A 111,786-nucleotide genomic window follows, 5' to 3' on the forward strand; every position below is an offset into this window, starting at 1 on the left:
ATGCGCGCGTGAGCGAGCTGTCCGGCGGCATGAAGCGGCGCCTCACGCTGGCGCGTGCGCTCGTCAACGATCCCGATGTGCTGATCATGGACGAACCGACCACCGGCCTCGATCCGCAGGCGCGGCATCTGATCTGGGAGCGGCTGCGCTCGCTGCTCGCGCGCGGCAAGACCATTTTGCTGACCACCCACTTCATGGAAGAAGCCGAACGCCTCTGCCACCGGCTGTGCGTGATCGAAGAAGGGCGCAAGATCGCCGAAGGCGCACCGAGCGCGTTGATCGCGTCCGAGATCGGTTGCGATGTGATCGAGATCTTCGGACCCGACCCGGCGGCGTTGCGCGATGAACTGGCGCCGCTCGTCGAGCGCACCGAGATCAGCGGCGAGACGCTGTTCTGCTATGTCAACGACGCGCAGCCGGTGCACGCGCGGCTCAAGCAGCGCGCGGATCTGCGCTATCTGCATCGACCGGCGAATCTGGAGGATGTGTTCCTGCGGCTCACGGGCCGCGAGATGCAGGATTAAAGGGCATCGGTCGAGACCGGCATCGCACGCAACGCGCTGCAGCGACAACGACGCCCTGACAGAAACCATGCAGGATGACGCAAGGACACGCACGAGACACGCAATGGACGCACGCACTTACGAAACCCCGGGCGATACGCCATCGAAACAGGAAGCCTTCGCCGCCTTTCCCGCGAACGCGACGAACTGGATCGCCGTGTGGCGCCGCAACTATCTGGTGTGGAAGAAACTCGCGATCGCCTCGATGTTCGGCAACCTGGCCGATCCGATGATCTATCTGTTCGGCCTCGGCTTCGGGCTGGGGCTGATGGTCGGCCATGTCGACGGCGTGTCGTATATCGCGTTTCTCGCGGCGGGCACGGTGGCCTCGAGCGTGATGATGTCGGCGAGTTTCGAGTCGATGTATTCGGGCTTCTCGCGCATGCACGTGCAGCGCACCTGGGAAGCGATCATGCATACGCCGCTCACGCTCGGCGACATCGTGCTCGGCGAGGTGATCTGGGCGGCCAGCAAGTCAGTGCTTTCAGGCGCGGCGATCATGCTGGTGGCGGGCGCTCTGGGCTACGCGAATTTTCCGTCGATGCTGCTGGCGTTGCCGGTCATCGTGCTGACCGGGCTCGCGTTCGCGAGCATCGCGATGGTCGTGACGGCGCTCGCGCCTTCGTACGACTTCTTCATGTTTTACCAGACACTGGTGTTGACGCCGATGCTGTTGCTATCCGGCGTGTTCTTTCCGGTCTCGCAACTGCCTGCCGTGGCGCGAGGCGCCACGCAGTTGCTCCCGCTGGCGCACGCCGTCGACTTGATGCGGCCGGCCATGCTGGGTCGGACCGTCGATAATGCGCTGTTGCATGTGGCCGTGCTGGCCGCGTATGCGCTCGGCGGATTTATCGTGTCGGCGATTCTGTTTCGCCGCCGGATGATGAAGTAGGTTCCCCTGCCGTCAACCATGACGGACCACAGGCGCTGATCGCCACACTCGACGAAACATCAGCGCCTGCCGCGAGCCGGGCTCGCTCAGTCCTCGTCATCCGTCCACGGAATGTCCACGTCCGAGATAAACGCCACCGTGGCGAACGGGCCGCCGTCCTGGCGCCCGATCTTGCCGTCGGCGCGCTGCCACTCGACGCGGAACACCGTGCCCGGATCGTCGGAGATCAGGCGTACCGTGCGCACTTCGTCCGGATCGGCTTCTTCGACGGGACCATCGAGCGAGACCTGCAGTTCCTGCGGCCACAGCCCGTCGGCCGGATCGTAGATCTTGTCGCCGTCGGGGATCAGCGTGAAGGCTTCCACGCCGATCGTCGCCGACGCGTCCACGATCATCTTGCCCAACGCGCGCAGCAATGCCGTGGCCCGCGCCGAATTCGCCTGACGGATCGCCAGGTCCCCGCGCGTCAGCGCCTGCTCAAGTTTTGGGTTTGTTTTTTGTTGCGCCATTCGATGTCCTGAGTCCTATCGCTCTGTTGTGGACGGCGCGCGATTTAGAGCGCGCGCCGCTCCCCATTTTTCGGGCTGAATCCTACCATTGGTGTCCTCAACAGGACTTCCATCGGCGCGTGCACTGCAGCATTGCCGGCCGTGCAGTCCGCGCCTTCAGCCCGCCCCGTCCACCACAGTTTAGGTCGTGATTCGCGATCCGGCTGGGACATTTGCCTTTCGATTCGCGGCGGACGGATCGCTAACGCACGCGTGCCGCTGGGTTGTCTCGCCGTGCATGGCCGGCCGCAAACATCGTCTTGCCGCCTGGATGCCGAATGGACTTCGCATGCATTGCCTTTGTCAGCGCGTGCTTGTGCCGCGCTTTCGAGCGGCCTTAGAGGTCTTCGAGGCCGTCGCATCCGCCGGCTTCGCACCCGCGATTTCCGCGATCAGATGATCCCGGAACGCCCTTACCGACTGCGGCAGTTCACGCCCCGCCATGGTCTGCACCTGGATGCTGCGCTGGCGCATCTGCGGATGCGTCAGCGGCATCACGACGAAACCGTCGCCGGCGTATCGGTCACGCACGGACAGCAGACCCGTGAACATGATCGCGCCGGACTTCTGCGCGTAGCGGTACATGGCGCCGCTATTGTTGCAGGTGAGCTCGGGTTCGAGCAAGACGCCTTCGAGCGCGCAGGTAATGTCGATCAACTGACGAATCGTCGTGCCGGGCTCGGGCAGCACGAGCGGATAGCGCTGCAAGTCGGCGAGCGACACCTTCGCGCGCGCGGCCAGCGGATGATCGGCGCGCAGCAGCGCCAGCACCGGCGCGCGCTCCGTGTGCTCGACTTTGACGCCCTTTTCCGGCGCGAGGCTGAAGGTCAACGCGAGGTCGGCGTCGCCGTCGCGCACCTGGCGGGTCGCCTCGCCCGGCGACATGACCGAGAGCGTGAAGTCGATGCCCGGATACTGAACCCGGAAGCTCGCCATTGCGGTGGGCAGGAAATCGGCGGCGAAGCCTTCGGAACTCGTCACCTTGATCATGCTGCCGTGCAAGGTCTCGAGGCCGCCGATCTCCTTCATCACATGCTCCGCCTCCAGCAGGCTGCGCTGCGCGTAGGCCAGCAGGCGCTCGCCCGCTTCGGAAAGCGCCATGCCGCGCGGGCGCCGCTCGAATAGCGCGACGCCGAGATCGCTTTCGAGCCGCGCCACCTGCCGGCTGATCGCCGACACGGCGACGTGCAGCCGCGCGGACGCGTCGCTGAGCGAACCGGTGCGCGCGACTTCGACGAAATAGCGCAGCGCGATGCCATGCAGCGAGAGTGCCATGTGTGATGCTCCATCCCATTCAACGGTCAGCGCGGGCGCACCGATCTCCGCAAGCATCTTCTGTGCGCGCGGCGAGCTTTGCCTTTTCGGCAACGCAAGCTTCGAAAGACGATCATTGTGACAAAAAAAACGGCCTCCTAGAATCGGTTCAAAGATGCAGGCCGCGTCCGGGCGTCATCAGACAAACGACCACGCGCCGCCCGCCCCACATTCATCCGCATTGGAGACACGCATGAGCCGCACCCAGGCCATCGAGCACGCCACCCGCCATTTCGAATCCGGCGCCTTTCTGGAAACCCTCAACCGGCGCGTCGGTTTTCGCACCGAAAGTCAGGAGGACGATCGCGCGGCCACGCTGCTGTCGTATCTGACCGATGAGATCACGCCTGAAGTCAAAAGCCTCGGCTTCACCACGCGCATCGTCGCAAACCCGGTGGACGGCTTCGGACCTTTCCTGATCGCGGAGCGGCACGAGGGCGACCACTTGCCGACCGTGCTGATCTACGGCCACGGCGACGTGGTGCGCGGCTACGACAGCCAGTGGCGCGCGCCGCTGACGCCGTGGGCCGTGACCATCGAAGGCGAACGCTGGTTCGGCCGCGGCACGGCCGACAACAAAGGCCAGCACAGCATCAACCTCGCCGCGCTGGCGAGCGTGCTGGCCGCGCGCGACGGCAAACTCGGCTTCAACGCCAAGCTGCTGATCGAGATGGGCGAGGAAACCGGCTCGCCCGGACTCGACGCAATCTGCCGCGCGCACCGTGAAGAACTGGCCGCCGACGTGCTGATCGCCTCCGACGGCCCGCGCCTCGCCGCGCGCCGTCCCACCGTATTCCTCGGCTCGCGCGGCTCGGTGAATTTCAAGCTGTCGTTGAATCTGCGCGACGGCGCACATCATTCGGGCAATTGGGGCGGCCTGCTGCGCAACCCGGCCACGGTACTGGCGAACGCGTTGGCGAGTCTCGTCGACGCGCGCGGCGTGATCGCCGTCGACGGTTTGCGTCCGCCGCCAATTCCCGAGGCGGTGCGCCGTGCGCTCGCCGATATCACGGTAGGCGGCGGCCCGGGCGATCCAGATGTCGACGAAAACTGGGGCGAGCCGGGCCTTACCGCACCCGAGCGTGTGTTCGGCTGGAACAGCTTCGAAATACTCGCGTTCAAGGCCGGCAACCCTGAGAACCCGGTCAATGCGATTCCGTCGTCGGCGTTCGCGCATTGCCAGCTGCGCTTCGTGGTCGGCACCGATTGGGACAACCTCGAACGGCATCTACGCGCGCATCTGGATGCGCACGGCTTCTCGCAGATGCAGATCGACGTCGAGCGCGGCGCGCCCGCCACGCGTCTGAACCCGGACGATCCGTGGGTCACGTGGGCCATCGACTCGCTCGAACAGACCACCGGCAAGAAGACCGCCGTGCTGCCGAATCTGGGCGGCACGCTGCCCAACGAAGTGTTCGCCGACACGCTCGGCCTGCCGACCATCTGGGTGCCGCACTCGTATCCGGCCTGCTCGCAGCACGCGCCCAACGAGCATCTGCTCGGACCGGTCGTGCGCGAAGGTCTGCAGATCATGGCGGGCCTCTTCTGGGATCTCGGCGAGAACTCGCCGCGCGCGGCCACCGTCAGCGCGGCCTGAACGCAATCCAGGCGACGTCCGAACGAATCGGGCGCAGCACGCCGTTATCGCATCCGTCACGAGGCACGTCCACGATGAGCACGTCCACTCTGCAAGCCAGCGCCGCGCGGCCGTCCGCCGCGAAGGTCCATCGCATCATTCTCGCGGCGTCTATCGGCAACGCGCTCGAATGGTTCGACCTCGTCGTCTACGGATTCTTCGCGGTGACCATCGCGAAGCTGTTCTTTCCGGCGCGCACCGAAGCGATTTCGCTGATGCTCACGCTCGGCACCTTCGGCATCTCGTACATGATCCGGCCGCTCGGCGGACTCGTGCTCGGTTCGCTCGCGGACCGCGCCGGACGCAAGGCGTCGCTTCTTCTCTCGATCGCGCTGATGATGATCGGCACTCTGACGATCGCCGTGATGCCGCCGTATGCGGCGATCGGTCTGTGGGCGCCGGCGGGCATCATGCTGTCGCGTCTCGTGCAAGGTTTTTCGGCGGGCGGAGAGTTCGGCGCGTCCACTGCGTTTCTGGTCGAGCATGCGCCCGAGCGCCGCGGCTTCATGGGCAGCTGGCAGTTCGCGAGCCAGGGCATGGCGACGCTGCTCGCCTCCGGTTTCGGCGCGCTGCTGACGAGCCAGCTCACGAGCGCGCAACTCGAATCGTGGGGATGGCGCGTGCCGTTTCTGTTCGGCCTCGCGATCGGACCGGTGGGTTTCTATATCCGCCGTTACGTGGATGAAGGCGCCGAGTTCAACGCCGAGCCGAAAGCCCGCACGCCGCTGCGCGATCTGTTCGGCACGCAGAAGGTCCGCATGCTGCTGGCGGTCGGTTCGCTGATCATTTCGACGGCGGCCAACTACATGATCCTGTACATGCCGACTTACGCGATCAAGCAACTGCACCTGCCCGCCTCCACCGGCTTCGCGGCGACGCTCGCCACCGGCGTGGTGCTCACGGTGCTGACGCCGTTCGCGGGTCATCTGTCCGACAGCCTCGGACGCATCCGTATCATGGCGACGGCCGCCGTGCTGATGCTGGTGACGGTGTATCCGGCTTTTGTGTATATGAACGCGCATCCCTCGTTCATGACGATGCTGCTCGCGCTGATCTGGATCGGCGTATTGAAGGCGACGTATTTCGGTGCGCTGCCCGCGTTGATGTCGGAGATTTTTCCGACGCAGACACGTGCAACCGGTTTGGCGGTGAGCTACAACATCGGCGTGACGGTGTTCGGCGGTTTTGCGCCGTTCGTGATCACGTGGCTGATCGATGCAAGCGGTAATAAGCTCGCGCCTGGCTTCTATCTGATGTTCTGTGCGGTGGCGAGTTTGCTCGCGCTTTATGCGGTGCGCGGGAAGTTGAAAATCCGCTGACGGAGCGTGTCGAGGTGACAGTGTTTGTAGAAGCGAATCCACGTCACCTTGCGAGTGCCCTGGCCATGCAGCCGGTGCTGCGCGTGGGCAAGTTGAAAATCCGCTGAGAGATACTTGAGGTGGAAGAATTGCCGAGGCGAACCCTCGCCACCTCGCGAACGCCCCTGCCACGCAGCCGGGAAAATCGAATTGCCGCATGACTCGAGCCGCATTCGGGCCGCACTCGAGCCATGCATCCCACACTCACGCATCAAGGCGCCGGATTAGGCTGCAACTCATGCAGCGCATCGACTTCGGCGAGCACTTCCGGCGAAAGTTTCACCTCGACGCTGGCGATGTTTTCCTTCAACTGATCGAGCGAAGTTGCGCCGATCAGATTGCTGGTCACGAACGGCCGGCTATTGACGAACGCGAGCGCGAATTGCGCGGGCGACAAGCCATGACGCTTCGCCAACTCGACGTAACGCGTGATCGCCTTTACGGCTTGCGGCTTGCTGTAGCGCTGAAAACGCTCGAACAGCGAAATGCGCGCGCCGGCCGGTCGCGCGCCGCCTTCATACTTGCCCGTCAGCCAGCCGAAGGCCAGCGGCGAATAAGCCAGCAAGCCGATGTTGTCGCGATGCGCGTACTCGGACAGCCCCGCTTCGTACGTGCGATTCACGAGGCTGTACGGATTCTGAATGCTGACGATGCGCGGCAAGCCGAGCTTTTCGGCCGCGCGCAGAAACTGCGCGACGCCCCACGGTGTTTCGTTCGACACACCGATGTGACGCACCTTCCCCGCCTTGACGAATTCAGCTAGCACCGACAGCGTCTCTTCGATCGGTACCGTATAAGCGTCGTCGACCCACGGATACGCCGGGCGGCCAAACGTCATCGTGCTGCGATCCGGCCAGTGCAACTGATACAGATCGACGTAGTCCGTTTGCAGGCGCTTCAGGCTGTCGTCGAGCGCTTCGGTCAGATTCTTGCGGTCGAACTGGTTGCCTTTGCCACGAATATGGGTCGGGTTGTGCGGTTGACGCGCCGGGCCGGCGATCTTGGTGGCAAGCACGATTTTCTCGCGCGCGCTGCGATGCCGCGCGAGCCATGTGCCGATATAGCGCTCCGTCGCGCCCTGCGTCTCGGCACGCGGCGGCACCGGGTACATTTCAGCGGTGTCGATCAGATTGACGCCATGATCGAGTGCGTAGTCGATCTGCGCGTGCGCTTCCTGTTCCGTGTTCTGCTCGCCCCACGTCATGGTGCCGAGACCGATCAGGCTAACCTGCACATCGGAGTCGCCGAGTCCGCGGTATTCCATTGAACTTGTCCTGTTGATTGGTTGAACGGGTTGGTTAAACGAATTGGTTGAACGAAAAGCGCAGACGTTACCATGTCCGCCCGGGCTCTGCCTGGCGCGCTAAAATGCCGTTCCAACGCGCGTCACCCATTTCTTTCCGCGCGAAATATTTCGCTGCGGCTTCCCTGCGTCGACCTGTCTGCCATGAATCCCGAACACCTCGAACTGCTGGTCACGCGCATCATGCCTTACGGGAAATATAAAGGCCGCGTGATTGCGGACCTGCCCGGTCATTATCTAAACTGGTTTGCTAGCCAGGGCTTTCCGCCCGGCGAAATCGGCCGTCTGCTCGCGTTAATGCACGAGATCGATCACAACGGTCTGAAGTCGCTGCTCGAGCCGTTGCGCAAGCGCTGATCGCCTCGCGGTGAAAGCGGTGTGAAGCGCCGTGAAGCACGGATGAAAGTCGGCCTGTAGGCATCGTGCAAGCAATGTCGGCCTGTACAAATTTATACAGTCTTTTGCTTGTACCTTGGCCGTTGAATGGACTTTAATCCACGTAGGTCTTCGCGCGAACTCCGCGGTTCGCGCCATCGTCCGCATGTCATCTTGCCTGCCTGTCCATGTCTGAATTCAGCTTGTCCGCGCTGCTCGAATTTATCGGCCACGACCTCTCGCCCGTGAGGGCGGTGATTCTCTTCTTCCTGATCGGCTACCTCGTCGTCGGGCTGCCTGTGCATTTCCGCCAGGGCGCCGCATCGCGCGATATCTGGGGCACCGCCGCCGGCGTGACAATGGCTGCGATTTATGCGGCGTTCATCATCGGCGTGTACCCGGCTTTGCATCATTCGGCCGGGCTGTTGCGGTAACGCGAAGCGGCTTCGAAACGCGCCGTGCTGGCGCGCGCCTGCGCTCGGCGCGCTTCGCTCAAACCGGCGACACCTTCGGCAGATGCCAACCGTAAGTCACGGCGAGCACGCGCAAGACGAAGCACGCCGAACCGCCCGCCAATGCCGCCGCGCCGGTCGGCAAACCGGCACGACGCGCCACCACCACGATGAACGCCCCCGCGAACGCGGCCGTTGCATAGATGTCGGCATGCAGGACGAGCGGCACGCGCGCCAGCAGCACGTCGCGTATCACGCCGCCGCCCACGCCCGTGACCGTGCCCATCAACATCGCGATAAACGGACGGATGCCGAACAGCAGCGCTTTTTCCACGCCCGCCACGGCAAACAGCGCGAGGCCCGCCGCGTCGAGCACGGTGACGAGCGCGACGGGAAATTGCTGCGCCGTCGAATGGAAAATAAAGGTGAGCAACCCGGTGATGGAGGTGAGCGCCGGATAGCGCCAGTCGCGGATCGCGTTCGGCGGCGAATCGCCGATCAGCAGATCGCGAATCACGCCGCCGCCGAGCGCCGCGACAAACGCAATCACCATCACGCCCAACAGGTCCAGACCGCCGCGAATCGCGCTGAGCGCACCCTCGAGCGCGAACACCACCGTGCCCGCCAGGTCGGCTGCGAGCACCAGTGTTTCGACGTTCAGCCTGATTCTTCGTATCGACAATGTCGGCATCGGCGCTGCACCCTTTCTGTCCCCGAGAAATCGAAACGGTATAGCGAAACGTCGCGGGCGGGGAGAAAAATCTGCGTGTGCGGTTAGGCGCTGCGCGTGGCTCGCCGCGCTTCAGGACAAAGCGCGCTAACCACCTGAACGCCCCATCGCGACCAGATGCGCGAGCAGGCGTTCGACCGACTCGTCGACCGGCACACGGTCGCTTTCGATCACGACATCCGGCGCGAGCGGCGCTTCGAAAGGTCCGGAAATGCCGGTGAAATGCGGAATCTCGCCACGCCGCGCGCGAGCGTAAAGCCCTTTGGCATCGCGAGCCTCGCAGACGTTCAGCGGAGCATTCACGAACACTTCGACGAAACCGTCGCCGACGATTTCACGCGCCGAGCGCCGATGCCGATGCTCCGGCGAAATCACCGCGGCAATCACGACGAAGCCCTGCTGCATGAACAGCGCCGCGACGTGCGCGACCCGCCGCAAGTTCTCGGTACGGTCCTCGGGCGTGAAGCCGAGGTCGGCGTTCAGTCCGCGCCGCAGCACATCGCCATCGAGCACGATCGCCGTGTGCCCCGCTTCCTTCAGACGCCGATGCAAGGCGTTGGCGAGTGTCGATTTGCCGGCGCCGGAAAGCCCCGTCATCCAGATCACGGCGCCGCGCGACGCGCTCATGAGCGAGGCTCCGTGCCGCTTGCCGCGACCTCGCCCGTCTCGTGACCATGCGCCGCCGCCAACTCCGGTCCCAAGCCGTCGAGCAACGGTTGCAGCAACGCTTGCGGCGGCTGCCAGCGTTGCAGCGACGTCTTATACAGCGGACGGCGCACCTGCGCGGAACTGGCCGTATTCACCTGACGCGTGGTCTGATAGAACGACAGACAGCGGTCGTCCCATTCGAGCCCGCAATGCGCGAGCAGGCGGCGCACATTGGCTTCGAAATCGTCGACCAGTTCTTCATACTTGACTTCGATCATCACACCTTCGGGGAGCACGCGTTGCCAGTGCGCCATTAACGCGTCGTACGCGCGGTAGTAGCGGCCCAGTTCGCCGAGATCATAGCTGAACGGCACGTCGTGAAAGATACGCGAAAAAATCGACAGGCAGGTTGGCAACGGTGCGCGGCTGCTGTGAATGAAGCGGGCATTCGGCAAAGCGAGATGGATCAGGCCGAGGTTGATAAAGTTGAACGGATACTTGTCGGTGTAGTGCGTGAAGTGCGTGTAGTTCGCGGTCGGATTGCGTTCGTCGCTTTGCGCCCTGCTCTGCAGTTCCGGCAACGCGTTGCGCATGCGGCGCCGATAGTCCGCGCCGAGCGCGCGCAATGGCGCGGCGCCGACCTCTTCCAATGCTTCGATATCGATTCGCAACGGATCACCCAGATCGCGACGGATGCAGTTCACCAGCGCCTCGCCGAATTCCGTGCGCTCGCCCGCGCCGAACACCTGGGGGTGGCTCGCGAGAATCTGTTCGATCAAGGTCGAACCCGAGCGCGGCATGCCGACGATAAAAATCGGCGCCTGCGATCCGTCGCCAAGACCGCGCTTCGACGCCAGCAGATCGGCAGTCATCAGTTCGGGCAGATGCGCGAACAGGCCGAGCGTCTCCGCTTCGTTGTAGCGCACGCCGGCGCGGTGCAGCGCATTGCCCTTCAGGAAGTGATCGAACGATGCGTCGTTGCGGCCCACGTCGGACAGCGCCTGCCCGTACGCGAAGTGAAGCTCCGCCTGATTGGCCGGCGTGAGCGAAGCGGCATCGACGGCGAGACGCTCCATCGCGAGGAACACCGGATCGTCGGCGGCGAGGCGCTTGGACTGCACGAAGTTGCGGTAGTACAGCGGCACTTGCGGCGCGGCTTCGATTGCGCGGCGATACGCTTCGTGCGCTTGGTCGAAACGGCCGAGTGCCTGCAGGCAGTTGCCCATGTTGTTGTGCGAGCCGTCGGCTTGCGGATTCACGCGCGTCGCCTCGCGATAGGCGTCCACCGCCTGTTCGAGGCGATGCATCTGCTCGAGCGTCCAGCCGAGGCCGTGATGCGAATCCGTGTCGCGCGGATCGAGCGCGATCGCTTCGTGATAGCGGACGACGGCTTCGGGAAACCGGTTCAGCGCGGCGAGCGTGGCCGCGAGGCGCTGCTGGACGAGCGCGTCGGCGGGATCGAGCGCGCGGGCGCTTTCGTAACGTTGGAGCGCGGCGTCGAGTTCGCCGCGCGCGGCGCAGGCGTCGCCTTCGGCGCGCCATTCCGATGCGGCAGCCGACTGTGGATCTTGCTTCATTGACGGCTGGATATTTGCAGGCTTCGCATTGAGCGGTCCTGACAGTGAGCGAGTGCGATCTTTTCGTCCGGCCCGGCAAGCGGCGCGGTCGGGAGTCGAAGGTAATTGTCTGAAGGCAACTTAACAGCCGCGCCCTACAGTTTCGTTTCGAACATTTAACTAACTGTTACAGCGCCGTGTATGCGTAAGTTCTGGAAAGCTTGTCGCCGTGCCTGACTGCTATGGTCTTCGATCACCATGCTTGTGTGATCGACGCGGCATGACACGCGCAAACCGTAATTTGCGGACACAAATGCTGCTGAACTCTTGAGCGCGCGGTTTTTCTCAATCACATACGAAGGAGAAAATCGTGAGCAGGCTCATTGCATCAATGGCGCTGTTGGCGGTGACGGCCAGTTTGACCGGATGCGCGGTCGCGCCCGGATACGACTATGGCTACGCGCAACCTTATTACCCCGACTACGGCTATGCGTACGGGCCACCGTATGCGCCGGTGTACGGCAGCGTCGGCATTTATGGCGGCTGGGGTGGATCCTGCTGCTATCACGGCGGGTATTGGCATGGCGGCCATGGGTGGCACGGCGGCAACGGCTGGCACGGCGGAGGCGGTGGCTGGCATGGCGGCGGGTACGGCGGATCTCACGGCGGCAGCAGCGCTAGCGGCGGGGGAAGTTCGTGGAGCAGCGGTGGCGGCGGCCATGGGGGACGTGGGCGTTGAAATCGAAAACCCAAAACAAAAACGGCGCTGTGATTTCTCACAACGCCGTTCGTAAAACTTTTACTGCTGGAATTCTTTGGGGTGGCTGATGGGGCTCGAACCCACGACAACAGGAATCACAATCCTGGACTCTACCAACTGAGCTACAGCCACCACTGACATCTGCTTGACTTGCCGTAAAACCTGGCTCGTCGATGAAGAAACGAGATTATACGAACAAGAATCCCGTTTGCCTAGTCCTTTATTCAAAAATTTCGATAGGCTCGCGCAGATGCTGTCTTGCCTCATCGAAGATGGTCAGATCGCGCGCGGCGAGGCGCTTGCTATCGGACAACACGCGTCGCCATCCACGCGCACCCGCTTCGCCACGATAGAGGCCAAGCGCATGGCGCGTGATGGCGCCGAGATACGTGCCACGCGCCATTTCGGCGGCGCAATACTCGATCAGCTTCGCCTCGACCTGCTCGCGCGTGAGCGGCGTTTGCGCCGCCCCATAGAAGCGTGCATCGACATCAGCCAGCACATACGGATTGTGATAAGCCTCGCGCCCGAGCATCACACCGTCGACGTGTTCAAGATGCGTCTCGACTTCATCGAGCGTCTTGATGCCGCCGTTAATGATGATCTCTAGTTGCGGAAAGTCGCGCTTCAACTGATACGCGTACTCGTATTTGAGCGGCGGAATCTCGCGATTTTCCTTCGGGCTCAAGCCCTTGAGAATCGCGTTGCGCGCGTGCACGATGAACACATCGCAACCCGCGTCCGCAATCGTGCCGACGAAATCGCGCACGAATCCATACTCTTCCACGGCATCAACGCCGATGCGGTGCTTCACGGTCACGGGCACCGACACCGCATCGCGCATCGCCTTCACACAGTCGGCGACGAGTTGCGGCTCGTTCATCAGGCACGCACCGAATGCGCCGCGTTGCACCCGCTCGGACGGGCAGCCGCAATTCAGGTTGATTTCGTCGTAGCCCCACTGTTCGCCCAGCTTCGCGGAGCGCGCGAGGTCGTCGGGTTCGCTGCCGCCGAGTTGCAGAGCGACCGGCGCTTCTTCGGGCGTGAATGCGAGATGGCGCGGCACATCGCCGTGCAGCAGCGCGCCGGTCGTCACCATTTCCGTGTAAAGCCACGTATGGCGAGAGATCACGCGATGCAGGGAACGGCAATGACGATCGGTCCAGTCCATCATCGGTGCGACCGATACGCGGCGCGGACTGGGAGTGTGAGGTGAAGACATGGGGCGGCCAGACGGCTTGATTCAAAACACCGATTTTACCGCAAGGCGTGAATTCGCCGGACCGGTGGCGCTACTGGTCGCGCGCGCTTCAGTTGTTTGATACCCAACCGCCGAGCTTCACCGAGTCGCCCCCGACACGTTTGTTCCACCCTCATCCGTTCTAGCTTTCAGCAACCCGGTATTGAGCATGGCCGAAAGCACGTCCTCGATTCGCGCGTCTTCGAGCAGGCGGCGGCCGGCGCGCAGGCGTCGTGCGTTCGTCAAATCGATGGCGCGCTGCAGATCGGAGGTCTCGGCGGCGATATACACGGCCATCCCATAGCCGTATCGATCGGCGAGCCTGGAGTCGAAGAAATATTTCATTCTCACGTTTTCGGCAGCGGCGCCGAAAACTTTACAGCCAGATTCACGAGGGCATCAGAAACGGTTGCCCCTCGCAAAACGGTCTGGCCGTCAGTGCTGCCCTGCGTTCAGCAACAGCCATATCTGCTTTCGAGGCTCACCGGCAAGAACGCGCGCGAACGCCGCTCTACAACGAACGCACGTGTAGTGCTCCTCCGCCCGCTCGTCCTTCACCGTTCCACGGCTATTCAACGTCAGGTTGTCATGCGGGCGATGCGCAGACGGCAAACCATAAAGCTCGAAGCAATCCGCGCACGGTTGAATCCACAGGTCCATCGAAGTGCTCTCCAAGACGACGAGTTCAACCGAACTCCGATTGGCGCCACGCTATCCATCGCGATTAACCCGCACCGCAGTGCGGGTCTTTAACACCCAAACCGCTTGGCCGGCGGGGTCGGACCACCGCTGAGGCTTGCCCCGCCTGCCGTCGGCCGATTATTTCAGATTGAAGAACAGTAATTTCAGATTATCGGGACAAATTTTCGATAGTAGGGGTATACACTCCCTTCCATCGACGTTGCAGACACACCTCACCGGCCCCCTGCAACGCCTTCCTGAACTGAAATCGAAAACATTATCGGAGTCACACCATGAAGACCAAGCTCATCGCCGCCCTGCTGGTTGCTGTTTCTGCCTCGATCGCTGCTCCCGCGTTTGCTAGCGGTTATGGTCCGGCGCCGTTCTACCGTCCGTCGGTCGGCGCACCGGCTTCGCAACAAGGCCAGAGCGCACAGACCGTGGCAGCTGAACGTGCCAACGCTGAATCGAACGCCTACGGCGGCGTGAACAACGTGTCGTCGCAATCGGGTGCCAAAGAGCCGGTTTCGGGCCCGCAATCGGTTTTCTTCGGCCACTAAGCAGTTGCCGTTGAACCGGCGGCCTCACGAGGGCAACCGGCAAACTGGGCGCCGCGCATGCAGTATCGATGCCGGCGCCCAGTTGCGTTTACGCGCCATTGCAACCGCATCGGGGCACTCATTTCACCGCCCGGCGACCGACCACCCGCCTATTCGCCCTTCGGCGATTCGCAAAACCGGATCCGGTTGCCAAATGGATCGACCGTCTCCAGCACCCTTCCCCACGGCAGCGTTTCTACGCCCGGCTTCCCGTACTTGTAGTCTTTGCGCTGAAGTTCGGCATGTAACGCGTCGATATCCTCCATCGGCACGAAAATCGTCGAACCCGGCGTGGCGTCGCCATGATGCTCGCTCAAATGCAGGATCAGATCGGAGCGCCGCACCTGCGCATAGAGCGGGAAATTCTGGTTGAACCGATGCTCCCATTCGACAGTGAAGCCGAGAAAGTCCACGTAAAATTCGCGGGCTTTTTGCTCGGAGAAGATACGGATGATCGGGATGGCGCGCGCGAGATGCACAGCGGTCTCCGGCTAGTCATGACGGGACAGCCAGCTTAACCGAAGGCGTGCGCGATTTCACCCAGGTGCGGAAGGAACGTGCGGCGAGGCGGCAAGGCCGCCCGCGTCGATCATTTCACGCGCCGCGCGCAAGCCCGCTTCGGCCGCGGCATGCTCAGTGCACCATAAGGTGTCGATATGCACGAGCCGCCAGTCGATCACCACGGCCTCGCCCCGCAACACCCGGAAATGCGCTTTGACGCCCGTCAGCACCTGTTCGACCGCGACCTCGATGTCATAGTCCTGATAGCGCTCCTGGTAATCCCCCATGTCGAGACCCTTCGGCTCCATCTTCGCCTCCATGGTGTCGCCGCCAATGTAACGGCCAGACTTGTCCGGCGAGCACGCGCGACGGCTCGCGGTCGATTCGACCCGAACGTCAGGCCAACTTCGCGCTGACGATCAATCGCAATCGCCAGAAAGATATTGCCGCCCGTTGCAGGTGATTTCGACGTCGCCGCCGCTCGCCTCGGCAACCAGGCCGCCGGCCAGCAGCTCGGCTGTCACGGACTGCGCCAGCTTCGGCGCATCCTGTCCGACACCGACGTCGTTCAGGCGCCGCAAGGCTTCCACCGCTTCGGGACTCAATGACTTTGACATGGCCGTCTCCGTCTGCATGCTCAATTCATCCTAGCAAGTTTTGGGGGCCTATGCAGGCGCGCGCCGAGGCACACGAAATGCGTATCCAAGATGATTCCAGCAGCGCGGCGGCGCCGAACCGTGAGGCGATATCGCCAGAGAGGACGGATATGAAGCGAAGCAGATGGGCGGGATTGGTAACGGGCGTCGCGCTGGCGGCGGGCCTCGGCATAAGCGGCGCCGTGACGGCATTCGCACAGACGGCGAAACCGGCACACACGCAGCAAGAACCGCCGCAAAACGACAACTCGTCGATGGCCAAGCCGCCCGAGGCCGCCTCCGGCTCAGGCGGCTCGAGCAATCCTGACAACATGCCGATCAAGCGCCCGAGCAAGCCGACCAACGACAAGATGATGCACGCGCCGCCCGCCAGCGGCGCCAACGCGAAATAGCGCGAGCGTCACAAGCGCGCGATCGACACCTCCGTCGACTTCACCAGCGCGATCACTTCCGAGCCGACCGTCAGTTCGAGTTCGTCGATGGAGCGCGTGGTGATCACCGAGGTGACGATACCGAACGGCGTATCCACATCGACTTCGGACACGACCGGTCCGCGGATGATTTCCTTGACCTTGCCTTTGAACTGATTGCGTACGTTGATTGCGGAAATGCCCATATCGAGTGACTCCAGAAAAGCGATTTAGAAAACAGTCAGTCAAGCAATGTCAAACGGCCCAGCGAACCTCTGTCGGGCGCCTGAGACGGTCTTCGCCACGTGCGTCGTACGCGTGACGGGATAGCGCGTCGTCATTCGGCGCCGTCTTCAGTACGCGTTGCAACACATGTTCTTCGAGCGCGGCGAATCCGGCCGACGCGCGCGCCCGTGGCCGGGCAAGCGGCACCGGCTGATCGAGCGCGATGCGCCCTTCTTCGATCAGCAGAATCCGGTCGCCGAGCGCCACGGCTTCATGCACGTCGTGCGTGACCAGCAGCGCGGTGAATCGATGTTCGCGCCACAGGCGCTCGATCAGCGCGTGCATTTCGATGCGCGTCAACGCGTCGAGCGCGCCGAGCGGTTCGTCGAGCAACAGCAATTGCGGCCGATGCACGAGCGCCCGCGCCAGCGCCACCCGCTGACGCTGGCCGCCGGAAAGCTGCGCGGGCCAGTCGTTGGCGCGTTCCAGCAAGCCGACTTCGGCGAGTACGGCGCGCGCGTCCTCACGCGCGCTGCGACCGAGGCCGAGCATCACGTTTTGCAGCACACTCTTCCAGGGCAGCAGGCGTGCGTCCTGAAACATGATGCGGGTGTCGATCGAGCCGCCGTCCTCGGCGCGCTTTTCGAGCACGCCCGAAGTCGTCTTCTCCAGCCCGGCGACGAGCCGCAGCAAGGTCGACTTCCCGCAGCCGCTGCGGCCGACGATCGCCACGAAACTGCCGCGCTCGATCGACAGGTTGAAATCGGCCAGCACCTGGCGTTCGCCGTAGCTTTTGCCAACGCCGCGCAATTCCACCGAATAATCCGCAGCACGGCGCGCGTCGTTGCGGGCGAGCGCGCTGGCCGATAGTCCCGCATCGACGCACGATGGATGATGATGCGTCGCATCGGCATAGTCGAGGTCAGCGGCCTCGTGCGCGTCATGATCGACATGACGATCGTGCGCCAACTCAGCTTCGAGATCGCTGCCGGCAATCCCGCTGAACGAGGCGGACAAGGTCGTTGCGTTCATGATTTCGCTCCTCGTTGATAAGCCGGATGCCAGCGCAGCGAGACGCGTTCGAGGCTTTTCGCCAGCACGTCCGCGAGTTTGCCGAGCGCCGCGTAAAGCAGAATGCCGACCACCACCACATCGGTTTGCAGGAACTCGCGGGCGTTCATGGTCATGTAGCCGATGCCCGATTGCGCGGAAATGGTTTCGGCGACGATCAGCGTGACCCACATCAGCCCGAACGCGAAGCGCACGCCGACCAGAATGGACGGCAACGCGCCCGGCAGAATCACGTGCCGGTACAGCGCGAAGCCCTTCACGCCATAACTGCGCGCCATCTCGATCAGGTTGGCGTCCACCGAGCGGATGCCGTGAAAAGTGTTCACGTAGATCGGGAAAAACACGCCCAGCGCGACGAGAAACACCTTCGCCTGCTCCTCGATGCCGAACCACAGAATCACGAGCGGAATCATCGCCAGCGCCGGGATGTTGCGGATCATCTGCACGGTCGAGTCGAGCGCGATCTCGGCGGGCTTGAACAGACCGGTCGCGAGTCCGAGCACGAGGCCGATGCCGCCGCCGATCGCAAAACCCGACACCGCGCGCCACGTGCTGACCTTCACGTCCGCCCACATTTCGCCGGACTGGATCAGCGACCACGCGGCCTTGACGACCGCGAGCGGTTCAGGGAGCACGCGCGTCGACAGCACACCGCTCCGCGCGGCGAATTCCCACGCCAGCAGAATCGCGAGCGGCGCGAGCCACGGCGCGAGATGAGCGCCGATCCGGCGCAACGTGTTCAAACCCGCGCCGGCCTCGGCGCCTTCGTGCCGCGCGGCGCTCACAGTGGATTCAGCCATACTTCTCGTTCCTCATTGCTTGTCGATGGCATGCATGCCGAGTTCGAGACTCAGCTTGAACTCGCCGCCTTCGGCAGATAGTTGTTGCCGACGATCTCGCCGAACGGCCCCGACAGCGGTCCACTCGACACCTTGTTGCGACGGTTCGGCAGCAACGGAAACACGAGTTCGGCGAAGCGATACGACTCTTCCAGATGCGGATAGCCCGACAGAATGAAGGTGTCGATGCCGAGTTCGGCGTACTCCTTCATGCGCGCCGCCACCTGTTCCGGATTGCCGACCAGCGCCGTGCCCGCGCCGCCGCGTACGAGGCCCACGCCCGCCCACAGATTCGGATAGACCTCGAGTTCCGCGCGCCCGCCGCGCTTGCCGCCATGCAGCGCGGCCATGCGCCGCTGGCCTTCGGAGTCCATCTTCGAGAACGAGGCTTGGGCACGCGAGATGGTTTCGTCGTCGAGCTTGCTGATCAACTTGTCGGCGGCGGCCCACGCTTCTTCTTCGGTCTCGCGCACGATCACGTGGAGGCGAATCCCGAACTTGATCTGGCGGCCATGCGCCGCGGCGCGCGCGCGAATGTCGGCGATCTTCTTCGCCACGGCTTCGGGCGGCTCGCCCCACGTCAAATAGGTGTCGATATGCTCGCCCGCCATATCGTGCGCAGCCGGCGACGAGCCGCCGAACCACAGCGGCGGATGCGGGTTCTGCACGGGCGGATACAACGCCTTGCCGCCCTTCGAGCTCAGATGCTTGCCCTCGAAATCGATCGCGTCGTTGGTATGCGCGGCAGTGAGCAGCTTGCGCCAGATGTGCAGGAATTCATCGGTGATTTCATAGCGCGTGTCGTGGTCGACGAACACGCCGTCGCCTTCCAGTTCCGCCGCATCGCCGCCGGCCACGACATTGATCAGCAGCCGCCCGTTCGATAGCCGGTCGAAGGTCGCCGCCATGCGCGCGGCCAAGCCTGGCGACGAGATGCCCGGGCGGATCGCCACCAGAAACTTCAGCCGTTTGGTCGCGGCGATCAGGCTCGACGCGACGACCCATGCGTCTTCGCACGAGCGGCCCGTCGGCAGCAGCACGCCCTCGTAGCCGAGCGTATCGGCGGCGACGGCGATCTGCTGGAAATAGTCGTAATCGGCTGCGCGTGCGCCTTGGGACGTACCGAGATAGCGGCTGTCGCCGTGAGTCGGAATGAACCAGAACACATTCATTTGCTGCTCCTGCAGGTTCGAAACTGGATTGAATGAAAACGATGCGTCGAGCGTTCGCGCACACGCCAGCCGCGCGCACGCCCCCAGCACACAGCCGGACGGTGCAGCGCAAAGAAACGGAAAAATGCGGTGCCGGTGCGCGCTAGCGGCGACAACGGACCGGCCGGCGCGCGTGCGCCATGCGGCGGATGAAGATCGGCATCAGGCAGGACATCGCGACGGCTTCCCTCGACCAAACGTGCGCGTCATGCGCTCGATTAAATGGCGACGGCGGCAAACGCCGTCTGCATGGAGAAACAGTCTATGGATCGGGCTGCGGCTTTTGAACGATTTTTTTTAGCTTAGGTTTTCCACTTTCGTGATTAGCCCGACGCTAAAGCATACGGGTGTTGTGCGGTGTGTACGCTGGAAAGGGGGGACGTCTATATATAATGGCGCACGTTTTCCGAATAATCCGGTACGGGCCATGCGAACCACGCCGCCTGTATCCTGGCGGTGCAATGCATGCAAAAACTCATCCTGCCGTTCGTCGCCGGTTTTCTGGCTTCCCTATTCTTCCACGACTCGACGCTGGCGTTGCTGCACGCAGCCGGGATGATCGAGCCGACCGGTTTTTCCACCGCGCCGTTTTTACCGCTCGGCTTGCCTGAGTTCATCGCCAACGCGATCTGGAGCGCCTTCTGGGCCGTGCTGATGGCGTGGCTGTTGCGCGTCGCGCCGCATCGGCGTGCGCCGTGGGTGCCGGCTTTCGTATTCGGCGGCATTGCGTTGACGGCGGCGAGCGTGTTCGTGGTCGACCCGCTGCGCGGCATCTGGCCGAGCGGCAACATGCTGCCGCGCCTCTCTGTGGGATTCGCTGCGAACGCGATGTGGGGTTGGGGCGCGCTCGTGTTCATGCGCGCCTTCATGGCAAGCGAAGAGGAGGAATAAGCGGCGCGGCGGCTTAGCCGCCGGTTGGTTGCAACGGTGCTATGCCGCGCGCCACGGCGTCATGACTTGCCGCCCGGCTTTGATCCTTCGGGTTTAACCGCGCAGATCGCGCAACGGATGCTCGTTCGCCGGCCACGGGCTCTCGAACATCTTCTCGACGTCGGCGGCGTTCACGTCCTCGATGCGCGCAAAGCGCCAGCGCGGCGCGTTGTCCTTGTCGATGATGCGCGCGCGAATGCCTTCGATCGTGTCGCCGTGCAGAAAGCTCGAGCGTGTCAGATCGAGGTCGCCACGCAGCACGTCGGCCATCGAACCCTCGGCGCGCGTCACCACTTCCAGCGACACCGCCATCGACAACGGCGAACGTTCGCGCAACACCGCAATCATCTGTTCGGCCCAATCCGCGGCCTCGCGCTCGCTTTGGAGCGAAGCAAGAATGCGCGTGACATCGGGCAAGGCGAAGTGCCGATCGATCAACGCACGCCCGTGCGCCAGCGACGACGCCTCCGGTTGCGGCACGACCTGATGCGCGAGCGCCTCGCGTTCAACGCACGCCACCACATCCGCGCCGCGTTCGAAAGGCTCGCTGCGCAAGGTGTCGACCAGCGCAGGCAACGCCGCGTCGTCGAGGTAGGTGTCGGCGAGGCCCGCGTAAAGCGCGTCGGCCGCGCCGATCGTTTCGCCGGTCACCGCCAGGTAACGGCCGATCGCGCCCGGCGTGCGGGCCAGAAACCAGCCCGCGCCGACATCGGGAAACAGGCCGATGCGGGTTTCAGGCATCGCCATCTTCGTCGAATTCGTGACGACTCGCAGACCGCCGGTGCGATGCGCGCCCTGCGAAATGCCCATGCCGCCGCCCATCACCACGCCGTTCATCAGCGCGATATACGGCTTCGGGAAGGTGAAGATGGCGTGATTGAGCCGGTATTCCTCGATGAAAAACGTGTCGCGCGCATCCTGCTCGCCGCGCTGCGCCGACTCATAGAGAAAGCGGATGTCGCCGCCCGCGCAAAACGCGCGCGGGTGCTGGCTGCGCACCACGACGGCGAGCACGTCCGGATCTTCGCGCCACTGGTCGAGCGCCGCGTGCATCGCGCGAATCATGCCGGTCGACAGCGCATTGAGCGCCTTCGGCCTGTCCAGTTCGATGAAACCGATGCGGTTGGCTACGTAAGTCGCGACTTCGTCGCTAACGGCGGGCGAGGCGGAAATGGACATGGAGAGCTGAGCGCGACCGCGCAAATTGAGGTGGAATTGAACGTTATCACGCGCTCGTGGTTTTGCGCCTGGCGGGCGGCGCGGTGACGCCACTCGCTGCGGCTTTCGCCGGTTCTCTAGCCAGCGGTTGAGCGGCGCGATGGTTGTCCGGTTGCGCTGCCGATCCGGTACGCGTTTCTGGCGATTTTTTCTTGCGCGTGCCGGCGCTAGCCACGGCGCCCGTCGGCACTTGTTCTGCGCGCGATGCGCCCAACCAGGCGTCGAGCGCAACGCCGACCACCGTGTCGAGCGGGGCGGTCGGAAACACCGGGCACGTCAGATTCAGTGCGACGATGCCGTGCAAGTTTGCCCAGAACGCCTCGGCCCACACCGCCACATCCATCGACGCCGGCAGCCGCCCCGCCGCTTTGAGTTCGTCGAGCGCGGAAATCATGAGGTGCAACGCTGCTTCTCCGGGGTCGGCCTCGGTAGCGGCCGTTTCGCTGCTCGCTTCGTCAGCCGTTGTGGCGTCCGGGTCCTCTCTCGTCGCCGCAGCGCGCGACGCCGCGCCGGCATTGGCCGGATCCGCCGCCTTACCCTTCACCGCGCCGCTCAACGCCGCGTCCGTATAGCTCGGATCTTCCATGAAGATCAGCCGGTACGTTTCCGGATGCGCGACGCCGAACGCCACATACGCCCGGCCGAGCGCCTTGAGCCGCTCGGCCGGGTCGGCAATGCCAGCGAGCGGCACGAACGTTTCCAGCAGGTGCGCATAGCCTTCCGCGCACAACGCCTGCGCGATCTCGTCGCGGCTTGCGAAGTGCAGATAAAGCGTGGCCGGTGAATATTCGATGGCGTCGGCGATTTTGCGCATGGACAACGCGGCAAAGCCTTCGCGCATCACGATGCGCCGCGCGGCATCGAGGATGCGTTCGCGTAGTGCCTGTTTCTGGCGGTTCTTTCGTTCAGCGATTCCCATAACGAACATTCTCGGGTTGACAAACTGAAAAGTCAAATTAAACTGAACACTGTTCACTGAACGATGTTCACTAAATTTCTCACCATCAGTCACACAAATCCGCGGGCGCGATACGGCACCGCTTAAAGGGAGTGGTCATGCAAGTCACAGGCAAGGTGGGTTTATTCGGCGCCGCGGGCGCGGCCGGCCAGGTCATCGCGGCGGCGCTCGGCGCGGCGGGCCGCGACTACCGGGTGGTCGGCCGCTCGCGTGAGCCGCTCGAGGCCGCCTTCGGCCACGATCCGCACGCGGAGATCGTCACGTGGAATCCGGACGACCCCGCTTCGATCCGCGCGGCGTCCCAAGGTCTGCAGACGGTGATTTATCTGGTCGGCGTGCCCTACGACCAGTTCGCCGCGCATCCGCCGCTCATGGAGAGAACGCTTGCGGGCGTGATGGCGGCGGGCGTCGAACGCTTCATTCTGATCGGCACGGTGTATCCGTACGGTCGCGCGCGCGGCAACCCGATCCGCGAAAATCATCCGCGTGAGCCACACACGTTCAAGGGGCAAATGCGCCTCGCGCAGGAAAACCTGGTGCTGGCGGCGCATGGTCACAATGGCCTCTCGACGCTCGTGCTGCGCCTGCCTGACTTCTACGGCCCGAATATCGAGCGCAGCCTGCTGAACGGCGTGTTCGAAGCCGCGGCGAACGGCAAGCGCGCACAGGTGATCGGGCCGGTGGATGTGCCGCATGAATTCATCTATCTGCCGGATATCGGGCCGGTGGTCGAAAAGCTCACGCGCACGCCCGAGGCATATGGACGCTGGTGGCACCTCGCCGGCGCGGGCACCATCACGCAGCGCGAAGTGGCGCGGCAGGCCTATGCGCTGGCGGGCCGCCAACCGAAGCTGATGGTGGCCGGCAAGACGCTCCTGCGCGTGCTCGGCCTGTTCAATCCGCTGATGCGAGAACTGGTGGAAATGAATTACCTGATGACCGAACCGGTCGTGCTCGACGACTCGGCGTTGACCGAACTGATCGGCCCGATCGCCAGAACGTCCTACGAACAAGGGATCCGCCATGCATTCGATGCCGCGCGCGAGGCGGCATCGGCGAATGCGGGAGCGAACGGAGGCGCCGCGAGTGCGGCTTGAACGAGGGCGAGAAGGTCTTCGGGGGGTGGCAAGTGGCGTTGGCGAGCTGCGTGGTGATTCGCGGCGTGCGGCACTACTTCAGGTCAGCGCATGCAATCGCGCCATGGCTCGCACGGCCCGCTCAGTCGCGACTGCTCACCAGCCAGTCGGCGGGGTGGCGGGTGGCGTTGGCTAGCTGCGCAATGATTTGCAGCCGGCGGCGCTTCAGGTTAGCGCATGCAAACGCGCCATGGCTCGCTCAGTTGCAACTGCTCATCAACGATAGCGCGTCTGACCGCCAAGCACCTGAAATTGCGATGCGGCCCGCGTAGCCACATTCTCTTTCGGACAGCGCCATCACCCCGCCACATTGCCCGGCGGAAAGTGGCCGCTCTTCAGCAGCACAGGCGTGCCGTTACTGATCTGCAAGTGCTCGCGCGCGACCGCTTCGATGCGCGGACGTCCGGCGTCGAAAGCGCGCATCCAGCCTTCCAGGTCCTCGGAGTAGGCGCCGAAGTGATCTTCGAGCGCTTCCACGGAAATCGCGCACGGCACCGGTTCGCCGTCCACCAGCGCGGGAAAGACAACGGTCAGATTCGAGTCGCGGTAAGCAGGCGCGTCCGCGGGAAACCGAATTTCCATGGTTGCCTCATCAGAAAGATCCGGCGGGAAACCGGCGCCGGCGAGAACCGGCCGGCCCCGGAGAACGTCGATATGGTACTCGCGCGGCTGGACCGAGGTCCAGCCTGCGGCCGCGCTTTCATCAGCGGTTTTGCCGACCCGCCCGGCGACGCTTTGCTGCACCTTACGCCCCGCCATCAAGCGCCTCCCAGCAAGCGGTCGATGTAATCGCGCGCCGCCTGCTCGACGAAGGCGAGCGCCTCCTCCTCGCTGCCGAAGCGCTGGCCATCGCCGAGTTCGAGCAAGGTTTCCATGCGATGAGGATCGTCCGGACCGTGTTCAGCCAGGCTCACCGAACCGACGTAAGTCCCGCTCGCGCTGCCTGCGGTCGTGGCCGGCGCGTCGGCCGCCGGCACGAGGCGCGCGGCGGCGCTGATGTAGTAACCGCGATAAGGGCCGCTGACCCGTTCAGCCATATTCGTTCTCCTCGTTGCAATTCAGGGTGGATGCCGGGCGCAGCGCCGTTCGATGCGCCGGCCTGTGCGTCGACCTTCATGTCGCGCGTTGCGTCCGTGCGGCCGGTGCGTCGCCCGCATTGGCGCACGGCCAACCAGTATGTAAGGCGCGTCGCGAGCCGATTAGTTCTGCCGCGCCGCCCGGCGATGCAACCGATCGCACTTGTTCGGCCCGCGCCGGTCGAACTGGATCATCGGCACGGACCGTGCTGCCACGAAGACGCCTTTTCGAGTTCAGCGAGCGCAATATGGGAAAATATTTTCTGCAAAACCACGAATTGCCCGAGCCGGATGCGGCGAACACATGGTTTGCGTACGCCGAAAGTCACGGCATCGACATTCCAAAAGCCATCAGCATCTGGGAAGACGCGGCCACGAAAGAAGGCGAGGAAAGCCGCCGGATGGTCAGCGCGGCGGGCATCACGATCGAAACGCCGTGAGCTTTTCCCGAGCGCCGACAGGCGCTCCCGGTCCACGTGGCGACCCGAATATCAATCTGAAAGGAAACATCACGATGCATTTCATGACGCAACTGCGCCGCGCCGGCCGCTTCAACCGCCTTCGAAACGGCGCAGCGCTTGCTCTCGTTCGCCGCAGCACGCTCGCGGCCGCCCTGCCCGCCGCCGTGCTGCTCGGCGCGGCGAGCCTCGCCGGCTGCGCATCGTCGAACACCACGTCGCTGATCAATCTGCCGAACGGCCAGACCGGCTTCGCCGTGAATTGCAGCGGCGCCGACGCCGCTTCCAGCTGGGCGTCGTGCTATGTGCAGGCCGGCAAGGCCTGCGGCGCGACGGGCTACGACATCGTGTCCAAAGACAATGACGAAGGCGGCACGGCGGGCGGCAGCGTCACGAACGTCGTCTCGGCTAACGTGAAAAACCGTTCGATGATCGTGCGCTGCAAATAAGCACCCGCGGCGCCTGTGGCGATGCGACGGCTCAGTGCGCCTGCATCTTCGAAAACATGTTCAGCACGGCCACCCCGGCAATGATCAGCCCGAGTCCGATAACGGCCGGCAAGTCGGGCATCTGCCGGTACAGCAGCACCGCGACCAGGGTGATCAGCACGATGCCGGCGCCGGACCACACCGCGTAGACGATGCCGACCGGAATGCTCTTGAGCGTGAGCGACAGGCAATAGAACGCCACGCCATAGCCGAGCACGACCACCGCCGAAGGCAGCAACCGCGAGAAACCCTCCGACGCCCGCATCGCGGAGGTCGCGATCACTTCGGCCACGATGGCGATGCCGAGCAAGGCATAAGGAGGCAGCCGCATCGGCTCAGGCCTTTGCAAGCGCGAGCTTGCTGTAGTCGTGGCCGAGATGCGCGCACAGCGCTTCCACCACCAGTTCGTGATCGGCGCGCTGCGGCAGACCCGACACCGTGATCGAACCGATCACGCCCGCGTGCGCCACCGTCAACGGAAACGCGCCGCCATGCGACGCGTATTCCGAGGCGGCCAAGGCGTGCTTGTCCGCGAGCGTGCCGCCGGCCTGCTGTAACTTCAGGCCGATCGCGTACGAACTGCGCCGGAAATGCGCGACCGTGTTGCTCTTGCGGCGCACCCAGTCGACATTGTCTGGCGTGGCGCCGTCGAGCAGACTGAAGAACAGCGGCTGACCGAAGGTGCGCACGTCGATTGCGACGGGGATACCGCGCGCCTTGGCGACCTCGTGCAGATAGGCGCCGACTTGCCACGCGCGGTCGGCGTCGAATTGTGGGAACACCAGCGTGTGTTCCTGAGCGGCAATCACTTGCAGATCGTGAGCGATATCCATGGAGTTCAGAACAAGGTAAGAGAGGTAGCGCGCGCGGCCGCGCGTGCGGGGCGATGTCGCGCGAGGAACCTGAATTCTAGCGCAGCGCCTTAGGCGGGCCTTCCGGCATGCGACGCAAGCCATGCGCGCGGCGACTTCAGCGCTCGCGCGCCGATACATGACTCCTGGCTCCTGGTTTGAAGCCGGTTCTTAAATAGCTATTGCAACCCTATGCGCTTTGTTCTATAATCTTTTCTTCGACGGACGCGGGGTGGAGCAGTCTGGCAGCTCGTCGGGCTCATAACCCGAAGGTCGTAGGTTCAAATCCTACCCCCGCAACCAGTAGCACCAAGGCTTACAGCCGGTTTGTGTATCCGTTCGAAGCGCTCTGAATTCACCGTTAGGGCAAACTGAGGGCAAAGCTTGCGCATTCTATGCGAAGTTGCCCGCAAACTGAAACCCGCCTAGTGCGGGTTTTTTGTTGTCTTTTGTCGCAGAGCAACCTCTTCCACGAGGAGCCGACTTGTCCGCAATTCTGTTCGACGGTAACGATTCAGCCTATCTCACATGGTTGCATACGCATCCACATGGCGTTGTGCTGAACCGCCGTCGCAACGGAAGATCGAGCAGCTACCCGCCCTACGCCGCTACGCGCCCGCACAAACGGTGGTCGTGTTCAATTACGCACAGGACATGGGTTAAAGATCATGGACAGGTATTGGGAAGCCAACAGTTCGACGCAGGCGCCGCCCAAGCCCGCGACTACGGCGGGCGGATATCCGACTGACGGCAATCTGGCGGCCGCCATTCCGCCGACGACGCCCGGCGCGTGGTGGTATTACGCCATCAGCGAGGAACTGCGCAACGCGATTGGCGCACCTGTCGGCGCAGCGTCACCGAGAGTTTGCCCGGCGTGGCGCGCTCGATCGTGAACGATCGCTTGATAGCGCTTGCCTTGATGTTGTAACCATCCGCGCGCACCATCCGGCCGCTGGCTGTGCGCGCCTGCTGCGCCGTCTTGTTGAGCGCCCGCACGATCGCACGTATTTCGTCCTTCGGGTTCAGGCTCGCGCCCGCCGTAATCTCGCGGGTGGTCGCTAGCAGAGAGAGCCCGGACATGGTGCCGCGAAACTGTGGTCGACGACGCCCCCCATAAATCGGCCGCCGTGAGTCTGAAACTCGCGCCGGTACTAGCTTTGGGCAGGTCGACGAACCGCTGCTAACCGGCCCGGTTTCAGGCGGCCCGCGCGTGCGCGTCGTTCGCTGCGCTTGCGTTCGAATCCGCCAGAATGCCCGCCTCGCGCAAGTGCGTATCTATGCGCTCGCTCGCGTGATCGAAGCGGCCTTGTGTGTGCCGGTTCCCAACTAATTCCGCTTCGATGATTCCGACGTGAGCCGCCACGGTGAGCCGATGCACGCCGCAGCGTTCCGCGAGGCTTACCGCCGTCTCCTTCGTCCGCGTGAGCACATTAGCCACGATCGCACGGTGTAGCCACTCATTCGCCGCTTTGCCCGTGAGCAACGGCGCGACGTGTGCGAGCGTTGCGCGCATGGCGTCTTCCCATTCGGGATTGGGATAGCTGCCCGAACAGCAGCGCGTGCCACATGAGCACTTGAGCGCTCGCGGCGCATAGGCGATGACGAGTAGCGCACGCGATAGCGGCGCGAGTCGGTCGAGCTGGCGCCGCACGCGCGCGGCCTGCGCCGTGGCATCGGTGCCCGTAAGTGTGGACGGTGACGGCACGCCTTGATGGAGCACGCCGAGCGAGGACATACCGCCGCGCTCTACGGCGTGGCGCAACGCATCGCGCAAGGCGGCGGCGTGACTGGCGTAGAGGTCGCGCATGGTGAGCTTTTCCGGGAGAGGTACGGCCAGAAACGACAAAGCCCGCATTGCGCGGGCTTCGAAATTTCGGACAAATTCAGAGCGTCCGAATAATTCGCCATATTAGGCTGGATTTGTCGTATGTCAAATCATATTCGCGCGGTTATGCACCCTGCATTGATCGCGCCCCTTTTCGTCTTTGTCTGATTTCCGTCTGTTTCGAACGCGAAGCACGATGACCCACGCGGGAGAAATTTAGCTCGCTACTGCACCGCCAGTCGCGTTACCGGGCGGATCGTCTTCTTCTTTTCGTAAAGGGCTGTAAATGTTGGAACAGGAACAATGCAAGGGGACAATGTATGCATTCGCGACGCTGGGCGCGCGCACCGAGCGCGGCGGCCGGGTTACACCGGGTTCGGGTAACGAATATTGCGGGCTTCCTATCGCGTGCGTTGGCGATATCGTCACCTATGCCGATGGTAGCGAAGCGGTGATTATGGACGGCGCAGGATACGCCGCCGTCATAGAAGGGCGTCCCGCTGCGCTGGTTGGAAGCAGTTTGAGCAACGGCGACCGGATCGTGGAAACCCCGTGGGGGCATCTCGATACGGGGCTATTCATTCGCGAAGGCGAGGAACCGCCCGGCCTGTTTGATGCGGACTGGTGGCCGCCCAGGGGTGAGCTTCCGCAACGCTTCGCGGTGCGCGGCGCAACGACGCCACGCGGCGGCGTGTTGCTTGAAGTAACGGGCGACTATGAAGTAAGAGACGTACATCGGCACGTGGCGCGCATTGGTGATTTCGTCCAGACCCGGACGGCGCGCGCGCGCATCGTTACGGGCGTCGGCATTCCTGGCGATACTAAACACGCTTACGGTGTCGTCGGCAGTCTGCTAGATAACGGCGATTCCATCAACGATAGCCCGCACGGCGAACCGCGCACATCAACCGCCTTTGTTCCCGTCGATGAACATGGCGCATTGATTGGCGAGGCAGCATGAGGCGCGCATTCCTTGGTGTAGGTGATCGGGCCGGGGAAGCGATGGTTACGGAAGGTCTTGATTCCGTTTCATGCTCGAACCCGCCGCCGCGTGTGCAAATCTCAACGCTCTACATGAAGACGTGGTGCAGCGCTTGCAAGCAGGAAGGCCACATAGCGCCTAGGGGGCCGCGTTGGCCTGGCACCGGGCCGAACGGCCGGCAATGGGCGCTAAGTGGCGATATCAACATATGCGGTTGCACGCCGCCGCCTGTGTTTTTCGCCGAGCGAAGCATGCATATGGTCTTCACGTCGGAGGAAATCGACCGCCTGACCGTGAAGAACGTTGCGGGCGCATCAATCGGTGTTGCAACCGCAGCGGCTTACGACGAACAGGTACGGGCCTCTGGCGTTCAATCCGCACTTGTCGGCTATCCGTTCTTCATCGAAACGTCGGCGGGCGCGGTGCATAGTGGGCGCGTAGATGCTCGCGGATTGTTGCCGCGGGTGTTCACCGATGACGCCGCTTCTTATACGGTCTATTGGGGCGATGAAGCGCTCGCCATGAAAGCCGAGCGTTCCGCATGAGCGCGACACGGGAGACGCAAGCATGAGCATTTACTATGCAATCGTTGAAGGTGATCCGCTTGATAACGGAAACGGCTATGTTCTGACGGGCTCCGAATACAGCCTGATTGATAACGATAAAGGCCGTCACCGCAAACAGACGCACTTAGGCCAACTAGCCTATTGCGGCGTATGCCAGTCGAGCGGGTCGATTCTTGCGAAGGCACAGATTCGGGACTCCCTGCGAGGCTACGACGCGAGGCTCCAAGCCTACGAAGCCGTAGACGGCGATATGGTCCTCTGCAAGTGCGAACGACACCCGCGCGTAATGGCGTGTTACGCGCGCAGCGTTATGTACATAGACGAAGGCCGCACATCGCCCGTCGTTGCGCAATCCGCTACGCATTCGAGCCGGACATACGACGAACAGGTAACGGCAAGCGCGCGCGGCGTTTCGTTGCAGGGCTATCCGTTCCTTATCGAAACATCGGACGGGCAAACCGTATGCGGTCGTGCCGATGGTAACGGCCGTTTGCCTCGCATCTACACCGATAGCGCAAGCAGTTATGCGATTCATTGGGGCGACGATGCCCTAAGCCATGAAGGATGGAGTAATGCCGAATAAGAAAACCGTTGTGCACACGAACAACACGCTAGGCTCGATAAAGGAAGTTCCATTAAAGGCCGTGACCTTCGCCGAGCTTTGGGCAAACTATCCGAGTGGAAACCCATACGACAACCCCGCATACGACAATCAATGCGCCATTCGCATGAGCGTTACGCTTCATCGCGTCGGTGTAAACATGAAGTCGTTTTCGTCATCGTTGGTCCGGCCTTCTTCCGGTCAGCCGAGCATCGGCCGCATTATCTTAGATGGCAAGGCAACCGCGACGCGAGCCGATGAAATGGGACAATGGCTCAAACTGCAACCCTTTGCCGGACTTCCTAAAGCTGAGAACATCACCGGGCCGAACTGGCAAGATAAGATCAAGGGGCGTACCGGGATTGTCCAGTTTTCGCAATATTGGACACGCGATGGCGAGCGCTCAGATAGTGCGAGCGGCGGCCATATTGATTTATGGAACGGTAGCAAACTGACGTCCCCAAGTGCCGGGGGGGCGATAGATACCTTCATGCGCTTCACGCTCGGCATATCGTCGGCGTGGTACTCCGACTTAGACAAATCAAAGCAGATTCTCTTTTGGGAAATCAAGTGAAGCGCGTCGCGTGGTCAATCGCTTATCTGTGCATCGGCGCGGTGTTGTCGTGGCAATCGGCGGTATGGATTAGTCGATTGTCGCGGCGGCTATCGTGGCCGCTCTTCAACACGCGCTGGCATGATTGTTGGGACATTGAGCATTGCGACGTGTCGGCCTTCGGCTATGCCTTCATCGTCGCGTTCGTGTTCGCGCCGTGCATCGTTTGGGCGCTTGCAGGATTCAAAGCTACGGGCCGCGCTTTGTCGCGAACGTGGACGGCGTTGATGCTCACAATAGGTACGGTCTGTTTCTATCTGGTCTTCTATGCCGCGGTTTGGCGTTGAGCGGATAACACGAATGCCCCGCATATGCGGGGCTCTTTAATTCTGGTGGCCGTTAGCGCGTCAAGCGCGAAATGCTTCCACCGACGCTCTAAACTGCGGGTTCGGGGATATCGCATGTCCGGCTCTTGTCTTCCACGATCAACGCATGAAGGTTCCTAAGCGCGACGATTCGCCCGGCTCCGCTTTCGTAAGCGCTTTGGCGGCCGATCTTCAGGTTGACAGAGAAACGATAGTACAAAATCGGATGACAGCGGATCGCATTCGATTAGCGAGCGGGACATATCAATCTCCTATGTGTTGAGTGCGAGCGCAGTCGATCCGCTGTTTCGGACGTATCGCGTCCCGTTCTCCTAACTCAACGATAAGCGTGTCTGTTCCTGCGCCATGTCGGCGTGATCGAATAGCTCGCCCTGGCGGTGCGCCTCGTTGATGCGTTCGCAAGCGTTATCGAAGTGCGTCGGGTCAAGCTCGATACCGACGAAGCCCCGGCCGGTCTGTAGTGCCGCTACGCCCGTTGTCCCCGAGCCCATGAACGGATCAAGCACGATCGCGCCGGACGGCACCACGCGCAGCAATTCGCGCATGAGCGCTAGCGGTTTTTGCGTGACGTGTAGGCACGTTGCGATGGTCGGAAACGTGGCGGGAAATGCGGCTATGTCTGCACACGGGCGCGCGGGCGCGTGACGATCTCCCGTTCGATGCTGTCACCTTCGGCCGCCTCACGCTGCGGCCGCGCGAAGGCGGAACCGTTGCATTCCTCGCACGCGCGCAGGTACACCCGCGCACCGAAACGGTAACGGCGAAGCTGGTTACGTTGCTCAAGCACGAAGTGCCCGCAACGCTCGATGCAAGCGAAGCCACCGACGAAAGCGAGGCCGACGAATAGCCCACCTGTTGCGAAGCGATACCGGGCCACGCCTCGCGCGCGAGCCCGGCCGCGTCGCTGGAGAAGACGCCATGTCATCAAGGAACGCAAAAGAGCGTGAAACACTGCGCGGGCGCGTACCGCCCGAATGCGGCGAAGACGGTACGGAAGACGTGATCGAGTGGCGGCCCGATTGGGGCCGATGCTGCGACGTGTGCGGGCAAAGGCCGTGCATGGTCGGCGTGAGTTGCGGTGTCGTCGTGATAGAGGCCACGCGCTGCACGGATTGCCTCGATGACGATAGCGCGGCGGCGCGCGCCGCAGTCGGTAGCGGGTATTGATGACGCGCGGGGGCCACCATGAACGCCGCCACGCGTCCCGATGTTTTCCCGCCCGCCGTCAAACCACCGGCAAAGAAGACGCCGCCGAAAGACACGCCGCCGATGACGATAGAGGAATTTTGCAAGCGGTACGCCCTGAGCCGGTCGCATTACTACGAGATGAAGCAGGAGGGGCGCACGCCCGCCGAGTTGCGCGTTGGTCGCAAGGCCCTGATAACGGCCGACAGCGCCCGCGCATGGGAGCGGCGGATTTTCCTGGAGCAAAAAGCCACAAGAGCGACGCCGGCGAAGGGTTAGGCCGCTACCAGCGATAAAGCCGCTTGTCCGGGGCTTTATCCTAATCGACCAGTGGGAGCATCAGATAGAATACAGTGCCACAATTTTAAAAAACACTATTGTTCTCTCGGGGATGCACATTCAATATGGAACCGCTTAAAAGTGCACTCGATCTTCTTGCCCCCGGCTGGGTCGGGTCGATAATTGGAATTGTTGGAGTCGTCGCGGCGGTCATCACCTATTTTCTCACCCGGCAACGAAGCCGCTTTGCTTATCGCACTAGCGGGGAGCGACTGCTTGGCTTGACTACGGAGGGATTGCCGCCCGATATTACGGTGCAATATCGGGGGCAGGAAATTCCCCGTCTGACACGAACACTGGTCGTCTTCTGGAATGACGGGGAGAAGAGTGTTTCTGGTGAGGATGTTGTTGGGTCCGATCCGCTTCGCCTGCGGTTTGCAGATGACGCCCGTGTCTTGGCCGCCACCGTGCTGAAACAAGCGCGCAATGTCTGTCAAGTCCAAGCGCGGCATAATCTGGCGGAGCCTACGGACGTTGAAATCACTTTTGCATTTCTGGACAAGAACGACGGAGCGGTTGTGGAGGTTCTGCATACTGGCAAGGAGCGGGAGGCGGCGTTTCTTGGAACCATAAAAGGATTTCCTAAGGGGCTACACGATCTTGGCAGACTGACGTGGCAACTACGATCGCGAGCGTTGCGATCGCGATCTGCCCTATCGATTATCCTCGAGCCAAGAAAATTTGGATTGTTGATGGCTGGCGTCGGGCTGGGGATTGCTGCTCTCGGCATATTTGCTCCGCCTCGTCGGCTTGAGGAAATGAGTGCTATTCCAGTTCGCGGTCCTGTTTTCATAGTGGCGATCGGTGGGATTTATTTTTTGCTTGGGTTTGCGTTTCTATTTCTTACCCGTCGAAGGTATCCGAAAGCGATTCACATTGATGAATTGGACTAACACACCACCTGCTTCAAATGTGCGTGTGTTCAATTGAAAAAAGCCCGCATCGCTGCGGGCTTTTTCCTGCCTGCGTCGCTTAGACGGCGCGGCACGCTCGCAACCTGCGCAACCTGCGGCCCGTTGAGTTGCAGGGCCGCGACGGCACGAAGCTTGTCATCACGTGCCAGCTGTGCGTATCGCATGGTCACTGCGAGCGATGCATAGCCGAGCGTCGCGCGGCTGCAAGGGGGTTGATAACGGCACGCCAGTGCACGCGAATGGGAGCGCCGCTTACTGGCAGAACGGAAAGCCGCGACGGCTGCAGATCGCAAGCGCTAGTTCACTATAGGCTCAGCGAGGACTCCCTCATGTGCAGTCTCGCTGAGCCGAATCGCTTGACAGAAGCCCAACGCTTGCTATTGGCCACGCGCGCCTGATATGTTACTGGGTCAAACATCGCGTCTAGGCTGATATGGGTTTGAATGTCCGATGCGGCGTAACAACTACAGACGTTTGAGTCGGAGTGTCGGCGTGAATAACAAGGTTTCGTTTTGGGCTTCGTCTAAGTGGAGCGGTATCGGCGCTATCGCTACGTTGGTGGGACTCGCATTTACGGCAGCTGGGCTCTGGCTGAGTGTGCATCTGGCCAATCCGAAAGATTCAACAGGTACATTGCATATCCAACGGTTCATTGCTTCTAGCATCTTGCCACCGGAGTACTTCCCAAACGCAGATCAAACGCCTGTTAGGTTGTCGATGGGAGGCTTGTCGGCGTTGCCGGGCCACCTGCAACTAAGAACATATCTGGTGCAAAACCTTAGCGCGCGTCACCTCACCACCGCCGACTTTGATACACCAATAACCGTTCGCGCTTTAGGCGGGAGGAAGTTCGTAGAAGTTGACGTGGTGCCGCCTGCGAATCGACCACCGATCCGAGTGAAAGTGACGGCAGACACTGCGATGATTCCGCCAATGCTCTTGAACGTGGGAGAGGTTGCACTAATTAAAGTGCTTCTACAAACGTCTGACGTCGTTCCCCTTATGGCCGAGCCGTACGCAAACGATGACGGTGTCCTTGCGTGGACTGCGCAAATCAAAGGGTTCGATCTTTCGGTAACCGGCGCGGATCGCAACCAAGTATCCTGGCTCAACTCGAATGTGCCAGGTATCTTCGTTATCCACACCGGATATGCGGTTTTCGCGATAGTCGCTATTGGGGTCCTACTTTCTCTCTTGCAACTTGGTGCGATGGCTTGGCGGCGAGGAAAGATTATCCTTAGCTTTACGCGTAGCGTTGAGATTTCGCTTCGCGTTGCGCTAGCATGGGGAGCGGCGGAAGTACTCGTGACTTTCGCTGACACCCAGCTTTCAACGTCTTTTTGGGTCAACTGGTTTGTCTTGGCAATTTATGGCGCGCTCCTGCTACCGGTTCACCTCCTGTTTCGGCACAAGGCCCCGTATAAACCCGAGTCGTCGAATCCCGCAACGGAATAGCAGCGACAGCAGGGTAACGCCCGCGTATTGCGGGCTTACCTAGTCTCCGACCGCCCTAGGCTGCGAGGCGCGGGACACTCGCAACTTGGGCGACTTGTGGTCCGTTAAGTTGTAGCGCCGCGACGGCGCGAAGCTTGTTATCAGGTGCAAGGTGCGCGTAACGCATCGTCATTGCGAGCGACGCATGGCCGAGCAATTCGCGTACTACGTTCAAGTCGACGCCGGACTGCACAAGCCACGATGCAAAGGTGTGGCGCATATCGTGCCATCGGTACGACTCGATGCGCGCCGCCTTGAGTACCGCCCCGAAAGATTTTTTCATGCACTGGATAGGCTCGCCGGATTCGCCCGCGAACACATAGGGGCTCTTAGGGTGCGCCAGGGGCTTCCACGTTACTAACACGTCATAGAGCGCGGCATTCATCGGGATATGCCTCTGCTTGCCGGATTTCGCGTGTTCGTCGCGCACGGTGACGATACGGTGTACCAGGTCGATATCTTCCCAGCGCAGGTTAAATAATTCGCCCTTTCGGAGTCCGGTCATGAGGGAGACGAGCACGGCCGGGCGCAACGCGTCCACAAACTCGACTTGCCCCAGATCGGGAAGCGCGGGCAAGCGGCGGCGGCGGCGGTGTTCGTTCGTGCGCTCGCGAGCGGCCCGTATGTCGTTCTCGCGGGCCATCATCGCCTTGTAAAGCCGTTCGGCTTCCTCACGCGTCAGATAGCGCACGATGCCGGATGACTCAGGAAGCATCTTTACTTTCGCCATCGGGTGAGCGGCGATGATTTCGTGATCGACGGCATGGGTAAATAGCCCCTGAATTGCCGTAAGCTTTTTGTTAGTTGTCGCCTTCGAGAGCGGGCGTTTTTTGTCGCCGGACTTGCCGGTTCGCCATGTTTCGAGGTTGGGCCCCGTTATTTCGTCTAGCGGCGTGTCGAGATATTCGGGGAACGATTGAACGATAATGCGGCCGTTTGGCGTCGCCGTGCGCGGGAGTCTTGCAGTAGGTGCGAAGGTGAGCCGTATAGGTGTCTTCGAGGTAGGCGCGCAGGGTCGGCACGCTACGCGCCACCTTGGCGACGCTTTGCCGTTTCACGCGGCGAACGGCGGTAGCGGTGAGGGTGTCGCCTTTCCGGTCCTGTAGTTCCGACTCACGGCGGGCTGTCTCGCGCGCTTCGCCGGGTTTCATTTCCGGCCACCGGCCTACGGTAAGGCGGCCCATCGAGCCGTCCGGGCGCGTCCATCGGTAGGTATAGGTTCTGAGCCCTGCGGGTGTCACCTTCACGCGGAACCCGCGTAGTTCCGTATCGGCGTATTCCTGATATGCACCGGTCGGTTTCAGTGCTTGCATAAAAGCACGGTCGATCGTAAAGCGCTGGTGTTTCGTTCCCATCGTGTCGTATCCAGTGAGGTTAGATCGCGGGGCCGTCTTAGGGCAAATCTAGGGCAATTTTTGCCCTGGACTGCACTGGGCAGCACCGGACTGCACTGGATACACGCACCGGCTAAATACCTGATAAATATAGGTTTCTGGACTGCACTGGACTGCACTGGATAGTTATTCTCGCCCTCATAACCCGAAGGTCGTAGGTTCAAATCCTACCCCCGCAGCCAAACGCACTAAATTGGTTGGAGACGTCGAAAACAACATTGAAGGCTTGCCAAACCGGCAGGCCTTTTTTGTTTCTTTGCAGCTGTTTTACGACGCGTAGCGCATTACCGGCCGCGGTCGTACTGCCTTTCTTTCAGCACCGATCCCACCACTGGCTTGCGACACCATGCATGCCCCCGGATCGGGCCTCGCGCGCAAGATACTCCGGATTCCGAACAAAACAGTTCCGCCGCGCGCACGCAGTTTTCGGCTTGTTCCTCAGCACCGGCCTCGCCTCTCGCCAAATCCCGCTCGCCGCGATTTCACGACCTGAGAAAAACTTCGCCCCGGTGATAAACTCCTATCACCCTTTCTCGTCCCCTTCCTATGAAATTCTGTTCTGTCTGCGGCCAGGGCGTCAGCCTGAGCATTCCGCCTGGCGACAACCGCGAGCGCTTCGTATGCGGCAGTTGCGGCACGGTGCACTATCAGAATCCGCGCAACGTGGTCGGCACCGTCCCGGTGTGGGACGACAAAGTGCTGCTGTGCCGTCGCGCGATCGAACCGCGCTACGGCTACTGGACGCTGCCTGCCGGTTTCATGGAAATGGGCGAGACGACCGCTGAAGCGGCATCGCGCGAAACGCTGGAAGAAGCCGGCGCGCGCGTCGAAGTGCAAAACCTCTTCTCGCTGCTGAACGTGCCGCACGTGCACCAGGTGCATCTGTTCTATATGGCGCGCCTGCTCGATCTCGACATTGCCGCCGGCGAAGAAAGCCTCGAAGTGAAGCTCTTCGAAGAACACGAGGTCCCCTGGGACGAGATTGCTTTTCCCACGGTCGGCCAGACCCTGCGTTTCTTTTTCGCCGACCGCGCCGCCGGCAGCTTCGGCCTGCACACGGGCGACATCTTCCGCTCGCTGCGCGAAGGTTGAGCGGCGCGCATGGTTCCCTGGCTCGGACCTGACGATCCGTTCCCGCCCGTCGAACGCGCCCTCGGCGCGACCAGCGGCGCGCCCGGCCTGCTCGCCGCCAGCGGCGACCTGCTGCCGTCGCGCCTGATCGACGCCTATCGGCGCGGCATTTTCCCGTGGTATTCGGACGGCCAGCCGGTGTTGTGGTGGAGCCCCGACCCGCGCATGGTTCTGCGCCCCGCCGAATTCAAGGTGGCGCCGTCGCTGCGCAAAACGCTCAGGCGCGTGCTGCGCGAAGACGCGTGGGAAATTCGCGTCGACCATGACTTTGCCTCGGTGATGCGCGCCTGCGCCCAAGCGCCGCGACGTGGACAGCGCGGCACCTGGATCACCGCGGATGTGGTCGAAGCGTACTCGTCGCTGCATCGCGTGGGCGACGCGCACAGCATCGAAACCTGGTTCGAAGGCAGGCGCGTGGGCGGTTTGTACGGCGTGTCGTTCGGCAAAATGTTCTTCGGCGAATCCATGTTCGCGGAGGTCACGGATGCGTCGAAAATGGCGCTGGCCGCGCTTGTCGGACACTTACGCCGTCACGAAATAGAAATGATAGACTGCCAGCAGAACACGTCGCATCTGGCGTCGCTAGGCGGTCGCGAGATAGCGCGCAAGGCATTCATCGCGCATGTTCGCGCGTCGGTCGAGGCGCCGCCGATTCCCTGGCGCTTCGACAAGACCGCGTTGCTCGAGGTCGTCGCGCCGGCGTCGTAGGAAAGAATCAGGCCGAATCCGGATCCGCTGCCTACCGAGCCGCGGGTCGTGAGCCGCGGCTCGTCAACCGCAAGGCGCCGGGTTTGCATTACCAGAGACGCTTCGAGAGCTGCCAACGTGACTCATCCCAACGAGCTGCCTCTTTCACCGCTTTCGGCGCTGCAATTTTATGCAACGGCGCCCTATCCCTGCAGTTACCTGGACGGGCGCATTGCGCGCTCGCAAGTCGCCACCCCCAGTCACCTCATCAACTCCGACGTCTACACGGACCTCGTCAAGGCCGGCTTCCGGCGCTCGGGCGTGTTCACGTACCGGCCGTATTGCGACGGCTGCCGCGCCTGCGTGCCGGTGCGCGTGCCGGTCGATCAGTTCGAGCCGAACCGCACGCAGCGCCGCGTCTGGAAAAAACACGGCGAACTGATCGCCACCGTCGCGCCGCTCCACTACGACGAAGAGCACTACGCGCTCTACATGCGTTATCAATCGGCGCGGCATGCGGGCGGCGGCATGGATCGCGACAGCCGCGACCAATATGAACAGTTCCTGCTGCAGAGCCGGATCAACTCGCGGCTGGTCGAATTCCGCGAACCGCTGCGCGATCGTCCGGATGCCCCAGGCATTCTGCGCATGATCAGCATGATCGATATCCTCGGTGACGGGCTCTCGTCGGTGTACACGTTTTTCGAGCCGGGGCTGCCCAACACGAGTTTCGGCACCTACAACATCTATTGGCAGATCGAGCAGGCGCGCAGCCTCAAGCTGCCCTACGTGTACCTCGGCTACTGGATTCGCGAGAGTCCGAAGATGGCGTACAAGGCGAATTTCCGGCCGCTCGAAGGTTTGATCGACGGCGCCTGGTGCGTGCTCGATCCCACGGGCGTAGACCTGCCGCCGGTCGACCTGGCGATACACGGCAAGCGCCCGCCGCTCAAGCCGTAGCCGGGCCGTTGCAAAGGCGCGAGCCGGACAGGCCGCGCCGATCGCGCCCGTCGGTCTCATTAAGGCGCCAAAGCCGGTAAAATGGCGGGTTCCCATTTTCCGGCCGCCCGGCTTCGTCCCGTGTTCAGTTCCCTCTACCCGCTTGTACGCGCCCAACTCTTTCGCATGGACGCGGAAGACGCTCACCATCTCACCTTGCGCATGCTCGGCGCCGCCGGCCGCACAGGTCTCGCCGGCGCGTTCGCGCCGCGCGTGCCGGATGCGCCGCGCACCGTGATGGGACTGACGTTCCGCAACCCGGTGGGACTTGCCGCGGGTCTCGACAAGGACGGCGCCTGCATCGACGGCCTGGCCGCGCTCGGCTTCGGCTTTATCGAAGTGGGCACGGTCACGCCGCGCGCGCAGCCGGGCAATCCGCGCCCGCGCATGTTCCGGCTGCCGCAGGCGAACGCCGTGATCAACCGGATGGGCTTCAACAACGCGGGCGTCGACCAGTTCGTAAAGAACGTGCAAGCCGCGCGCTATCGCGGCATTCTCGGCCTGAACATCGGCAAGAACGCCGATACGCCGATCGAGCGCGCCGCCGAAGACTACCTGTACTGCCTCGAACGCGTGTACCCGTTCGCGAGCTACGTGACGGTCAACATCTCATCGCCGAATACGAAGAATCTGCGGCAGTTGCAAGGCGCGGGCGAACTCGACGCGCTGCTCGCGGCGCTCAAGGACAAGCAGCAGCGTCTTGCCGACATGCACGGCAAGCTCGTGCCGCTCGCGCTGAAGATCGCACCGGACCTCGACGACGAGCAGATCAAGTCGATCGCCGACACGTTGTTGCGTCACCAGTTCGAAGGCGTGATCGCCACCAACACCACGCTCTCGCGCACGGCCGTCGCCGGCATGCAATACGGAGACGAAGCCGGCGGCCTGTCGGGCAAGCCGGTGTTCGACGCGTCGAACGAAGTGATCCGCAAGCTGCGCGCGGAAGTCGGCGAAACGGTGCCGATCATCGGCGTCGGCGGGATTTTTTCGGGAGACGATGCGCGCGCGAAGATCGCGGCCGGCGCGTCGCTGGTCCAGCTTTATACCGGGTTCATCTATCGCGGACCGGCGCTAGTCGCCGAATGTGCGCAAGCGTTGCGTTGACGTCGGTGCCGGCGAGCGCCGCGCTGGCGTCCGCTCCGTGGCATGCTCTGCGCCCGCGTCTCGTGTCTCGCGCCCCGCACCCCGACATCGGACGCCGCGCCAGTAATATAGACATAAACAAACGATATTTTAATTTCGATAGTCTGCTTTGTTATGCTTTCGTCTGCTAAAACGCCAGACGAACAAAAAAGGAACTCGATGAAATTTGGCTTGCTGAAAAAGATTCTCGTTGCCGGTCTGATCGGCGCGTCGTTCACCGCCGTCGCCGCCCACGCCGACGACCTGCTCGATCAGGTCAAACAGCGCGGCACGCTGCGCATCGGTCTGGAAGGCACCTTCCCGCCGTTCAATTCGAAAGCGCCGTCGGGCGAACTGGTCGGCTACGACGTCGACATCGCCAAGGCGGTCGCCGCCAAGCTCGGCGTGAAGCCGGAATTCGTCACAACGGAATGGAGCGGCATCATCGCCGGTCTGCAGGCGAACAAGTTCGACGTGATCGTCAACCAGGTCGGCATCACCGACGCACGCAAGCAGGCGCTCGACTTCTCGCCGGCCTACACGTACTCCGCCGCGCAACTGATCCAGCGTAAGGACGACACGCGCCAGTTCAAGTCGCTCGACGATCTGAAGGGCAAGAAGCTCGGCGTCGGCCTGGGCACGAACTACATGGACATGGCGAAGTCGGTGCCGGGCATCGACGTGAAGACGTATCCGGGCGCGCCCGAGTACCTGCGCGACCTGGCCGCCGGGCGTCTGGACGCGGCGCTCAACGACCGCCTGATGCTCGCCTACCTGATGAAGAACTCGCAGTTGCCGCTGCGCACTGGCGCGAACGTCGGCGCGGGCACGCCGTCGGGCATTCCGTTCAGAAAGGGCAACCCGAAGTTCGCCAAGGCGATCGACGACGCGATGACCCAACTCGAAGCCGACGGCACGTTCTCGAAGATCTCGGACAAGTGGTTCGGCATCGACGTCAGCAAGCCGATCAAGTAAAACACGCTCGCTGAACCGAAGGGCGGCATCGTCGACGATGCCGCCCTTCGCGCTTCTGAAGCAAAGTTTATGATGTGCGCTTTTGCGCGCCTAACCCGTCCCCCGCTTAGCTCATGTCCACCACTTCTCTGCTCGTTGAATCGCTGCCCGTGCTCGCGCAGGGCGCCGTCCTGACGGTCAAGTTCGCGGTTCTGTCGATGATCTTCGGCCTGATTGCCGGCGCCGTGCTCGCGTTGATGGGCGTCAGCCACAACCGCGTGTTGAACTGGATCGCGCGCATTTATGTGAGCGTGATGCGCGGCACGCCGCTGCTGGTGCAGATTTTCGTGATCTATTACGGCTTGCCGAGTTTCGGCATTTCACTCGACCCGACGCCGGCCGGCGTGATCGCGTTGTCCGCGAACGTGGCCGCGTATCTGTCGGAGAGCATGCGCGGCGCGATCCTGGGGATCCACAACGGCCAATGGCTCGCGGCCTACAGTCTCGGACTCTCGCGACGCCAGACACTGCGCTACGTGATCGCGCCGCAGGCCTTGCGCATTGCCGTGCCGAGTCTGTCGAACAGTCTGATCAGCCTGATCAAGGACACTTCGCTGGTGTCGGTGATCACCGTGACCGAACTGCTGCGCAGCGCGCAGGAGATCATCGCGTCGACCTATCAGCCGCTGCCGTTGTATCTGGCCGCGGCCGCCGTTTACTGGGTGCTGTGTCAGGTGCTCGAAAGCGTGCAACGCTGGTACGAACGGCGCCTTGCGCTGCCGTCGCGTCACTGAGCACCCAACGCTTTTGATTTAGCGGCTGGCGACAGAAGACGCCGCATCCAGCGGCGCGCCGAAGCGTTCGAAGCGCGGCGTGTAGTAGTGGTCCGGATCGAGCGAAAACGCGACATGGCGCGTGCGGCCCATCAATTCCTTGCGCGGAAAGAAGCCGAAGTAACGCGAATCGGCGCTGTCGTCGCGATTGTCGCCGAGCATCAGATACTCGCCGGGCGGCACGACCACCGGCCCGAACGAATCGCGCGGACTCGGCGCCTGCGGCGCGAGCCGCACCGTATGCGTGACGCCGTCGAAGCGCTCGGTCAGATAATCGCCGGGCGATGCGGCGTCGCCAGGCAGCGGCTTGAGCTTGAGCGGCTGGTAGTCGGCGCGCACGCCGTTCACGTACAGCACGTTCTCGCGCATCGCCACGCTGTCGCCGGGCAAGCCGATCAGACGCTTGACGATCAGCTCATGCGCCGCCGACGAATCGATCGTCACGATATCGCCACGCTGCGGATCGTGCAAATGCGCGATCGCGATATGCGTGAGCGGCACGCGCAGATCGTAGGCCATCTTGTCGACGAAGATCCGGTCGCCCTCGCGGATCGTCGGCAGCATCGAGCCGCTCGGCACGACGTTCCAGTCGGCCACAGCGCTGCGAAACAACACCATCAGGAAGAGAAACGCGACGACACTCTTGTTGTCGCGCCACAGTTTTCCGAGCATGCGCATGGCAGGCGGCTCCATTGGAAGGAATTCGAAAGCAGTGGGCACGTGGAGAGCTTTCTCTCTCCGCATGCCCGCGCAAATCCTACCACCGCCGCTGGTCGCAATGCGGCAACGCCGGCGACGCTACTCTCCCGCGAACTTCAACCCGAGCGCCGCGCGCGCCGCGTCGGCCATCGCGATCATCTGCAGCGACTTGCCGTGCGGCATCACCGGACTTTCCATTTGCCCCGCCCGGATCAGTTCGCAGAAGTGCGCGGTCTCGTAGTTCAGACCGCCGCCTTCGAACGGTTCGTCGAGTTCGACCACGCGTCCATCGGTATAACGGATCGTCGCGCGCGACGGATTCCACCATGGCTCGTGAATCGTGACGTGGCCCCCTTTGGCCATCAGCAGCGCATCGCCCTTGCCGTGCAGATCGAGCCCGCAGAACAATTGGGCGATGCCGCCCTCGTGCCGGCTGTTCAGGCTCGCGAACGTATCGACGCCCGTCGCCCCGAGCCGCCCCAGCGTCTGCACCTCGAGCGGCGCGCCCAGCCAGTCGACGGCGAGAAACATCTCGTAGATACCGATGTCGAGCAGCGCGCCGCCCGCATGCTCGAACGACAGCGACGGATGATCGTCCGGCACGCCCGGCACCGAGCAGCCGGCTCGCACCAGCCCGACCGCGCCGATCGGATCAGCATCTAGATGCGCGCGCAACTTTCTGTAGAGCGGATAAAAGGGCGGCTTCATGGCTTCCATGAAAAGCCGCTGCGCGCCGCGCGCGGCGTCGAGCACGCGTTCGAGCTGCGGCTGATTGATGGCAGCGGGTTTTTCGCACAGCACGTGCAGACCGGCTTGCAGCGCGGCGATCGCGTAGTCGGCGTGACTGTCCTGGACGGTGGCGATATAGAGCGCGTGGATACCGCTGGCGAGCAGCGCGTCGAAACTCGCGCACACCTCGCCGCCGAATTCCCCGGCGAATGCCATGGCCGGTTCCGCGCGGCGCGACCACAGCGCAGTCAGTCGCGCGTGCGGCACATGAGCGAGACCTGCCGCGAAGCGACGGGCAATGCGGCCCGTCCCGACGATTCCCCAGCGGATCATGCCGTCCGAGGGGATTTCCTGCGTTGCGATTGTCATCGTTCCTTCGAGTCCATGCAGTTCAGAACAGGCGCTATTGTCGCGCATGCCACACGCTCTCGCGTGGGCGTGAACGCGCGCCCTTCCGTGTCGCACAGTCTCACAAGGAAAAACAAAAAGAACCAGCGTGCCGCCGCGGCGGCGACGCTCAACTGCGTGCCGGCGGTTCCGCTGAAAACTGGCCGCTGACTTCTTCCGCGGTGTAGTCGATCATTGCAAGCGAGGCAAGTTCCGCTTCCTTCGGATCGTGCCGTTCGATCGCTTCGACCACGCGCTGATGGGATTTCACCGCCGTTTCCCACAGTCCTTCCCCGTCCCTTTTGGTGACGATCGGATTGACGGTCGATAGCGCGCCGCGAATGATCGCCGCCATCTGCTTGAAGAACTGGTTGCCGCTCGCCACCACGATGCGGGTGTGAAAAATTTCGTCCGCTTCCTGATAGCCCGGCTCATCTGGCCGGATCGTGCGGAACGCCTCGAAGGCCTCGCGGATCGCAGTAATATCCGCCGCGCTGCCGCGCGCGGCCGCCTGCGCCGAGGCGCGCGGTTCGATCAGGATGCGAAACTCGATCACGTCGCGCAGAAACAGCGGATCGGGTTTCGCGCGAAAACGCCAGTTCACGACGTCTTCGTCGATCATGCGCCAATCGCTCATCGACCGGATGCGCGTGCCGATTTTCGGCCGCACGTCCAGCATGTCGCGCGCGAGCAGCATCGACAGCGCCTCGCGCATGACGGTGCGGCTGACGTCGAACTCCTTCGACAGCACATCCTGCGGTGGCAGTATGGCGCCGTATTTCTCTTCGACGATGCCCGTGACCAGCCCATCCATGACTTTGCTCACGAGCGATCGATCTTTGTTTGCCTGTTCCATGACACTCTCCCCGAAGCGGTGTTTGCCCCCGCGTAGCCTGTTGGTCGTGCGGCCCTTATGTCTCGTTTTATTGATGTCGCTTAGTTCTTCTACGATACGTTGCTAGCTTCAAAACCGTTGCGCCAGTTGGGAAACTTCCTGACAGGGTTATCCCTCTGAAGAATTGTTTCTTCCTTGTAACGCCGCATATTTTGACGGGCCATAAGCTTGCGCCTCAAGCGTGCCTGCGTTGCAGAATTTGCATAGTGCGAAGACGCACGTTGCGAGACGATTTGTCTGATCCACCCCGCGTCGGCGGATAGGACCTGGCGGGAAACGACGGACGGCGTTCGCATCAGGAGGCGCTCGCGGCAATGGGCGGCGAGTCCTGCGCGCACGCCGCAGTCGATCGCTGAATGGAATCCGGCGCCGCCACCGATCCATAACGTCCGCCGAAAAAGATCAGCGGCGCGTGTTCATCGAGCGAGAACACCAGCACCTCGCCGACGAACAGCGTGTGGTCGCCGCACGGATGCCGGTCCACGACGCGCGCGGCGAACCGCGCCGCCGCGTGTTCGAGCAGCACCACGTCCGCGAGCCCCTCGACCGGCGCGAAGCGCGGCGCGAGCCGGCTCTGCGGCTCGCCCGCAAAGTGGCGGCTATGCGGCTCCTGCGCCTCCGACAGCACGCTCACACCGAATAGCGCGCTGTCCATCAGACGCTCGTGCATGCGCGCCCGGTGCCCGACCGAGACGACGATCAGCGGCGGCTTGAGTGAACCCGACATGAAGGCGTTGGCGGTCATCGCATGCAGGTCGTCGCCGCTGCCGGTCGAGATCACCACCACCCCGGTCGCGAAACGTCCCAACGCGTGACGAAAGCGCCGCTCGTCGAAACTCGCCTGCGAGACGTACGGCGTCTCAGCGTGAAGTACCTTTGCGTGCATGAGCGCTCTCCAGATTGCGACCGAACGGGTCCTCGAAACGCACGATGTCGTCTTCGCCCAGATGGCCGCCTGATTGGACCTCGATCATTTCTCGCGGCGTCCTGCCCGGATATTCCAGCCGGTGCGTGGCGCCGGGCGGAACATACGTCGACGGGTTTTCCTCCGCGAGCATGAAGCATTCCTCGCCGCGCGCGGCGCGCATCACCGAATCCCAGGCGCACGCTTGCGCGCGCCCCGCGACGAACGGCACGGCGACGCCTGCCACGCGCGCGTCGCTGCCGACGCGCTCCATCACCGCGTAGTCGATCGAACGGGACGGGCACAAGGCCAACTGATCGCGCGCCACATGCAGCGTGCCGTCGCCGTCGACCGTGGCACGCTCGAACGCGGCCGCGCAGGCCTCGGCGATCGCCGGCTGGCAGAGCGCGATGGCCGCGAGCCACACCGACGCGCGCACCACGAACATGCCGCTGTTCCACCAGTAATTGCCGCAGGCGGCATAGCGTTCGGCCAGTTCCGGATCGGGCTTCTCGACGAACCGTTCGATGGCGCGCGCGCCCCGTTTGCCAAGCGCCGCCCCCGTGCGGATATAGCCATAGCCGGTTTCCGCGCGCCTGGGCGGCACGCCGAGCGCGACGATCGCGCCGTGCGTCGCGTGCTCGAGCGCCTCGGCGAGCGCCACGCCAAACACAACGTGATCGGTAATCAGAAGATCCGCCGGCAACGCGACGATGAGCGGGTCGTCGCCATCCGCGGCGGCCGCGCGCGCGGCGAGCGCAGCGATGGTCAACGCGGGCGCGGTATCGCGCGGCATCGGTTCGAGCACCATGCGCACCGGCCGGCCCGAGCGGGCGAGCCGCTCCAGCGGTTCGCGCGTTTGCCGATGCAGGTCCTCGCAGCAGACCATCAAGGGCGCCGCGAAGGATCGCGGACTGGATGCCGGCGCAGCGTGCTGCGCCGCGACGAACGACGCGTCGAGCCGGCTCAGCGTGGTTCTCAGCGTGGTTTCAAGCAGCGACGCGTCGCCCACGCGGTCGACCGGGTGTTTCGGATCGCGTTCGCGCGACAACGGCCCCGATCGTGTGCCCGAGCCATCTGCGAGAATCACCGGCTGCACGGATAAACGTGTGGCCGTTTCGCTGACGTCCCCGGTCGACGCAAGCGGATTGCCTGGTTCTACGATGCGATTCATGTGCGGGTCCCCTATCCGGTCTAACTGGTCCGGTTCATTGTTCTATGTTGCCGTGCGTACCACCGTGCTACATATACCGCGTGCCTGCGTCCGAAGGCCATTGTCAATCGAAGCGACAGGCGGCGAGCGGCTTGTGCGCGATGAAGTGAAACCACCACGCGTCGCTCTCTTCCACGTCGTCGGGAATGCGCTCGCCGCAGGAACTGCCGAACACGGCGTCGATTTGCAAGCCGACTTGCGCCAGTTGCCGGCGCTGCTCGCGCAGCGTCGTGTAGACGATCACAATGCCGAAGTTGTGAGCCGCCGCGGTCTTGACCGAGTAGCCGCCGTAGTCGTGATTCAGCTTCACGTTGCGCAGATAGTTCAGCGTGCCAAGCTGAAAGCCCCGTGCGGAGCGCAGCGTGCGCCAGCCGAGTCTGAGCGGATTGAACGAGAATTGCGGCAGCAGTTGCCAGATGTTCTCGCGATAGCCGGGGCCGCCGCGGTTGTGCGACGAAAACAGCACATACCCGCCGGGCCGCACCACCCGGTACATCTCTTCGAGAATCCTCACGCGATCGTCGTAGTCGACGCAGTCGATGCCGTTCCAGCTAAATTCGGCAAGCCCGTAATGATCCGAACGCAGCTCGGACATGTCACGCGCGTCCATATGCCGAAGGTCGCGCTCGGGATGGCGCGCCTTCGCGAGATCGAGCAGTTTCTGTGTGTAGTCGACGCCGATGTAGTCGTCGGAGATGGACGTCATCAATGGAATCGTGCGGCCGGCGCCAATCCCGATATCGAGTAAGGGCTGACCCGCGCAACGCGGTGCGAGCCAATCGAAGGCAGCCTGTTCCCCGGGATCGGAGAAGTTCTTCCCGAACGTCATCACGCGTTTGGCGTCCGACGAATTCCATGCAACTCGGTTGATGCGGTCCAACTCGGATTGATTGTTCACTACGCGCTCCCCTTAGCGTATGTGCGCTGGACAATCCTTGCGCATGCATTACGCTTCCCCGAATAGACGAAACCTGCGCGAGCGCTTTACAAAGCGTTGCGTGGCCGTAGCCGCGAACGTGGGCCGCCGGCCGCCGCCCGGCCCGCTCGCCGGATGGCGCCAGCCGAACCGTTCATCGAACGCTACTGGCCGCACGCCAAGCTCCTCGCAAGGTTCCCGATTTTCAAGCCATTACAACAAAGGTTGCATGGTCGATATGTACGTCCCGCCACATTGTCTCGGAGTCCGATGCAAAGGAGAATGCGCGTCGCACGCGTCATTGGAAACAGTGACCATGGCAATGCAGCCGGTTGCCATACGGCTCGCACCGCGCGAACGTCGAGCACGCGGCATTGGCTTGGGAAAGACAGTCCGTGCGCTGGCCGGCGTGACGCGCATCAACGCGATCACAGCATTTCGAACGTATTGACGAGCACCGCACTGTCACGCTCACGGCGACGTCCGCCGAAAAGCGGCTGACTGCCGCGCACCTGGCGCGTCAGGCCGATGAAGGGCACGCCGTGTTCCAAATACGGCCCTTCCGTCTTGCGAAAACCGAATTGCTCGTAAAAGCCGCGCAGACCGAGCGGCGCGCTGACACGCACGGCATGGCCCGGCCAACGCTCGACAATCGCCTGCAGCACGCGTTCGATCAACAGTTCGGCGGTCCCGTCGCCGCGCCGCAGCGGGCTTGTCAGCACCTTGTCGATGGTGATCTCCGGATCTTCGGCGTCGCCGGGTTGCAGACGCGCGTAGGCAAGAATCGGCATCGGCCGCGACATGTCCTCCACGGCGAACACGTGCACCGCGTTTTCATCACGGCCATCGGCGTCGAGACAAACATGCGACTGTTCGACCACGAACACTGCGCTACGCGCCCGCAAGATCAAATACAGCTCGCGTGCCGAAAGCTGATCGAATTCCAGCGTTTTCCAGTTCATCGCCTTCCCCAGCGGTCAATAAGTTCAACGACGCCGACACGGCGCGCCGGCTTTGACGGCCTGGCTGCATAGGCTGGCCCGTTCTGATGGCTACACGGTACGTCCGCGAAACGCGTGCTTCCGTGCGCCATCGCACTGACGCTGGGCTTTGACAAATCTTAAATACGGACGTCGGGGCATGGCATCACGGCACGCCGCCTGAAACGCACGCGGTCACCGTGAACGCGCCGCGCCCCACATATGGACCACGCCGGTATGCGTCGTGGCAATGGACAAAAAAACGATCACGTGGGTTCGATCGAAGTCCGCACCATCCGAGAACGTTGAACAACTAGGGGACCACATCATGAAAAACGCCTTGCGCCGCATCCTTTCCGAATCGGCCCGCCTGGACGTCCCGGCGGAAACGCTGGCCGACGACGCCGACCTCTACGCCGCAGGCCTCTCCTCACTCGCGACCGTGCATCTGATGCTCGCAATCGAAGACGAATTCGGCATTGAGATTCCTGACCGTCTGCTGACGCGGCGCCTGTTCTCCAGCATCGATTCGATGGCCGCCGCAGTCACCGAGCTGCAACAGGCGAAGGCGGCAGCATGAACGCCCCGCTGCTGGATGCGGCGGCAGAGCCCGCCTCGAGGCACGCGCACGGTGCGGCGGAAGGTGCCGACACGTCGCTCGGCTTAACCGCGGTCGAGACCGAACCGGGCTGGCGCGCGGCCGCGCAACGCTGTGCGGCGGTGGCCGCGCAGTTCGCGGATTCGGTGGATCGCGAGGCGCGTTTCCCGAGCGAAGCATTCGAGGCGCTCAAGCGCGAGTGCCTGCTCTCGGTGATGGTGCCGGCCGAGTTCGGCGGCGCGGGCCTCTCGCTCGCGGACGTCGGCGCGATCTGCGAAACGCTCGCGCAAGGCTGCGCCTCCACCGCGATGGTGTATGCGATGCACCAGATCCAGGTGGCGTGTATCGAGGCGCATGGCAGCGACGCGGTGTGGCATCGGCAGTTGCTCGTGCAACTGGTCAAGCAGCAATGGCTGCTGGCATCGGCCACGTCCGAGGAAACCATCGGCGGCAATATGCGCACCAGCGCCTGCTCGGTCGAGTTCGACGGTGCGCGCTTTCGCATCGAAAAGCTCGCACCGACGATTTCGTATGGCGCGCACGCCGATGGCATTCTCGTCACCGCTCGCCGCACCGCCGAATCGGCGGCGGCCGACCAGGTGCTGATCGTCGCATTGCGCTCCGATACGCAACTGGAAAAGCGCGGCGGCTGGGATTCGATGGGCATGCGCGGCACCTGCAGCGAGGGCTTCCGGCTCGTCGCCACGGGTCTGGCCGAACAGATCCTGCCGACGCCCTTCGCCGAGATCGCCGATCAGACCATGCTGCCGGTCTCGCACACGCTGTGGGCCTCGGTGTGGACCGGCGTGGCCACGGACGCCGTGAATCGTGCGAAAGCGTTCTTCCGCGCACAGGCGCGTGCGAAGCCAGGCGTGGTCCCGCCGGCCGGTTTGCGCCTCGCTGAAGCAGTCGGTCTGCTGCAAATGATGCAGGCGCGCCTCGCGGTCGCGCTGGAGGCGGCACGCACCGCTCACCACGCGCGTCACGGCGGCTCGCAAGCCGATGCACCGCTCGCGGCCATGCTCGGCTTCGCCTCCGACATGAACACGCTGAAGACGAGTATCTCCACCACCGCGCTGCAGGTCGTGCACGAAGTGCTGATGATCTGCGGCATGGCGGGCTACAAGAACGGCACGCCGTACAGCGTCGGGCGCCATTTGCGCGACCTGCATTCCGCGCCGCTGATGATCAATAACGACCGCATTGCGCAGAACACCGCGAGCCTGTTGCTCGCGCAACGACCTGCCGCCCCGGGGAGAGCCTGATATGAATACGATGACCGATACCGCCGCCCTTGCCGCCGCTGCTCAGACAGCCGAGGCGCCGAGCTTTCGCGATGAACTGCTGGCCGCGGGCCTGTTGATCGACACCGGCGAAAACGGCCTGTATGGCCGCAGTCAGATTTTCGAAGACGTGGTGGACCGCCTGAACGTGGCGATCACGCATCTCGGCGCGGACCAGCAGCCGGAACTGCTGCGCTTTCCGCCCGCCATGCGCCGCACCGACTTCGAAGACAGCGAGTATCTGAAGAGCTTCCCGAATCTGGCCGGCACGATTCACTCGTTCTGCGGCAACGACATGGGCCACCAGCGCCTGTTGCGCGCGCTCGACGACGCCATGACCGAACGCGACGACGATCGCAGCGACGACTGGATGGCGCAGCAGAAGCCGACTCGCGTCGTGCTCACGCCGGCCGCCTGCTATCCGATCTATCCGGTGATGGCGCGGCGCGGTCCGTTGCCGGCCGGCGGCCGCACGATCGATGTGCTGTCGTATTGCTTCCGTCACGAACCGTCGCTGGATCCGGGCCGCATGCAGATGTTCCGCCAGCGCGAATACGTGCGCCTGGGCAACGCCGAACAGGTGATGGCGTTCCGGCAGATGTGGATCGAGCGCGGCTCGCTGCTCATCGATCTGCTGCAATTGCCGGTCGAAGTGGATCTTGCCAACGACCCGTTCTTCGGCCGCGGCGGCAAGATCGTCGCCGATAGCCAGCGTGCCCAGGCGCTCAAGTTCGAGCTGCTGATTCCGGTGGCCGATCCGCGCGGCAAGACGGCTTGCCTGTCGTTCAACTATCACATGGAGCACTTCGGCGCGATCTGGAAGATCGAGTGCGAAGACGGCGCGATCGCGCATACGGGTTGTGTCGGTTTCGGCATGGAACGGATCACACTCGCGCTATTCCGTCATCATGGACTCGACGTGAACGCGTGGCCGGACGACGTGCGCGCGCTGCTGTGGGGCGATACCCAGGCGCGTGTGGCGCATGGCATGGAAACCATGCAAACGGTGTCTACCGAAACGGAGCACGATTCCGGAGAGCGCGTATGAATCCGTCTCTGACACCCGTGCCGAATGGCGCGAACGGCGCGAATGGCGCTTTTCCGCTGGGCCACCACGTCGATCTGCCCATTGCGCCCATTGCCGGCGGCGCCGTTGCCGCGCCCGCAGCGCCCGCGGCGCCCGCGGCGCGCTTGCGCGAGCATGCACCGCATGCGCTGCATCAGGGCGAGCGCGTATGGCAAGAGACCAACTGCTACGTCGATCTATGGATCGAACTGCTGCACGGTTTCGGGCTCGACCCGCGCGCGGCGCTCAGCTTTACCGTCACGCAGGATTTCGAAGGCGATCAGTTCACGTTCTTCAAGTTTCCGCTCGAAGATCTCGAACGGCTCTACGGCACTCAAGTGCAGGAACTGGCCATCTACGATTCGCTCGAAGCACGCGTGCTCGCGCAGACCTTGCGCGGTCATACCGTGCTGGTGGAAGTGGACGGCTATTACCTGCCGAATACGCGCGCCACGTCGTACCGGCGCGAGCATCCGAAGACCACCGTGGGCATCGACTTCATCGATCCGGACGCGCGCCGTCTCGGCTACTTCCACAACACCGGCTATCACCTGCTCGACGGTGAAGACTACGACGGCGTGTTCCGCAAGCTGCCCCAGTTCCAGCAGCAGGCCGATCTGCTCTTTCCGTACGTGGAGTTCGCCAAGCAGACGCGGCCCGCGCTCGAAGGCACCGCGCTCGCGGAGGCGTCGGCGGAACTGCTGTGTGCGCACCTGAGCCGCCGGCCGCTCGGCAATCCGATTACGCAGTGGCGTGCCGCATTTCCCGCGCATCTCGAGACGTTGCTCGAACGTGGCGAAAAGTTCTTCCACCCGTACTCGTTCAACCTGATGCGGCAGCTCGGCGCGAACTTCGAGTTTCTCTCGAAGTATCTGACGTGGCTCTCCGCGCAAGGCTTCGAGGTGCCGGCGTCGATTCCGGCAGCGGCGCAGAGCATCGCGTCGGAGTCGATGGTGATGCAGTTCCGGCTCGTGCGGGCGATTACCCGCGGGCGCCGCGATCTGTGCGAAGACTGCTTCGACGTACTCGAAAGCGCTTACGAAAAGACGCTGCCGCCGCTCGCCGCGCTGGTGCTGTAACACGCCTTGCGCGGCTTCGCGGACTTCTCGGGGATGTGCCGTGGATGGACTGACGATAGACCTTGTGCCTGATGAAGGGGGCGCGAGCGGCATGCTCGCGCCCACGCCCGACGAGGCCGCGCAAACCGATGCCAATGGCGCATCGTCGGCGCGCGTCACGCAAACGCTCTGGCCGCGGCGTCTCGACACCGGCTGGCAGTGTGTCAGCACGCCCGCTGGCGCGTGCGCGTCGCCCGCCGATTTACCCACGCACGGCTGGCTCGCCGCGCAAGTGCCCGGCACCGTTGCGAGCGCGCGCCGCGCCGCGGGTCTGCTGGACATCGCGCACCCGCCACCGCTTGCCTTCGACGACCACTGGTATTGCCTCGCGCTCGAAGGCACCGGCCGTCGCCGCTTGCGTCTGCATGGCCTCGCTACCATCGCCGAAGTCTGGCTCGACGGCTTGAAGCGCCTCGATTCCGATTCGATGTTCGTCGCGCACGATCTGGACATCGAACTGAACGGCAGCGCGACGCTCGCGCTGTGCTTCCGCTCTCTCACCACGGCGTTGACGGCGAAACGTTCGCGCGCGCGGTGGCGTCCGCGGCTCGTCTCGCCGCCCACCTTGCGCAACGTGCGCACCACCCTGCTCGGCCATATGCCCGGCTGGTGTCCTTCGGTGCAGGCGGTCGGCCCATGGCGTCCGGTCGAATTGCTGAGCGACGCGCCGCACGCTTTCGATACCGTCGACGTCTCGAGCCACATCGAGCTCAAAGACGACGGCCTTGCTTCCGGTCTTGTTACGCTCACGCTACGTTTCGTTCATCCGCACGATGACGCGGCCTGCCGCGCTTCGCTTAAATGCGGCGACGCTGTTTCGTCTTTGCAATGGAGCGATGCATATACACTGACCGGCAGCGTACGCGTGTTGGATGCGAAGCGCTGGTGGCCGCATACGCACGGCGAGCCCACTTTATATCCATTGACGTTGCAGCTCGATGACGGGCACGCGACATCTCACGCATTGGGTTCAGTCGGTTTCCGCACAATCGAAGTAGACCACGGTGCGGACGGCATGGGCTTCGCGCTGCGCCTGAATGGCGTGCCGGTGTTCTGCCGGGGCGCATGCTGGACCAGCGCGGACCTCGTCACGCTCGCCGGCAGCGAGGCGCAACTGCGCCACGCGTTCACGCTGGCTCGCGATGCGGGCATGAACATGCTGCGCGTGGGCGGCACGATGGTCTACGAGTCCGACGCGTTTTATGCGCTCGCCGACGAATACGGCATGCTCGTCTGGCAAGACTTCGCGTTGGCGAATTTCGACTATCCGAACGATGCCGCATTCAGCGCGTCGGTCGAGCGCGAAGCCACGCAATTTTTAACGCGCACACGGCGCTTCGCTTCGCTCGCGGTGTTGTGCGGCGGCAGCGAGGTCGACCAGCAGGCGGCCATGTTCGGCCTGCCGCCTTCGATGCGCGCGCAACCACTCTTTACTGAACGGCTGCCCGCCATCGTCGCGCGTGAACGGCCTGACGTGCCGTATGTCGGCAACTCGCCATCGGGGGGCGTGTGGCCGTTTTCAACTAATGAGGGCGTCACTCACTACTACGGAGTGGGCGCCTATCAACGTCCGCTCGACGACGTGCGCCGCTCGCAGGTGCGCTTCGCCGCCGAATGCCTCGCCTTCGCCAACGTACCCGACGACGCCACGCTGCACGACGCGCTCGGCACGATTCATCTGCACGATCCGCGCTGGAAAGCCGCGGTGCCGCGCGACCCCGGCGCCGGCTGGGATTTCGACGACGTGCGCGATCATTATCTGCAGACCTTATACGGTGTCGAGCCGGCACGCTTGCGCTACGAAGACCCGCAGCGCTATCTGGACCTGTCGCGCGCGGTGGTGGCCGAATTGATGAGCGATGTATTTGCAGAATGGCGTCGTGCCGGTTCCAGTTGCGGCGGCGCGCTGGTCTGGCAGCTGCAGGATTTGCGTCCCGGCGCGGGCTGGGGCTTGATCGACGCCACAGGACGGCCTAAAAGCGCCCTGCACAGCCTCGCGCAAGCGCTCCAACCCATTCAGGCCGTCATCACCGACGAGGGCCTCAACGGGCTCGATATTCATCTGCTGAACGAACGTGCGCAGCCGCTGCGCGCGCAACTGGAACTCGTTTGCCTGCGTGACGGCAGCGTCAAGGTCGCCTCCGCCAGTTGCGAAGTAGAGCTGGCGCCGCACAGTGTGCAGCGTCTCAGCGCGGCCGCGTGTCTCGGCCAGTTCTTCGACTTCACCCACGCGTATCGCTTCGGCCCACGCGCGCACGATGTGACAATTGCCACGCTGCGCGACCTGGCGAGTGGCGAGGTGGTGGCGGAAGCGTTTCATCTGCCGGAGCGGCGTGTGAGCGAGCGCCACGATCTGGCCTTGACGGTCACCGTGGAGCGCAACGGCGACGGCTGGCAACTCGTGATCGAAGCGAAGCGTTTTGTGCGTTTCGTTCATATCGTTGACACACACTACAGGGCCGCGCGCGACTGGTTTCATCTGCCGCCGAACCGGCCATGCATCGTGCCGCTCATTGCGCTCGCGTCGCAGGAAAGATTCGTTGTACAGGCATCGAATGGTGTGTTTCAAGCTGATGCAACATACCCGGCGCCCTCGGGCGAAGTTCGCGCGGTCAATGCGTTATCCGCCATCTTCTACGGCTGATGGTCTCCCTGATCTAACCAACCCTTCGCAAGGCGCGCAAAACCTGACGCTGCGCGTCTTCACCTGTCTGGTCTGCGGAATCACTGTTGGTTTTTCTCAGACTTTTAGCGCGCCTAAATCGTCATCGGTGCGCCAGCGAACCAAGCGTGTTGAACACATCTGAATCAATTCCGGCACATCCCGGACGCCGCATGAGAACGTGCGTCGAGGCGCTGATTCAGCGGTGAGACAGGTGCGTTCGAATCCCTTCCAGTACCCGCAAACCCAACTGCATCAAGGACTTTCAGGAAACAGGAAGTGCCCGCGAAGCGCTCGCCGGCATCGAGGGCGTTGTGCAGATTTGAAACAAAAAGTCACGTTTGCCTTCGCGCGGCGCTAAGCCTTGGTGCGTTACCCCGCACCAGTCCTCGTTTTCCCTCCCGTTGGCACGCTCCTCGCTAATAGAAGAGCGCAACACCGCGTCACCGCAGAGATCCACAACAACGGCGGCGGCGCAACAAAGGCCAATACGGGGCCGGTCCTGTTCATCCTTCGCTGCTAGCCAGGCAGCACGCCGTTCAAAAGGGATGCGGGCATCGGATCAAAAACAGAAAGTCACGCAGAGCGCGACTTTCACGCGAGGACCGATCATGCTGACACTTCAATCCGATTTGCACGGTAACCATTTGCTCGGCGCATTGCCGTCCCATGAATGGCAGGCACTGGCTCCCCATCTCGAACTGGTTCATCTGCGCACCGAGCAATTGCTGTGCGACTCCGGTCAGCGCATTCATCACGTCTACTTCCCCACCACCGCGATCATCTCGATGCTCTCGACAATGGAAGACGGCAGCTCGGTCGAAATCGCCGCGGTCGGCCGCGAAGGCATGACCGGCGTGCCGGTGCTCACGGGCGGCGAAACCATGCCGAACCGCGTGCAGGTGCAATGCGCCGGCTTCGCTTACCGCATGAGCGCACAGGCACTCAAGCAGCAATTCGCCCGCTCCGACTTCCTGCGCCGCCTGATGCTGCTGTACATGCACGCCCTGCTCACGCAAGTCGCGCAAACCGCTGCATGCAATCGCCATCACGCGCTCAACAAGCAACTGTGCCGGTGGCTGCTGATCGAAGTGGACCGCGTGGCATCGAACGATCTGACCGTGACCCAGCAACTGATCGCCGACATGCTCGGCGTGCGCCGCGAAGGCATCACAGAAGCGGCCGGCAAGTTGCACGACGAAGGCCTGATCCATCACAGCCGCGGCCATATCAAGGTGCTCGACCGTAAAGGACTCGAAGCACGCGCCTGCGAATGCTACGGACTCGTCAAGCGCGAATTCGACCGCCTTCTGCCGCGTCTGCGTCAGGCTGAAACCGTCGAATAAAGTACTGGTTCGTCTGACTAACGAAGAGAGTCAAATATGTTCAGGAATACTGCGCGATTCCTCGACGTACTCTTCGTGATTGCGGGAGGGCTGCTCGCTCACTGGATGCGGTTCTCGACGCCGATTGCGCTGTCGGACACCGAACGCCTGCTGACTGCCCTTAACTGCGTCCTCCTGCTGTTGCTGTTCCCCGGCTTCGGGGTGTATGAACCCTGGCGCGGCAAACCGCTGCCCGCCATGCTGGCGAGAGTGGCGGCCGCGTGGCTGGTGGTGGTGTTCACCGCGCTTGTATTGGCTTTTACGCTACATCGCATGGATGCGGTGTCGCGCTTGTGGTTCGGTTACTCGACGGTGATTTCCGGCGCGCTGATCATCGTTACTAAGTGCCTCGTGCATGCGGTGCTGCGCATGGTGCGGCGTCGCGGGATGAATTCCCGCACTGTCGCGATTGTCGGCGCACCGGGTTTTGCGCGCACACTGCTCGCCCACCTCGAACATGCGCCGCAAGCCGGCTTTAAACCGGTCTGCGTGCTCGATACGAGCTGTCACACCAGTTTCGAAGCAACCGAGACGTACGGCGCGCGTCTGAACCGCCTGCCGGTCCTGACCGATCTGAACGCCTTTGCCGCCAAGGTGCGTGAAGATCACGTGAACGAAGTGTGGCTCGCGTTGCCGCTGTCAGAAGAACATACGATCTACCGCTTCACGCGCATGTTCCGGCATGACTTCGTGAATCTGCGCTTCATTCCCGATGTACGCAGCCTCTCGCTTTTCAATCACGCGCTGGTCGATGTCGTCGGTTTACCGACGCTGAATCTCAGCGCGACGCCCTTCTCGTCGCCGCAGATGTGGCCCAAGCTGATCTTCGACCGCCTGTTCGCAGCGGCCGCGCTGCTCGCGCTCGCGCCGATCTTCGCGGTGCTGGCGATCGGCATCAAGCTCGGCTCGCCTGGGCCGGTGTTCTTTCGTCAGACGCGCAAGGGCGTGGACGGCCAGCCGTTCGCGATCTACAAGTTCCGTTCGATGACCGTGCATCAGGAAGCGCAGGGGCAACTCACGCAGGCCTCGCGCAACGACGCGCGCGTCACGAAGCTCGGCGGCTTCATGCGCCGCACCAGTCTCGACGAACTGCCGCAGTTTCTCAACGTGCTGCTCGGGCAGATGTCCGTGGTCGGCCCGCGTCCGCATGCGGTCGAACACGACGATCTATACAAGGATCAGGTGTACGGCTATATGCACCGCTACCGGATCAAGCCTGGCATCACCGGCTGGGCGCAGGTCAACGGCTATCGCGGCGCCACCACCAAGGTGGAAAAGATGGAGGCGCGCGTCAAGTTCGACCTCTTCTACATTCACAACTGGTCGTTCTGGTTCGACATAAAGATCGTGTTCATTACGATCTTCAAAGGCTTTGTCGGCCGCAACGCATTCTGAGCGCGCCAATCCGTCCCGAACTGCAACGGCGCGGACGGAAGCTGATTTCTCGCGGAAAATAAAAAGCGAAACCAATGCGGCAAGCACCGAAACCGACGGCCTGAAACATGCCGCCGGCCCGGTGTCGAAAGGACGAGGTATGCAACGGGAAAGCTTGCCGGTCAGCACCGCGTACGGCGCGCAAACTGAGCCGGCGCTGCGCGGCTTTTACAGAAACGCGCTGACGTCGGTATGAAAACGGACGGCCAGCGCCTTCGCCACCTTCTTGCTGATGGCGCGGCGGCCCGCGAGAATATCGCTCACCACCGTGGGTGACGCGATACCTATCAGGTCCTTCTGCTTGAGTCCGTGCGTTTCCAGCAGATGCCGCAAGACCTCGCGGGGTTCCGCTTTTGGAATCGTCACGTTATGCGCTTCCCAGATTTCGATCAGGTCGGTGACGATCGCGAACAGATCCGAGAGCGGATCCTCTTCGTTGCCGTTCAGATGATCAGAGAGCGAGTTGGCGAGCCGCACCATGGTCTGGTAATCCTGCTCGTTGCGAATGGGCGTGATCGGCAACTGCGCTTGCAGCGCGGCCCAGGTTTGAGCGATGTCGGGAAAAGCTCCCGGAAGGTGATCGGCATTCATGAGTTTAGATTCTTCCTCGTCCAAAGGTCGTATTCCGCATGCGTCATGACATGACGAACGAATATCGACTGCCTGTTGTAGTGAATCGCCGCAACGATCCGGAACCGGTTGCCACCCACGTCGAAAACCGTGTATTGAGGCGGCACGTAGTCCACACCGGCGAACGTCTGCTTCAGGTCGTTATAGCCATACGCGAGGCATGCCTGCGCCAGTGAATACCAAGTCAATAGCGCACTGCGCGCCCCCGGATGTCTCTTTATGAAGTCCAGCCACGCTTTCTTTGCAATGACCCGCATCGGATTTCCTCGCAAGTGTCCGCGCGCTGAACGTGCGCGCTCTACTTGCTAGGCTAAACGGGACGGATCGACACCGATAGCCGAGCGGACGGCATAGTCCGAACGGCTATTTATTGCTTACTGCGGTACGACAAAAGCATTTTATTCGCAATTTGCGAAGTTCGCAATATGCGAATAACGGTACGCCCGCTCGCCGCTCAGCGTCGTCCCGCCATCATGCGGAAACCGCCGACGTGGTCACCTTCAACTACTTCAGCGGCCCCAACTGCTTTCCTGCGCCGGCTTGCCGCTGCGATCGTCCGCGTGACCTCGGCCATGAACGCGCGCCGGAATACTGCCGGCGAAAAGCGTGCAGCGTTCGCGCGGCAGGCCGCCGGCGTGATCTGGTCGCGCTGACGCTCGAAGCGATCGATCGCGTAGAGCATCGACACCACCGTCTGGCGCTCGAAATACACGCCGGTGGGATGCGCCTCGCCGATCGGCACCACGGTTTCGAGCGCGCCGCCCTTGCCGAATGCGATGACCGGCGTGCCGCATGCCTGCGCTTCGAGCGCAGCGATGCCGAAGTCCTCCTCGCCGGCGCACACGAAAGCTCGCGCGCGTTGCAGATGGTCCTTCAGGACCTCGAACGGCTGAACGCCGAGGATCGTCACGTTCGGACCGGCCTTGGCGCGAATTGCCGCCATCTCCGGCCCGTCGCCGATCACGACCAGCCGGCGGTGCGGTGTGGCATTGAAGGTTTCGACGATCAGATCGATGCGCTTGTACGGCACCATCCGCGATGCAGTCAGATAAAAATCTTCCTTGCGCGTGCACAGTTCGAATGGGTGCACGTCAACGGGCGGCGCAATCACGGCCGCATCGCGCTGGTAAGTTTTCATCAGGCGACGCGCAACGAAATGCGAGTTCGCGATTAAACGGTCGACGCCGTCCGCCGAGTGCGAATCCCAGCCGCGCAGATAGTGGAGCAACGCGCGCGCCGCCCACGACTTCGTCTCACGCGTCAGATCCGCTTCGCGCAGGGACCGATGTTGCGGATGCCACGCGAAGCGCATCGGTGCATGCACGAAGCTCACAAGCTTCTGATCCGGCCTGACCGGCATGCCTCTGGCAAGCGCAGGAGAGCTCGTAATAATCAGATCGTAGGCAGACAGATCGAGTCGTTCGACGGCAAGCGGCATCAGCGGCGAATAAGCTCGATAGTGGCGTCGCGCGAACGGCAGTCGCTGAATGAATGAAGTCGTCACGGGCTTGCCGCGTAACGGCTTACGGTCTGCGAGGAAATCGACGAGACTGAATAGATCGGCGTCGGGAAAGCATTCGATGATCTGCTCGAGCGCCTTCTCCGCGCCGCCCGGCGCGACCAGCCAGTCGTGCACGATCGCCACTTTCATGATCCCCTCGTTTTTTAATTGACGCCTTTTACGCCTAGCAACGAGTGTATGTGGCGCTACGTTTGCTGTGCGTGCGCGTGCCCACATTCGACGCGCGACAGCTCGCGAATAATAGGCATCGCCGTTCGCCTATTGCGAAGCGACGGGTCCCATGCAGCGTGGGGGATGTCACGACATTGACTGATGCGATCGGCACGTTGCGTGCCGATCCGGCATGGCGCAGCGTCTTGCGGAACAAGTGCTGGCCGATGCGCGAATGGAATTTTCAGCGGGGTGAAAAACCAGCGGATGACGCAGGCGATCAACCAAGCCGCGCGCTAGTGATGCAGATGAGAGTCATACATTCGATGTCCGCGCGAGCCCGTCTATCCAGGCCCGCGCGCGATCTTTGGGCGGCGTTGCTCAGCCCTTGCTGTACTCGATCGTCTCGACGCCGGTGTCCATGCCGAGCAGGCACAGATTCGCGCCACGGCCGGCGAACAGACCCACCGTTACCACGCCCGGCCATGCGTTGATGTGCGTTTCCAGCGTGCGCGGGTCGCTGATACGCAAACCCTTGACGTCGATGATCTCGTTGCCGTTGTCGGTAATGAACGGCACGCCTTCTTTCGTGACGCGCACCACCGGCACGCCGCCGAGCGCCGTGACGCGGCGGCCGACCGCGGTACGCGCCATCGGCACCACTTCGATCGGCAGTGGGAAAGTGCCGAGCGTCTCGACCAGCTTGCTGGCGTCGGCGATGCACACGAACACGTCCGACACCGACGCGACGATCTTCTCGCGCGTCAGCGCGCCGCCGCCGCCCTTGATCATCGCGCCGCCGTGGTCGATCTCGTCGGCGCCGTCCACGTACACGGGCAGCGAATCGATTTCGTTGAGGTCGAACACCTTGATGCCGTGCGCTTGCAGGCGCGCGGTGGTGGCGAGCGAACTCGACACCGCGCCGCGATAACGCGCCTTGTTGGCCGCCAGCGCGTCGATGAAACAGTTCGCGGTGGAGCCGGTGCCGACGCCGATCACCGCACCTTCCGGCACGGTGGCGTTCACGTAGTCGGCGGCGGCCTGGCCGACCAGTTGCTTGAGTTCGTCTTGAGTCATGGGAAAGGCAGGCGTGCAGTAAAAAGCGCTAGTTTACCGGAGTGGTGGACCAGCGCCGGTCGTGTCGGGCTTACTTCGGGTTTACTTCGGGGTTACTTCTTCACCGCTCGCTGACGCACCGCTTCGAACAGACACACGCCGCTCGCCACCGAGACGTTCAGGCTTTCCACCGTGCCCGCCATCGGGATCTGCATCACCACGTCGCAGGTGTCGCGCGTGAGACGGCGCATGCCCTCGCCTTCAGCGCCCATCACCAATGCCACCGGACCGTCCAGCTCCGTGTCGTAGAGGCTCTTGGTGGCCTCGCCGGCCGTGCCGACGACCCACACCCCCGCGTCCTTCAACTCGCGCAGCGCGCGCGCCAGGTTCGTCACGGTGATGTACGGCACGGTGTCGGCCGCGCCGCTCGCCACTTTCGCGGCCGTCGCGTTCAACCCCACCGCGCGATCGCGCGGCGCGATTACCGCGTGCGCGCCGGCGGCATCCGCCACGCGCAAGCAGGCGCCGAGGTTGTGCGGATCGGTCACGCCGTCGAGCACCAGAATCAGCGGCGAACCGTTGATGCCGTCGAGCAGTTCGGCCAGGTTCTGCGCGAGCGGCATGTCGCCCGCGCGCGCCACCACGCCCTGGTGACGCTCGGTATGCGCGAGGCCCCAAAGACGCGTTTCGTCGGCGGCGATCAGACGCACGCCGGCTTCTTTCGCCGCGTGCAGGAACTCGGTCATGCGACGGTCTTTGCGCGTCGCGTCGTAATAGACCTCTTCGACCGTGGACGCGTCATGCCGCATACGTGCGGTCACTGCGTGGAAACCGTATAAAACCTTGAGACGTGCCATGACTGATGCAACCTTTGATTGAGCGCGCGTTCGACGCGCGCTGCTGTGATGAATACGAACCTGCGTGCTTACCTATATGCGCTGCGGCTGCCATGTTCGAATGCTCGACGGCGATGAAACGCAGACCGCGCGCAACCGGCACGTTGCTATGTGCCCGATGCGCGCGGTTTGAGCAGGCAGGCGGCTTCAGCGCTTCTTGCGCGCCTGCGGCTTCGGTGCCGATTTGGTCGCGGCGCCGTGCTTCTTCGCCGCGCCGCGCGCCGCGCGTGCTTCCTTGACCGCCGCGGTTTGCGCGGGCGCAGCCTTCTTGCGGCGCGCGCCCGGCGCCGGCGCGCCACCTTCCGCCGGCGGCAACGCGCGCACGCGTGCGCCACCGTTTTCACCGGACGATTTGTCGGCCGACGGCCCACGCACCAGAGGCGGCTTGATTGGCGTGTCGCGCACGAGCCGGAAGTCAATCTTGCGTGCATCCAGGTCGACGCGGCTCACCTGCACCCGCACCCGATCCGACAGGCGATAACGAATCCCGGTGCGCTCGCCGCGCAACTCATTCTTGATCTCGTCGTACTGGAAGTAGTCCGAGCCGAGTTCGGTGACGTGCACGAGGCCTTCGATAAAGAGCGAATCGAGCTGCACGAAAATGCCGAACGACGTCACGCCGTTGACCATGCCGCCGTACTCTTCGCCGAGCTTGTCGCGCATGAAATAGCACTTCAGCCAGGCTTCGACGTCGCGCGAGGCTTCGTCGGCGCGGCGTTCGTTGGCCGAGCAATGCAGACCGAGCTCTTCCCAGATGGCCACGTTGTTGCCCCGCACGCGACCGCGTTTTTCGTCGTCGGCCTGCTGCATGGCGCGCGCGCGCGGCGAGAGCGCTGTATTCAACTCGACGCCTTGCGGCGGCTCGGGCTGATACTTGCGGCCCTGCAGGATCGCGTAGATCGCGCGGTGCGTGAGCAGATCGGGATAACGGCGGATCGGGCTCGTAAAGTGCGCATACGCCTCGTACGCGAGACCGAAGTGACCGATGTTGTCCGGGCTGTAGACCGCCTGCTGCATGGAGCGCAGCAGCATGGTTTGCAGCATCTGTGCGTCGGGCCGTTCGCGGATCTGCGCCATCAATGCGGCGTAGTCGCTCGCGTGCGGTTTGTCGCCGCCGGCCAGCGTCAAGCCCATGCCGCGCAGGAACGTGCGCAGATTCTCGAGCTTTTCCGCGGTCGGTCCGGCGTGCACGCGGAACAGCCCCGGATGCTTGTTGCGCTTGAGGAAGTCGGCCGCGCACACGTTCGCGGCCAGCATGCATTCCTCGATCAGCTTGTGCGCGTCGTTGCGGGTGCGCGGAATGATCTGTTCGATCTTGCCCTGCGCATTGCAGACGATATACGTCTCGGTCGTGTCGAAGTCGATCGCGCCGCGTTTCTGGCGCGCGGCGAACAGCGACTTGTAGACGCCGTACAGATTTTGCAGTTGCGGCAGTAAGGCGGCGCGGCGCGTGGCCTCCGGACCCTTGGTGTTCTTCAACACCGCGGCGACTTCCGTGTAGGTCAGGCGCGCGGCCGAGTGCATCACGCCGGGATAGAACTGATACGCCTTCACTTCGCCACGCGCGGTGACGATCATGTCGCACACCAGCACGCAACGGTCGACATGTGGGTTCAGCGAGCACAAGCCGTTCGACAGCTTTTCCGGCAGCATGGGGATCACGCGGCGCGGGAAATAGACCGAGGTGCTGCGTTCGATCGCGTCGGCGTCGAGCCCGCTCTTCGGGTGCACGTAGTGCGAGACGTCCGCGATCGCGACGATCAGACGGAAGCCCTCGCCGCGACCGACCTGAACCGGCTCGCAGTACACGGCGTCGTCGAAGTCGCGGGCGTCTTCACCGTCGATCGTGACGAGCGGCACGTCGCGCAGATCGATGCGATGACGCGCGTCGACCGGGCGCACTTCGTCGGGCAGGCGCGAGGCTTCGTCGAGCGCGGCTTGGCCGAACTCGTGCGGCACGCCGTACTTGCGCACCGCGATTTCGATTTCCATGCCGGGGTCGTCGATATCGCCGAGCACTTCCACCACGCGGCCGAGCGGCTGCGAATGACGGCTCGGGAAATCGGTCAGCTCGACCACCACCACCTGGCCGACCTTGGCCTTCTTGGTGTTCTGCTGGATCAGAATGTCGTGGCCGATGCGCTTGTCTTCGGGCGCCACGATCAGCGCGCCGTTCTCGTTGAGCAAACGGCCAATCACGCGCTTGTTGGCGCGGTCCGTGACCTCGACGATATGCCCTTCCGGACGGCCGCGCCGGTCATAGCCGACGATGCGCGCGAGCACGCGGTCGTTGTGCATGACCTTCTGCATTTCCGCGGTGGGCAGGAACAGATCGTCCTGGCCGTCGTCGCGAATCAGAAAGCCATAGCCGTCGCGATGGCCTTGCACACGGCCCGCGACGAAGTTCGACGGATGAGTCAGCTGATACAGATTGCGCTGATCGAGCCGGATCTGGCCGTCGCGCTCCATCGCGCCGAGGCGCTTGAAAAATCCTTCGCGCTCCTGGCGCTTGATCGACAGGGCTTCGGCGATGTCGTTCGCTGCAAGCGGAGCTTCACTCGTGCGCAGGACGCCGAGGATTTCCTCGCGGCTTGGAATCGGATACGGAAATTTGCTCAAGGGCTTGTCGATGATTTTTTCTCGTTGCATGGACGTCGGTCGCGATGTGGCTCGGCGATGTGGCTCGGCTTAGGAAGCGATTGCAGTGCGCTCTGGTTGCGCTTTGGCTGCGCTCGAATTGCACCTGCAAATGCACAGAAAAAAACTGCTCGGGTCCAGCTCGTTCAAGGCTGAGTCCGACGGGCGTGTGCACCGTGCCAACGAACTACTGCGAGGCATTCTAACACCCGTATTGCGCCCCAAGCGGCCCTGTCAATAGATGCCGGACGGTTGTCCAGAGGCGCGCGCAGGCTCGTCGCCGCGATGTTTAAGTGAGTTTTGAGAAAGCCTTGACAGGCTCCAATCTGTCGCTATAATGGCGTTCTTTGCTGTTCATCACCTGCCCAGGTGGCGAAATTGGTAGACGCACTAGGTTCAGGTCCTAGCGGTGGCAACACTGTGGAGGTTCGAGTCCTCTCTTGGGCACCAGATTCAAAAGTAAAGCCGCTTACGAGCGGCTTTACTTTTTGTGTGAAGCCGAATGATCCGAATCTGTTTATCAGCGCGGATTATTGGGTGGATTGGGGTGGATTGAGTAGTTGGCGGGACGGTTGTCGAGTGGTGAAGTATCCCTTCATCGCACGCGGTATCCGGACGGTTGATTGAAGCGGAGTTAGTTTGCAGGTGGGGATTGACACGCTAAATCATCACGCTAAAATAGCGGTCTAGCTTGAAAACGTGCCCAGGTGGCGGAATTGGTAGACGCACTAGGTTCAGGTCCTAGCGGTGGCAACACCGTGGAGGTTCGAGTCCTCTCCTGGGCACCATCAGTTGTTCCGGCGTAAGCCGAAGAAGTTCGAGAAACCCCGTAAGATCAACGTCTTACGGGGTTTTTTGTTTCCGTGGGCAGCGGTCAAAATACCAGTGGCATCGGCGATGTTTGCGCATACACGGAATCGAGGCGCCGAGCGATGTCCAAACGCGCCAAACCGAAGTCCGAAGTCGTATTTCGCGTTGCCAAACCGCGCGAGCACACGAGAAAGGCCACATCCCGCCGATCACGAAACCCACGGATATCGTCCCGCTGGTGCAAGCCATCAATAACTATAAGTCGCCGATCACCACAGCCGCACTGAAACTGACGATGCTCACGGGCCTACGCCCCGGAGTGATCGCAGCGGCACCGTGACCTGAAAGCGGGCGAATGGCATGTTCTGGCCGTGCGAATGAAGACGCGCCACGACCATATCGCGCCCTTACCTGACATCGACGAATCCTCCCGCACGGCGCTCCGCTTCGGCCAATGGCCCGTTCGCTTCGTCGAGCGTAGGCATGGTGCTCGAACACACCGAGGTCTAACTACCTCGCATTTGCGCCGGACAAAAGCGCACAGCGGCAGTTCACGGCGGACTCTCCGCTCGATAGTTGCCCAGGAACTGAAGAGCACTTGCCGGAATGGCCGGTCTGCTGGCCGAGGAGATTGCCAACGGCCTCGCTGACGACGCCTACGTACTGACAGATGACCTGGCCTGCAGGATAGAAGCTTAAGAAGCATCCGGTTCCGAGCTTGCGATGATGGACATCACGGACACCGACAATTTCCAACTGAGCGTCGAAGCCGTCGATGAGGCAGCCCGCTTCTGCTCGCGTTATGGGGCGATGTAAAACAGGAATCAGAGCGTGGATTGAACTCGCTGAGGGCGAGCCAGCATTCTAGTAAGCAAGCAGCTCGCCGTGCCGTGAACTGGCGGAGCTACGCTGCAATCGGTCGACGATGTCAGTCGAGCGCACCCTGTGCCGCAACCTGCACCAGGGTGTCAACAACATGACGCACCTTAGGCCTCAAGTGGGCAACCTTCGGCCAAACCGCGCTGACGTCAATGTACTCAGTCGAAATGTCATCGAGAACCGCAGTCAGTTCGCCAGATTCGATATGCTGTCTGACGAGGGACATCGGCATCTGGCAAAGTCCAAGACCCGCGAGCGAGGCCTGGACAATCGAGTCGCCATCGCTTATCTGGTGTGTCGGCGGGGGTGAAACGCGAGTGAGCTCACCATCGATTTGAAATCGCCAGGGCAACGGTTGACCGCGCCGGTGTCCGACAATGCACGAGTGCTGCTCAAGGTCCTCAAGCCGGCGAGGCGTGCCCCGCCGTGACAGGTATTCAGGCGAGGCCGCAAGCACCATCCGCTGGCGAGTCAGACGGCGCGCAACCAGGTTGCTCGAGTCCTGAATCTCCCCGAACCGGATGACCAGATCTACCCCTTCCTCCATCGGGTCAATCAGGTAGTCCGAGAACGTCATCGTGAACTGCAGGTCGAGGTGCGCCTGGGCGATTTCAAGGAGGATGGGAACCAGTATCCGGCGGCCAAAGGCAGCGGGCATGTCGATGCGCAGTCGGCCCGCTGGGCGCTGAAGCCGAGGGCCGAGAGCGGTCTCCGCGGTGGAGATTTCGTCCAGAGCCGACGAGCAGGCGGCGAAGTATGCTTCGCCGTCCGCCGTGAGGGAAATGCTTCGTGTGGTGCGATGGAATAGCTGCGCACCCAGGCGTTCCTCTAACTTCGCGATTGCCTTGCCAACGGCAGATTTTGTCAGTCCGAGCTGCTCAGCCGCGTCGGTGAAGCTCCGTGACTTCGCAGCAGTAACAAAAATCAAAATCCCGCTGAACGAATCAACTTGCGCCACGCGCTGCCCCATTGAAGAATCCAAGTCTCCTTTTACGGTAGGATTAGCCGCATTGTCAACGCGAGGTCGCCTTGGCGGCGGAGCACGGCGTCGTCAGATTTTCACAGCCTTGCCCGAGTTGGCGGCTTCGATTGCGCAATTCGCGATTCGCAGCGCGTGAATGCCATCTCGCGGCGTCGCGGGCATGGCAGCGCCGGTCTCGAGGGCGGTCAGGAAACGGTCCAGTTCCACCTTGTACGAATCCGCGTGCCGCTCAAGGAAGAAGTTGAGCAACGGGTCACGTGCTTCAGTCTGTTCGCTCGTCCAGCGGCGCAAGCTGGACGGCCGATGGTTCTCGTTCAGAACCATTCCCTTCGAGCCAAACACTTCGACGCGCTGGTCGAATCCATATACCGCCTGGCGGGAACCGTTGATGTGGCATTGTTTCCCCGACGCCGTGCGCAGCAGGACCATCACGCTGTCGAAATCCGGGAGCTCCTCGAGGCCTGGGTCTACGAGACGACTGCCCATGGCCATCACCTCTACCGGCTCCTCGCCGAGCAACCAGCGAGCCGTATCGAAATCATGGATGGTCATGTCGCGGAATATCCCTCCCGAGTGCCGCAGATATTCGAGCGGGGCGAGACCCGGGTCCCGACTGGTGATAACAACTTGCCTGACATCGCCGACCTCGCCATCTTCGATAGCCTGCTTGAGCCGCATTGCATCTGGGTCGAATCGACGATTGAACGCAAGCATCACGCGCCCGTTGAGACGCTCGATTTCCTCGACTGCGGCGAGTGCACGGTCGATGTCCAAATCTATGGGCTTCTCGCAGAGCACCGGTTTGCCCAAACGCACCGCCTGAAGCGTGAGGTCGACGTGCGTGTCGGTCGGCGTGCCGACGATGATGGCGTCGACATCGTCCCTGTCGACTGCCGACTTGCAGTCAAGGCTCGAGTCGCAACCAAGCTCGCGTGCAAGTGCCTCGACCGCTTCCTTATTCGGGTCGGCAACAGCGACCAGTTTGACCCCGCGGTCAGCGGCTACGTTAGCCGCGTGGATTCTTCCGATGCGTCCAGCACCCAAGACAGCAATACGCAACATCTTTGTCTCCTATGAATCATTGCCCACCACAGGCCGATGGTTTATTCCTGATGTATGAGCCGGCTCAACTCGCGTCGGCCACATCCGTTCTCGACGCGAGCGATGCGCCGTTCCTGGTCAGCGCGACGCTGATTCGGCAGACGTCTCGTCGGCGAGTTGTCTGCTCAACCGCAGGATGTCGCCAAGACCAAACTCCTGAACGTCCGGAGCCCGGTCGCCGCGCGCCTTCGCCACATCCGTTGCAATACGTAGCGCGTTCGAGCGCTCGCGCATCAGCAATTCGAGCGCTTCCACCAGGAAGGCGCGGTCCTTCTCCGTCACCTTCGTCTCTAACCTTCGGTCGTGAGCAGACATACGCTGGTCCCCATAATGATGCGGCCGCGACCGGCACCTCTAGCCGGTGTAACTGCTCGAACCATCGTTCGAACAGAACGCGGCCGGCGATATTCAGATAAGGCTGCGAATACTGCCGCCGTCTACGCCCCAGACAGCCGAGGTCACGAACGACGCGAGGTCGGAAGCCATGAAAACAATTACGTTGGCGACTTCATGGGGCTGTCCGAGGCGGTTGAGCGGCAAGTGACGCAACGACAGTTCGTGCTCAACAGCGTCCCTCGGCGCCATCCCGTGAAATTTGCCCATTGTGTCCGCAAAGCCACCTTCCTTCGTCCAGAAAGGGGTCCAGACCGGTCCAGGAGCAACCGCATTCACGCGAATCTTTGGCGCCTCGGCGCGTGCAAGCCCTTTGGTCAGCGCGAGAACTGCGGCCTTCGAGGCCGAGTAGTCGATTGGCACCGGCTCCGGCTGCCGAGCCAGGTCCGACGCGTTGTTGATGATGACGGCCTTCTCACGGTTGCGCAGCACGGGCAGGAGGTAGCGACAAGTCCGCACGTAACTCATGAAGTTGAGATTCATCGTGAAATCCCAATCCTCATCTGAGAGTTCGTCGAACGTGCGGACTTTGCCGGCGCCCACGTTGTTCACGAGAACGTCGACCTGCCCGTTGTGTGATTTCAAGGCTGCTTCGACACCGCCTTTGACGCCTTCGGCCGTCGAAAGGTCGGCCTGCGCAACGGTCACGTTTGCTCCGAGCGCCCGCAACTCGGACTCGGCTTCACTCAGCGCGTTTCCGTCGATGTCTATGAGGCATAGCTTTGCACCTTCGCGCGCAAAGCCCAAGGCCGTAGCCCGTCCAATTCCTTGCGCCGCACCCGTGATGAGCACAATCTTTCCGTCGAGTCCTGTCTGCATGATGTCTCCGCTTTAATAGCCTGTATCCGTGCGTGCTCCCTGCAAAGCGAAACGCCGGGCTATCCGCTTCGCGCCTCCATGAAGACGCACGTTTCCCGCTCCCGTCGAACCGCGAGGAGCACGGTGGACCGCGTTGAAGCGGCGCCCTTAGCGGTTGTCGACCCGCTTGATAAATGGCCTGATGTCGACTGCCGCCCAGATTCCAGCCTTGTTAAATGGGTCGGCGTCGACGAACTTCTGGATTTCTTCGATGCCTTCGGCTTCGTAGAGGAAGAAGCTGCCAATCATGGTTTGGCCATCCGACATCGTTAGCGGGCCGGAGATAAGCGTCTTCACGGGCGCCGTTTGCAAATACAACTTGTGCGCGTCGTAGTTTTCAAGGCGACGTTCGACCATGTTCGGATGGTCCAGGCAATAGACGGTGAAATGCATTGTTCTCTCCTCACTTCGGTTCTGGTGTCAGGCCGACGCCGCATGTGGTGCCACGCCATCGAAGGCATTCTGCAAAAGCTCGAGAAGAGCATCGTGCTCAATCGAACGTGGGTTCCAATACGGATTCGAGCTGGCGATGTCCGCGGCTTTCAATACATCCTCAGCCGCCATGCCGATGTCTTTGAGCGCCAGCGGAGCACCGCAGCGTTTTGCGAGCTCGTAGACACCGGCGGCGGCGTCATTCGAGCCAAGCGCGCGGGCGATACGTTTCATTGCATCCGGCGCTGCCTGCCGGTTGTACGCGAGCGCGTGCGCGAGGACGATGGTGTGCGTTTGCGCGTGAGGAAGATTGAAGCTGCCGCCGAGCGTGTGACACAACTTGTGATGCAGCGCCATGCCGACACTACCCAACACCGTTGCGCAGAGCCACGCGCCGTACTGAGCATCGGCTCGAGCGTCCACGTCTTGAGAGTCGGCGACGATTGCCGGCAACGCGCGCGCCAGAGCCGCAATCCCTTCTTCTGCCATCAGACTGGTCACGGGATTGGCGTCGCGCGAGTACAGCGCTTCTGCCGCGTGCGCGATTGCGTTGATTCCGCTCGTGACCGACAACGCGACCGGGAGCGACATGGTCAAGTCGGCGTCGTAAATCACGGTCTTCGGAAGAACCCGGAGATCTGTTCCTGTCTTCTTCAATCCAGCATCGGTGATGCCGTAGATAGGGGTCATCTCGCTGCCGGCGTATGTCGTCGGCACGGCGAGAATGGGAAGGTCGGATTCCAGGGCGATTGCCTTGCCCAAGCCAATCGTCGAGCCTCCGCCAACAGCAATTGCACAGTCGGCCTTCAGTTCCCGGGCCAGCGCGCGAGCTTCATTCGCCAACTCGAGCGGCACGTGCATGACCGCGCGGTCGAATATATCCGCCACTCGCGCACCAAGGCGAGCGGCCACGGCTTCACCCGTATCCCTCTGCTCCGGGCTGCACAGGATGAGAGCCCGCTCCGACTTAAGCTCAAGCACTTCTCGCTCGAGGTGCCGCAGGCTGCCAGGGCCGAACACGACCCGGCCGGCCCGCGCCTGATAGACAAACTCACGCTTTTGCATGAAAGAACTCCACTTTGCGCCCGGGGCCGACACCAGCGTCTGCCTGATAATCAACCTGGAAACGCGCCGTGCGCAGGTCGCCTAGCTCGTTTCGCACGCGCAGGTGCTCAGGATGCGACGCGTACGCGTTCAACGCGTCCTGCGAATCGAACTCGGTCACGAGAACCGCGTCGCATGCGTAATCGACCCGACTATGGTCGAGACCGACTTCGAGATAGCTCATTCCAGGAATTTGACCGCGCAATCCCTCGAAGCTCGTCTTGACACGATTCGCGCCGGCCAGGCGCTCGGCCGGCGTGTCGCCACGAACCCGCCACATCACGATATGCCGAATCATGCGCGCACCTCGGAGGGGTTGAGCACGAAGTCATATTCGAGCGAGTACCAGGGGACCGGAATTTGCTGACCGTCCGGGGCAACGCCAGGTTCATGTCGCTTCCATTCGGCGATAAGCGACGAGCGCACTCCGAATACAACGTCTGAGTCGAGATACTGGTCGCCGTCGCGGAACACGTGCGTAATAAGCGTCTCGTAACCGGGTGCCTGAAGCATGAAATGCAGATGCGCGGGACGCCAAGGGTGGCGACCGACCGCCGACAGCATTCGCCCCACCGGCCCATCATGGGGAATGGGATACGCCTCAGCCAGAATCGAGCGGAAGTTGAAAAATCCCTCTGCGTTCGTTCTCAATCTGCCTCGTGCGCTAAAGACTGCATTGCCGGCTTCACCCTGGTTCTGCACGTCATAGAAGCCATCCTCGTCCGATTGCCAAACATCGAGCAACGCGTTCCCGATGGCTTCGCCACCAGCGCCGCGCACCTGGCCGCCTACATAGCAGGGCGCGCCCTTGGCTCCGTTCGAGATGTCGTCGCCGTTGCTGTAGGCCGGCGCGCCCTCGACGAAAAATGGCCCGAATACCGTTGCTTCAGTGCAGTTCGCAGGTTTGCGATTGTTCTGGGACATGACCAGCATCGAGAGTCCGAGCGTATCGGACAGCAGGATGAACTCCTGTCTCCTGTCGTCAGTGATATGACCGACCTCCGTCAGAAACTTGATGGCCTTGAACCACTCGTCCTCGGTGAGATGAACGTCGCGGGCAAAGGCATGGAGATGTTGAACCAGGCTCGTCATCACGGTCCTCAGTCTCGCGTTCTCGCAGTCCGAGAATGAGGCAATGACGGCTTGTGTGATGGTGTCTTCGTTGATGTTGCGCATCGTGCATGTCTCCGTTGTGCGCTCAGGCGTCCAGGAATGAAAGGTAATGCGTCGCTCGCGTAAATAAAATGCCTCGCAGTGAAATGACATTTCCGCTCGCAGGAAAAATAGGCGTTAAGGCGCGGTGCCTGAGTAATCAGAAGGCGGCAACCGTCGGTGTACCCGCTGCATTGTAGAAATTGACTCTACAAACCGGATACTTGTGGTCGGTTTATCAAGCGCTCCCTCTACGGCATATTTGCCGCAATGAGTTGGAACAATCGCACCTGATTCTTCCAGCAGGACTCGGAGAGGGAGACGATGGACCGCTGGACGCAATTGCAGCTATTCGTGCTGACTGCCGATCTGGGCAGCCTGTCGAAAGCAGCTGAACAGCTCGACATGTCGAATGCGGCGGCAAGTCGAACGCTCAGCGCTCTCGAAGAGCGCCTCGGCGCGAGGCTGATAGAACGGACTACGCGGCGCATGTGGCTCACTGACGCTGGCCGCGAATACCATCGCCGGTGTACGGCCGTGATTTCCGAATTGGCCGAAGCCGATTCGATAGCGTCCGAGGAGGCAGTCAGCCCCAGAGGTGTGCTCCGGGTAACTGGCTCCGTGTCGTTCGCAATGATGCATATCGCGCCCGCGCTGCCGGAGTTCGTGCGGCGGTATCCAAATCTGTCCGTGCAAATTGTCGCGGCGAATCAATACCAGAATTTCATCGAGGCCGGCATAGACATCGCCATACGCACCAAGGAGCATGAGGGCGATTCGGGAATCACCATCCGGCGTCTCGCGGAGACACGACGTGTGATGGCGGCCTCGCCTGCGTATATCGCCGCTCATGGGCGGCCGCAAAATCCCGAAGATCTCGCGCAGCACAACATGCTCGTCTATAACCTCGCCGTTGACCCTTATCTGCTCCATCTGCGTCGAGGGAAGGACGAACGCAACATCGCCATCGAGAGCGCGCTGGACTCGAACGAAGGTCAGGTCATCGTCGCCGCTGGGCGGGCAGGCCTGGGAATTGTCGTTCAGCCTCTGTACATCATCCACGATGACATCGTCTCCGGGCGGCTCATTCCGGTACTTGAAGAGTGGCAGTTGCCGCGACTGACTATCAACCTGGCCTACCAAAGTCGACGGTATCAGCCTGCGAAAATCCGTGTCTTCACCGAGTTCCTGATTGAGCGAGTAAAGAGCCTCAACCTCGAGGAGCGCTGGATGACCTTCGCGACATAACGCCCCCTCGCTGCTGACGATGCCCCTGCCTGCGCGATAGCCATCGACGCGCCGCGCGTCACATCGGACCCGTCGACGAAATGAGGAAAGACCGGCGGCCTCTCATGGAGCATATCGGTCCTCGCCATCGTCACAAAATTCAGACTGCAGCAGATGCTTTTTTTCGGGCCAGGCGCGCGAGGGGCGAAGACAAGACCGCGCCCAGGCGCCCATCGAGCAGGACCACGATGAGGAGCAGCAGCCCGTTCACGAGGAGAATCTGCGTGGACGTTGCGTTGAGCAAGCCCAATCCATTGTTCAACACGGTAAGAATCAGGACGCCCATCGCGACACCGAGCGGAGAGCCGATACCCCCGCCGAGCGCGACACCACCAACGATAGCCGCTGACGCCGCCTGAAGCAGGATGTTACTGCCCATGGTCGCTGAAGCCGTCGCGAGGCTGAGCGAGAGCAAGCCGCCGCCGAGCGCCGACAGACTGCCGGAGATGACGAATCCTACGGTCAGCGCTTTTCCGACCCGCGCTCCGCTCTGAATCGCCGCCTTCCGATGGCCACCCGATGCGTATATGTCGCGGCCAAGCGTGGTGAAGCGCAGGAACAGCGACACCACGACGAAGCACCCAATTGTGATGAGGCTTCGCGGCGAGAAGATACCGGCAACGTTGTGGTCCAGGAAATCACTGACATCCAGGTTGCCGTAGCTCAGCACGCGACCGCCTGCCAGCCAATAGCCAACGCCGGTAAGGAACATCATGGAGCCCACCGTCGTCACCAGTGAGGACACGCCGAGCCAGGGAAGCAATGCCGCGTTTGCGACTCCCACCACCACGCCGAATATAACGGCGTACAGGAGGCCGAGCGACGCGCTATCTCCCCCGAACTTGACGGTGATGAGGCCTGCGACCGTCGAGATGGCCGCCACGCTCAGGTCGAACTCGCCGGCTATCATCGTCACCGAAAGGCCCAGTGCGATGATTCCAAGGAATGCGAACGCCTGAAAAATCGCGTACAGGTTTGCCTGCGAGAAGTAATGATTGACGGTGAGACCGAAGATTACTGGCATGCCGGCAAGGAGGGCGAGCCGAATTGCCAGATTAAGAAGTCGTTGAGATTGGTCCATTTCCGAGTCTCCAGTTATTTCCGTCCCGGACCGAGCCGGGCGAGCAGCGCTCCGAACACCACCGCCGCGAGAACCACGATGCCCTTTGCCACCAGCTGGTACTCGTAGCTCACGCCGCTGACCAGGAGGATGTTGCTGATGACCGCCAGAAAGATTGCACCAGTGACCGCGTCCGAGATTTGACCGCGGCCACCTCGAATTGAAATGCCTCCGACGAGCACCGCTGCAATCGCATTGAAGTCGAGGTCGATGCCGTAAGTCAGATTTCCCTGAGCTGAAGATGAGGCAATCAGAGAGCCAGCGAGGGCCGCTGCAGCGCCGGCGAATGCATAGCACACGAGGGTTGCCAGAATCGTCCGAAGTCCGGCAATGCGAGCTACTTCCGCTCGCATACCGAGAAGGCGGATTTCACGGCCAATGCGCGACTTCTGGAGAATGAAGCGTGCAATTGCAGCGAAAATTGCCAACACCAGAATTTGAGTCGGCAACCAGCCGGACAGTCTGCCCTGACCGAGCCATGTGGCGTCGCCTTGACCGATGACTGTCAGACCACCGGTGTAGATGACGCCCGCCCCAATGATGATTGACGAGGTGGCAATCGTCGTGATGATGGGGTTCGCTTTCCCCAGAGCGATAATTCCACCCTGAACGGCACCCATCAGCAGGCCGCTCACTACAACGAGCAACAGCGTCGCGCCGAGCCCCAGATGAATAAGCGCTGCGAACATGACGGTGGAAACCGCCGCCGTAGCGCCCATCGACAGCATGAACAGGTTGCCGCTAAGGGTGACCAGAGCCATGCCGATAGCGCCAATGCCCACTGCAGCCACCGAGTACATCAACGACTGGACGTTGCCGAATTCCGTGAAATGAGGAACGATCGCTGCGGCGACCACGATGAGAGCAAGGGTCGCGATTCGAATCGACGCGGCATGGATGCTCGTCGTTCCAAAAAGTGCGGACGCCCACCGTCGCAACGCAGTGGGCGACACTTGTGCAGTGGGCTCCAGTGCGGTTTTATGCATTTCCCACCTCCGCAGGTTTGTTTCGGAAAGAGACATGGTTGTGCGATGCGTCGCTGCCGCCCGCCACAATGTCGTGAAGCAGCGTGTCGCCGTCGATTTCAAATCGAGGCTTATGACGGACCGTCCGGCCACGGAAGACTGTGAGAACCGTATCCGCGAGTTCCAGAATTTCCTCGAGGTCTGTCGAGTAGAAGACAATCGCCAAACCGTCATCCGCCATCTTGCGCAGCGTCGAATAGATTTCCGCGCGCGCTCCAATGTCAACACCCCGAGTGGGTTCGTTCAACAGCAGCAGCCGCGGCGCAAGTGCGACAGCTTTGGCTAGCGACACTTTCTGCTGGTTGCCGCCGCTAAGCGTCGACACTTCGTGAGGCAGACGCTGTGGGTCGATGGCGAACATCGACGCGAGACGGCGCGCCTCTTCCTGCTCGCCTGCCCGACGCATGATTCCGGCTCTGCTGAACTTCGCCATCACGGACGCCGTGATGTTGATGGCAATCGGTGCGTCGAGAAACACGCCTTTATCCGCACGGTCCTCGGCGACGTAGGCGATTCCCGCCTTCAGCGAACTGCGAATGCTGTCCAGTCTGATGGGCTGCCCATCGACCTTCACCGAGCTGGAGATGTCGCCGCGAAGCCCGGCGAGAGCCTCCACAAGGACCTCTGCTCCCGAGCCTAGCTGGCCGACCACCGCGAGAATCTCGCCTGGCGCGACATCAACCGACAGGCCTTTGACCTTGTCCGCGACTGTCAGATTGGCCACCGCAAGACGAGGCGCGACATCCGCGCGGCTCTCGGGCGGCGTAACCTTGCTGTGTACAAGTTCGCGCCCAATCATCGCCTTCACCACCTCGGCAGTCGTCATGTCGGAGGTGCGCTGTGTCAGAACGTGCTGGCCGTTGCGGAAGACCGTTATCCGGTCCGTAAGCGCGAAGACTTCATCGAGTCGATGGCTCACGAAAATCATTGCGGTGCCCTGGTCACGCAGCCTGCGGGCGACGTCGAACACTCGAACAATCTCCGCGTCTGACAGGGTGGCAGTCGGTTCGTCGAGAAGGAGAACCTTCGCCTGCCGCGACATGCCACGAGCGATCTCCACGAGCTGGCATTCAGCAAGGCTCAGTCGCGACGCCGGTGCGTCCAGCTTGATATGGGAAAGCCCGACCGAGTCGAGATGTTCGCGTACAGAGTCGCGATACTGACTGCGACGGTAGATGTTGTTCTGGTCTGCACCACCAAGAAGGATGTTGTCGAGCACCGACAGTGTCGGGACGATTGCGAGCTCCTGATGAACGATGGAGATTAGCCGGGGGTCGGTGCGGCTCCCCAGTTTCAGGTTGTGGCCGTCGACGGTGATTTCTCCCTCATCAGGCTGCACAAGGCCACCAAGAATCTTGATGAACGTGCTTTTCCCAGCGCCGTTCTCACCACACAGCGCATGAATCTCGCCGGGCGCCAGTTCCAGACTGACGCCGGTGAGCGCCTTCACGCCGCCATAGTGTTTCGTGAGATTGCGAGCGCAGAGCAGACTCTGGGCAGATGCCGACTCGGAGCCGGGCTTCGCTTCTTGCAGCATTGTCTTCCTCCAAACACGGCGACTCTTCGGCCTACCGCTATCATTGACTGATGTCTGTGGCCCATGCCCATCCGGCGCAAAAACTGTCGGAGATGGTGGACGGCATACATCTCGAATAACGATGCTCCGTGTCGAAGAAGCGTGGCTTGCAGACCAGGGCAGATGGGCCGGGTTGCAACGGCTTCAGCGACACGGCTGACGGGGTCTTGGGGAGAGGAAATCGCAGGAATCGCTGCGAGTGCAGGAATGCATGTTGTCTCCACAGAAACTCGCGTCAGCGGCTTCGTTATTGTTGAGACACAGGTTATTGGTTCGCCAGGAAAAGAAAAATGCGCTGCGGTGAAATGATATTTCCGGTGGACGGAAATATCGACGCTCGCCCGTGCCCATAGAAACCGCGCGGCGCCCGGACCTGGTATCCGATATACCGCGCGTGCTTTGGGCGTGTGGCCTGATTAAAGTGCGATTCGCTGCCCAACCGATGACGAGCGAATCGCCGCGTCGACGACGCGCTGGATTTCACAGGCCTCGCGGAAGTCCGGGTAAGCGGGCTTTCCCTTCTCGATTGCTCCGATGAACTCAGCCATCTCGATAGTCTTCAGGTCATTGAAGCCGAGTTGATGGCCGCCCGCCACCGTGAAGTTCTCGTAGGGAGGATGGGCGGGGCCCGCCTCGACACGTGTGAACCCCGAGGTGCGCGGGTCGCCCCCCGCCTTGTAATACTGAAGCTCATTGAAGCGCTCTTGCGAGAAGCACAGTGCACCCCTGGTTCCGTAGACCTCGAACTCGAGTTGCATCTTCCGACCGGTCGCAGCCCAGTTTGCCTCTATCGAGCCAGAGCATCCGCGCTCGAACGTGACCATCAATCGGGCGATATCATCGACTTTGACTTCGCGTCGCTCCGACGCCCCAGGCGCTACCGGGCGAGTCTTGTTGACCGTCTCGAGTTGTGCGGTCACATGCGTGAGCGCCCCGAGCAGGAATCGCGACATGCCGACGATGTGATTGCCGATTTCGGCGAGTGCGCCGGCGCCGTTCTGAGGGTCAACACGCCAGCCATACGGAATTTCCGGGTCGGCCATATAGTCTTCCGCGTGGACGCCGCGAAAGCTCGTGATTTCCCCTAGCTCTCCCGAGACAATCATTTCCCTCGCCAGCTTGAGAACGGGGTTCTTGATGTAGTTATAGCCAACCTGCGTGATGACCTTCGCGGCCTCAGCCGCTTTCATCATTTCGAACGCATCGGCGGCCGACGGCGCAATCGGTTTTTCGCAATGCACATGCTTCCCGGCGGCAATCGCAGCCAGGGCCATCTCCCGATGCAGACTGCATGGCGTCGTGATTGAGATGACTTGAATGTCGGGGTCATCCAGCAATGTTCGCCAGTCGGCCGTCCCACGGTCGAAGCCGAAGTGCTCAGCGGCTTGACGAGCGCCTGCCTCGCTCACGTCGGCAACTGCCACCAGTCTCGGCCTCAGCGAATCCGGAAACGCATTGGGCACGGCTCGGTACGCCAGCGCGTGCGCTTTTCCCATGAAGCCAGTCCCAATTACGGCGACGCCAATCTCTCGTCTCATTCGATGTCTCCCTTCTAAAAGCAATAGCGACCCCGAAGGGTCGCGAAAACGTTCCGCCGGCTGCGCGGCGGGCAACCCGTCTGCGAGCTTTACTTCTTCTGGGAATAGCAGACGTTGAGCGTGGCCTTGGTCGCGGCAGGATTCGGCAGATACTGGATTGCTTGCGGCGTCTTCCCGGTTGCCAGGTCTTTCGCCGCGCGCGCGGCGTAGGCACCATCGTCAAACGGCGACTGCTCGACCGTGGCATATGCCTTGCTGGCGGAGATGGCCTCGACCGCACCGGAGTCGCAGCCGTGGCCGACGATGACGAGCTTCGACGGGTCAAGACCCAGTCGCTGCGCAGCCGTCACGACCCCGCGGAGTTGCGAGTCGTTCTCCGTGTAGACGCCTTTGACGTCCTTGAATTGAGTGAAGAGAGCCGATGCCGCCGCTTCTGCTTTCACGGCGTCCCAGTCAGCCGGCTGCGAACCGACGACTTCGATTCCAGGTGCGTTCTTCTTGAGGCCGTCAACGAAGCCCTGGTAGCGCTGGACCTGGGGAGGCGTGCCCATCGGCCCATTGATGACGATGACCTTGCCCTTGTCTGCGTATCCCTTTTCCTTGAAGCCCTGAATCATGGCCTTCGCCGCGACTTCGCCATTGCTGGTGTCGTTCGGGCCCGTGAAGACCTTCCAGTACCGGGAATACTTCTGGTCGGGCATCGAGTTCGAGATGACCAGCGGAATCCTGGCCTGGTCGATCTTGCGAATCGACGGAACCATCGCGCTCGAGTCCACCGGGACCAGGACGATGACATCGGGCTTCTGGGCGAGTGTTTGCTCGACCTGCGTGGCTTGCTCGTTCGGGTCGTAGTTGGTCACCTTGACATCCAGCTTCAGCCCTTGAGCCGCAGCTTCCTTCTCGAAGCCCTTCACATACAGCGCCCAGTATTCAACGCTCTGGGTCGGCATGAGCAGCGCGACGCGGGGCTGGCCAGCCGCGTGGGCGCCGGTGTCAAGGACGCTTGTGATGGCCGCAAGGGCGAAGCAGGAAGCGATGGATTTGCGAAAGTTCATGTTTGTGTCTCCATAAGGCCCGAGGGATGCGTAGGCCGGGTTTTGATGTTTTGGTGGAGGCACAGTAAGGCTTGGTATGTGAAAGAAAAATGCCCTTGAACGAAAAGTTATTTCCACTACCAGGAAAAATGAAGACGACCTCGAGGCGATTGCCACGGGACGTTTGAACAATGTGGCGATACGGCGACCGTGGCGCATCTGGCACGCACGCTTGCCACCAAAGCAGCAGATTGTCCACTTTTAGTCTACGGAAAGACGAGTTTGTGGCTGTTTATCCGCTGCGACTTCTACGTGATAGTGACGGCATCGCTTCCGCACGACAGCCGGCGTGCCGTCGTGGTCACTTTCAAGAGGTCTCTCAAATGTCCCAATCCAAAGTCGAACTCGTCGCCGCATACTTCACGCTGTCGGGCGATGTCTTCCCGTTCGGGCCTACCGAAATCAGTCCCTTCAGCTTCAAGGACCGCGTCGAAGCCGCAGCGAAAGCGGGCTGGGACGGCATCGGTCTGATTCATTCGGACATCTACGCTACTGCCGACAAGATTGGCTTCCCGGAGATGCGCCGCATCCTCGAAGCCAACGGTATGAAGCACGTTGAGTTCGAGTTCCTCGTCGACTGGTATCAAACGGGCGAGCGCCGCCGCACCTCCGATAGCCAGCGTTACTACTACCTGAAAGCCGCCGAGGAACTTCGTGCGCGTATCGTGAAGGTCGGCCCCGGCATCGGTGAGGACACCGCGAATGTCCCGCTCATGGTCGAAGAATTCGGCAAGCTGGCAGAAGACGCCGAGAAGCGCGGTACGCAGGTCATGCTTGAGATCATGCCGTTCAGCAATGTGCGCACAATTGAAACCGGTAAGGCCATCGTCGAAGGCGCAAACAGGAAAAACGCGGGCCTGCTGCTCGACATTTGGCATTTGAGTCGTGGCAACGTCGACTTCGCCGAAATCGCGACGATTGAGCCGGAATTTATCAAGGGCATAGAACTCGACGACGCGGACCGCTACGCAATCGAGCCGCTGTGGATGGATACCTGCCACAAGCGCCGTCTGCCGGGCGAAGGCGTGCTCGATGTGAAGGGCTTCATCAAGGCAGTGCAGGCTACCGGATTCGAAGGTCCGTGGGGCGTCGAAATCCTGTCCGAAGTTGAACGCAAGCTCCCGCTCGAAGAAATGGCCACTCGCGCGTACAACGCGACGATTCGTCAGTTCGAGAACTAAGTCGCATTGAAAGCACTGAAGTGCAGAACGGCCGCAGCAACGCTTGCCGCAGCCGTTCGTGCATCTGGATTGGACCTGACCGCCGTAAGTCGGCGTCGCTCCCGAAGATGGAGCGCGTGGCTGACCGGCCTTCGCCCCGGCGTGGTTGCAGCGGTGCCGACATCGTGTCATTGCCGACGCAGCCGATCGCCGTGCTGAACGAATTGAAACCGCTTACCGGCAACGGGCACTCTGTCTTTCCGTCCCCTACCCGCCAGAAGACGCCTCAATTTACATCGGGATGCATTGAGCAAAGCACTGCGAGAGATGGGCTTTCAACAGAAATACGCGACGCATGGTTTCAGAGGCATGCTTCGCACGGTCAGGCGAAAACGACTCGGTATGGATATCGATGTACTGGAAGCACAACTGGCACACGCCAAACGTTGCGATGTACAAAAGGCCTGCGTGAGCGCGATACCGTCGTCGATGCCGTCAGGCTCGTTCGAACGTGCTCCTTGGTGCCGTTGCAACCGCAACGCTGCATCAAAATCGATATCGCTGTCCCACCGGCCACGCGCTGCGCAGTGATCGGCGCAAAGCCCGGAGTCCGCGCTCGCGCGTCAAGAAGGCCGACACGATCATCTACCGCAATTCAGCTCGACTGCGAGAGCTGTTCGATCAAAGATCGCTGCCGTCCGAATACACCATTCCGCAAGGTAGCCCGCAGCATCCATGAAGCTACGCATGATGAAACGAGATGTATTGCCCAGACGCCTGAATAGCAGGAGCGACGTAAATCGGATCGCTATCGCAGAAATATTGATGCAATACACGCTACGTCAGCAAATCGGTCCCTTTTCTGGGTCGAGGGTCCGCTTAATTACGCGATTTGCGAATAAAATCGCTTCCGTCGAATTTTTTTAATTTAGCAGACGTTCTTTTCTGCGCATTGCGAAATAACGACATTGTCGCAACCCCAATTATTTATTAGTCTTTAGGGGACATTTTTCTTACAAACGACTATTCGGATTGTCGATTCCTCGGCATAGTGACGACGACGCCAATCTTCGCCGACTCACATGATAGAGGAATGCGCTCCGAGGATCTCCGTGGCCGCTCGCGCGCCGCGCGCTTTCGCACGTGGTCGCGTGCTGGGCTGGTTACTGGCCATGACGTTTGGCGTCTCCACATGCGCTTATGCCGGACATACCTGGCGCGTCGTCATTCTGCCCGGTGCCGACCCCACCCAGCCAGCCGTTCAGGAACAGATTCGCGCAATTCGCGGCGCCATTGCCTCTGCCGCGCCAGACGGCGTCGAGTTTTATACGGATTCGCTAGATGACCTGCGATTCGACGCTCCCGAGTTGATGCCCAGCTTTCTCGCGCTCCTGAAACAAAAGTATCAACACAAGCAGATCGACGTCGTAATTGGATTAACCGACTTTGCATTGAAATTCACTGAACGCTATCACGCCGAAATCTGGCCGGGTGCGCCCGTAATAATTTCCAGTGCCGCCGACTCCCGGCAAAAAGACATTCCGCCCGAATTCGCTTATGTGCCGATCAGTTTCGATATCGATGGCACGCTGGCGATAGCGGAGACATTACAGCCGGGTGCGCGACAGCTCGTGATCGTGTCGGGCGCGGCAAAGCTCGACCGACAGCTTGCACAACGCGCAACCGTCGCAGCGCGCGCGCGCAAAACCCACGATTGGACTATCGCGGTCTGGAGCGGGCTGTCCGTGGCCGAACTGCAACACCGCCTCGCCACGCTCGACTCCAACACTGCGGTGCTTTATACGACGATGTATCGCGACAACAATGGCCGAACCTACTTTCCCTATGAGGCCGTCGCTCCGATGGCAAAGTCATCCCATGCGCCGATCTACGGCTGGTACCCGACCTACTTCGGTCATGGAATGGCAGCGGGGTCGGTAATCAGTTTCGAAACCAACGGGCAGCTCGCTGGTGCTCTCGCGGCGTCGATTCTGCTCGGCAAGACGCCAGCACAAGGCACCACCGTTGCCGCGAGCACGTCGCGCTGCATCGCGGACGCGGGAGTGCTCGAAAAGCTCAGGCTACCGGTAGCCGCGTTGCCCGAGAATTGTGAATTGATCAATGTGCCGCCTTCGCTCTGGCGCGAGTACCGTGCAATCGTGCTCAGCGCCGTCAGCGTCGTCCTGCTGCAGGCGCTCACCATCGCTGCGCTGCTGTGGCAACGCCGATACCGCCGGATCGCCGAAGATGAAGCCACGCTGCGACTGGATGAACTATCTCGCGCAGCGCGATTCGCTTCGGCGGGCGAGTTGAGCGCATCGATCGCGCACGAAGTCGGGCAACCGCTAGGCGCGATTCTCAGTAATGCCGACGCGGCAGGAATGATGCTCGATAGCGGCCCTGAGACCGGCGAGCTTCACTCTATCCTTGCTGACATTCGCCGCGACGCATTGCGCGCGAATCAGGTCGTGCAACGACTGCGAACACTCCTTCAGAAGCACACGACCACGCTAGACCCGCTCGATTTCGATGCAGCATTACAGGAAGGGCTTGCACTGCTTGGCCCCGAATGCCGTCAGCGACAGATCGTCGTCGAGACGGCAATGTCGACGGACAACGCCTGGGTGTTCGGCGATCGCGTGCAGTTGCAACAGGTATTGATCAACCTCGCCATCAATGCTCTAGACGCAATGGAGAATACGTTATCTCCGGAACGGATATTGAGCGTCTCTACGCGAGTTTCGGGACAGGGCTACGAACTCGCGGTGGCCGACCGGGGACACGGCATTCCACTCGATGCCGAACAGCTTCTGTTCGATTCGCTGTACACGACCAAACCGCATGGCATGGGGCTCGGGCTGTCCATCGTGCGCACGATTGTCGCGACTCACGGAGGCCGAGTTTCGGCTGCCGTCCGGGAGGGCGGCGGAAGCGTCTTCACAGTCTGGCTTCCAGCCATGCCTGAAGCCGCAATGTCGACTATCCGGCCGGAATCCGCCAAAGCCAGCGAGAACGTTGTACTGGGACCTCAGCCTGAAACGCAAGGAGGACAACCGTGAGCGAGCATGCCGATGCCGTCATCCATGTCGTCGACGACGATCCTGCTATACGCACCGCGTTGACGCGGCTTCTGACACGCGCCGGCTTCACCGTAAAAGCTTACCCTGCTGCCGGAGATTTTCTCGTGGCAGCACCCGACGCATCGCCGGCATGCCTGTTGCTAGATCTTGAAATGCCCGGTCCAGGCGGTCTTGATTTGCAACGCGCGCTGCGTAGGCTGGGTAATGAGGTGCCCATTGTCTTTATCAGCGCGCATCAGGATATTCCGAAAACGGTGATGGCCATCAAAGCAGGTGCAAGCGATTTTCTGCTAAAACCGATCGACTCGCAGGCGCTCCTCGCCTCTATCGAAACTGCTCTCGCGGCTGCGACACCCACATCGTCTCCGGCCCTGGCAAGCGACCAGCCTCCCGCGACTGCTTTGAGTTCGCGCGAGCAGGTCGTACTGCGCGGCATTGTCGCCGGCAGGTTGAACAAGCAGATCGCGGCTGAACTCGCAGTGAGCGAGCGAACCGTCAAAACCTGTCGGGCAGATCTGATGCACAAGCTGAATGCTCACTCGCTAGCTGAACTGGTGATACGGGCTGAACCGCTCGTGCGGACACAAGCGCCGGTCTGACTTGCGGTTGCCGCTACAGGCAATCTGCTGCCCCTGCCATGGTGGCGTCAAACGGGTGGCGCACCATCATGGAAGCAAGGCACGCCGGGAAGGCTGTGAATCCTGAAAAGAAAGAGAGAGAGCCAACATGCCGAGGAAAGCAATCGAAGAAGCCGCGCTGGTGCGCGGCCGGTTGACTTACATGCTGGAACTGGCGAGAGGCAGATCGCACATCGCCAGCATGCGCGGAGCCGGAACACGAGATCGCGCCATTGCGGAAGTACTTGTTGCCGAAGGCTAGCGCTCGGCCAGAACCCGCCGGCTTTGGTCCTCGCGGCTTAGACCACATATATCGGCAAACGCCGCGCGCAGTGACGCGCAAGTCAGGCGATCTGGCGAACTTGCCCCCCCGCCCGCGCCTTGCCCATCGGGGCAAGTTGATTGCCCCAAACACCTATAGCGCCGAAGGCCCCCATCGACAAGAATCCAGCGTGGGGAGTATGCGAAGCGAGCCGTGGCGTAACTCGGTTTCGACGTCCAGCGTCAACGATCCCGCAGGAGGCAGCTATGGTCGGCGGACAATACGGTGGAGGGTCGCTGCGTGTTGCGAACAGCACTGTCGGCTACTGCAACACGGTTTCTGCCTCGTTCGGCTTGCAGGCTGGCGCTCAGTTCAAGGCCATTATTTTTTCTTCTCATGACCCCGGACGCGTTGGACAGCTTCCGGAATTCAGACGGCGGAGTGTGCATCACTTGAGTTCAAGGCAGGTGGGTTCAGGCAATACAGATAGCCCGCACCGTATCAGCCACTTTCAGGAAATGTAAATGGTCGCCGCGGAAGAACGTCGTTCCGGTGCGCCGGGCGCAGTGGCAGACCCGGCTGGGATCGATCTGTCGCTAGTGCATGACGACCCTGCTTTTCACCTGCAGCGCCGGCTCGGCCTGATTCCCCGCGAGGGCATGGGCACCCTGCGCCGCGCGCTGATCTTCGGTGCGATCTGCTGGCTGCCCATCGTTGTCTGGGCTATGCTCACCGGCCGCGTGTCGAGAGGCGCCGAAGGCGACACCCTACTGGCTCATTTCGGCGTTCACGTGCGCTGTCTGGTTGCGATTCCCATGCTTGTCATCGCGGAAGGTGTGGCGCAAAAAATGGTCCCGCCTCTTCTGCGCTACTTCTTTGGAGCGGGGCTTGTCACGGCCGAGACGCTACCCCAGTTCCGCACGCTGATCGCAAGTATCGCGCGTCTCAGGAATCTTTCGTTGCCCTGGGTTTTGATCGCTGGTGCCGTGATTGCGTGGACCACCGCCGGCGCGTTCCTCAAACAGATTGACGACGTGATCTGGCCGGGCGGACCCGGCGACATGGCGGGCGCGCTTACCTTCGGTGGCTGGTGGTTCATTCTTGTGGTGCGCCCACTCTTTACTGCACTCCTGCTCGCGTGGTTGTGGCGCGCATGCCTTGTCTTCGTACTCTTTCTCAAACTGTCGCGATTCCCGCTTGCTCTCGCCCCTGTTCATCCGGATCGCGTCGCGGGCCTCGGTTTCGTCGAGCGTCTGATGTTTATTTTCAGTCCGGTAGCCTTCTCCCTGTCGGCGGTCGTCGCGGCCTCGTTCGCGCACGACGTCATGTATCACGGCGTGAATGTCACCGATATCAAGGGCGAACTGATCGCCACGACCGTCATGTTGATCGTGATCTTTCTCATACCGTTCATGCCGCTCGCCGTAACGCTCGGAAGAGTTAAACGTGACGCCATTTTCAGCTACGGGAGCCTGGTCGGGCGCCACGCTCGCCTTGTGCATCGTCGCTGGATTCTGAAAGAAGATGTCGGCACGCCGGACATCCTGGACGCACCCGAGTTGGGTCCGGTGGCCGACGTGCAGGCGGTGTATCAGGCGATTCGAAGCATGCGTGGAATTCCGGTCGGCAAGCTCGGCCTGATCGCGATCGTAGTGCCGGCAGCGGTGCCCATGCTGGTCGTCGCGGGCATGCAATTGCCGCTGCAAAGCGTTCTGACGAAAGTGCTCAAAACACTGCTCTGATTCGTGCGATAACTTCCATCAGCCGACGAAGTTCCGCGACGGTTCATGAAAAAGGCGAAGACTTTTCGGTCGCTGCGCCGATCTCCTCGCGCTCACGGCCAGCGCGTAATCGCCAGATCGTGGCGCTGCCCCGTTCGCATGCGAGTTTGCAAAACGTGTGCCCCCCTTCGTTAGCCGAAAATATTCGGCCGCGAAAAACAGTGTCACTCACGGAATTGCCCCGACGGGCAATTTCATTGCCCCTTCCCCCGATAGCGGAACCGCGCACGCACTCCGATAATGAAGATCGCTACGTTGCCTGGTTTGCGTCGGGCGAGTGGACACGCCATACGTGTCCGCTGTGCCGACCTGTCCCGCTCGCGCGCATCCATCCGAGGTCCTGATCGACTATGGTCCATCCTTCATTCGAACCGACCCGCGACACCGATGACGCCGCCTCGACCATTCCACCAGCCGACATGGTCCGCATTCCCGCAGGCACGTTCGTCATGGGCTCGGATCGGCACTATCCCGAGGAAGCACCTGCTCACAAGGTGCGCGTAGGCGGCTTCCTGATGGATCGCAACACCGTGACGAATGCCGATTTCGCGCGCTTCGTCGCCGCGACCGGCCACGTGACGACGGCCGAAAGGCCGGCCAATCCGGAAGACTATCCGGGTGCGCTGCCCGAAATGCTGGAGCCGGCCTCGGTCGTGTTCGCGAAGCCGCAGGGGCGCGTGGATTTACGCAATCACTATAACTGGTGGACTTATATGCGCGGGGCCGACTGGCGTCATCCGCGTGGGCCGCACAGTTCGCTGGAAGGGTTCGCGGACCATCCGGTCGTGCATGTGACGTACGAAGACGCCGAAGCCTACGCGCACTGGGCGGGCAAGAGCCTGCCGACCGAAGCGGAATGGGAGTTCGCCGCGCGCGGCGGTCTCGATGCGGCCGAGTTTGTGTGGGGTGACGAGTTCGCACCCGGCGGTAAGCAGATGGCGAACACGTGGCAAGGCGAATTCCCCTGGCAGAACTTCCTGGAAGACGGCTACGAATGGACCGCGCCTGTCGGCTCGTTTGCGCCGAATGGTTACGGGCTTTACGACATGGCCGGCAACGTATGGCAATGGACCAGCGACTGGTATCAGGAGCACGCCAATATCGTGAAGACGTGCTGCACGCTGGACAACCCACGCGGCGGATCGCGCAACGCAAGCGTCGATTCGCGCACGCCGCAACTTGATATTGCACGCAAGGTGACGAAAGGCGGCTCGTTTCTGTGTGCGCCAAATTACTGCAGGCGCTACCGGCCCGCCGCCAGGATGGCGCAGCCGCTGGACACGTCCATCTGCCATGTCGGCTTTCGTTGTGTCGTCCGCGACTCCGCTTCGGACCGATTCTGAAGCTGGCGGAAGGACGAGAGGACAAGCCTCTCGCGGACCTGTCGACGACTGGCCCGTCGAGATCCGCTGCCGGCGACGGTGGCCTCATGCATAGGAGTTTTCCATGGCGGACAAGAAGAAACCCAACTTTCTGATCCTGTGGGGCGACGACATCGGCCAATCCAATCTCAGCATCTTCACGAAAGGCATGATGGGGTATCGCACACCGAACATCGACAGTATTGGCGAAAACGGCATGGTGTTCACCGACTACTACGGCGAACAAAGCTGCACGGCGGGACGCGCCTCGTTCATCACGGGACAGTGCGGCTTGCGCACAGGCTTGACCAAGGTCGGCCTGCCCGGCGCGCCGCTCGGCATGCGAGCGGAAGACCCGAACATTCCGGAGTTGCTCAAAGGTCTCGGTTACAGCACCGGGCAATTTGGGAAGAACCACTTTGGCGACCGCGACGAACATCTTCCGACAATGCACGGCTTCGACGAGTTCTTCGGCAATCTCTATCACCTGAATGCCGAGGAAGAACCGGAATTGCCCGACTATCCCGATGCCAGGGAATTTCCTGATTTTCGCAAGAAATACGGCCCGCGCGGTGTGTTGCATTGCTGGTCGGACGGTAAAGGCGGCCAGAAGATAGACAACACGGGCCCGCTCACGCGCGACCGGATGAAAACCGTGGACACCGAATTTATCGCGGCGGCCAAGGAATTCATTCAGAAAGCGCATAAGGAGGACAAACCGTTCTTCGTCTGGTTCAACACTTCGCACATGCACTTTCGCACGCATATCGAAGACCGCATTCGCGGGCAGGCTGGACGCTGGCAATCGGAGTACCACGACTGCATGGTCGAGCACGACAAGCATATCGGCGAGATGCTCGCTCTCCTCGACGAACTGGGCATTACGGAAGACACGATGGTCATGTACAGCACCGATAACGGTCCGCACATGAACTCATGGCCCGATGCCGGGATGACGCCGTTTCGCAACGAAAAGAATTCGAACTGGGAAGGCGCGTACCGCGTTCCCTGTCTCGTGCGCTGGCCCGGCGTGATCGAGCCGGGCACGGTGTGCAATGACATTGTGAGCCATCTCGACTGGCTGCCCACCATCGTCGACGCCGCGGGCGATGCGGACGTCAAGGAGAAACTGAAGAAGGGCTTCGAAGCCAACGGCAAAACCTTCAAGGTGCATCTGGACGGGTTCAGCCTGATGCCCTACTTCACTGGCCACGCAAAGAAACCGGAGCGACAGGGGTTCTACTACTTTACGGACGACGGCGATCTTGCCTGCCTGCGTTACGACAACTGGAAAGTCGTGTTCATGGAGCAGCGCGCGGCAGGCACGTTGAGGATCTGGGCCGAGCCGCTCATTACGTTGCGTGTCCCGAAGATATTCAACCTGCGAACCGACCCGTACGAGCGCGCCGACATCACCTCCAATACCTACTACGACTGGCTGCTCGATCACGTCTTCATTCTCGTGCCCGCGCAGTCCGGCGTGACTGAATTCCTGCAAACGTTCAAGGAATTTCCGCCAAGGCAGAAAGCGGCGAGTTTCGGCGTGGATCAGGTGATCGAAAAGATGATGGACGCGGCGGGTGGCGGCCAACGCTGAGCGTTACCCTTCGCGCCTCGCGCGTGGCCGATGCGGGCGATGTTGTCGTCGACGTCGCCCGCAACTGTTGCTGCCACGACACCGGATAAGCCATGGATGCCAAGGTTCTGATCCTCCTCGCGCTGAAGATTGCCATTGCAGGGACGGTGTTCACGTACGGCCTACAGGCGAATCGGGACGATCTGCTCTACATCGTCCATCGGCCAGGCCTTCTGTTGCGCTCCCTCATCGGGATGCTGGTGGTGATGCCTTTGCTCGTGGTGGCTAGCGTCTATTTCCTGAATCTGCCACAGGCCACCGCTGTCGTGCTCACCGCGTTAGCCATCTCGCCCATTCCGCCGCTGCTGCCGAAAAAGCACAAGAAAGCGGGCGGAATCGCGCCCTATGGCCTCGGTCTGCTCGTGGTACTCGCGCTGGTGTCGATAATCACGGTACCGGTTTCGGTCGTGTTTTTCGACTGGCTCTTCGCGATTCCGCGAGGCGTGGGGCCCGACACACTCCTTAAGATCGTGCTGTCGATGATCATCGCACCGCTTGCAGCGGGGCTCGTCGTCGCCAGGTTGATGCCGGAGATCGCTTCACGCCTGGGCACGCCCGTGCGCCGCATCGCCACTCTGCTGCTGATTGCGGGCGGCCTCGCGCTGCTTCTCGGCACGTGGCAGGCGATCTGGTCGACCAGCAGCGTGACGACTGTAACGGCGATCGTAGCGTTTATCGTCGCCGGCCTGCTGATCGGCCATTGGCTCGGTGGCCCGGCGCATGAACATGCCTCAGTGCTGGCGCTGTCGACCGCCTCGCGTCATCCTGCCATTGCGCTGGCTATTTCGGCAGCGAACTATCCTGGTGAGCAGTTCGCGCCCACGCTCGCCCTGTATCTGATCCTGTGTACGGTGCTGGTCATTCCTTACGTGAAATGGCAGCAGGGCCGCTCGCAGCTCTCTTCCAGCATTCCATGAAGGTCATGTCGTGACTTCGCCTTCTGACCGCAAACATGCCGTATTCCCCAGCACGGACCCATCGGCACCACTGGTGCCCGACGAGGGCACGCTGCAAACGCGCGCGCGAACCGCGCTGGCGGTCGAGCGCACCTTTCTCGCTGCCGAACGCACGCTGATGGCGTGGCTGCGCACGTCGTTGTCGATGATCAGCTTCGGCTTCACGCTGGCGAAATTTTTTGAGTACGTGGCGAACCAGAACGGTGCGCCGATCGTCGGTCGATTCGGTGGAACCTGGTCACCGCGCGAGGTGGGAACCGCGATGGTGGTGATCGGCACCGTCGCACTGCTTGCCGCAGTGGTTCAGCACGCGCGACGCGTCGGCGCATTGCGTCGCGAAGGCCTCTTGCCGCAATGGAATCTTGCCTTCTGGGTTGCCATCGCCGTGGCAGCGCTCGGCGCGTTCGCGCTGGTCTCCATCGTGCTCGATTGAATGCCGTTCAGAAGCTCAGTGCGATCCCAAGCGAAGCGCCCGTAATGTCCTTGCCGAACGCATAGCGGGCTACGAAGCGCAGGCGCGAAAAGAGTTTCGTTACAGCGCCGGTATCGATCTCGATGCCGGCACCCAGCGAAGTCAGTTGATTGAAACCGAGAATGTTTGCCTGGCTGCCCAGGTAGGTCGAATGCGACAGTTCCAGCACGTACCGCAGAGGACGATGCAAGGCCAGCAGTCCGGTTGGTGCGCGCCAGCGCGCATAGAGGTTGGTCGACTCCGCGTTGGCTGAACCTCGCACGGCGCTGGAGGAGCCGAAGCTTTGCAGATAAATATCCGTGTAGCGCAACTCCAGATCGAATTCATACGGCTCCTGACGCGGATACCAGCCAATCATCAGCGATCCGCCCAAACCATAGGCGCTGAGCGAACCGTCGCGGATAAAGTCAATGTTCCGGTCAGTCTTGTGATTGACGAGGAACTGCGCGGCGCTGGCATCGCTCAGCACTTCGCCCAGCGAGAAATTGAAGATCGGCCGGATGACGAGATCTTTCTTTTCGTTCAACGGAAAGTCCCATCCGATTCCGCCAGTCGCGGCCACGTTGGTCCATCGCGTCGGCAGCGCCCGCTGCGTCTGCCCGTCCGAAACGAGAAACGTGGGATCGTAGCGCGAGCCGCCGAGCGCGCCTTCGAGATAGAGCGGAAAATTCGGGCTCAACGTAAAGCCGCCACCGAACTGGGTCATGTTCAGCGACGGATTTCCAGTCGCCCCGTTGCGGATGCCAAGCGTACTCGCAGACAGATCAGGCGTGACGGTAAACGACAACAGCGCCAACACCTGATTTGCGCGCCGCTGCACGTCCGGGCCAGTGAACGTGGGCGAGCCTTGCGCGAAGGCATGGCCCAGCATGAGGCACTGGCTCGCGGCGAACATCCATGCGAACACCGCTGCGCGCTTGAGCATTGAAGCGCTCAGGCAAGAGCCGTATCGACAGACTTCATCGCATCTCTTCAGCATACGCTTTCTCTAAACCGAAGGGCCGGCTGCACTACCTGCGAAATTGCAAATCGCCGGGCCGCACCAGCCGCATTCAGAGCAAAACGCCTAAGGTCGTGGCGTCACAATCGGGAACAGCGGATTGAAGCTGTCGGTCAGCGAAAGCAACTCTGTAATCTTTCCTCGATCGCCGTCCACCTTCGCGCGCCCCGCTTCCACTTCTTTATCCAGATTCGTCGTGTGCAACATGATGTTGTCGAGACTCGATTTTGGCAGGGTCAGCGTCACATCGGCATTCTGGATCTGTTTGCCTTCGTTATAGACGAGCACCGAATTTTCCAGCCTCACCACGTACTGCTTGTGGATGTCCGGGAAAATCCAGTTAACGGAAATGGCCTTGCCGTCCGCCTTGTCGCCGTCGATATGCATCGAGAGAAACTCCAGGGCCATTTCAGGCGTCATCGCGCGGATCGTGTCCGGGCTCGCGGTCTGCACGGCAGGCACCTTTGGAATGCCATTGCGCAACTCGTATGCGCCCATCAGATAGACGTCGCGCCACGGGCCCGATTCGGACTGATACCCCAGTTGCTCAAGAGCATCCGCCTCCAGGTTTTTTGCTTCCTGGTTGCCCGGCTCGGCATACACGGCCATGTTCATGACCTGCGCCACCCAGCGGTAGTCGCCCTTGGCGTATGCGTCGCGCGCTTTCTTCGTGACGGCGGGCACGCCGCCCATGAAGTCCATCGTGCGCTTCGCGCTATCCACCGGAGGCAGTGGATGCAGGTCCGCGGGATTGCCGCTATACCAGCCCATGTAGCGCTGGTAGACCGCCTTCGCATCGTGTACGACCGTGCCGTAATAACCGTGGTTGTACCACTGCTTGTCAAGGCTCGGTGGCAGCTTCACCATGTCGCCGATCTCGTCCATCGTATAGCCCATGTTGAGAAGCCGCAGCGACTGGTCGTGGACGAATTTGTAGGTATCGCGCTGCTTCGCCAGATAGTCGTTGATATGCGCGTTATCCCACGTCGGCCAGTGATGCGACGCGAAAACGACCTGGACGTCGGAGCCGAACATGTCGATCGTCGTGTTGAGCGCCTGCCACCACTTGTTGGCATCGCGCACCTGCGCGCCTCGCAACGTATAGAGGTTGTGCAGCGTATGCGTGGCGTCTTCGGCCGCGCACAGCGCGTGATATTTGGGGAAATAGAACAGCATTTCCGCAGGCGCCTCGGTGCCGGGCGCCATCTGGAAGACGACGTCGATACCGTCGATGGTGCGCTTCTCACCCGTCTTCCTGATAATGTCCGTTGGCGGGATGAGCGTCACCGTTCCGTTCGAAGTCGTCTTGCCGAGGCCACCGTCCACCTGTCCTTGGGCACCGCGAGGCAACAGTGAGCCATACATGTAGATCGCGCGGCGGCTCATGGCGTTGCCCGCGAAGACGTTCTCGCTCACGGCTTCTTCGAGAAACCCGTCCGGGGCGAAGATTTTCACTTTGCCCGACTTCACGTCGGCTTCATTCACCACGCCCTTCACACCGCCATAGTGGTCGACGTGACTATGTGTGTAAATGACGGCCACCACCGGTTTTTTGGGCCGATGCTGGTAGTACAGGTCGAGACCGGCTTTGGCGACTTCAGTCGAAATCAGCGGGTCGATCACGATGATGCCGTTGTTGCTTTCAACGATCGTCATGTCGGACAGATCGAAACCGCGGATCTGGTAAATCCCGTCGGTGACCTTGAACAGGCCGTTGTTCATGTTCAACTGCGAGTTGCGATACAAGCTCGGATTGATGCTCGGCGGCGCGTCCTGACCTTGCAGGAACTGGTAGCCGTTCAGGGTCCAGACGGTCTTGCCGTCGGGTGTCTTGACGTTGATGTCGGGCAACGTCGCGATAAAGCCACGTTGCGCATCCGCATAGTCCTGGCGGTCGCTCATCGGCAGCGTCTTGAGCAGGTCTGCGTTGGTCTGTTGCGTGGCAGGCGTTGCGTCTTTGGTGGACTCAGCCGCCAGCGTCGCGCCGAAGCACAGCGGGACTGCGACAAGGGGCAAAAGAAAGCGGATTTTCATGGACATCCTCGCGTGGTGATGGCTGGTATTAACACGTCAATTTTTCGGTTCGTTCCAACAAGGAATCTCAAACAGATTTCGGTGGCGATTGGCCCTCCTGAGGAACTTGCGGCGGCTGTGCGTCGGCCGCGTCATTACTCTCTTCCGACAAAGGCGCGTGCACAAAACCTGGCTCAGCGACGCGCAGTAGACGTCCTGCATTGGCGAGCACAACGAGTGTGCCGATGTTGTGCAGCACCGCGACCCATGCCGCGTCCAACACACCCAGCGCAGCTACGGCTATCACGGCCCCCGTCCACACCACGCCAATCCCTGCATTGACCGCCGCTGTTCGGCGGCAGCGCCGGCCGAGCTTCACACAGGCAGGCAAGCGGCGCAGATCGTCGCCAAGCAGCACCACGTCCGCGGAAGCGACGGCGATGTCCACGCCACGGCCGCCGATCGCGATGCTGGTGGCACCCGCCTTGATAGCGAGCACATCGTTCACGCCATCGCCCACGACCAGCGGGTGCCGACCATCGGCAAGTTCCTGTTCGACGAAGGCGAGCTTGTCCTGCGGCAAAGCGCCGGCGATTACGCGATCCATGCCGAGTTGTGCGGCAACGTTTTGCGCGACGCCTTCCCGGTCGCCGGTTAGCAGCGTCTGTTGAGCGAAGCCAAGCGCGCGCATTTCGGCGAGCGCCTGCGCTGCGTCTGGGCGCAACGTGTCGGCGAACGCGAACCACGCCAGCGGCCGACCCGCGAGCATGAGCCCGGCGAGCGGTCCGTCGTGTTGCGCGGGCGGCACGGTGATGCCCGGTGCGTATTCGGCCAGCAGCGTCTGGTTACCGAGTACCGCGCAGCCGTCCGGCACGTCTGCAATCACGCCGCGCCCGGGCAACTCGCGCACCGCCTCCTTGCCGCCGGCGCGATAGCCGCGTTCTGCCGCGTAGCGCTGTACGGCACGGCTGACCGGATGCGTACTGCCCGCAGAGAGGGTTGCAGCCAATGCGAGCGCGTGCGCTTCATTCGCATCCGGTTCCAGGGTCATGTGTACGACGCGGAGAACGCCATGCGTGAGCGTGCCGGTCTTGTCGATCACGAGGGAATCGAGGTCCGCAACACGGTCGAGAAAGGCAGCGTTGCGCAGTAGCAGGCCGTGGCGCGCGCCCAGCGCAATTCCCGCGATGGCAGTTGCCGGGGCGGCCAGCACGAGCGCACAAGGACAGGCCGCCACGATCACCGCCAACATCGTCGACGCGTTGGAACTGACGAACCAGACAAGCGCAGCGACCACGAGCACAAGCGCGAGGTAGCCGCCCATGTACCGTTCCAGCGCTTCGGTGATGGGCGGTTTCACGCGCTCCGCGTGTTCGAGCAACTCGACGATTCGCCCAAGCGTCGACTGTTCGCCCACCTGCGTCACCTCGATACGCAGCACGCCATCGAGATTCATTGCGCCGCCATAGACGATTGCCTCGGCATTGACTTCGTGCGGCAGTGATTCGCCCGTAATCGGGCTGTTGTCCACGGCGGAGCGCCCCGCTTTCACGACGCCGTCGGCGGGAATGCGCGAGCCCGCCGGGACTTCAAGCAGATCGCCGCGCGCGAGCGCCTCGGCAGCGATCTCCTCGGTCGAACCATCGGCGCGGAGCCGTCGCGCCGTCGTGGCCGTCAGCCTGGCGAGCGCGTCGATTGCTTCCTGTGAACCGAGCACGCTGCGTTCTTCGAGCGCGTGGCCGAAGGTCATGATGATCGGCAGCAGCGCGGCGGTCGTCATGTCGCCCGTGGCCCACGCTGCGAGCATCGCGAGCGCGATCAGACGATCGGTCACGCCGTGCAGGCTCGGCGCGCGCAGACTGCACCATGCGCTCGACAACACCGGTCCGGCCACGATCAGCGACGCAAGGCCGGCGAGCATGTCTGGCAGCACCGTGCCCTGCGCCGGCACGACACGCCAGATAAAGGACAAGAGCAACAGACCGCCCGCGCCCAGCGCCAGCGCAATGCGGCGAGTGATCCCGCGGTGCTCCGCCGGCGCGAGCGCGATACCCGGCAGGTTGTCCGGGACGTTCGGCGTGGCCGCCGGGGCCGCGCGCCCGGCTGGCCCAAGACGTGCACGATTGATGGACTCTGCGTGCGTGCTCACGGCGCCTTCCCCGGAAGAACCAGACTCGATGTGTCGTAAGGGTCGATCGTGGTGACGTGGCCCGCCTTCGAGAGAATCTGCGCGATGCGCTCCCGATAGGCGCGGGCCAGCAATCCGCCGTCGCTGTCCGCATGCAGGGCAGTTTCGAGTTGCTGGATTGTCTGCGTTTCGGACTGCGCCGTAGACGTTCGCTCCGTCGCGCTTGCGGTGGCTTGCTGAATAATCTCGTCGGCGCGCTGTTGGGCCGTCTGGCGCGTCGTCTCCGCCGCAGTGCGCGCGTCGGCCGTATTGCGCTCGGCCGTTTGCAACGAACTCAGCACCGAGTTGAACGCGTCGACGGCTGCGCTTGGCACGTTCGCTGTCAGGTCGACCCGCACGACTTCTATGCCGAGGCCGGCGTGCATGGTTTCCAGAGTGCGCAAGCGTCGCTCGACTCCGCGCGCGACGTCGTCGCGCAACCGTTCTCGCTGCGCGGCCATCTGCGCGTCGGCAGCCAGCAGTTCGGGGCGACCGACGAGGATCGCATCGAGATCGCGCGCAGCGGCCGCCTCCTCCACCGCAGCCGTAGAGATGCGCTCCAGCGCCGGCGCGAGCAACCCTCGTTGCAATACGTAGTCGACCGGTGAACTCACACGGTAGTAAAGGGTGGCGCCGAGCTGTACGACGGCGACATTGCCCGTCAGCACGTACCCCGAGCCAGCCAGCGCGTCGGGAAACGGCGTCCCGTTCGTGCCCGTCGCAGCGTCGGGATGAAAGCCCCATGAGGACATGTCGTTGAACGGCAGCGTTGTGTCGCCGGGCGATGTCGATGCGGACGGCGACGGATCGAGCGCTCGCGCACGCGGATCGCGCACCAGCGTGGTGATGGGCTGTTCGAGCACGCGCGCCGGTCCCGGCAACAACTCGACAAATTCGAACGGCCGCGGCCAAGCCAGCAGCAGCCCCGCGCGTTGAATTCGCACGATCCTGCCAAAGCGCATCACGACCGCCTGGCTTTCCGGCGGCACGCGCTGAACATTGGAGAAACTCCAGACGCTCGCGGCGACTGCGGCAAGTGCGACGACAAACCACCACGCCGCACGCACGGATTGCACGATCGCGGGGTCTCGCGAGACTAACGGAACGCTGCTCATGGTGTACAGCGCGTTCGCGCGCAAGGCACGCTGTCGCGCGGCACGGCATTCATTACGTTGAGTCCCGCCGGTCCCTGCACGAGCGCGCGGAACGGCGCGGCATCCGTGCGCAGGATCAGGCTCGTATTGCCGTTGACCACACCCGCCAATGTGTCCAGTGAACGCAGCATCGTGTAAAGCTGCGGATTGTCAGCGTAGCTCTTGCCGTAGATCGCAGCGGCATCGCGGCGCGACTGTGCTTCGATCTCGGCCGCCTTCGCGCCCGCGTCGGCGATGACGATACGCGCGTCCCGGTCGGCGTCCGAGCGGATCTGCGCGGCCTCGCGTTTGCCCTCGGCGGTGCGTTCGGCGGCGACCGTTTCGCGCTCGGCGCGCATCCGCTCCACGGTAGCCGCGAGCGTGGACGCGGGCAGAGTGAGCCGCTCAATGCCGACCTGCACGGCATGCACGCCGTAGGTAGCATAAAGTTGCGCGTCGACCTGCCGGCGAAGTTCATCCTCAAACGACCGCAATTTGATCTTTGAGGGGTCGGTGTTGACCAGTTCGGCGAGATCGAAGCCCGATGTGATGGTTTGCAGTGCCGAGCCGACCAACGAGCGGATCTGACGCGCCGCCTCGTCGGGCTCGTTGCGCACGGCACGCACGAAGCGGCGCACGTCGGACGTTTCACCCGGCACGCGCCAGGCGACATAGGCCTGAACGAGAATGCGCAACCCGTCTCGCGTGCCGACATCCTGCAGTCCACTGGACGTCGTGTGCAACCGCAAATCGACGGGCACGGCCGTTTCAATCGGCGCAGGCAAGCGCCACGCGAGACCTGGATCGAGCACCACGCGCACCGGGTCGCCGAAGCGGGTGATGACCGCAGCCTCGCCTTCGTGAACCTGAACCGCACTTGCCACCAGCGCCGCGATCACCACGCACAGCAAAGCGAGGCCGGCACGCCAGACCAATCCCGGCTTGCTGCCGCCGGTGTGCGCGCCGTGACCGCGACCATAATGGCCATGGCCAGAATGGCTTCCATGCAGATGAAGATGTGAATCGCTCAAGATCTGCTCCGCTTTCCATGAAACGATGCCGCGTGATCACGAGGTGGCTGCGAGATCAGTAGAGGCGTTTTGCACCTGCTGCGTCGCCTGCGTTGTAAGCGCGCAGATCGATCGTCGCGCGACTGCCGCCAACGAGGCGGTCGTCGATGACAGTGAGGTTCGCGCTCTGCAACCCCTTCTGCAAGGCGTGCAGGTAGTACTCGAATGGAAAGGCCTGACCGCCGGCGCTTTGCGCGGCAATGTCGGCGGCGAAAGAGATCTGCCGGGCACGCGCGGCCGAAAGCGTTTCGGCAGCACTGGCGCTGGCGGCATCGATTCCAGTGGTAGCCGATTCGTGCGCACTGCCGACAACCTTGGCCGCCAGCCCGCGCGCCTGAGCGACACTCGCAACGGCGCGAATTTGCGAAGCCTGAACGTTATGCCATGCGGCAGAGGCACCCGCGGGCGGATGGACGCTTTCGATCACCACTGCCAGAACTTCAATTCCGCTCCCGAGCGCGTCGAGCTGCCGGGCCACCGCCTGACGGATAGCGTCGGCAATCACCGTCTGGCGTGTTTCGACGAGCACATCGAGCGTATGCGAGGCGAGATAGCGAAGCACTTCGCGACTGGCTATTGAGCGGATGAGAGAAGGCGCATCGGTGAAACGGTATTGCGACGCCCGGGCCGCTGCGTCGTTCTGGCCGATCCGATAGTCGATCCGCACGTCCGCGTTCACCACTTCAAAGTTCTGCTGATGAGCTTTTCCACCCGCTATCACCTGCGCCGTTTCCCAAGGGTGGGCGACGTCCCACATACGATCCAACTGTTCCGGCGTGCGGGCGTCTGCCGCTACAAGCGGCGCCGCGGCACCTGTGTCACCCGCGTCGCCGCTAACGGCGGAGATAACAATCTGATGGACCGCACCGTTTTCAAGCACACGCGTACGGCCGAACGGCCACGGAAGTCCCACATGAAGGCCCGGTTGCCAGACGGTGACGGGCGCACCAAAGCGTTCATAGACGGCGCGTTGATCGGGCTGCAACACGCTGACGCCGCTCAAGAACCAGGCGGCCGCCACGAAGCCGACGCACGCGCCGGGCAACAGACGCACGGTACTGCTAATCACCCAGTTTTGCCGCAGGTCGATGCCATAGCGGCGATGCAGCGCCTCGCCCAGCTCGGCCGGCGTTGCGTAGGGCCGCGTCAAGCAGTGGGCTATCGTGCTGCTAGCCGTGGCGAGCGGTCGTGCTCGCACTTCCGGCGGCGTGAACCAGCTAGCCATGACCCGCAGTAAGAATTCGCATGCCATTGCAGCGGGTAGCAACGCGATCAGAATTGCCAGCCAGCGCGCGTCGACGGCCTGCCATGCGTCGAGCGCCGCGCATGCCGCACCGGCGAGGGTGACGATCAGCAAGGCCCGCAGCATTCCTGCGATCTGTACGTTTGCGCGACTACGCGTTGTCTGAGCCGCAAACGCACGCTCGACAATAAGCGTGGCGAGTGCGAGCGCGAGTGCCAGGCCGCATCCTATCGTCATAACCGTGCGCGCGTTTGGGCTTTGAGCGAGCGGCCGTCGATCGAATATCAATCCGGTAGTCGCGCATAAGAGAAGCGCACTCGACGCACATAGAACGACGAACCACGGCCACCAGCGTACGGCACATAGCCGTTTGCAGGCTCGGAAAACATGCAGCCGCCAGAAAGTCAGGCGCGTAACCGGGCGCATACCTGTCACTTGTTCTTGCGCGACGAGGTCGGTCTGCTTTGCGGGAGCGCCCGCGTGCCACGCACCGATCACGACAATGCCGAGATTCATTGATGCTGCGGCTATAGGCGCGATCCAGCGGAATTCCCCGTAAGTCGCGCGTGCAAAAATAAAACCCGACAGCATCAGGGCGAGCGCAAAACCCGCACTTCCGAGTGGTAGCAGGTTTGACCGGGCAGCGGGCGTCGCAACTTCAGTATTCCCACGGAGCATGACAAACTGCCTCCATCAGGTTGCCGCTATAAAGAAAACTTTTGCACTCTCCTTTCCTGTCCGGATTCAGACACGGCACGCCAGTCCACGCATCGTCTCAGAACGTGGCGATGATCGTAGGCCACGTTTGCCGCAAACATCGCGTATGTCACGGATCAGCTCGTGAATATAGGCAAGCGGAAAAACGGCGCACATGGGGAATGGATCGCTGATTATCGAATTGTTGATCATGCGATCGCGGCTATCTATAGGTACTTCGGGCAATCCAGTTGCCCCGAGGGGCAACATCGAATTAAGTCCTTTATTTTGGCCCCGAGGGTGGCTACATTAAGTTCGCGAGTATCGCGCGACGCCGCGCGCCAGCGTTGCCGTCACGACCCTTTTCAGATGCGAGCGCACTGCCCTCACATTCGGGAGAGCACAATGAGCAGAAACGTTTTCGCCGTTGCAGTCGTGGCTGGGACGCTCCTCGCGGTCACGCCCGACGTCTGGCCCCAGGCCACACCGGCCAGCGCGCCGAGCAGCACCGCGAGCACAGTCGATCCAGCGGCCGTCCAGGCGCTTCAGAAAATGGGATCGTATCTGCAGTCACTCAAGCGCTTTGGCGTATCCATCGGCCTGACAGGCGAACGTGTTCTCGATGACGGTGAGAAGCTTCAGCATACGGCGATGGCAACGCTTTTCGTCGAACGGCCGGATCGGATTCGTGCGTTGATGGTGAGTTCTCGTAGCGAGCGCGAGATTATTTACGACGGCAAAACCGCAGTCCTTTATTCCCCTCAGCAACATTTCTATTCGACCGTTGCTTTCAACGGCAACCTGTCCGCCCTGATCGAACAGTTGCGTGCGCGCTACGCAGTGGAATTCCCGCTCGCGGATTTATTCATCTGGGGCACACCCGACGCACCGACCGACCAGTTCGAGTCCGCGATGTTCGCCGGCCAGGACTTCGTCGGGCGCGACATCTGCGATCACTACGCATTCCGGCAAAAAAACGTCGACTGGCAAATCTGGATTACTACAGGGGAAAAGCCTTTACCGCGCAAACTGGTGATCACGCGGCGGGACGACGATGCGCGACCGCAGTCGGTTTCTATCGTGGATTGGACGACTTCACCGGCATTCAAGGATTCCGTGTTCACGTTCCGGCCGCCTCAAGGCGCGAAGAAGATCGAACTCGTTCCGGTTGCCGACAAAAAGGAGTAGGCCATGAGAACCCCATTTGCGCGATGTCAGGTTCTGCTCATCGTACTTGTCGGCGCTGGTGCCAGCTTGCCCCTGCTCCCTCAAGCCGATGCGGCGGGACGTGGGGGCGGCCACGTCGAGCGAGGTGCGCGAGCAGGCGGTGGCGGTGATGGCGGGCATCGAGGCGGTGGTGCGCAATTGAACAATGTGCATGCCGACGCACGCACCCGCAACGTTCGCAACACCAGCGTGAACAACGTCAACGTCAATCGCAACGTCAATGTCAACGTGAACGACCATCGCGGAGGCTGGGACGACGATTATCATCCGGTGGCTACCGCGGCTGCCGTTACGGCGACAGTGGCGGCCACGTCGGCGGTGGTCGGGTCGATCGTGCGCTCGGTGCCGCCGAATTGCGCGCCCGTCAACTACGGAGGGATGATCTACCAGCACTGCGGCAGTAGCTGGTACCAGCCACAGGGCTCGCAATATATCGTCGTCAATGCTCCGTATTGACGCATTGAGCTGCCAAGGTACCGGACGCTGTGATCGAAAACGGTGGGAACCGCAACTGCGCAAGCTGCGCGCCATTCGGAGTTCCGCCAGAGAAGTGCTTGATATTCGAGGGATGCATGGAACAACTCTTTAGACATCCTATCATCCTGCTGTTCGTGGCGTTCATGCTGATGTCACTGGCAGGCTGGATCGGCGCCGTGATACTCCGTACGCGCTTCCCGATTAGCGGCGAGTCGCGGGACGATTTCAAACTCGTTCAGTCCGCTACGCTTACGCTGCTCGCGCTAGTGATCGGGTTCAGCCTGTCGATGGCGGTGAACCGTTACGACCAGCGAAAAAATTACGAAGAGGAAGAAGCCAACGCGATCGGCACGGAATTCGTTCGGGCCGATCTGCTGCCGGCCGGCGCTGCCACTCAGATTCGTACCGACCTCGCACTCTATCTGGACCTCCGCATTCAGTTTTATCAGACGCGTGATGAGCAAGGCATCAAGCAGATTAATGCCGCAACGGCGAATCTTCAGGACAGGCTATGGCGCATGGCGGCAAGCACCGCGCAGACACAGCCAAATCCTGTCACGGCTCTCGCCGTGGCCGGTATGAACGACGTGCTCAACACTCAGGGCTATACGCAAGCTGCGTGGTGGAACCGGGTTCCTCTCGCCGCATGGGCATTACTGATTTTGATCGGCGTGCTTGCCAATATGCTGGTCGGTTACGGCGCGGAAAATACGCAAGGCAAAAGCCGTCTTCTGCTGATCATGCCCGTCACCGTCTCTCTCTCGTTCATGCTGATCGCGGACATAGACAGTCCTCGCAACGGCATCATACGGGTCGTACCGCAAAACCTGATCAGCACTGCGCAAGCGCTGCCCAAACCCTGACTTTACGAATGGCAATCGCGTTGCCCAACACGCCGGATAGCATCGAAAGGCGGCTCGCTCGGTCGATATCTGAACCCGGAAAAAGGAGCGCAACATGGCCGCAGTCCAGACCATTAGTGAACGGCGGGAAGCGGGGAAACTGGCACGGGAACGTTCGCCGCGCTCGCAGAACGCCACGATCGGAAATGTCGATCGGGACCCCGTCCAACTGCTGCGGGAAAACAGCGCCGGTCGGGTTGATGCGCTCGTTCCGTTGCGCTATGGACGAATGTCCGTGTCGCCCTTTACGTTCTATCGCGGCAGCGCGATTCTCCAGGCTCACGATCTTTCCGGAACGACCAGTTCGGGGATCACCTTTCCCGTGTGCGGCGATGCCCATCTGATGAACTTTGGCGGTTTCGCGACACCTGAGCGGCAACTGATCTTCGATCTCAACGATTTCGACGAAGTCGCGATGGGCCCGTGGGAATGGGATGTCAAACGGCTCGCCGCGAGTTTCGCGATTGCTGGCCAGCACATGGGTATAGACCGTGGAAGCATCGACGATATCGTCGCGACTGCCATGCAGGAATATCAGGACCGGACGCATCAGTACGCCGAATGCAGCGCCCTCGAACTTTGGCACGAGATCGTCACTTTTGAACGGATGATCGACGCTGCCGCCACCAGCGAAGGGCGGCAGTTGATCCGCAGGACTATGGAGAAAGCGGCAGGCCGTACACATGAAAGCATGCTAGGTAAAATGGCCACCGAGAGCGCTGGCCGCTGGACGATTCAGGACGCGCCGCCCGCTCTGTTTCATCCCGGTGGTCCCAACTCGTTGCTTGGCAAAGAGCAAAAGAAATGGTCGGATACCGATGAATGGAAGGGCAAGCTCGCGGCTGCATTCGATAGCTATCTCCTCACCATTGCGCCTGAGCGCCGGCAACTTATCGCGCAGTTCGACCTTCAGGACACCGCATTCAAGGTTGTCGGCGTGGGCAGTGTCGGGACGTTCTGCCTTGTCATGCTGTTCATCGACAGCCACGGCAAGCCGCTCTTCCTGCAGGTCAAGGAGGCGTGCCAGTCGGTCGTCGCGCGCTATTTCGAAGCCGGCAATGCTGCCCACGAGGGCGAACGCGTGGTCAACGGTCAGCGCCTGCTGCAAGCCGCGAGCGATTCTTTTCTCGGCTGGACCACGGGCCCGGCCGGCCGCTATTTCTATTTCCGCCAGTTGCGCGACATGAAGATATCGGCGGAAGTCGAAAGGATGAGCAGTACGATTCTGGAAGGTTACGCGCGCATCTGCGGTTGGGCACTTGCGCGAGCCCATGCCAAGGCAGGTGGAAAGGCGGTCGAAATCGCCGCTTATCTGGGCAACGGTGGCCGCTTTGCAGAGGCGCTCACGAAATACGCCTTTGCCTACGCCACGCAGAACCAAAAGGACTATGACATCTTCATGCGCGCATGCCGATCGGGCAAACTGGAAGCGCGCAGTGACGAAGACATGGCGGCGGATTTTCGCGTGTGACGGTGTGAATGACGCAAGCGATTTCGAGCCGTTATCCGTGCAGCGCCGCCACGACACGGCGCAACATTCGGGAGAGACACGATGAACGGCAGGACATCGCGGCTCGTCGTGCAGGCTTGTCTCGCGCTAATGCCGACAATGGCGGGCGCTGCCTCTATGCCTTCGCAGCTGCCAAAAGACAGTTTGCCCAGCCACGAAAGGATCATCCGGGTTGCGACCCGCGCACAACCCGCAGCCTCTGCGTCGACTCACGTTAGCAGTCCACTGCGCGTGGCGATTGCCCCGGTTGCTCCCTTTGTACTTCCACAAACTGCAACGCCGGAAGGCTTCAGCATTGATCTCTGGAATGAGGTGGCGCGCCGCATGCACGCCGAGTTCACTTGGGTCGTCCTGTCAAACCAGCCTGCCTTACTGACCGCGCTGCAACAGGGTACTGCCGACGTCGCAATAGCTGCGATCACCATGACCCCAGAGCGCGAGACGAAAGTAGACTTCTCCTTACCCTATTTTGACTCCGGCTTGCAGATCATGGTGCGCGCGCAAAGTGAAAGCTCGTTCATCAGCGGTGTCTTGTCGGTTCCATGGTTGGCGCTGGTCCAGTTCGTCGGCATCGCGAGTGGCATTATCCTTGTGCTCGCCAACCTGGTATTGCTCTCCGAGCGTAGGCGCGACCGCGCTTTTCGCAAGCCCTATTGGCGAGCACTCGGCGAAGGTATCTGGGTAACCATGCTCATCATCGCTACCGGCGAGCACGGCGAGCGCGATGCGCCAGGCGCATGGAAACGCATTCTGGTTCCAACGATGTGGCTTATTGGCGTTGTGCTGATCGCACAGTTCACGGCGACAGTCACGTCGTCGCAAACCATCGCGCGCCTGCAGTCCAACATTCGTGGTCCAGACGATCTTCCCGGGAAGAAGATCGGTACAGTGCCGGGAACGGTCGCCGCGGACTATCTCACGCATCGCGGTCTGTCCTTTCTCAGCGTGCACACCGCGGACGAGGGATTCAGACTTCTGACGCAGGGAAACGTGCAAGCTATTGTCTATGACGCCCCCACCCTTCAGTACTGGGCCGCGCGACGCGGCAATGGCGAACTGATCGTAGTGGGGCCGCTATTCAGGCCCGAGAAATACGGCATCGCCATGGCCAATGGAAGTGTGTGGCGCAAACACATCAACGAAACGCTTCTTGCCATGTACGAGGACGGGACCTACGAACAGCTATATGGAAAGTGGTTTGCTTCAAGCAAGTGAGCTGAATATCGTCGAGGCATTTAGCCAGCCGCGATAGAGATGCATCTCTGACGCAGACTGAACGTCGAGTCTGGAACGACCATCCGTCATGTTTTCGATGCCAAGCTGCCAAGCCTCAAGGAGGCGACAAAGATCCGGTGCACCTTCGCACGAGGCGAGCAGACTTCAGCGCAACGCGTAGCCGACGCAACGACAGGTCGCATATCACCCGTGCCGGACGCAATTGCCCTGAAGGGCAATCGCGTTGCCCCTTTCCCCGATAGTGTTGAACATCGGCTCGCACGACAATCACCTATAGGACATTGACGAGCGATGAAAGATACCAGGCAGTTGATCATAGTTGTCGAAGACGACGCAGGGATGCGCCGCGCTTTGCAGCGCCTGCTCAGCGTATCGGGATTCGAGACACTGGCGTTCGCGAGTGCGGAGGCGTTCGCTCACGTGAATGATCCGCGCGTCCCCTACTGCCTCGTATTGGACGTTCAACTTCCTGGCGCGTCTGGACCGCAACTTTATGAACAACTCGTTTATCCACGTCCTCCCGCTGTTTTCATTACTTCGCGAGACGGGCCTGCGACGCGAAACGCAGTGACAAGTGCCGGTGGCGATGAACTACTCAGCAAGCCGTTCCTGGCCGAGGATCTTCTCGACGCTATCTCGCGCGCGGTGTTGCGAGGTTCGCCGCCATGACCGCGGAACGGATAGTGAAGGTGTTTGAACTGCCTACGTCTAAAGCGATGCGTCGTTGGCGAAATCATCCGTGCTCTGCATTTGCAAACGCACTACCCGCAGCGCGGCACCGCATTGAGAGTTGACCGAGCGACGTCACGCGATCTGCTGAACCCAGCGACTCCGCCAACCCGGCGCCTCGAAGGGATCCGAAAAATACTGTGTCTCGTGAATCACCTTGTCGTTGCAGAACTCCATGATGCTCACCGTGTAAGCCGTGCGCCCCTCATAGTTGATGGTGTACTCCGTGACCCAGAGATTACCTTCTCCCTGAATTCGCCTGACATTGAATCCCGATGGCTTACCTGGATGATGACTCCGCAGCGCCTGCAAATTGCTTCGCCCGATGATTCGTTCCCCTGATTGGGGATAGTCACAGATGGCATCATCGTCGTAAATACCGTGTTCCGCGTCGAGATCACCAACCGCCGACGCGTGCCAGTGCGCGTTCAGGGCTTCACGTATCTTGTCTTCCTGCATGGCTTGCCTCCGGATACCGTTCACGTCTATCTATTGCGGACGCCGCGGAATAAACCCGGGGCTACCCGTCTTGACGACTTCGTTGTACCGCTGCCTCGTCTCAATCCGGTTGATCTCGTCGAACGCTTCCGCGGGAAGCGCGGCGATATCGAAATTCTCTCGCGCGCGGACCGCCGTCCTGGGGGTGGTGAGCAATGCTCCGCCACGCTGGATCGCCCAGGCGAGCAGCACCTGCGCTGGTGTCTTTCCAATCCGTTCGGCAATCTGCAAGATGACCGGATCCTCAAGCGGCCCCGGCCTGATTCCGTGACCTAATGGCGCAAAGGCCAGAAACACGATTCCATTCTCCTTGCAGAATTCCAGAAGCTCCGTTTCCGGAAGATACGGATGTGCTTCGACCTGCACCACGGCCGGTTTGATTCGTGCCGATTCATAGAGAGGCCGCAATTCGTCCAGGCCGATATCCGACAGCCCAATAGCCCGGCATCTTCCACGATCGACGAGATCTTCCATCGCGCTCCACGTGTCTAGCAAGGTCACGCCTTTATCGTAGATGACATCGCCGTTTTCGTCGCGCGGGTCCTGCTCGTCTCCAGGCTTAAACGCGAACGGCGTATGTATCAGATAAAGATCGAGGTAGTCGAGCCCGAGTCTTTCAAGGCTTGCATCGAACGCCGGTTCGACACGTTCGCGCCGATGATTGGAATTCCACAATTTTGTCGTCACGAAGATCTCTTCGCGCGCGATCCCGCCGGCGGCAAGCCCTGCCCGCAAAGCGTCGCCCACCTCGCGCTCGTTTCGATATCGCTCGGCACAGTCGAAGTGCCGATAGCCGGCTTCCAGTGCGTCTCTGGTGGCGCTGGTAGTCGTCGCTGCATCGGGAATCAGGGTGCCGAATCCGAGCGCGGGCATGCGGCCGCCTCCGTGATCAAGCGCTATCTTTCTGCTCCGGAAATCGGAAGACTCAATCATGGCGACACCTCCGCGCTATTTCATGCGCTGTGATGAAGGACCGACGCCAGGGTCCGCAATCGCGGCGCGAGGTCCATGAACGGAAAAAACATCAATGTACCCATGTCGGACCATGGCTTCGATAGCAATTCCTCGCTGACGAATTCGTGAACTGCTTACACTGAGTCGCCTTGCTTAACATATGTTAAGTGCGCTTCAGCGGCGGGCGCGACACCATAGCTTAGACAGTGAAGTCGGCGCCGCTCGACAACCTAAGCGAGCAGAACGAGGGCACTGACGCCCTGCTCTTTCTCAGGCCGTATTGAAGTTGAATGCGCTGGAAATTGAAGCCGTCAAATCGAGTCGCGCTGATTCGCAACCCAGCCGCCGCCATCAGCTTCGACGCGGGCGTCACATAGGTCCACGTCGTGATCAAGTGTAGCAAATGAATCACCGGGAGGCAGCCGTGGATTCCGGGAAAGTACAGCAGGTATCTGGTGTGATTCCACCCCGTGCAACAAAGCAAGCGCACTGTTCAGTGCTGGTCAACTGTTGCGTCGTCAAACTCAGCACGGCGTACGTGTGTCGCGACTCGGTTCGAATTTGCAAATAGCAGGTTTCCGGAAAAATCAGCATAGTGGCCGAAAATACGCGGCAAATGTCCCCAAACCGTCACAGCTAAAGCCTCGGTGAAAGCCCGTAGAACGTAGAGTGGTTCCATCGACGGTCAAGAGATTGCTCGCCTTGCGCAAACTGGCGCGGACTGCATGGCACACAACTGCGCCGTGCTTCAGGGAAAAGATGAACACACCAGACAATGGTGTCGTCGTTACCGGTGCATCGCAAGGCATTGTCGCCGAAGTCGTGAAGGCATTTCGAAAGCTCGATTTCCGCCTCGTTGCGACCGCGCGGTCGATCGGGCCGTCGAATGTGAATGTCGCGGGCTTGTTCGCGCCGGAGACCGTGGGCGCTGTACTCCTCGCGCCGACCCTGCATAACGCTTAAACCAAGGACGAACCTGAATGTCCCAGACCCAATTCACCAGTACCAAAGACGAACTCGTCGCCCGTTTTATCCCTTTGCTGCAAGAGGTCAAGGACATGACCACGAGCACCGAGGTCGAGCAATGGCTGAATACGAAATATGGCATTGAAAGCGAGTTGTACAGGGATCTGTCGCGACTGATTATTCTAGGCGTGAACGAGGGCTGGGCGGCCGACGCCGAGATCGCCGGCCCGCGTTACCGTCGCTCACGGCTCGTTGCGCCCTGCGCGGAGACGTTCTTCTTCAGCATTACAGCGGTGCTGATGGACAGCACGGATAACACGCAGAACAACCCCGAAGGCAGCTTCCGTGGCGACTATCACGCGCACCCGTATGGCGAGTTCAATCTGGTGGTCCCGCTAGATGAAGGCGCTGCGCTCGCAGGTCCGAACGGCTGGTGTTATGGCGGCTGGACGGCGCCGGCACCCGGAAGCCACCACTTTCCGGAGACCAAGGGCGGCGCTGTCATCTCGCTCACGCTTCTGCCCGCAGGACGGATTGCGTTCGACGTGACACCGCCGCAGCATTGAAGCGCCCAGCGGCGCGCTGTCCACAAGACGGACGCCGCTAGTCCAGAACAGCCAGTCACTGACCACGACATGAAACGTGGCACGGCCCCCTTTCAGCCGCTGTAATCGAATCCTGTCTCGTGCCTGTCTACGCTTCGACGATGATCACGTCATAGTTCTCGTCTTCGAACGCGACAAGAAACTTCTCCGGCATCAGTCGTGATTCGACGCTCGTCCTCTTCGTGCCGATGTCGCCGTTGACCTTTGCTGCAATGTCGACGATGTTCATTGCATTTTCGATTGTTGATACGCGATGCCCTGTTGCCCGGGAGTGTCTAAAGCGTGCCAGAAAATCAGCGGTTCCCGCCCCTGCACCTTTGCCCAGTTTTGTTCTGTTAGCTGAATGGAAAAAGATGATTGCCAGGTGAGTGCGTTGTCCTTGTTGCAGCGGTGACATCAGCTGCATTTGTGAATGGAAAGGACCGATGCGCGGACTTTTTGACTTCAGGAGAGCAGACCTGTCTCCTAGAATGAAATCAACTCATTAGGTGGCACCAAAGCGTGAGTAAGCCGGCTGGAATGAGCGCAGAAAAAACCATAAGCTCATCGGATGGGGCTTCTTTGCGGAGCATCCGGGATCTTTGCGATCGCCGGGCGTGACAGGAAGATTTCCCGACGGAATGCCCCATTAAATACCGGTGGCCGAACGACGATGACTAGCGCCAACTCACCGATAACTGGAACAGGAGAACCGAAGCTTGCGCCATCGTCGGCGCCTACCTGTGTACCCGCGACAGCGCCCCCAGTACAGCAAACTTCCGCCGAAGCGGAGCTACCGCTGCGTCTCACGATCGGCCTGCTCGGCATGTTGCTGGCATCACTGCTCGCCATATTGAACGAACAGGTCACCGCGGTTGCACTCGCTGACATTCGCGG

115 protein-coding genes, 4 tRNA genes and 2 pseudogenes (2 of these 121 only partly in view) are annotated in these 111,786 nt (G+C 61.8%); 58 read left to right on the plus strand and 63 right to left on the minus strand.

The genetic code is table 11. The features are described from left to right. A protein-coding gene (gene nodI / locus ACFSNN_RS11875) for a nodulation factor ABC transporter ATP-binding protein NodI (protein ID WP_134456250.1) crosses the window boundary here: on the plus strand, positions 1-524 show its 3' portion. 391 nt of this gene lie to the left of the window's left edge; the window shows 524 of its 915 coding nt (coding positions 392-915); its start codon lies beyond the left edge, outside the window; it ends in the stop codon at positions 522-524. Between the two features lie 103 nt (positions 525-627). After that, complete coding sequence (locus tag ACFSNN_RS11880; RefSeq protein WP_134456251.1) at positions 628-1,455, plus strand: ABC transporter permease; 828 nt, start codon at positions 628-630, stop codon at positions 1,453-1,455. Between the two features lie 86 nt (positions 1,456-1,541). Here ACFSNN_RS11880 and ACFSNN_RS11885 read toward each other — a convergent pair whose 3' ends face one another. Together ACFSNN_RS11885 and ACFSNN_RS11890 are read right to left on the minus strand one after the other, a co-directional pair. Next, positions 1,542-1,964 carry a hypothetical protein gene (locus ACFSNN_RS11885; protein WP_012432783.1) on the minus strand — a complete coding sequence of 141 codons (423 nt, stop codon included), beginning with the start codon at positions 1,962-1,964 and terminating at the stop codon, positions 1,542-1,544. A gap of 342 nt (positions 1,965-2,306) precedes the next feature. After that, a complete protein-coding gene (locus ACFSNN_RS11890) occupies positions 2,307-3,278 on the minus strand; it encodes a LysR family transcriptional regulator (protein ID WP_134456252.1) in 972 nt (323 codons plus the stop codon). 232 nt (positions 3,279-3,510) lie between these two features. On the opposite strand from ACFSNN_RS11890, the gene ACFSNN_RS11895 reads away from it, so the two are divergent. Next, positions 3,511-4,914: a M20 family metallopeptidase gene (locus tag ACFSNN_RS11895; RefSeq protein WP_134456253.1), complete on the plus strand. Its 1,404-nt coding sequence runs from the start codon at positions 3,511-3,513 to the stop codon at positions 4,912-4,914. Positions 4,915-4,988: 74 nt separating this feature from the next. Beyond that, a complete protein-coding gene (locus ACFSNN_RS11900) occupies positions 4,989-6,272 on the plus strand; it encodes an MFS transporter (RefSeq protein ID WP_134456254.1) in 1,284 nt (427 codons plus the stop codon). A 250-nt stretch (positions 6,273-6,522) separates the two neighbouring features. On the opposite strand, the gene ACFSNN_RS11905 is transcribed toward ACFSNN_RS11900, so the two are convergent. After that, positions 6,523-7,575 (minus strand): NADP(H)-dependent aldo-keto reductase, encoded by a 1,053-nt coding sequence (locus ACFSNN_RS11905; protein WP_134456255.1) that lies wholly within the window; start codon positions 7,573-7,575, stop codon positions 6,523-6,525. Positions 7,576-7,758: 183 nt separating this feature from the next. Here ACFSNN_RS11905 and ACFSNN_RS11910 point away from each other — a divergent pair, with 183 nt between their 5' ends. After that, a complete protein-coding gene (locus tag ACFSNN_RS11910; RefSeq protein ID WP_012432778.1) occupies positions 7,759-7,971 on the plus strand; it encodes a DUF3820 family protein in 213 nt (70 codons plus the stop codon). 206 nt (positions 7,972-8,177) lie between these two features. Continuing rightward, on the plus strand, positions 8,178-8,423 hold the full coding sequence (locus tag ACFSNN_RS11915) for a hypothetical protein (RefSeq protein WP_012432777.1): 246 nt from the start codon (positions 8,178-8,180) through the stop codon (positions 8,421-8,423). Positions 8,424-8,481: 58 nt separating this feature from the next. Here ACFSNN_RS11915 and ACFSNN_RS11920 read toward each other — a convergent pair whose 3' ends face one another. The 3 genes from ACFSNN_RS11920 to ACFSNN_RS11930 all read right to left on the minus strand — a co-directional run bounded on the left by ACFSNN_RS11920 (position 8,482) and on the right by ACFSNN_RS11930 (position 11,396). Further along, positions 8,482-9,132, minus strand: a complete 651-nt coding sequence (locus ACFSNN_RS11920) for a trimeric intracellular cation channel family protein (RefSeq protein WP_208949465.1) — start codon at positions 9,130-9,132, stop codon at positions 8,482-8,484. Positions 9,133-9,258: 126 nt separating this feature from the next. Then, on the minus strand, positions 9,259-9,798 hold the full coding sequence (gene cysC, locus ACFSNN_RS11925; protein ID WP_134456256.1) for an adenylyl-sulfate kinase: 540 nt from the start codon (positions 9,796-9,798) through the stop codon (positions 9,259-9,261). Beyond that, a complete protein-coding gene (locus ACFSNN_RS11930) occupies positions 9,795-11,396 on the minus strand; it encodes a tetratricopeptide repeat-containing sulfotransferase family protein (protein ID WP_134456257.1) in 1,602 nt (533 codons plus the stop codon). Before ACFSNN_RS11930 ends, cysC begins: the two co-directional genes overlap by 4 nt. Before the next feature lie 349 nt (positions 11,397-11,745). On the opposite strand from ACFSNN_RS11930, the gene ACFSNN_RS11935 reads away from it, so the two are divergent. Then, positions 11,746-12,114, plus strand: a complete 369-nt coding sequence (locus ACFSNN_RS11935; RefSeq protein WP_134456258.1) for a hypothetical protein — start codon at positions 11,746-11,748, stop codon at positions 12,112-12,114. Positions 12,115-12,191: 77 nt separating this feature from the next. On the opposite strand, the gene ACFSNN_RS11940 is transcribed toward ACFSNN_RS11935, so the two are convergent. The 4 genes from ACFSNN_RS11940 to ACFSNN_RS11955 form a co-directional block, all read right to left on the minus strand. After that, a tRNA-His gene (locus ACFSNN_RS11940) sits at positions 12,192-12,267 on the minus strand. A gap of 88 nt (positions 12,268-12,355) precedes the next feature. After that, a complete protein-coding gene (gene dusA / locus ACFSNN_RS11945; protein ID WP_134456259.1) occupies positions 12,356-13,357 on the minus strand; it encodes a tRNA dihydrouridine(20/20a) synthase DusA in 1,002 nt (333 codons plus the stop codon). A gap of 117 nt (positions 13,358-13,474) precedes the next feature. Further along, positions 13,475-13,720, minus strand: a complete 246-nt coding sequence (locus tag ACFSNN_RS11950) for a hypothetical protein (RefSeq protein WP_012432771.1) — start codon at positions 13,718-13,720, stop codon at positions 13,475-13,477. 90 nt (positions 13,721-13,810) lie between these two features. Next, complete coding sequence (locus tag ACFSNN_RS11955) at positions 13,811-14,035, minus strand: hypothetical protein (RefSeq protein WP_134456260.1); 225 nt, start codon at positions 14,033-14,035, stop codon at positions 13,811-13,813. Positions 14,036-14,349: 314 nt separating this feature from the next. Between ACFSNN_RS11955 and ACFSNN_RS11960 the strand changes: the two genes are divergently transcribed. Beyond that, entirely contained in the window at positions 14,350-14,616 is a 267-nt protein-coding gene (locus ACFSNN_RS11960; RefSeq protein ID WP_134456261.1) for a hypothetical protein, read from the plus strand. A 149-nt stretch (positions 14,617-14,765) separates the two neighbouring features. Here the strand turns inward: ACFSNN_RS11960 and ACFSNN_RS11965 are convergent, their stop codons facing one another. From ACFSNN_RS11965 to ACFSNN_RS11975, 3 genes are all read right to left on the minus strand, one after another. Then, a complete protein-coding gene (locus tag ACFSNN_RS11965; protein ID WP_134456262.1) occupies positions 14,766-15,134 on the minus strand; it encodes a glyoxalase superfamily protein in 369 nt (122 codons plus the stop codon). A gap of 57 nt (positions 15,135-15,191) precedes the next feature. Further along, on the minus strand, positions 15,192-15,464 hold the full coding sequence (locus tag ACFSNN_RS11970; protein WP_134458874.1) for a DUF6566 family protein: 273 nt from the start codon (positions 15,462-15,464) through the stop codon (positions 15,192-15,194). 111 nt (positions 15,465-15,575) lie between these two features. Continuing rightward, positions 15,576-15,773 (minus strand): hypothetical protein, encoded by a 198-nt coding sequence (locus tag ACFSNN_RS11975; RefSeq protein WP_041758893.1) that lies wholly within the window; start codon positions 15,771-15,773, stop codon positions 15,576-15,578. A 149-nt stretch (positions 15,774-15,922) separates the two neighbouring features. Between ACFSNN_RS11975 and ACFSNN_RS11980 the strand changes: the two genes are divergently transcribed. Continuing rightward, positions 15,923-16,204: a hypothetical protein gene (locus ACFSNN_RS11980; RefSeq protein ID WP_134456263.1), complete on the plus strand. Its 282-nt coding sequence runs from the start codon at positions 15,923-15,925 to the stop codon at positions 16,202-16,204. Between the two features lie 8 nt (positions 16,205-16,212). Here the strand turns inward: ACFSNN_RS11980 and ACFSNN_RS11985 are convergent, their stop codons facing one another. The 4 genes from ACFSNN_RS11985 to ssuD are packed head-to-tail and all read right to left on the minus strand — an operon-like array spanning position 16,213 to position 19,529. Then, positions 16,213-16,428, minus strand: coding sequence for a TOBE domain-containing protein (locus tag ACFSNN_RS11985; protein ID WP_012432764.1), 216 nt, complete (start codon positions 16,426-16,428; stop codon positions 16,213-16,215). A gap of 49 nt (positions 16,429-16,477) precedes the next feature. Continuing rightward, positions 16,478-17,479 carry an ATP-binding cassette domain-containing protein gene (locus ACFSNN_RS11990; protein ID WP_134456264.1) on the minus strand — a complete coding sequence of 334 codons (1,002 nt, stop codon included), beginning with the start codon at positions 17,477-17,479 and terminating at the stop codon, positions 16,478-16,480. Then, positions 17,476-18,318, minus strand: coding sequence for an aliphatic sulfonate ABC transporter permease SsuC (gene ssuC / locus ACFSNN_RS11995; protein WP_134456265.1), 843 nt, complete (start codon positions 18,316-18,318; stop codon positions 17,476-17,478). The genes ACFSNN_RS11990 and ssuC overlap by 4 nt, the downstream gene beginning before the upstream one ends. Positions 18,319-18,368: 50 nt before the next feature. Further along, positions 18,369-19,529 (minus strand): FMNH2-dependent alkanesulfonate monooxygenase, encoded by a 1,161-nt coding sequence (gene ssuD, locus ACFSNN_RS12000; RefSeq protein WP_134456266.1) that lies wholly within the window; start codon positions 19,527-19,529, stop codon positions 18,369-18,371. 504 nt (positions 19,530-20,033) lie between these two features. Here ssuD and ACFSNN_RS12005 point away from each other — a divergent pair. Next, positions 20,034-20,459, plus strand: coding sequence for a hypothetical protein (locus tag ACFSNN_RS12005; protein WP_134456267.1), 426 nt, complete (start codon positions 20,034-20,036; stop codon positions 20,457-20,459). Between the two features lie 93 nt (positions 20,460-20,552). On the opposite strand, the gene ACFSNN_RS12010 is transcribed toward ACFSNN_RS12005, so the two are convergent. Next, entirely contained in the window at positions 20,553-21,677 is a 1,125-nt protein-coding gene (locus ACFSNN_RS12010; RefSeq protein ID WP_134456268.1) for an enoyl-CoA hydratase/isomerase family protein, read from the minus strand. Positions 21,678-21,723: 46 nt separating this feature from the next. Beyond that, positions 21,724-22,635: a TetR/AcrR family transcriptional regulator gene (locus ACFSNN_RS12015; RefSeq protein ID WP_134456269.1), complete on the minus strand. Its 912-nt coding sequence runs from the start codon at positions 22,633-22,635 to the stop codon at positions 21,724-21,726. Positions 22,636-22,772: 137 nt separating this feature from the next. On the opposite strand from ACFSNN_RS12015, the gene ACFSNN_RS12020 reads away from it, so the two are divergent. After that, positions 22,773-23,771 (plus strand): NAD-dependent epimerase/dehydratase family protein, encoded by a 999-nt coding sequence (locus tag ACFSNN_RS12020; RefSeq protein WP_134456270.1) that lies wholly within the window; start codon positions 22,773-22,775, stop codon positions 23,769-23,771. A gap of 336 nt (positions 23,772-24,107) precedes the next feature. Here ACFSNN_RS12020 and ACFSNN_RS12025 read toward each other — a convergent pair whose 3' ends face one another. Next, positions 24,108-24,569, minus strand: a complete 462-nt coding sequence (locus ACFSNN_RS12025) for a DUF1488 family protein (protein ID WP_244322740.1) — start codon at positions 24,567-24,569, stop codon at positions 24,108-24,110. After that, complete coding sequence (locus tag ACFSNN_RS12030; protein ID WP_012432755.1) at positions 24,569-24,847, minus strand: hypothetical protein; 279 nt, start codon at positions 24,845-24,847, stop codon at positions 24,569-24,571. The genes ACFSNN_RS12025 and ACFSNN_RS12030 overlap by 1 nt, the downstream gene beginning before the upstream one ends. A gap of 287 nt (positions 24,848-25,134) precedes the next feature. Between ACFSNN_RS12030 and ACFSNN_RS12035 the strand changes: the two genes are divergently transcribed. Then, positions 25,135-25,326 carry a hypothetical protein gene (locus tag ACFSNN_RS12035; protein ID WP_134456271.1) on the plus strand — a complete coding sequence of 64 codons (192 nt, stop codon included), beginning with the start codon at positions 25,135-25,137 and terminating at the stop codon, positions 25,324-25,326. A 74-nt stretch (positions 25,327-25,400) separates the two neighbouring features. After that, positions 25,401-25,793, plus strand: a complete 393-nt coding sequence (locus tag ACFSNN_RS12040) for a hypothetical protein (protein WP_134456272.1) — start codon at positions 25,401-25,403, stop codon at positions 25,791-25,793. A gap of 31 nt (positions 25,794-25,824) precedes the next feature. Here the strand turns inward: ACFSNN_RS12040 and ACFSNN_RS12045 are convergent, their stop codons facing one another. Then, positions 25,825-26,163 carry a DMT family transporter gene (locus tag ACFSNN_RS12045; RefSeq protein ID WP_134456273.1) on the minus strand — a complete coding sequence of 113 codons (339 nt, stop codon included), beginning with the start codon at positions 26,161-26,163 and terminating at the stop codon, positions 25,825-25,827. A 4-nt stretch (positions 26,164-26,167) separates the two neighbouring features. Continuing rightward, positions 26,168-26,665 carry a heme-degrading domain-containing protein gene (locus ACFSNN_RS12050; protein ID WP_134456274.1) on the minus strand — a complete coding sequence of 166 codons (498 nt, stop codon included), beginning with the start codon at positions 26,663-26,665 and terminating at the stop codon, positions 26,168-26,170. A 244-nt stretch (positions 26,666-26,909) separates the two neighbouring features. Between ACFSNN_RS12050 and ACFSNN_RS12055 the strand changes: the two genes are divergently transcribed. Beyond that, positions 26,910-26,986 (plus strand) — tRNA-Met (locus tag ACFSNN_RS12055). Positions 26,987-27,490: 504 nt separating this feature from the next. Here the strand turns inward: ACFSNN_RS12055 and ACFSNN_RS12060 are convergent. Together ACFSNN_RS12060 and ACFSNN_RS12065 are read right to left on the minus strand one after the other, a co-directional pair. Further along, positions 27,491-27,763 (minus strand): phage tail protein, encoded by a 273-nt coding sequence (locus ACFSNN_RS12060; RefSeq protein ID WP_134456275.1) that lies wholly within the window; start codon positions 27,761-27,763, stop codon positions 27,491-27,493. A gap of 115 nt (positions 27,764-27,878) precedes the next feature. Further along, a complete protein-coding gene (locus ACFSNN_RS12065) occupies positions 27,879-28,490 on the minus strand; it encodes a hypothetical protein (RefSeq protein ID WP_134456276.1) in 612 nt (203 codons plus the stop codon). Between the two features lie 334 nt (positions 28,491-28,824). Here ACFSNN_RS12065 and ACFSNN_RS12070 point away from each other — a divergent pair, with 334 nt between their 5' ends. The 4 genes from ACFSNN_RS12070 to ACFSNN_RS12085 all read left to right on the plus strand — a co-directional run bounded on the left by ACFSNN_RS12070 (position 28,825) and on the right by ACFSNN_RS12085 (position 31,231). Next, complete coding sequence (locus ACFSNN_RS12070) at positions 28,825-29,469, plus strand: PAAR domain-containing protein (RefSeq protein ID WP_134458876.1); 645 nt, start codon at positions 28,825-28,827, stop codon at positions 29,467-29,469. 272 nt (positions 29,470-29,741) lie between these two features. Further along, positions 29,742-30,035 carry a hypothetical protein gene (locus tag ACFSNN_RS12075; RefSeq protein ID WP_208949529.1) on the plus strand — a complete coding sequence of 98 codons (294 nt, stop codon included), beginning with the start codon at positions 29,742-29,744 and terminating at the stop codon, positions 30,033-30,035. Between the two features lie 22 nt (positions 30,036-30,057). Continuing rightward, entirely contained in the window at positions 30,058-30,639 is a 582-nt protein-coding gene (locus ACFSNN_RS12080; protein WP_134456277.1) for a PAAR domain-containing protein, read from the plus strand. Then, the gene (locus ACFSNN_RS12085) at positions 30,629-31,231 is read left to right on the plus strand and encodes a type VI secretion system amidase effector protein Tae4 (RefSeq protein WP_134456278.1); all 603 of its coding nucleotides are present in this window, start codon (positions 30,629-30,631) and stop codon (positions 31,229-31,231) included. Before ACFSNN_RS12080 ends, ACFSNN_RS12085 begins: the two co-directional genes overlap by 11 nt. Before the next feature lie 676 nt (positions 31,232-31,907). Here the strand turns inward: ACFSNN_RS12085 and ACFSNN_RS12090 are convergent. After that, positions 31,908-32,213, minus strand: coding sequence for a site-specific DNA-methyltransferase (locus ACFSNN_RS12090; RefSeq protein ID WP_341868433.1), 306 nt, complete (start codon positions 32,211-32,213; stop codon positions 31,908-31,910). Here ACFSNN_RS12090 and ACFSNN_RS12095 point away from each other — a divergent pair. The 5 genes from ACFSNN_RS12095 (at position 32,204) to ACFSNN_RS12115 (ending at position 35,489) form a co-directional block, all read left to right on the plus strand. Beyond that, complete coding sequence (locus ACFSNN_RS12095; protein WP_134456281.1) at positions 32,204-32,443, plus strand: hypothetical protein; 240 nt, start codon at positions 32,204-32,206, stop codon at positions 32,441-32,443. The two genes, ACFSNN_RS12090 and ACFSNN_RS12095, sit on opposite strands and share 10 nt — an antisense overlap. A gap of 71 nt (positions 32,444-32,514) precedes the next feature. Further along, positions 32,515-32,763 carry a hypothetical protein gene (locus ACFSNN_RS12100; protein ID WP_134456282.1) on the plus strand — a complete coding sequence of 83 codons (249 nt, stop codon included), beginning with the start codon at positions 32,515-32,517 and terminating at the stop codon, positions 32,761-32,763. Between the two features lie 18 nt (positions 32,764-32,781). Next, positions 32,782-33,060, plus strand: coding sequence for a MerR family transcriptional regulator (locus ACFSNN_RS12105; RefSeq protein ID WP_208949466.1), 279 nt, complete (start codon positions 32,782-32,784; stop codon positions 33,058-33,060). A gap of 125 nt (positions 33,061-33,185) precedes the next feature. Further along, complete coding sequence (locus tag ACFSNN_RS12110; protein WP_134456283.1) at positions 33,186-34,013, plus strand: hypothetical protein; 828 nt, start codon at positions 33,186-33,188, stop codon at positions 34,011-34,013. A gap of 513 nt (positions 34,014-34,526) precedes the next feature. Further along, positions 34,527-35,489 carry a hypothetical protein gene (locus ACFSNN_RS12115; RefSeq protein WP_134456284.1) on the plus strand — a complete coding sequence of 321 codons (963 nt, stop codon included), beginning with the start codon at positions 34,527-34,529 and terminating at the stop codon, positions 35,487-35,489. 55 nt (positions 35,490-35,544) lie between these two features. Here ACFSNN_RS12115 and ACFSNN_RS12120 read toward each other — a convergent pair whose 3' ends face one another. Continuing rightward, entirely contained in the window at positions 35,545-36,258 is a 714-nt protein-coding gene (locus ACFSNN_RS12120; RefSeq protein WP_134456285.1) for a tyrosine-type recombinase/integrase, read from the minus strand. A 70-nt stretch (positions 36,259-36,328) separates the two neighbouring features. After that, positions 36,329-36,883: an Arm DNA-binding domain-containing protein gene (locus tag ACFSNN_RS12125; protein ID WP_134456286.1), complete on the minus strand. Its 555-nt coding sequence runs from the start codon at positions 36,881-36,883 to the stop codon at positions 36,329-36,331. A gap of 585 nt (positions 36,884-37,468) precedes the next feature. Here ACFSNN_RS12125 and ACFSNN_RS12130 point away from each other — a divergent pair. From ACFSNN_RS12130 to ACFSNN_RS12155, 6 genes are all read left to right on the plus strand, one after another. Then, positions 37,469-38,014, plus strand: coding sequence for an NUDIX hydrolase (locus ACFSNN_RS12130; RefSeq protein ID WP_012432750.1), 546 nt, complete (start codon positions 37,469-37,471; stop codon positions 38,012-38,014). Between the two features lie 9 nt (positions 38,015-38,023). Next, on the plus strand, positions 38,024-38,761 hold the full coding sequence (aat, locus tag ACFSNN_RS12135; RefSeq protein ID WP_134456287.1) for a leucyl/phenylalanyl-tRNA--protein transferase: 738 nt from the start codon (positions 38,024-38,026) through the stop codon (positions 38,759-38,761). A 117-nt stretch (positions 38,762-38,878) separates the two neighbouring features. Beyond that, positions 38,879-39,700, plus strand: a complete 822-nt coding sequence (locus ACFSNN_RS12140; RefSeq protein ID WP_134456288.1) for an arginyltransferase — start codon at positions 38,879-38,881, stop codon at positions 39,698-39,700. A gap of 81 nt (positions 39,701-39,781) precedes the next feature. Continuing rightward, complete coding sequence (locus tag ACFSNN_RS12145; RefSeq protein ID WP_012432747.1) at positions 39,782-40,843, plus strand: quinone-dependent dihydroorotate dehydrogenase; 1,062 nt, start codon at positions 39,782-39,784, stop codon at positions 40,841-40,843. Between the two features lie 198 nt (positions 40,844-41,041). Further along, complete coding sequence (locus tag ACFSNN_RS12150) at positions 41,042-41,836, plus strand: cystine ABC transporter substrate-binding protein (RefSeq protein WP_134456289.1); 795 nt, start codon at positions 41,042-41,044, stop codon at positions 41,834-41,836. A 113-nt stretch (positions 41,837-41,949) separates the two neighbouring features. Next, positions 41,950-42,609, plus strand: coding sequence for an amino acid ABC transporter permease (locus ACFSNN_RS12155; RefSeq protein ID WP_134456290.1), 660 nt, complete (start codon positions 41,950-41,952; stop codon positions 42,607-42,609). An 18-nt stretch (positions 42,610-42,627) separates the two neighbouring features. On the opposite strand, the gene lepB is transcribed toward ACFSNN_RS12155, so the two are convergent. The 7 genes from lepB to ACFSNN_RS12190 all read right to left on the minus strand — a co-directional run bounded on the left by lepB (position 42,628) and on the right by ACFSNN_RS12190 (position 49,353). Further along, positions 42,628-43,326, minus strand: coding sequence for a signal peptidase I (lepB, locus tag ACFSNN_RS12160; RefSeq protein WP_012432744.1), 699 nt, complete (start codon positions 43,324-43,326; stop codon positions 42,628-42,630). Between the two features lie 120 nt (positions 43,327-43,446). Continuing rightward, the gene (locus ACFSNN_RS12165) at positions 43,447-44,445 is read right to left on the minus strand and encodes a Gfo/Idh/MocA family protein (RefSeq protein ID WP_134456291.1); all 999 of its coding nucleotides are present in this window, start codon (positions 44,443-44,445) and stop codon (positions 43,447-43,449) included. 148 nt (positions 44,446-44,593) lie between these two features. Beyond that, positions 44,594-45,319 carry a FadR/GntR family transcriptional regulator gene (locus ACFSNN_RS12170; protein ID WP_134456292.1) on the minus strand — a complete coding sequence of 242 codons (726 nt, stop codon included), beginning with the start codon at positions 45,317-45,319 and terminating at the stop codon, positions 44,594-44,596. A 334-nt stretch (positions 45,320-45,653) separates the two neighbouring features. Then, positions 45,654-46,244: a flavin reductase family protein gene (locus ACFSNN_RS12175; protein WP_134456293.1), complete on the minus strand. Its 591-nt coding sequence runs from the start codon at positions 46,242-46,244 to the stop codon at positions 45,654-45,656. Further along, positions 46,219-47,436, minus strand: coding sequence for a sugar phosphate nucleotidyltransferase (locus tag ACFSNN_RS12180; RefSeq protein ID WP_134456294.1), 1,218 nt, complete (start codon positions 47,434-47,436; stop codon positions 46,219-46,221). The genes ACFSNN_RS12175 and ACFSNN_RS12180 overlap by 26 nt, the downstream gene beginning before the upstream one ends. 103 nt (positions 47,437-47,539) lie before the next feature. Then, complete coding sequence (locus ACFSNN_RS12185) at positions 47,540-48,373, minus strand: class I SAM-dependent methyltransferase (protein WP_134456295.1); 834 nt, start codon at positions 48,371-48,373, stop codon at positions 47,540-47,542. Between the two features lie 446 nt (positions 48,374-48,819). Beyond that, the gene (locus tag ACFSNN_RS12190; protein WP_012432737.1) at positions 48,820-49,353 is read right to left on the minus strand and encodes a GNAT family N-acetyltransferase; all 534 of its coding nucleotides are present in this window, start codon (positions 49,351-49,353) and stop codon (positions 48,820-48,822) included. A 346-nt stretch (positions 49,354-49,699) separates the two neighbouring features. Here ACFSNN_RS12190 and ACFSNN_RS12195 point away from each other — a divergent pair, with 346 nt between their 5' ends. The 7 genes from ACFSNN_RS12195 (at position 49,700) to ACFSNN_RS12225 (ending at position 58,878) form a co-directional block, all read left to right on the plus strand. After that, complete coding sequence (locus ACFSNN_RS12195) at positions 49,700-49,951, plus strand: acyl carrier protein (protein ID WP_012432736.1); 252 nt, start codon at positions 49,700-49,702, stop codon at positions 49,949-49,951. Then, entirely contained in the window at positions 49,948-51,234 is a 1,287-nt protein-coding gene (locus tag ACFSNN_RS12200) for an acyl-CoA dehydrogenase family protein (protein WP_134456296.1), read from the plus strand. The genes ACFSNN_RS12195 and ACFSNN_RS12200 overlap by 4 nt, the downstream gene beginning before the upstream one ends. Position 51,235: 1 nt before the next feature. After that, complete coding sequence (locus tag ACFSNN_RS12205) at positions 51,236-52,300, plus strand: amino acid--[acyl-carrier-protein] ligase (protein WP_134456297.1); 1,065 nt, start codon at positions 51,236-51,238, stop codon at positions 52,298-52,300. Then, positions 52,297-53,397 (plus strand): DUF1839 family protein, encoded by a 1,101-nt coding sequence (locus tag ACFSNN_RS12210; RefSeq protein WP_134456298.1) that lies wholly within the window; start codon positions 52,297-52,299, stop codon positions 53,395-53,397. Before ACFSNN_RS12205 ends, ACFSNN_RS12210 begins: the two co-directional genes overlap by 4 nt. Before the next feature lie 40 nt (positions 53,398-53,437). After that, positions 53,438-56,080 carry a glycosyl hydrolase 2 galactose-binding domain-containing protein gene (locus tag ACFSNN_RS12215; RefSeq protein WP_134456299.1) on the plus strand — a complete coding sequence of 881 codons (2,643 nt, stop codon included), beginning with the start codon at positions 53,438-53,440 and terminating at the stop codon, positions 56,078-56,080. Between the two features lie 629 nt (positions 56,081-56,709). Then, on the plus strand, positions 56,710-57,444 hold the full coding sequence (locus ACFSNN_RS12220; RefSeq protein WP_006048767.1) for a Crp/Fnr family transcriptional regulator: 735 nt from the start codon (positions 56,710-56,712) through the stop codon (positions 57,442-57,444). A 36-nt stretch (positions 57,445-57,480) separates the two neighbouring features. Then, positions 57,481-58,878 carry an undecaprenyl-phosphate glucose phosphotransferase gene (locus ACFSNN_RS12225; RefSeq protein ID WP_134456300.1) on the plus strand — a complete coding sequence of 466 codons (1,398 nt, stop codon included), beginning with the start codon at positions 57,481-57,483 and terminating at the stop codon, positions 58,876-58,878. A 207-nt stretch (positions 58,879-59,085) separates the two neighbouring features. Here ACFSNN_RS12225 and ACFSNN_RS12230 read toward each other — a convergent pair whose 3' ends face one another. From ACFSNN_RS12230 to rnr, 6 genes are all read right to left on the minus strand, one after another. Then, positions 59,086-59,508: a helix-turn-helix domain-containing protein gene (locus tag ACFSNN_RS12230; RefSeq protein ID WP_134456301.1), complete on the minus strand. Its 423-nt coding sequence runs from the start codon at positions 59,506-59,508 to the stop codon at positions 59,086-59,088. After that, a complete protein-coding gene (locus ACFSNN_RS12235; RefSeq protein WP_134456302.1) occupies positions 59,505-59,804 on the minus strand; it encodes a type II toxin-antitoxin system HigB family toxin in 300 nt (99 codons plus the stop codon). Before ACFSNN_RS12235 ends, ACFSNN_RS12230 begins: the two co-directional genes overlap by 4 nt. A 197-nt stretch (positions 59,805-60,001) precedes the next feature. Then, positions 60,002-61,198 (minus strand): glycosyltransferase, encoded by a 1,197-nt coding sequence (locus tag ACFSNN_RS12240; RefSeq protein WP_134456303.1) that lies wholly within the window; start codon positions 61,196-61,198, stop codon positions 60,002-60,004. Positions 61,199-61,600: 402 nt separating this feature from the next. Continuing rightward, complete coding sequence (gene rpiA, locus ACFSNN_RS12245; RefSeq protein ID WP_134456304.1) at positions 61,601-62,296, minus strand: ribose-5-phosphate isomerase RpiA; 696 nt, start codon at positions 62,294-62,296, stop codon at positions 61,601-61,603. A gap of 92 nt (positions 62,297-62,388) precedes the next feature. Next, positions 62,389-63,132 (minus strand): 23S rRNA (guanosine(2251)-2'-O)-methyltransferase RlmB, encoded by a 744-nt coding sequence (rlmB, locus tag ACFSNN_RS12250; protein WP_106283641.1) that lies wholly within the window; start codon positions 63,130-63,132, stop codon positions 62,389-62,391. A 186-nt stretch (positions 63,133-63,318) separates the two neighbouring features. After that, positions 63,319-65,820: a ribonuclease R gene (gene rnr, locus ACFSNN_RS12255; protein WP_134456305.1), complete on the minus strand. Its 2,502-nt coding sequence runs from the start codon at positions 65,818-65,820 to the stop codon at positions 63,319-63,321. Positions 65,821-66,171: 351 nt separating this feature from the next. Between rnr and ACFSNN_RS12260 the strand changes: the two genes are divergently transcribed. Together ACFSNN_RS12260 and ACFSNN_RS12265 are read left to right on the plus strand one after the other, a co-directional pair. Next, a tRNA-Leu gene (locus tag ACFSNN_RS12260) sits at positions 66,172-66,258 on the plus strand. 251 nt (positions 66,259-66,509) lie between these two features. Beyond that, positions 66,510-66,596 (plus strand) — tRNA-Leu (locus ACFSNN_RS12265). A 950-nt stretch (positions 66,597-67,546) separates the two neighbouring features. Here the strand turns inward: ACFSNN_RS12265 and ACFSNN_RS12270 are convergent. The 8 genes from ACFSNN_RS12270 to ACFSNN_RS12305 all read right to left on the minus strand — a co-directional run bounded on the left by ACFSNN_RS12270 (position 67,547) and on the right by ACFSNN_RS12305 (position 73,543). Beyond that, positions 67,547-68,479, minus strand: a complete 933-nt coding sequence (locus tag ACFSNN_RS12270; protein WP_341868426.1) for a LysR family transcriptional regulator — start codon at positions 68,477-68,479, stop codon at positions 67,547-67,549. Between the two features lie 69 nt (positions 68,480-68,548). Beyond that, positions 68,549-69,541 carry an inositol 2-dehydrogenase gene (gene iolG, locus ACFSNN_RS12275; RefSeq protein WP_134456306.1) on the minus strand — a complete coding sequence of 331 codons (993 nt, stop codon included), beginning with the start codon at positions 69,539-69,541 and terminating at the stop codon, positions 68,549-68,551. Between the two features lie 117 nt (positions 69,542-69,658). Then, positions 69,659-69,895 carry a hypothetical protein gene (locus ACFSNN_RS12280; RefSeq protein ID WP_377779170.1) on the minus strand — a complete coding sequence of 79 codons (237 nt, stop codon included), beginning with the start codon at positions 69,893-69,895 and terminating at the stop codon, positions 69,659-69,661. 93 nt (positions 69,896-69,988) lie between these two features. Continuing rightward, entirely contained in the window at positions 69,989-70,792 is an 804-nt protein-coding gene (locus tag ACFSNN_RS12285; protein ID WP_134456308.1) for an SDR family NAD(P)-dependent oxidoreductase, read from the minus strand. Positions 70,793-70,939: 147 nt separating this feature from the next. Next, positions 70,940-71,224 carry a YciI family protein gene (locus ACFSNN_RS12290; RefSeq protein WP_134456309.1) on the minus strand — a complete coding sequence of 95 codons (285 nt, stop codon included), beginning with the start codon at positions 71,222-71,224 and terminating at the stop codon, positions 70,940-70,942. Between the two features lie 27 nt (positions 71,225-71,251). Next, entirely contained in the window at positions 71,252-72,328 is a 1,077-nt protein-coding gene (locus ACFSNN_RS12295) for a maleylacetate reductase (protein ID WP_134456310.1), read from the minus strand. Next, the gene (locus ACFSNN_RS12300) at positions 72,315-72,665 is read right to left on the minus strand and encodes a Dabb family protein (RefSeq protein ID WP_134456311.1); all 351 of its coding nucleotides are present in this window, start codon (positions 72,663-72,665) and stop codon (positions 72,315-72,317) included. Before ACFSNN_RS12300 ends, ACFSNN_RS12295 begins: the two co-directional genes overlap by 14 nt. Next, the gene (locus ACFSNN_RS12305; RefSeq protein ID WP_377690342.1) at positions 72,662-73,543 is read right to left on the minus strand and encodes an intradiol ring-cleavage dioxygenase; all 882 of its coding nucleotides are present in this window, start codon (positions 73,541-73,543) and stop codon (positions 72,662-72,664) included. Before ACFSNN_RS12305 ends, ACFSNN_RS12300 begins: the two co-directional genes overlap by 4 nt. 300 nt (positions 73,544-73,843) lie before the next feature. Between ACFSNN_RS12305 and ACFSNN_RS12310 the strand changes: the two genes are divergently transcribed. Then, positions 73,844-74,767 carry a LysR family transcriptional regulator gene (locus ACFSNN_RS12310; RefSeq protein ID WP_134456312.1) on the plus strand — a complete coding sequence of 308 codons (924 nt, stop codon included), beginning with the start codon at positions 73,844-73,846 and terminating at the stop codon, positions 74,765-74,767. A gap of 139 nt (positions 74,768-74,906) precedes the next feature. On the opposite strand, the gene ACFSNN_RS12315 is transcribed toward ACFSNN_RS12310, so the two are convergent. The 5 genes from ACFSNN_RS12315 to ACFSNN_RS12335 form a co-directional block, all read right to left on the minus strand. Beyond that, complete coding sequence (locus ACFSNN_RS12315; RefSeq protein ID WP_134456313.1) at positions 74,907-75,887, minus strand: ABC transporter permease; 981 nt, start codon at positions 75,885-75,887, stop codon at positions 74,907-74,909. A gap of 14 nt (positions 75,888-75,901) precedes the next feature. After that, positions 75,902-76,912 carry an ABC transporter permease gene (locus tag ACFSNN_RS12320; protein ID WP_134456314.1) on the minus strand — a complete coding sequence of 337 codons (1,011 nt, stop codon included), beginning with the start codon at positions 76,910-76,912 and terminating at the stop codon, positions 75,902-75,904. Next, the gene (locus tag ACFSNN_RS12325; RefSeq protein WP_134456315.1) at positions 76,905-78,488 is read right to left on the minus strand and encodes a sugar ABC transporter ATP-binding protein; all 1,584 of its coding nucleotides are present in this window, start codon (positions 78,486-78,488) and stop codon (positions 76,905-76,907) included. The genes ACFSNN_RS12320 and ACFSNN_RS12325 overlap by 8 nt, the downstream gene beginning before the upstream one ends. 455 nt (positions 78,489-78,943) lie before the next feature. Next, positions 78,944-80,065, minus strand: a complete 1,122-nt coding sequence (locus ACFSNN_RS12330; RefSeq protein WP_134458880.1) for a Gfo/Idh/MocA family protein — start codon at positions 80,063-80,065, stop codon at positions 78,944-78,946. An 89-nt stretch (positions 80,066-80,154) separates the two neighbouring features. After that, entirely contained in the window at positions 80,155-81,120 is a 966-nt protein-coding gene (locus tag ACFSNN_RS12335; RefSeq protein WP_134456316.1) for a sugar ABC transporter substrate-binding protein, read from the minus strand. A 362-nt stretch (positions 81,121-81,482) separates the two neighbouring features. Between ACFSNN_RS12335 and ACFSNN_RS12340 the strand changes: the two genes are divergently transcribed. From ACFSNN_RS12340 to ACFSNN_RS12385, 10 genes and pseudogenes are all read left to right on the plus strand, one after another. Then, the gene (locus tag ACFSNN_RS12340) at positions 81,483-82,340 is read left to right on the plus strand and encodes a sugar phosphate isomerase/epimerase family protein (RefSeq protein WP_134456317.1); all 858 of its coding nucleotides are present in this window, start codon (positions 81,483-81,485) and stop codon (positions 82,338-82,340) included. 1,091 nt (positions 82,341-83,431) lie between these two features. Further along, positions 83,432-85,378: an ATP-binding protein gene (locus ACFSNN_RS12345; protein WP_166799224.1), complete on the plus strand. Its 1,947-nt coding sequence runs from the start codon at positions 83,432-83,434 to the stop codon at positions 85,376-85,378. Next, positions 85,375-85,998 carry a response regulator transcription factor gene (locus ACFSNN_RS12350; RefSeq protein WP_134456319.1) on the plus strand — a complete coding sequence of 208 codons (624 nt, stop codon included), beginning with the start codon at positions 85,375-85,377 and terminating at the stop codon, positions 85,996-85,998. The genes ACFSNN_RS12345 and ACFSNN_RS12350 overlap by 4 nt, the downstream gene beginning before the upstream one ends. 127 nt (positions 85,999-86,125) lie before the next feature. Next, positions 86,126-86,278 carry a hypothetical protein gene (locus ACFSNN_RS12355; protein ID WP_166799225.1) on the plus strand — a complete coding sequence of 51 codons (153 nt, stop codon included), beginning with the start codon at positions 86,126-86,128 and terminating at the stop codon, positions 86,276-86,278. Between the two features lie 209 nt (positions 86,279-86,487). After that, positions 86,488-86,716 (plus strand): annotated as a pseudogene (locus ACFSNN_RS12360) (BPSL1445 family SYLF domain-containing lipoprotein); the annotation flags it as partial. An 86-nt stretch (positions 86,717-86,802) separates the two neighbouring features. Further along, on the plus strand, positions 86,803-88,020 hold the full coding sequence (locus tag ACFSNN_RS12365; RefSeq protein WP_134456320.1) for a hypothetical protein: 1,218 nt from the start codon (positions 86,803-86,805) through the stop codon (positions 88,018-88,020). A 389-nt stretch (positions 88,021-88,409) separates the two neighbouring features. Further along, the gene (locus ACFSNN_RS12370; protein WP_208949467.1) at positions 88,410-89,402 is read left to right on the plus strand and encodes a formylglycine-generating enzyme family protein; all 993 of its coding nucleotides are present in this window, start codon (positions 88,410-88,412) and stop codon (positions 89,400-89,402) included. A gap of 103 nt (positions 89,403-89,505) precedes the next feature. Further along, positions 89,506-91,017, plus strand: a complete 1,512-nt coding sequence (locus tag ACFSNN_RS12375; protein WP_134456321.1) for an arylsulfatase — start codon at positions 89,506-89,508, stop codon at positions 91,015-91,017. Positions 91,018-91,109: 92 nt separating this feature from the next. Further along, positions 91,110-91,973, plus strand: coding sequence for a Na+-dependent transporter (locus ACFSNN_RS12380; RefSeq protein ID WP_134456322.1), 864 nt, complete (start codon positions 91,110-91,112; stop codon positions 91,971-91,973). A gap of 10 nt (positions 91,974-91,983) precedes the next feature. Beyond that, a complete protein-coding gene (locus ACFSNN_RS12385; RefSeq protein WP_134456323.1) occupies positions 91,984-92,445 on the plus strand; it encodes a YidH family protein in 462 nt (153 codons plus the stop codon). Positions 92,446-92,452: 7 nt separating this feature from the next. Here ACFSNN_RS12385 and ACFSNN_RS12390 read toward each other — a convergent pair whose 3' ends face one another. The 6 genes from ACFSNN_RS12390 to ACFSNN_RS12415 form a co-directional block, all read right to left on the minus strand. Beyond that, the gene (locus tag ACFSNN_RS12390; RefSeq protein ID WP_244322742.1) at positions 92,453-93,409 is read right to left on the minus strand and encodes a hypothetical protein; all 957 of its coding nucleotides are present in this window, start codon (positions 93,407-93,409) and stop codon (positions 92,453-92,455) included. Positions 93,410-93,550: 141 nt separating this feature from the next. Further along, on the minus strand, positions 93,551-95,518 hold the full coding sequence (locus ACFSNN_RS12395) for an alkyl/aryl-sulfatase (RefSeq protein WP_208949468.1): 1,968 nt from the start codon (positions 95,516-95,518) through the stop codon (positions 93,551-93,553). Between the two features lie 67 nt (positions 95,519-95,585). Further along, a complete protein-coding gene (locus ACFSNN_RS12400) occupies positions 95,586-97,646 on the minus strand; it encodes a heavy metal translocating P-type ATPase (RefSeq protein ID WP_244322743.1) in 2,061 nt (686 codons plus the stop codon). Beyond that, positions 97,643-98,779 carry an SPFH domain-containing protein gene (locus tag ACFSNN_RS12405; protein ID WP_134456325.1) on the minus strand — a complete coding sequence of 379 codons (1,137 nt, stop codon included), beginning with the start codon at positions 98,777-98,779 and terminating at the stop codon, positions 97,643-97,645. Before ACFSNN_RS12405 ends, ACFSNN_RS12400 begins: the two co-directional genes overlap by 4 nt. Beyond that, positions 98,776-99,828 (minus strand): protease modulator HflC, encoded by a 1,053-nt coding sequence (gene hflC, locus ACFSNN_RS12410; RefSeq protein ID WP_134456326.1) that lies wholly within the window; start codon positions 99,826-99,828, stop codon positions 98,776-98,778. Before hflC ends, ACFSNN_RS12405 begins: the two co-directional genes overlap by 4 nt. Positions 99,829-99,883: 55 nt before the next feature. Continuing rightward, on the minus strand, positions 99,884-101,236 hold the full coding sequence (locus tag ACFSNN_RS12415; protein ID WP_377690352.1) for an SPFH domain-containing protein: 1,353 nt from the start codon (positions 101,234-101,236) through the stop codon (positions 99,884-99,886). 714 nt (positions 101,237-101,950) lie between these two features. Here ACFSNN_RS12415 and ACFSNN_RS12420 point away from each other — a divergent pair. The 6 genes from ACFSNN_RS12420 to ACFSNN_RS12445 all read left to right on the plus strand — a co-directional run bounded on the left by ACFSNN_RS12420 (position 101,951) and on the right by ACFSNN_RS12445 (position 107,827). After that, complete coding sequence (locus ACFSNN_RS12420; RefSeq protein WP_244322744.1) at positions 101,951-102,994, plus strand: DUF2092 domain-containing protein; 1,044 nt, start codon at positions 101,951-101,953, stop codon at positions 102,992-102,994. A 3-nt stretch (positions 102,995-102,997) separates the two neighbouring features. Then, the gene (locus ACFSNN_RS12425) at positions 102,998-103,489 is read left to right on the plus strand and encodes a hypothetical protein (protein WP_134456328.1); all 492 of its coding nucleotides are present in this window, start codon (positions 102,998-103,000) and stop codon (positions 103,487-103,489) included. Positions 103,490-103,518: 29 nt separating this feature from the next. Then, positions 103,519-104,373 carry a bestrophin-like domain gene (locus ACFSNN_RS12430; protein WP_341868427.1) on the plus strand — a complete coding sequence of 285 codons (855 nt, stop codon included), beginning with the start codon at positions 103,519-103,521 and terminating at the stop codon, positions 104,371-104,373. A 94-nt stretch (positions 104,374-104,467) separates the two neighbouring features. Then, entirely contained in the window at positions 104,468-105,883 is a 1,416-nt protein-coding gene (locus ACFSNN_RS12435; protein ID WP_134456329.1) for a DUF2252 domain-containing protein, read from the plus strand. Between the two features lie 81 nt (positions 105,884-105,964). After that, complete coding sequence (locus tag ACFSNN_RS12440; protein ID WP_134456330.1) at positions 105,965-107,137, plus strand: transporter substrate-binding domain-containing protein; 1,173 nt, start codon at positions 105,965-105,967, stop codon at positions 107,135-107,137. A gap of 312 nt (positions 107,138-107,449) precedes the next feature. Further along, positions 107,450-107,827: a response regulator transcription factor gene (locus tag ACFSNN_RS12445; protein WP_134456331.1), complete on the plus strand. Its 378-nt coding sequence runs from the start codon at positions 107,450-107,452 to the stop codon at positions 107,825-107,827. A 135-nt stretch (positions 107,828-107,962) separates the two neighbouring features. On the opposite strand, the gene ACFSNN_RS12450 is transcribed toward ACFSNN_RS12445, so the two are convergent. Then, complete coding sequence (locus ACFSNN_RS12450; protein ID WP_134456332.1) at positions 107,963-108,346, minus strand: nuclear transport factor 2 family protein; 384 nt, start codon at positions 108,344-108,346, stop codon at positions 107,963-107,965. Positions 108,347-108,376: 30 nt separating this feature from the next. Further along, on the minus strand, positions 108,377-109,318 hold the full coding sequence (locus ACFSNN_RS12455) for an aldo/keto reductase (protein WP_134456333.1): 942 nt from the start codon (positions 109,316-109,318) through the stop codon (positions 108,377-108,379). A 780-nt stretch (positions 109,319-110,098) separates the two neighbouring features. On the opposite strand from ACFSNN_RS12455, the pseudogene ACFSNN_RS12460 reads away from it, so the two are divergent. Beyond that, positions 110,099-110,242, plus strand: a pseudogene (locus ACFSNN_RS12460) (3-oxoacyl-ACP reductase); the annotation flags it as partial. A gap of 77 nt (positions 110,243-110,319) precedes the next feature. After that, a complete protein-coding gene (locus ACFSNN_RS12465; RefSeq protein WP_134456334.1) occupies positions 110,320-110,871 on the plus strand; it encodes a 4-hydroxylaminobenzoate lyase in 552 nt (183 codons plus the stop codon). Between the two features lie 127 nt (positions 110,872-110,998). Here ACFSNN_RS12465 and ACFSNN_RS12470 read toward each other — a convergent pair whose 3' ends face one another. Then, on the minus strand, positions 110,999-111,307 hold the full coding sequence (locus ACFSNN_RS12470; protein WP_377747247.1) for a hypothetical protein: 309 nt from the start codon (positions 111,305-111,307) through the stop codon (positions 110,999-111,001). A 255-nt stretch (positions 111,308-111,562) separates the two neighbouring features. Between ACFSNN_RS12470 and ACFSNN_RS12475 the strand changes: the two genes are divergently transcribed. Continuing rightward, positions 111,563-111,786 carry part of the coding region annotated (locus tag ACFSNN_RS12475) for an MFS transporter (protein WP_377779171.1) on the plus strand (this coding region is incomplete at its 3' end). 925 nt of the annotated region lie beyond the right edge of the window, so 224 of the 1,149 annotated nt are shown.

Origin of the sequence: Paraburkholderia dipogonis, assembly GCF_042680985.1 — a bacterium.
GTDB lineage: Bacteria > Pseudomonadota > Gammaproteobacteria > Burkholderiales > Burkholderiaceae > Paraburkholderia > Paraburkholderia phytofirmans.

Coding starts and splice junctions, on each gene's coding strand:
- ACFSNN_RS11880 (WP_134456251.1), top strand. CDS start 628: ATGGACGCACGCACTTACGAAACCCCGGGCGATACGCCATCGAAACAG.
- ACFSNN_RS11885 (WP_012432783.1), bottom strand. CDS start 1,964: ATGGCGCAACAAAAAACAAACCCAAAACTTGAGCAGGCGCTGACGCGC.
- ACFSNN_RS11890 (WP_134456252.1), bottom strand. CDS start 3,278: ATGGCACTCTCGCTGCATGGCATCGCGCTGCGCTATTTCGTCGAAGTC.
- ACFSNN_RS11895 (WP_134456253.1), top strand. CDS start 3,511: ATGAGCCGCACCCAGGCCATCGAGCACGCCACCCGCCATTTCGAATCC.
- ACFSNN_RS11900 (WP_134456254.1), top strand. CDS start 4,989: ATGAGCACGTCCACTCTGCAAGCCAGCGCCGCGCGGCCGTCCGCCGCG.
- ACFSNN_RS11905 (WP_134456255.1), bottom strand. CDS start 7,575: ATGGAATACCGCGGACTCGGCGACTCCGATGTGCAGGTTAGCCTGATC.
- ACFSNN_RS11910 (WP_012432778.1), top strand. CDS start 7,759: ATGAATCCCGAACACCTCGAACTGCTGGTCACGCGCATCATGCCTTAC.
- ACFSNN_RS11915 (WP_012432777.1), top strand. CDS start 8,178: ATGTCTGAATTCAGCTTGTCCGCGCTGCTCGAATTTATCGGCCACGAC.
- ACFSNN_RS11920 (WP_208949465.1), bottom strand. CDS start 9,132: ATGCCGACATTGTCGATACGAAGAATCAGGCTGAACGTCGAAACACTG.
- cysC (WP_134456256.1), bottom strand. CDS start 9,798: ATGAGCGCGTCGCGCGGCGCCGTGATCTGGATGACGGGGCTTTCCGGC.
- ACFSNN_RS11930 (WP_134456257.1), bottom strand. CDS start 11,396: ATGAAGCAAGATCCACAGTCGGCTGCCGCATCGGAATGGCGCGCCGAA.
- dusA (WP_134456259.1), bottom strand. CDS start 13,357: ATGTCTTCACCTCACACTCCCAGTCCGCGCCGCGTATCGGTCGCACCG.
- ACFSNN_RS11950 (WP_012432771.1), bottom strand. CDS start 13,720: ATGAAATATTTCTTCGACTCCAGGCTCGCCGATCGATACGGCTATGGG.
- ACFSNN_RS11955 (WP_134456260.1), bottom strand. CDS start 14,035: ATGGACCTGTGGATTCAACCGTGCGCGGATTGCTTCGAGCTTTATGGT.
- ACFSNN_RS11960 (WP_134456261.1), top strand. CDS start 14,350: ATGAAGACCAAGCTCATCGCCGCCCTGCTGGTTGCTGTTTCTGCCTCG.
- ACFSNN_RS11970 (WP_134458874.1), bottom strand. CDS start 15,464: ATGGAGCCGAAGGGTCTCGACATGGGGGATTACCAGGAGCGCTATCAG.
- ACFSNN_RS11975 (WP_041758893.1), bottom strand. CDS start 15,773: ATGTCAAAGTCATTGAGTCCCGAAGCGGTGGAAGCCTTGCGGCGCCTG.
- ACFSNN_RS11980 (WP_134456263.1), top strand. CDS start 15,923: ATGAAGCGAAGCAGATGGGCGGGATTGGTAACGGGCGTCGCGCTGGCG.
- ACFSNN_RS11985 (WP_012432764.1), bottom strand. CDS start 16,428: ATGGGCATTTCCGCAATCAACGTACGCAATCAGTTCAAAGGCAAGGTC.
- ACFSNN_RS11990 (WP_134456264.1), bottom strand. CDS start 17,479: ATGAACGCAACGACCTTGTCCGCCTCGTTCAGCGGGATTGCCGGCAGC.
- ssuC (WP_134456265.1), bottom strand. CDS start 18,318: ATGGCTGAATCCACTGTGAGCGCCGCGCGGCACGAAGGCGCCGAGGCC.
- ssuD (WP_134456266.1), bottom strand. CDS start 19,529: ATGAATGTGTTCTGGTTCATTCCGACTCACGGCGACAGCCGCTATCTC.
- ACFSNN_RS12005 (WP_134456267.1), top strand. CDS start 20,034: ATGCAAAAACTCATCCTGCCGTTCGTCGCCGGTTTTCTGGCTTCCCTA.
- ACFSNN_RS12010 (WP_134456268.1), bottom strand. CDS start 21,677: ATGTCCATTTCCGCCTCGCCCGCCGTTAGCGACGAAGTCGCGACTTAC.
- ACFSNN_RS12015 (WP_134456269.1), bottom strand. CDS start 22,635: ATGGGAATCGCTGAACGAAAGAACCGCCAGAAACAGGCACTACGCGAA.
- ACFSNN_RS12020 (WP_134456270.1), top strand. CDS start 22,773: ATGCAAGTCACAGGCAAGGTGGGTTTATTCGGCGCCGCGGGCGCGGCC.
- ACFSNN_RS12025 (WP_244322740.1), bottom strand. CDS start 24,569: ATGGCGGGGCGTAAGGTGCAGCAAAGCGTCGCCGGGCGGGTCGGCAAA.
- ACFSNN_RS12030 (WP_012432755.1), bottom strand. CDS start 24,847: ATGGCTGAACGGGTCAGCGGCCCTTATCGCGGTTACTACATCAGCGCC.
- ACFSNN_RS12035 (WP_134456271.1), top strand. CDS start 25,135: ATGGGAAAATATTTTCTGCAAAACCACGAATTGCCCGAGCCGGATGCG.
- ACFSNN_RS12040 (WP_134456272.1), top strand. CDS start 25,401: ATGCATTTCATGACGCAACTGCGCCGCGCCGGCCGCTTCAACCGCCTT.
- ACFSNN_RS12045 (WP_134456273.1), bottom strand. CDS start 26,163: ATGCGGCTGCCTCCTTATGCCTTGCTCGGCATCGCCATCGTGGCCGAA.
- ACFSNN_RS12050 (WP_134456274.1), bottom strand. CDS start 26,665: ATGGATATCGCTCACGATCTGCAAGTGATTGCCGCTCAGGAACACACG.
- ACFSNN_RS12060 (WP_134456275.1), bottom strand. CDS start 27,763: ATGTCCGGGCTCTCTCTGCTAGCGACCACCCGCGAGATTACGGCGGGC.
- ACFSNN_RS12065 (WP_134456276.1), bottom strand. CDS start 28,490: ATGCGCGACCTCTACGCCAGTCACGCCGCCGCCTTGCGCGATGCGTTG.
- ACFSNN_RS12070 (WP_134458876.1), top strand. CDS start 28,825: ATGTATGCATTCGCGACGCTGGGCGCGCGCACCGAGCGCGGCGGCCGG.
- ACFSNN_RS12075 (WP_208949529.1), top strand. CDS start 29,742: ATGCATATGGTCTTCACGTCGGAGGAAATCGACCGCCTGACCGTGAAG.
- ACFSNN_RS12080 (WP_134456277.1), top strand. CDS start 30,058: ATGAGCATTTACTATGCAATCGTTGAAGGTGATCCGCTTGATAACGGA.
- ACFSNN_RS12085 (WP_134456278.1), top strand. CDS start 30,629: ATGCCGAATAAGAAAACCGTTGTGCACACGAACAACACGCTAGGCTCG.
- ACFSNN_RS12095 (WP_134456281.1), top strand. CDS start 32,204: ATGCGGCTATGTCTGCACACGGGCGCGCGGGCGCGTGACGATCTCCCG.
- ACFSNN_RS12100 (WP_134456282.1), top strand. CDS start 32,515: ATGTCATCAAGGAACGCAAAAGAGCGTGAAACACTGCGCGGGCGCGTA.
- ACFSNN_RS12105 (WP_208949466.1), top strand. CDS start 32,782: ATGAACGCCGCCACGCGTCCCGATGTTTTCCCGCCCGCCGTCAAACCA.
- ACFSNN_RS12110 (WP_134456283.1), top strand. CDS start 33,186: ATGGAACCGCTTAAAAGTGCACTCGATCTTCTTGCCCCCGGCTGGGTC.
- ACFSNN_RS12120 (WP_134456285.1), bottom strand. CDS start 36,258: ATGGCGAAAGTAAAGATGCTTCCTGAGTCATCCGGCATCGTGCGCTAT.
- ACFSNN_RS12125 (WP_134456286.1), bottom strand. CDS start 36,883: ATGGGAACGAAACACCAGCGCTTTACGATCGACCGTGCTTTTATGCAA.
- ACFSNN_RS12130 (WP_012432750.1), top strand. CDS start 37,469: ATGAAATTCTGTTCTGTCTGCGGCCAGGGCGTCAGCCTGAGCATTCCG.
- aat (WP_134456287.1), top strand. CDS start 38,024: ATGGTTCCCTGGCTCGGACCTGACGATCCGTTCCCGCCCGTCGAACGC.
- ACFSNN_RS12145 (WP_012432747.1), top strand. CDS start 39,782: ATGGCGGGTTCCCATTTTCCGGCCGCCCGGCTTCGTCCCGTGTTCAGT.
- ACFSNN_RS12150 (WP_134456289.1), top strand. CDS start 41,042: ATGAAATTTGGCTTGCTGAAAAAGATTCTCGTTGCCGGTCTGATCGGC.
- ACFSNN_RS12155 (WP_134456290.1), top strand. CDS start 41,950: ATGTCCACCACTTCTCTGCTCGTTGAATCGCTGCCCGTGCTCGCGCAG.
- lepB (WP_012432744.1), bottom strand. CDS start 43,326: ATGCGCATGCTCGGAAAACTGTGGCGCGACAACAAGAGTGTCGTCGCG.
- ACFSNN_RS12165 (WP_134456291.1), bottom strand. CDS start 44,445: ATGACAATCGCAACGCAGGAAATCCCCTCGGACGGCATGATCCGCTGG.
- ACFSNN_RS12170 (WP_134456292.1), bottom strand. CDS start 45,319: ATGGAACAGGCAAACAAAGATCGATCGCTCGTGAGCAAAGTCATGGAT.
- ACFSNN_RS12175 (WP_134456293.1), bottom strand. CDS start 46,244: ATGCACGCAAAGGTACTTCACGCTGAGACGCCGTACGTCTCGCAGGCG.
- ACFSNN_RS12180 (WP_134456294.1), bottom strand. CDS start 47,436: ATGAATCGCATCGTAGAACCAGGCAATCCGCTTGCGTCGACCGGGGAC.
- ACFSNN_RS12190 (WP_012432737.1), bottom strand. CDS start 49,353: ATGAACTGGAAAACGCTGGAATTCGATCAGCTTTCGGCACGCGAGCTG.
- ACFSNN_RS12195 (WP_012432736.1), top strand. CDS start 49,700: ATGAAAAACGCCTTGCGCCGCATCCTTTCCGAATCGGCCCGCCTGGAC.
- ACFSNN_RS12200 (WP_134456296.1), top strand. CDS start 49,948: ATGAACGCCCCGCTGCTGGATGCGGCGGCAGAGCCCGCCTCGAGGCAC.
- ACFSNN_RS12205 (WP_134456297.1), top strand. CDS start 51,236: ATGAATACGATGACCGATACCGCCGCCCTTGCCGCCGCTGCTCAGACA.
- ACFSNN_RS12210 (WP_134456298.1), top strand. CDS start 52,297: ATGAATCCGTCTCTGACACCCGTGCCGAATGGCGCGAACGGCGCGAAT.
- ACFSNN_RS12220 (WP_006048767.1), top strand. CDS start 56,710: ATGCTGACACTTCAATCCGATTTGCACGGTAACCATTTGCTCGGCGCA.
- ACFSNN_RS12225 (WP_134456300.1), top strand. CDS start 57,481: ATGTTCAGGAATACTGCGCGATTCCTCGACGTACTCTTCGTGATTGCG.
- ACFSNN_RS12230 (WP_134456301.1), bottom strand. CDS start 59,508: ATGAATGCCGATCACCTTCCGGGAGCTTTTCCCGACATCGCTCAAACC.
- ACFSNN_RS12235 (WP_134456302.1), bottom strand. CDS start 59,804: ATGCGGGTCATTGCAAAGAAAGCGTGGCTGGACTTCATAAAGAGACAT.
- ACFSNN_RS12240 (WP_134456303.1), bottom strand. CDS start 61,198: ATGAAAGTGGCGATCGTGCACGACTGGCTGGTCGCGCCGGGCGGCGCG.
- rpiA (WP_134456304.1), bottom strand. CDS start 62,296: ATGACTCAAGACGAACTCAAGCAACTGGTCGGCCAGGCCGCCGCCGAC.
- rlmB (WP_106283641.1), bottom strand. CDS start 63,132: ATGGCACGTCTCAAGGTTTTATACGGTTTCCACGCAGTGACCGCACGT.
- rnr (WP_134456305.1), bottom strand. CDS start 65,820: ATGCAACGAGAAAAAATCATCGACAAGCCCTTGAGCAAATTTCCGTAT.
- iolG (WP_134456306.1), bottom strand. CDS start 69,541: ATGTTGCGTATTGCTGTCTTGGGTGCTGGACGCATCGGAAGAATCCAC.
- ACFSNN_RS12280 (WP_377779170.1), bottom strand. CDS start 69,895: ATGTCTGCTCACGACCGAAGGTTAGAGACGAAGGTGACGGAGAAGGAC.
- ACFSNN_RS12285 (WP_134456308.1), bottom strand. CDS start 70,792: ATGCAGACAGGACTCGACGGAAAGATTGTGCTCATCACGGGTGCGGCG.
- ACFSNN_RS12290 (WP_134456309.1), bottom strand. CDS start 71,224: ATGCATTTCACCGTCTATTGCCTGGACCATCCGAACATGGTCGAACGT.
- ACFSNN_RS12295 (WP_134456310.1), bottom strand. CDS start 72,328: ATGCAAAAGCGTGAGTTTGTCTATCAGGCGCGGGCCGGCCGGGTCGTG.
- ACFSNN_RS12300 (WP_134456311.1), bottom strand. CDS start 72,665: ATGATTCGGCATATCGTGATGTGGCGGGTTCGTGGCGACACGCCGGCC.
- ACFSNN_RS12305 (WP_377690342.1), bottom strand. CDS start 73,543: ATGCGCAACATCAACGAAGACACCATCACACAAGCCGTCATTGCCTCA.
- ACFSNN_RS12310 (WP_134456312.1), top strand. CDS start 73,844: ATGGACCGCTGGACGCAATTGCAGCTATTCGTGCTGACTGCCGATCTG.
- ACFSNN_RS12315 (WP_134456313.1), bottom strand. CDS start 75,887: ATGGACCAATCTCAACGACTTCTTAATCTGGCAATTCGGCTCGCCCTC.
- ACFSNN_RS12320 (WP_134456314.1), bottom strand. CDS start 76,912: ATGCATAAAACCGCACTGGAGCCCACTGCACAAGTGTCGCCCACTGCG.
- ACFSNN_RS12325 (WP_134456315.1), bottom strand. CDS start 78,488: ATGCTGCAAGAAGCGAAGCCCGGCTCCGAGTCGGCATCTGCCCAGAGT.
- ACFSNN_RS12330 (WP_134458880.1), bottom strand. CDS start 80,065: ATGAGACGAGAGATTGGCGTCGCCGTAATTGGGACTGGCTTCATGGGA.
- ACFSNN_RS12335 (WP_134456316.1), bottom strand. CDS start 81,120: ATGAACTTTCGCAAATCCATCGCTTCCTGCTTCGCCCTTGCGGCCATC.
- ACFSNN_RS12340 (WP_134456317.1), top strand. CDS start 81,483: ATGTCCCAATCCAAAGTCGAACTCGTCGCCGCATACTTCACGCTGTCG.
- ACFSNN_RS12355 (WP_166799225.1), top strand. CDS start 86,126: ATGCCGAGGAAAGCAATCGAAGAAGCCGCGCTGGTGCGCGGCCGGTTG.
- ACFSNN_RS12365 (WP_134456320.1), top strand. CDS start 86,803: ATGGTCGCCGCGGAAGAACGTCGTTCCGGTGCGCCGGGCGCAGTGGCA.
- ACFSNN_RS12370 (WP_208949467.1), top strand. CDS start 88,410: ATGGTCCATCCTTCATTCGAACCGACCCGCGACACCGATGACGCCGCC.
- ACFSNN_RS12375 (WP_134456321.1), top strand. CDS start 89,506: ATGGCGGACAAGAAGAAACCCAACTTTCTGATCCTGTGGGGCGACGAC.
- ACFSNN_RS12380 (WP_134456322.1), top strand. CDS start 91,110: ATGGATGCCAAGGTTCTGATCCTCCTCGCGCTGAAGATTGCCATTGCA.
- ACFSNN_RS12390 (WP_244322742.1), bottom strand. CDS start 93,409: ATGCTCAAGCGCGCAGCGGTGTTCGCATGGATGTTCGCCGCGAGCCAG.
- ACFSNN_RS12395 (WP_208949468.1), bottom strand. CDS start 95,518: ATGAAAATCCGCTTTCTTTTGCCCCTTGTCGCAGTCCCGCTGTGCTTC.
- ACFSNN_RS12405 (WP_134456325.1), bottom strand. CDS start 98,779: ATGAGCAGCGTTCCGTTAGTCTCGCGAGACCCCGCGATCGTGCAATCC.
- ACFSNN_RS12415 (WP_377690352.1), bottom strand. CDS start 101,236: ATGCTGCGGGCCTTGCTGATCGTCACCCTCGCCGGTGCGGCATGCGCG.
- ACFSNN_RS12425 (WP_134456328.1), top strand. CDS start 102,998: ATGAGAACCCCATTTGCGCGATGTCAGGTTCTGCTCATCGTACTTGTC.
- ACFSNN_RS12435 (WP_134456329.1), top strand. CDS start 104,468: ATGGCCGCAGTCCAGACCATTAGTGAACGGCGGGAAGCGGGGAAACTG.
- ACFSNN_RS12440 (WP_134456330.1), top strand. CDS start 105,965: ATGAACGGCAGGACATCGCGGCTCGTCGTGCAGGCTTGTCTCGCGCTA.
- ACFSNN_RS12445 (WP_134456331.1), top strand. CDS start 107,450: ATGAAAGATACCAGGCAGTTGATCATAGTTGTCGAAGACGACGCAGGG.
- ACFSNN_RS12450 (WP_134456332.1), bottom strand. CDS start 108,346: ATGCAGGAAGACAAGATACGTGAAGCCCTGAACGCGCACTGGCACGCG.
- ACFSNN_RS12455 (WP_134456333.1), bottom strand. CDS start 109,318: ATGATTGAGTCTTCCGATTTCCGGAGCAGAAAGATAGCGCTTGATCAC.
- ACFSNN_RS12465 (WP_134456334.1), top strand. CDS start 110,320: ATGTCCCAGACCCAATTCACCAGTACCAAAGACGAACTCGTCGCCCGT.
- ACFSNN_RS12470 (WP_377747247.1), bottom strand. CDS start 111,307: ATGTCACCGCTGCAACAAGGACAACGCACTCACCTGGCAATCATCTTT.